Raw genomic sequence first — 90,729 nt, 5'->3', positions numbered from 1 at the left:
AGCTTCCGTCGTCCCTGTGGCTTCCGGTCGCCCCGGACCTCGAAGTCCATCGCACCCCTTGAACTGGGGTGTTGCAACGACCACTAGAACGCAAGCACACAGCCGGGGCCCTGTGCTGTGTGATGGGGAACTTTGCGCGCAGTGGGCCCAATGGCGGGAAATCTACCTAGTATGTCGATCTATCGGCTGATGGCGGCTCATCGACCTGCCGATCGGCTTTGTCGGATATACCGCTATGAGGAATTCATGCGAGAACTATTCCGCAGAGGAGGTGTCGTCCTTATGGTTCAGGACATCCGGGGTGGAGCTTCGAGCAGCTCCCACGGGCTGCGGCGGGCATCGCCGTTCCGGTCACGAGGAGGGCAGCGCCATCTATATCGACGTCCACGGGCATGTCACCGCCCCTGACAAGCTCTACGCATACAAAGCCGGGCTGTTGTCCCACCGCGGCGCTCACGGGCGCGGGCGTTCGGGGGTGACCAAGGAACACGTGGTGGAGGCGCTCAACGCGCCGCACCCGAGTTTCGGCAAGATCTCGCATCTGGACCATCTCGATCAGGCCGGGGTGGACCTTCAGTTCATTTCGCCGCGGCCGTTCCAGATGATGCACAGCGAGAGCCCGGCCGCGCTGGTCGAGTCGTTCACCGCGGAGACCAACGACGTCATCGCCATGTGCTGCGAGGTCGACAGCCGCTTCCGCGGCGTCGCGGGCATGCCGCAGTCGATGGAACTCGACCCGGCCGCGTGGACCCGGGAGCTGCGCCGCTGCGTCAACGATCTGGGCTTCGTCGGCGCGACCCTGAACACCGACCCCTACGAGGGACTGCGGCAGCCGCCCGCCATCGGCGACCGCTTCTGGTACCCGGTGTGGGAGGCGCTGTGCGAACTGGACGTGCCGGCCATCATCCACTCCGCGGCCTGCCGGCCCCCGGCCCGCGAGAGCTACTCGCTGCACTTCGTGCAGGAGGAGACCTTGGCGGTCGCCGGGCTGCTCCAGTCGTCCGTCCTCGACGACTTCCCCGAGCTCAAGATCGTCGTGTCGCACGGCGGCGGGGCCATTCCGTACCAGAAGGGCCGCTTCTACCCCGCCGCCCTGCGGGCGGGCACGACCTTCGAGGAGCGCCTGCGCCGCCTCCACTACGACACCTGCCTCTACACCCGGGACTCGATCGAGTTCCTGCTGCGCACCGTCGGCGTCGACCGCTGCTTGTTCGGTACGGAGAAGCCGGGCACCGGCTCGGTGAAGGACCCGGAGACCGGCCGGTGGATCGACGACATCCACCTGCTCATCGAGGACATCGACTGGCTGACCGACGAGGACAGGGCGGCGCTGTTCGAAACGAACGCCGTCAAGCTGTTCCGCCTGGAGGTGTGAGCACGCATGGCCGATCTCGTGCTGGGCGTGGGCACCTCGCACGGCCCGCTGCTGAACACACCGCCCGAGGACTGGGGACAGCGGGCCGCGGCCGACCGCGCCAACTCCGCGCTGGTCTACCGCGGTGCGGACTATCCGTACGCCGAGCTGCTCGCGCTGCGCGCACCCGGGTTCGCCGACGAGTGCGCGCTTGAGGTACGCCGCCGCCGCCACGCGGCCTGCCGCGAGGGCATCGAGGAGCTCGGCCGGCGGATCAAGGCCGCCGAGCTCGACGTCCTGGTGGTCGTGAGCAGCGACCACAAGGAGGTGTTCGGTGATGAGCTGCTGCCGCAGTTCGCCTTCTACTGGGGCGACACCATGCGGCACGAGCCCTTCACCCAGGAGCAGCTCGACGGCATGAAGCCGGGCCTGGCCGTCGCCGAGGTGGCCAATGTGCCCGACAGGAGCACCGTACGCCCGGGCGACTCCGCGCTGGCCAGGTACCTGATCGAGCAGACCTCGGCCGCGGGGTTCGACCCGGCCGCGTCCAGGGGACTGCCACCGGGGGAATGGGGCAACTCGGGCATACCGCACGGCTGGGGCTTCATCTTCCAACAGGTGCTCGGCGGTGGCGATACGCCGCCGACCGTCCCGGTCTTCGTGAACACCTTCTGGGAGCCGAATCCGCCGTCGGCCGACCGCTGTTTCGACTTCGGCGTCGCCCTGGGCGAGGCGATCCGGCGTTACCCGGGCAGCCCGCGTGTCGGCATCGTCGCCTCCGGCGGACTGAGCCACTTCGTCGTCGACGAAGAGCTGGACCGGGCCTTCCTCTCCGCCCTGACCAGTCGCGACGCCACCTATCTGCGCTCGTTGCCGGACGCGGTGCTGCGCTCCGGGACCTCGGAGATGCGGAACTGGATCGTCGTGGCCGGCGCGTTGCAGTCCTCCTCGCTCAGTGCCGAGCTGGTCGGGTACGAGCCGTGCTATCGCACCGAAGCGGGCACCGGCTGCGCGATGGCCTTCATGACTTGGCAGGCCGACCGTCCCGAGGACATGGAGGGGCGCCGATGAACGAGGTACGGACGCCTTCCCCCGCCGCCACCCTGGTGGAACGGCTGCGGGCGCTGGACTCCTGCGCGGTCTCGGACGCCCTGGACGCCTTCGGCATATCCGCGGTGGTGCTCGGGCCCGAGCCGGTGTGGCCGGTACGGCACGTCGTCGCCGGCCGCGTGCGCACGGTCACGGTGGGACCGCGCCGTTCCGACAAGCCGGCGGGCCATGTCGCCGCCGCGGCCGTGGACCTCTCAGGCCCGGAGGATGTGCTGGTCATCGCCAACGAAGGACGCCTGGACGTGTCCTGCTGGGGCGGGATACTCAGCCGCGCCGCGGTCGCCAGGGGCATCGCCGGGGTGGTGGTCGACGGCGCCTGCCGGGACGCGAGCGAGAGCCGGGATCTCGGTCTGCCGGTCTTCGCGCGTGCCGTGGTGCCGGTCAGCGCGCGCGGCCGGGTGGTCCAGCACGCGATGGACGAGCCGATCACCTTCGGCGACATCACCGTACGGCCGGGCGACTATGTCGTCGCCGACGGCAACGGCGTCGCCTTCGTACCCGGGCCCGACGCCCAGCGGATCGTCGCCTTCGCCGAGCGCATCGTCGCCCGCGAGGCGGCCATGGCCGACGCGGTCGCCCAGGGACGGCCGGTCGCCGACGTCATGCACGACAGTCAGTTTCCCGCTATCGAGGAGTCCCGGTCGTGACCAACGATCTTGTCGCCAGTGAGCCGCCCACGGCCGAAGGCCCGGCGCACCCCCTGCGGGGTTACTCGACCGCGACCATTTCCGACGCCCTCGACCGCATCGGCAGGGACGGCTGCCTTCTCGGCATCGGCCCGCTGTTCGACGGCGCGGAGATCTTCGGGCGCGCCTACACCGTCTCGTACGTCGCCGCCGGGCATCCGGCCGGCACGGTGGGGGACTACCTGGACGAGGTGAAGCCGGGTGAGGTGGCGGTGCTCGACAACGACGGCCGCACCGACTGCACGGTCTGGGGCGACATCCTCACCGCGATGGCCGACAACCGCCGTATCGCGGGCACGGTGATCGACGGTGTCTGCCGTGATGTGTGGCGGGCGCTCGACGTGAGCTATCCGCTGTTCACTCGGGGCCGTTACATGCGCACCGGCAAGGACCGGGTCGAGGTCCGGGACGTCCAGTGCCCGGTGAGCATCAGCGGGGTGAATGTCGCGCCCGGTCAGCTGATCATCGCCGACGACGACGGCGCGGTCACCGTGCCGCTCGACGTCGAGGACGACCTGGCGGAGATCTGCCACACCATCCATGTCCGTGAGTCGCGCATCGTCGAGGACGTACTCGCAGGGCGCTCCCTGACCGAGTCTCGTGCCGCCCATGGCTACCACCTGTTGCAGAGGAGCCAGGCATGACGACCGCCGCGTCCGAAGACATCGACACCGCCGCGTTCCTGAGGCTGGGGACCGCGACGCTCTACGAGGCGTCGAAGCTCGACTGCTTCCTTCCGCCCCGCATCCGGCCGGTCTGGCCGGGCGCCGCGGTCGTCGGCCGGGCACTGCCGGTGGCCACCGCGCCGGCCGACAATCTGCCGCTGCACCTCGCGCTCGAAGTCGCAGAACCCGGCGATGTGCTGGTGGTCGACGGGCGGCAGGAGGCCTGCGGTTACTGGGGCGAAGTGCTCACGGCGGCCGCGCAGGCGCGCGGGATAGTGGGGCTGGTGATCGACGGCGGTGTACGCGACGTCGACCGGCTGCGCGAGCGTGGCTTTCCCGTCTTCAGCTCGGGGATCGCGGTGCGCACCACGGTCAAGGACGACGCGGGCACGGTCGGCGTCCCCATCACCCTGGGCGCGGCCACTGTCAGCCGCGGTGACCTCGTCGTGGCCGACGCTGACAGCGTCGTCGTGATTCCGCGGGCGCTGGTCGCTTCGGTGCTGGAACGCGGCAAGGCGCGCGAGGCCGCCGAGGCGGGCTATCTGAGCCGGATCGCCGGGGGCGAACTCACCCTCGACATCTACGGGTTCCGCCCCACCGGTACGGACTGAGCCGGCATGGCTGATCTGGACCCCCTCGCACACCGGTCGCTCCTGGTCGAACAGGTACGTCTGGAAGCCTCCGGGGTCGTCTCGCTGACCCTGGTCGATCCGGACGGCGGTGAGCTGCCGCCGTGGGCGCCGGGCGCGCACATCGATCTGCGCCTGCCCAGCGGCACGGTCCGCCAGTACTCGCTGTGCGGCCCACTGGACGATCCGCGCTCCTACACCGTCGCGGTGCTGCGTGAAGAACACGGCCGGGGCGGATCGGTGGAGGTGCACGACTCGGCGCTGGTCGGCCGGGTGCTCCGAGCCCGGGGACCGCGCAACCACTTCGCCCTTGTCGACGCGCCGCACTATCTCTTCCTCGCCGGCGGCATCGGCATCACGCCGATCCTGGCGATGATCCGTCAGGTCGCCGCGCGCGGTGCCTCGTGGGAGCTGTATTACGGCGGGCGCACGCGCGACACCATGGCGTTCACCGAGGCGCTCTCGGCCATCGGCGCCGAGCGCGTACACATCGTGCCGCAGGACGAGCGCGGCATGCTGCCGGTCGTCGAGCTCGTGGACGCTGCGCCCGACGGCGCTGCCGTCTACTGCTGCGGCCCGGAGGGCATGGTTCTGGCGGTCACCGGGGCATGCGCCGCGGCCAGGCCCGGTGCCCTGCACGTCGAGCGCTTCGGCGCGCCGGCCGGCGGCCTGCCGGGCCGCCCGGTGACGGCGAGCGCACAGGGTCCGCCGGCCGGCGCGGGCCACTTCACCGTGGAGCTGCGGCGCAGCGGGCTGACCCTGGAGGTCCCGCCGGACAGAACGCTGTTGGACGTGGTCCGTGAGGCCGCGCCCGATGTGGGCTTCTCCTGCGAGGAGGGCTACTGCGGTTCGTGCGAGACGAGGGTGCTCGCCGGTGTGCCCGAACACCACGACACCGTGCTCTCGGACGAGGAACGCGAGCGCGGCGACACGATGATGATCTGCGTCGGGCGGTCGGCCTCGGCGCTGCTCACATTGGACCTCTGAGCACCGCTATTCCATATCAAGGAACTTAGCGAACAACTATTTCTCTATAAGGTATTCCTGGTTAAGGTCGTGTGAACCAGGACTGATCCGAGGAGTGCAGATGTCTATGAGGGCGAGCACGACGGACCGCCTCAAGGGCCGGGTCACCGGCTCGATGGACAAGACTTCCGGTGAGCCCGAGGTTCAACTCCGGCTGTCCGGTGTGACCAGAAGGTTCAACGACGTCATAGCGGTCGACCAGATCGACCTTGAGGTGAAGGCCGGCGAGATATTCGCTCTCCTCGGCCCGAGCGGCTGCGGAAAGAGCACGTCGCTACGGATGATCGCGGGCCTGGAGAAGATCGACGAGGGCTCGATATCCATGCGGGACAGGGCACTTGCCGATGCCGGGCAGGGCACCTTCCTGCCATCGGAGAAACGCAACATCGCGATGGTCTTCCAGTCCTACGCGATCTGGCCCCATATGACCGTCGCTCAGAACGTCGCCTTCCCGCTGCGCATGCGCCGGGTGAAGCGCGCGGAACGGCGTCGGAGAGTCGAGGAGATTCTCGCGGTCACCGGACTGGAGGCGGTGGCCGACCGGCCCGCCACCCTGCTCTCGGGCGGCCAGCAGCAGCGGGTCGCGCTCGCCAGGGCGCTCGTCTACACCCCCGACCTGCTGCTGCTCGACGAGCCGTTGTCGAACCTGGACGCCAAGCTGCGCATCCAGATGCGGCGCGAGATCCGAAGACTCAACCAGGAACTCGGTATCACCATGCTCTTCGTCACCCACGACCAGGACGAGGCACTGTCCCTGGCCGACCGCCTCGCGGTGATGAACAAGGGCAAGGTCGAGCAGGTCGGGCGGCCGATGGAGCTCTACGAGCACCCGAAGACGCCGTTCGTACGTGACTTCCTCGGCCGGCTCATCGTCGTCGAGGGCGTCCTCGCCGGAGACGCGGCGCTACGCCGGGTCCGGCTCGACACCGGCGGCCGGCGGGTCGGCGAGATCGTCGGCCCGGACGTGCCGGCGGGGCTGGGCGAGGGCGACCGGGTGGGCGTGTACCTGCGGCCGGAGGACGTCGACATCAAGCCGTACGACGCCGCCGAGCCGGCCCCGAACCAGGTGATGGCACGCGTGCTGTCCTCGGCCTACCTCGGCGACAGCTTCGAGTACGTGCTCGACATCGCCGGGTCCAACGTACTGCTCAGCGCCCCGCGCCGAGTGGTCCACCACCCCGGTGACACGGTCGTCGTCGAGGTCGACCCCCAGCGCGCGATGGTGTGGCCGTTGTGAGCGGCGTCCTGCCACCGGTGGCCCCGGACGATGTCGAAGCGCTGCCGGGGCCGGTGCGGAAACTGATCAGCGCGCGCCGCTCCAGCGGCTCCCGGGTGACCGGTGTCGTCGTGCTGCTGCTGGTGGCCGCCGTGACCGTCGTCCCCATCACGCTGTTGCTGCTGAACAGCCTCAATGTCGCGGAACCCGGCGACCCGGCCGGCTACGGCCTGGACAACTGGCGGCAGGCCTTCGCCAACGGCGCGATGTGGGAGTCGGCCTGGAACACCTTGCGTCTTGGCGTGCCGAGGGTACTGATCGGCATGGTGATCGCCACGGTCGTCTCGTGGCTGATCGCGCGCACCGACATGCCGGGCGGCAAGGTCATCGAGGTGTTCCTGTGGTTCTCGTTCTTCATCCCCTCGCTGTCGATCACCCTGGGCTGGATCCTGCTGCTCGACCCCGCCAACGGCGTCGTCAACCAGGTGATCAGGATGCTGCCGGGGCTGGGTGACATCAGCGACGGACCGCTGAACATCTACAGCTACTGGGGCATCATCTGGACCCATCTGACCGCCACCACCGTGCCCATCATGGTGATCCTGCTGGTCCCGGCGTTCCGCAGGATGAGCCGGTCGATGGAGGAAGCCGCCCAGATCTGCGGGGCCAGCCGGCTGCGGACCCTGGTGCGTATCACCGTGCCGATGATGCGGCCGGCCATCATCGCCGCCACCCTGCTCAGCTTCGTCTACTCGCTGAAGACCTTCGAGATCGAACTGCTCCTGGGCACGCCGATCAATCTGAATGTGTACTCCACCCAGATCTACAACTGGCTGCAGTCGTCCCCGCCGCAGTTCGGCACCGCGACCGCGCTCGGCTCGGTGTTCATCCCCATCTTGATCATGCTGGCGATCGTGCAGCGGTTCGCCGTACGCAGCCGCAGTTACGTCACCGTCGGCGCGCACACCTACAACGACGAGCCCATGCGACTGGGCCGTATCCGCCGCTGGGTCGTCGCCGGGGTGCTCTCCCTCTACGTGGTCTTCACCGTGGTGCTGCCCATGGGCGCGATCGTGCTGGGCTCGTTCATGCGGCGGTTCGGGTTCTTCCAGCTCACCAACCCCTTCACCACGGAGCACTGGTCGGCGCTGTTCAACGACAACCTGTTCGGTTCTTCGGTGCGCAACACCCTGATCATCGGCCTGATCGCCACCCTGGTCGGTGTCCTCGTCTACTTCGTCATCGCCTTCGTCATCGTCCGCAGCGAGCTGCCGACCAGAGGCGGCGTCGATGTGATGGCCTGGCTGCCGGCCGCCGTACCGGGCATGCTGCTGGGCCTGGGGCTGCTGTGGGTCTATCTCGGTACCCCGCTGCGCACCGTTCTCTACGGGAATCTCTTCGGCCTGATCATCGCGCTGGTCATCAGCCACATGGCCACCGGTACGCAGCAGCTGAAGGCCGCCATCCTCCAGGTGAGTCCCGACCTGGACCGGGCGGCACGCATCTGCGGCGCCAGTCCGGTGCGCTCCTACGTCTTCATCCTCTTCCCGCTGCTCGGTCCTTCGGTGGCCGCGGCGGGGGTCCTCACCTTCCACTCCGCGGTGAGCGACGTCAGCACGGTCGTCCTGCTCAGCAGCAACGACTCCCGGCCGCTGTCGATCCTGCTCCTCGAATACAGCACCAGCGGCGTGCTCGAACAAGCCTCTGTGCTCGGTGTCCTCATCAGCATGCTCACCGTCGGTGTGGCGCTGCTGTCCCGGGCCCTCAGCGGTGGCCGGCTGCGCTCGTCGCGGTCGGCCCGCCGCCTCCGGATGGCCGGCGGTCCCCCGCCGTCATCCCCCTCCGCAACGAAAGCAGGTGTGTCATCAAAAGATTCATCGCTCACCACAACTGGAAGCTGATATCCGCAGGCGCCGCGGTAGCACTCGCCGCGACCGCGTGCGGCGGCACCGGCGCCTCGGACACGACGACCACGGGCAGCGCGTCCGGCAAGGTCAGCACCGACTGTCCGGATCCCTCGGGCGCGCTGGTCGCCAAGGCAAAGAAGGAGGGCACGGTCGTCATGTCGGGCCCGCCCACCGACACCGTGCGCCAGCAGTTGCCGCAGGCGTTCGAGAAGACGTACGGCGTGAAGCTCGACTACATCGGCACCAGCGGCAAGGACAACGCGGCCCGGTTGCAGTCCGAGCGCAAGGCCAAGATCTACTCCCAGGACGTGTTCGTCGGCGGCGCCGACACCATGGCCAACACGTACCACGCACAGAACTGGATCGCTCCGCTGACCGGCGTGCTGACGCCGACGGAGCTGGACACCAAGGCATGGCGCGGCGGGGCCCTCCCGTTCGTCGACGCGGACAAGAAGATCCTGAGCATCAGCCGGTACGTCAGCGTCCCGGTGGTCATCAACACCGACAAGGTCAAGCCGGACGAGATCAAGACCTGGAAGGACCTGCTCGACCCGAAGTGGAAGGGCAAGATCGCCACGATCGACCCGCGGAGCCCGGGCGGCGCGATCTACAACGTCGGTATGTTCCAGGCCGCACCGGGGTACGGCGACGACTTCGTCAAGCAGCTGTACAAGGACCAGAAGCCGATCCTCCTCAAAGACTCCCGGCAGGGCACCGACGACCTGGCGAGGGGCAAGTACCCGATCGCCCTGGGACTCGGCCAGCTGGACGTCGACACGGCGGCGGACGACGGGCTGCCGGTCGAGGTGGTCATGCCCGATCTGCTCCAGACCACCAGTGGTTTCGGCTTCCTGGCCGTCTCCGACAAGCCGCCGCACCCGAGCGCGGCCAAGGTGCTGGCCCAGTGGCTGGCCTGCAAGGACGGCAACAAGGCATGGAACGACGCGTACGGGAGCATCAGCACCCGCGCCGACGTCGAGCCGCCGGCGAACCTGCCCGCCTGGCAGGTCCCGAAGGACGGCGTGACGTACTTCGACACCAACTCCTGGGCGTTCCTGACCAAGGGCGTCGGAGAAGCGACGGATCTCATCGAAAGCCTCATCGGTACCAACTAGCGCCCAAGGAGGCACCGGATGACGGTCGCCGAGACCGAGTTGCCCACGATCAAGCGCCCGACGGCCTACGAACAGTGGCTGGCCGACGAGGGACTGAAGGTCGTGGAAGGGCTGTTCATCGAAGACCTGCGCACCGTCGAGCTGGGGGACTGGCCGCGGCGGGAGTGCCGGGCCGCGGTGGCCCGGCTGGAGGGCACCGAGGACGTCAATGACGCCCACATCATCGAGATCGCTCCCGGCGGGCAGATGGCACCGGAGCGCCATCTCTACGAGGAGATCACCTATGTCGTCTCCGGGCGGGGCTCCACCACGGTGTGGAACTCCGCCGGGACGCGGGCGACGTTCGAGTGGAACGCCGGCAGTGTGTTCTCCGTACCGCTCAACGCGTACGCGCAGCACTTCAACGGCAGTGGGTCGCAGCCGGCCCGCTTCTACACCGTGACCAGCGCCCCGCTGGTGATGCGGATGTTCCACAACCGCTCGTTCATCTACGACTGCGACTTCGACTTCACCGACAGGTTCGGGTCGGACAAGGACGACTTCAGCGGCGCCGGTACGGCCTACCAGGCCCGGGTGTGGGAGAGCAGGTTCATTCCCGACGCCGCCGGCATCGAGCTGAAGTCGTGGGCCGCGCGCGGTGCGGGCGGCAGCAACGTGATGCTCGAGATCGCGGACAACAGCCTGTGCGGCCACGTCTCGGAGTTCCCGGTCGGTACGTACAAGAAGGCCCACCGGCACAACGCCGGCGCCCATGTGATCATCCTCGGCGGCACCGGCTTCTCCCTGCTCTGGCGTGAGGGCGAACCGGTCCGCAAGGTCGACTGGCAGCAGGGATCGATCGTGGTGCCGCCGGAGCGGTGGTTCCACCAGCACTTCAACACCGGCACCACTCCGGCCCGCTACCTCGCCCTGCGCTGGGGCAGCAAGAAGTACCCGCTGTTCAAGCAGTTCCTCATCGACCGTCCCACCACCGAGGGCGGCGACCAGATCGAGTACCAGGACGAGGATCCGTCGGTGCGCGCGACCTTCGAGGCCGAACTCGCCGAGCACGGTACGCACAGTCGCATGGAAGCGGTCTACGCCCGGGCCGGCCTGCGGACCGGCTGACCGGACCGCGACGGCGCCGCAGGAAGGAAGGAGGCGAAATGATCACCTTGGAACGTCACTTCGACGAGGACTTCTACGTCGCTGCCGACGGAGCGACGCTGGCGATCGACTTCTGGAGCTATCTGAACGCGCTGCAGGCGAGGCTCGGGTGGACCTCCGCCGACGACCGGACCTGGGGTTATCTGGAGGAGCTCGTAGGCGACATCGAGCCGCTCATCGAGGCTCTCCCGGACGCCGACGGGGACGCGGACGCCGAGCCGTACCTTCGCCGGCTCATCGACGCGTGGGCCTCGCACGGAGCCGGGGAGCGCGACGACCTCCGGCAGCGGGTCGCCGCCATGCTGCGGCAGGCCCTGCGGGCCCAGACCGCGGTGACGCCCGCCGGGGCGGCGCGTCATCCGTGACCCGCGCCCCCTCAGGAATCAGCAGGCAAGAGGAGCACGCTCATGATCAGTGAAGCCGACAACGAATTTCTCACCCGGGTCGGCCCGGGCACCCCGATGGGAGACCTGCTGCGGCGGTACTGGCAGCCCGTCGCCGTCACCGCCGATCTCTCCCCGGACAAGCGCACCAAGCGGATACGGGTACTGGGCGAGGACCTGGTGCTCTACCTGACCGACGAGAACACCTACGCGCTGGTCGCGGAGTCGTGCGCGCACCGGCGGGTGTCCCTGTACTACGGCTTCGTGGAAGGCTGCGAGATCCGTTGCCCGTACCACGGCTGGAAGTACGACCGCACCGGCCAGTGCCTTGAGCAGCCTTTCGAGCAGGAGAACCGGCGGGCCAGGGAGCGCGCCCGTATCGACGCCTATCCCGTACGGGCCTACCGCGGCATCGTCTTCGCCTATATGGGCCCCGGCGAGCCGCCCGTCCTGCCGGAGTGGGATGTGCTCGACCGGCGCGACGGCCACCTCACCCTGTTCATCGAGGCGGACCTGAACTGCAACTGGCTGCAGCCGATGGAGAACGCCGTCGACACCGTGCACACCTTCTGGCTGCACGGGCACACGATGCGCGTGAAGGGCATCGACCGCGGCAGTTACTACTACCGCCCCATCGAGAAGTACTCCTTCGAGCAGTTCGAGTGGGGCATCATCAAGCGCCGCGTGTACCGCGACAAGGCCGGTGAGCTGGAGGAGGAGACCGGGCATCCGCTGGTGTTCCCCAACATCCTGCGGCTGCCCGAGGGTCCGCTGCAGGCGATGCACTGGCGGGTGCCCGTGGACGACGAGCACACCATGCTCATCCGGGCCGGTCTGCTGCCGGACAAGCCCGGCGAGGAACGGGTGCACGACGAGGAACCCAGCGTGGTCCGCATCCCGCCGGAGCTGACCGCCGACGGTGATCACGCGATGAACACCTTCACCAGCCAGGACCGGATGGCATGGGAGACACAGGGCGCCGTCTACGACCGTACGAAGGAGATGCTCGGCGCGGAGGACAAGGGGATCGCCATGTACCGCCGCCTGCTGCGGCAGCAGGTCGAGCGCGTGCGGGCCGGCGAGGACCCGATGGCGCTCATCCGCGACCCCGCCAAGTCCGTGGTCACGTTCGATGTGTCCCAAGGCCAGGCCCGGGTGGCCGTGGCCGAGGGCCGGGTGTGATGACCCCCGCGGCCGAGCGCGTCGCGGCGGCCTGCCGGGTCCTCGGCCGGCTGGGGCTCACCCGCGAACCGGCCGGCCACATCAGCATGCTGCTCGACGACGGGACCGTGGCGGTGAAGGCCCGCGGCCCCTCGGAGTCCGGTCTCCGCTTCGCCGGTGCCGAGGACGTGGTGGTGGTCGACCGGGACGGGACGCTGCTCTCGGGCGGGCCAGGACTGACCGCACCTCAGGAACTCGCCATCCACCTGGCGGTGTACCGGGCACGCCCCGACGTCACCAGCGTGGCGCACGTTCACCCCCTGATGCCGGTGCTCTTCGGCATCTGCGATGTCCCGCTGCTGCCGGTGATCGGCGCCTACGACCCGTACGCCCTGCGGCTGCTGGCCCGCGGTGTCCCGACCTTCGAACGCAGCGTGCTGGTGACGACCCCGTCGCTGGGGGACGAGGTGGCCGCCGTGCTCGGGGCGAGCGCGGCCTGTCTGATGCGCGGCCACGGGGTGACGACCGTGGGCGCGAGCCCGGAGGAGGCGGCACTGAACGTCATCAAGCTCAGCGAGCTGGCCGAACTGAACTACCTGGCCCGACAGCTCGGGGAGCCGCGGCAGATCGATACGGCCGAGCGTGAGGCGATCGTCGGTACCGGCCGGACCCGGCCGGAGCTGATCGACTCCGCGTGGCGCTTCTACCGCAGGCTCGCGGACGAGAAGGCCGAGGAGCGGTGAGAACATGTCCGACAGCGCCCTGACCGCCGTACAGCAGTACGGCCACCAGCACGGCCACCGTCACGACCACGACCATGGCCACGACCACAGCGACGACCATGGCCACGACCACGATCACGGCGTGAACATCTCGCCCGACGACCCGGAACATCCGCTGTGGGAACGCGATCAGATCGTACTGACCAGCGTGGGGATCGACATCGGCTCGGCCACCAGCCAGTTGCTCTTCTCCCGGCTGACACTGCGCCGGCTGGGCCGCGAGTTGTCCAGCGCCTTCGTCGTCGTGGACAAGCACGTCATCCACGAGTCGGCCGTCGCCCTGACACCCTACGCCGACGGGCTGCGCATCGACGACGAGCGGCTGAAGACCATCGTCGACGAGGCATTCGAGAGCGCCGGTATCTCGGCCGACGAGGTCGACACCGGAGCGGTCATCCTGACCGGTGAGGCCACCCGCCGCCGGAACGCGCGAGCCATCGCCGATCTGTTCGCCGCTCGGACGGGCCGCTTCATCTGCGCCACGGCCGGGCACGACATGGAGGCGGCACTCGCCGCCCACGGGTCGGGCGCGGTGGCCAGGAGCGAGCGCGACCACGCACGCGTACTCAACATCGACATCGGCGGCGGCACCACCAAGCTGTCGGTGGCCGAGTCCGGCACCGTCCGGTCGACCAGCGCGCTGCACCTGGGCGCGCGGCTGATCGTGGCCGACGACTCCGGCCGGATCGTCCGGCTGGAGCCCGCGGGCAGACGACTGGCCGCGGCGCTCGGCAGGGACTGGTCGCTGGGTGACCGGGTCGGAGCGGCCGAACTGGCCGACCTGGCCGCGCTGATGGCCGACACCGTCATCGCGGCGGTCAACCGGACGCCGGCGCCACTCGGCGATCTCGACTGGATCCGTCTGACGGAACCTCTGACCGAGCACGGTCCTTACGACGCCGTTCTGTTCTCCGGTGGCGTCGCCGAGTACGTCTACGGGCGCGAGGCACGGGAGTTCGGCGATCTGGGGTTGCTGTTCGGCCGCGCGCTGGCCGAGCGGACCGGCCGGCTGCCGGGCCCGGTGGAGGACAGCGGCCGGGCGATCAGGGCGACGGTGCTCGGGGCGTCCCAGTACACCGTGCAGGTGAGCGGGAACACCATCCACATCAGCGACCCCGACCTGCTGCCGCTGCACAACCTGCGAGTGGTCCGCCCCGATGTGGACCTGGCGGGGAGGGTCGATCCGGATCAGATCGCGGCCGCGATCGAGAGACACCTGTCCCGCGCCGAGGCGGATCCGGACGACGCGCTGGTCTTCGGATTCCGGTGGAGCGGACTGCCGAGCTTTCCCCGTCTGGACGCCTTCGTCGAGGGCATCCGGCGTGGTCTGAGCGGCAGGATCGCGGCGGGCCTGCCGCTGTGTCTGCTCTTCGACGGCGACATCGCCAGAACCGTCGGAGGCATCCTGCTCGACCAGGGAGTCACGACCCCGGTGGTCTCCGTCGACGGCATCGCGGTCACCGAGTTCGACTTCGTCGACATCGGCGCGGTGCTGCCCAAGTCCGGGACCGTACCGGTCTCGCTCAAGTCGATGGTGTTCTCGCTGTGACCGGCGGTCCCGCGTGGGCGAGGCCGCCGCCGTTACCCCCGGCCGTCCGGCTCAGCCCGCCTTGTTGAAGGCGTCCCGCACCGACGCCTGCGCCTGGACCAGCAGGTGCGCGAGTTCGCCGGCCTGCTCGACGGTCTCCAGCCGAGAGCTCGGTACGGCCACGGCGATGGCCGCGAGCGGGTAGCCGATGAGATCGTAGATCGCCATTCCCACGGCGCAGATGCTGCTCTCACCCTCGCCGAAGTTCACCGCATAGCCGTTGTCCCGGATTTCGTCGAGCTCGGACTCCAACTCGCGCCATGTCGAGATGGAGTTCGGTGTGCGGGTGTCCAACTGCCGGGTGGGGTAGCGCCGGTCCAGGTCACTGGCCGGCAACGCCGCCAGGATCGCCTTGCCGCCGGCCGTGCAGTGGGCCGGCAGGACGATCCCGGTGCGGGTGGCGACGCGCACCGACCGTGAGCCCTCCACACAGTCGATGAAACGGACGGAATCGCCTTCGAGCAGCAGCAGACTGACCGTCTCCTGCGTGTCTTCACTGAGCTGTTCGAGCACCGGCCGGGCCGCGTGCCGGATGTCGACGCGGCCGATGGCCGACAGACCGATCTCCAGCAGGGCGGGGCCGGGGCGGTAGACACCGTTCGGCTTGTCCTGCGTCACGAAGCCTTGCCGGCGCAGTGCGGTCAGCAGCCGGTGCGCGGTGGAACGGGCGACGCACAAGTCGTCGGCGGCCTCGGCGACGCGCAGTGCGCGGCGCTCGCCGATGAGACGCAGCAACTGCAGGGCGTTGTCGACCGATGACAGGCCCGTCTGTGCCGAGTTCGGGACGGAGGGGCGGGGTTCATCGCGAACAGTATTCTCCATGCCGGAATAGTAGCGCCAACTCTTTCGTGGCGCGGAATAATCGCTAAGGTTTGGTGCTATGACATTCGTGTCGAATCATCCTGGGCCGCCTGTGCTCATCCTCGGCGGCGGCCCCGTCGGCGCCACCGCGGCCTGGGCGCTCGCCCGGGCAGGCGTACAGGTACACCTCATCGAACGTGAGCCGGAGCCGCGTACCGACTGGCGCGCGTCGACATTTCATCCGCCGACCCTCGAACTGCTCGACGAACTCGGCCTGGCCGCTCAGATGCACGCGGAAGGGCTGGTGGTGCCGCGCTACCAGTACCGCGACCGGCGGGCCGGCCTGGTGGCCGAGTTCGACTTCACCCTGTTGAAGGAGGAGACGAAGTACCCGCACCGCCTTCAGCTGAACCAGCAGCACCTGGTCCGGATGCTGGTGGAGCGGCTCGTCGACGCGCCGAACGTCACCCTGCACTACGGCACGGAGGCAACGGCGATCCACACCGACGACGACGGGGTGGTGGTGGAGGGGCGGGGCCCGTCGGGCGCGGTGAGTCTGCGCGGCGGTTTCCTGGTGGCCGCGGACGGTGCGAGCAGCACGGCCCGCGGACTGCTCGGCGTGGAGTTCACGGGCTTCACCTACCCGGAGCGGTTCCTGATCGCCAGCACCTCGGCCGACTTCCGCTCGCTCATCCCCGGCATCGCCGACGTCAATTACGTCGCCGACCCCGAGGAATGGCTCTTCCTGCTGCGCACACCGGAGTCATGGCGCGCGGTGTACCCCCTCCCGCCCGGTCAGACGTACGAACGGGCCACCGACCTCGCGGAGATACAGCAACGCCTCCAGGGCATCGCTGCCCTGCCGGGCGGCTACGAGATCGGCGACCACCAGATCTACACCGTGCACCAGCGGGTGGCGAACTCGTTCGTGGCCGGCCGCTGCGCGCTGATCGGCGACGCCGCGCACATCAACAGCCCGCTCGGCGGGGTGGGGCTCAACAGCGGTATCCACGACGCGGTCGACCTCGCGCGCCGGCTCGCCCGCGTCCTCAACGACGGAGCGGACGAGGACGCCGAGCTGGCGACCTTCGCCGAGGTGCGCCGGCAGGTGGCCGTCGAGTACGTACAGGCGGACACCAAGCGCAACACGGAGCGGATCGGCGAGCGCGACGAGGACAAACGGCGGGCCAACCACGACGAGCTGCGCGCCGTCGCGGCCGACCCCGACCGGGCACGGGCCTGGTGCCGGCGTGCCTCCCTGCTCGAGTCGGTGGCCCGCTTCGGCATCGGCCTGCCGCCCCAGGACGTCCGCCGCCGCATCGACGCGGCGGCGAACTCCACCCCCTGAGTGCACCGTTGCCGCCGGCCCGCCCGGGCGCGGCACAGGCGAAAGAGGACCCATGACGCTCGATGAGACCCCACGCGCGCGGACCGATGAAGACGATCAGCTGGCCTCCCTGTACACGGATCTGGCAGCCGTCGACCTCTACCCGCTGTGGACGATCACCCGTGATCTGCTCACGCCCACCCCGCGCCCCCGCTCGGTCCCATGGCTGTGGCGCGCGCGGGTACTGACCGAACTCGCCGAACGCGCACTGCGGTTGGTGCCCGTGGAGCGCGGCGGGGAACGGCGGGTGCTGAGCCTCGGCAATCCGGGCCTGGCGGGACAGCCCTACGCGGCCGGAACCCTGTGGGGCGCCATTCAGTGCCTCGGCCCCGGTGAGACGGCGCCCGCCCACCGCCACACCCCGGGCGCCATCCGGTTCATCCTGTCCGGGGACGGCGTCGCGACCACGGTCGACGGCGATGTGTGCGACATGCACCCCGGGGACCTGATCCTCACCCCGTCGTGGAACTGGCACGATCACAGCAGTACGAGCGACGGCCCGATGCTCTGGTTCGACGGGCTCGACCTGCCGATGATCGAGGCACTCGACGCGGTGTTCTTCGAGCCGTACCCCGATGTCCGGCAGCCGGGCGCGGAACCGCACAACCGGTCGGAGGCCGAGGCCGGCCCGGGGCCACGCTTCGTCAGCGGGGCCGTACGCGACGTCCTCACCACCGAGCACTCCCCGCTGCTGGTCTACCGGTGGCCCGACACCGACAGGGAGCTGTCCCGGCTGGCCGCCGAGAGCGGCGCACCGCTGGTGAGCCTCGAATACGTCAACCCCGAGACCGGCGCCAGCGTGCTGCCGACCATGAGCTGTGGCATGCACCGGTTCGTACCGGGCGCGAAGACCCTTCCCGTGCGCCGCACCGGCAACAGCGTCTTCGTCGTCCACCGCGGGTCCGGCTGGTCGGTGATCGACGGCCAGCGCTTCGACTGGTCGGCCGGTGACATGTTCGTCGTCCCCTCCTGGGCCGCCGTCGAGCACACCAGCGGCGAGGGCGCCGACCTGTTCAGCATCAGCGACACCCCGGTGCTGCGGGCACTGGGACTCCACCGAGAACTGACCCTCGACGCCGCCCAACAGGTGACCGGCGTCTTCACCCCGGCGAACCTGGACACGGTGAGCGTATGAAACTCGCGATCTTCGACGACAACCGCCTCGGTGTCGTCACCGGTGACGAAGTGGTGGACGTCACCGGCGCACTGCCCTGGCCGCACGAGCCCGATCCGCTGCTCGCCGGCTGGTGGCGGGCGCTGTGCCGGGACTTCGCCGCCCTCGCACCCGCCCTGGAGGCGGCGGCCAGGAGCGGCCGGGGGCAGCCGCTGGACTCGGTGCGCCTGGCCGCGCCGGTGCTGGGGCCGACGAAGATCATCGCCTCGGCCAGCAACTACCAGGAACACATCGACGAGATGCACTCGGTCCAGCAGCGCACCCTGGGTCAGGTCGAGTCCTGGATGATGAACTTCGACATCTTCCTGAAGGCGCCCTCGTCGATCGTGGGGCCCGGGTCCGGCATCGTGCTGCCGCGCGACGTGCTCGCCGAGGGCAGCGAGATCCACCACGAGTCCGAGCTCGTCGTCGTGATCGGCACCGGCGGCAAGGACATCGCCGTCGAGAACGCGCTGGACCATGTGCTCGGCTACACGATCGGGCTGGACATCACCGTACGGAGCCCGGCCGACCGGTCGCGGCGCAAGAGTTACGACACCTTCAGCCCGCTCGGCCCCTGGCTCACGACGAGCGACGAGGCGGGCGATCCCGCGGACTTCGACATCCTGCTGACCTGCAACGGCGAGACGCGCCAGGCGGTCAACACGTCCACGATGATCACCCCTGTGCCGCAGATCGTCGCCTATGCGTCGCGCATGATGACGCTGCACCCCGGAGACGTGATCTTCACCGGCGCACCCCCCGGTGTCGGGCCGATTCTGCCGGGCGACGTGCTGGACACATCGATCAGCCGGCTCGGCGCCATGACGATGACGGTCCAGGCCGAGGATGCCATCTATTCCTGATATAGGAATACTTGCCAGGACTATTCCTGGGGAGCGAACTTCGTGGCTATGGTCCTGACACTTGCCAGCCAATGGCTCATTCGCACCGAAAACAGGTGAAGGCAATGTCAATGACGACGAAGGCCAGATTCATCCTCCCGGCGGCCGTGGTACTGCTCCTCAGCGCCTGCGGGGAGAGCCCGTCCACCGCTCCCGCCGCCGGCACCGCTTCCGGCAGCGCCGGCGGCAAGACCGTCTCGGCGGGGTGTCCGGACCCCGACGGCGCCCTCGCCCAACGGGCCAAGAACGACGGGGAGGTAGTCATGACGGGTACGCCGGACGGCAGTGTGCGTACCGACGTGCCGAAGGCGTTCGAGCAGACCTACGGCGTCAAGGTCACCTACGTCGGCGGCCGCAACAGCGACATCGCGGCCAAGCTCCAGTCCGAGCGCAAGGCCGGCATCTTCACCCATGACGTCTTCGGCGGTGGTGGCAACACCATGACGAGCACCTACTACGGCGAGGGGTGGATCGGCTCCCTCAAGGACGTGCTCGACCCGGCGTTGCTGACCGCGGACAACTGGCGCGACGGCGCGCCCAAGTGGGTCGATCCGGAGAAGGAGATGATCCTTCAGCTGTCGAACTACGTCGACTCCGGCGTCGTCGTCAACACCGACCTGGTGAAGGACGGCGATCTGACCACCTTCGAGGACATGCTCGATCCGAAGTGGAAGGGCAAGATCGTCGTCGACGACCCGCGTTCCAACGGCGGAGCCATCTACGACGTCGGCACCTTCGCGCAGGCTTACGGCGAGGACTTCGTCAAGTCCCTCTACGTCGACCAGAAGCCGACCCTGCTGACCGACCAGCGCCAGGAGCTGGACGACATCGCCCGGGGCAAATACGCCTTCGGCCTGTCCCTGCAGAACGCGGAGACCGAAGAGGCGCTCGCCGAGGGGCTGCCGCTGAAGCAGCTCAAGCTGACCGGCGCTCCGCCGGTGGCGACCGGCGGCTCCAGCCTGCTGGCCATCGACAACAAGGCTCCGCACCCGGACGCCGCCAGTCTGCTGGTCAACTGGCTGGTCTGCAAGGACGGCAACTCCGTGTGGATGAACGCCCTCCAGGTTCCCAGCACCCGCGCCGACGTGCCGGCGCCGGCCGAACTGGGCGCGACCGTCCCCGAGGCGGGCAGCGAGTACTACGACAGCTACGGCTGGGACGTACTGACGAAGGACGTGAAGCGGCTGCAGAAGATGCTGGTCGACCTGCTCGGTCCGCAGTAGTCCGGCCGTCCGACGGTGTTCCGGTCGCATCCTTGGAGGAATTCATGACAGCGCAGCCGTCCGCCACACCACCGACCGCGTACGCGCGGTGGTCCCGCGGCCAGGGCATCGACATCATCCCTGGCTTCCACATCCCCGATCTGCGGGCGGTCGCCCTCAAACCCTGGGCACGGACGGGCGGCTACGGCTGTTTCATCACCCACGACGACAGCGACCGCAGCAACGACTGCTATCTGAGCCGGATCCCGGCGGGGGAGAGCCTTCACCCGGTGCGTCATCTGCACGAGCTGATGATCTACGTGCTCTCCGGGCGGGGAAGTACGACGGTATGGGGTCCTGACTCGGTGCCGCAGAGCTTCGAGTGGGAGCGGGGCTCGCTGTTCGCCATCCCGCTGAACGTGCGCTACCAGCACTTCAACAGCAGCGGTGAACAGCCGGCGACCCTGCTCGCGGTGACCAACGCGCCGGTGCTGATCAATCTGTTCGACGAAGCCGAGTTCCTCTTCAACTGCCCGTACGACTTCCCCTCGCGTTTCTCCGGGGCAGCCGGCTACTTCAGCGGCGAGGGCACGCTGACCGGCCGGCTGTGGGAGACCAACTTCGTCCCCGACGTGCGCGGCTTCCAGCTCGTGGACTACCGCGAACGCGGCGCCGGCGGCACGAACGTCCAGTTCAAACTGGCCAGGAACACGATGATGGCGCATGTGTCGGAGTTCCCGGTCGGGACGTACAAGAAAGCCCACCGGCATTCGCCCGGCGCCCATGTGGTGATCCTCAGCGGGACCGGATACAGCCTGATGTGGAAGGAGGGCGAGCCGGTCACCCGCTACGACTGGTCCGAGGGCTCACTCGTCATCCCACCGGGTGAGACCTTCCACCAGCACTTCAACACCGGCGCCACACCGGCCCGTTACCTCGCCCTGCGCCATCTCAACGCACGCCGTGATCCGGCGACCGGGCTGCCCATGTCCACGGTCAGCACCCGGCTGGGCGGCGACCAGATCGACTACGAGGACGAGGACCCGGTGGTCCGGCGAATGTACCGCGACGCGTGCGCCGAGAACGGCATCGCGTCGCGTATGGAGGAGTTCTATTCCTGAGTCCTGTCCAGAGAAAGGAATGACTGATGGCATCGTCCGGCCGGGCCCGGGAAACGTTCTACGACAGCTGGATGCGGAAGGAAGGCCTGCCGGTCCATCGCGGCTACGGCATCGCCGACGTCCGCACGCTGGAGCGCGCCGACTGGGCACGCACCGGCGGCAAGGCGGCCTTCGTCCATCTGCACGGCATGGAGGGCTTCACCGGTATGCACATCGGTGAGATCGCCGCCCGCCGGTCGCTGGACCGCCAGCAGCACCTGCACCAGCAGTTCATCACCGTCCTGTCCGGGCGCGGCGCGGCCGACGTCTGGCTGCCGGGCGACTCGCGCAGGACCACCTTCGAGTGGGCGCGGGGCAGCTTCTTCGCCATTCCGCTCAACTGCTCCTACGTCCTGCACAACACCGGGTCCGAGCCCGTCGTGTACATGGCTGTCAACGACGCGCCCATGGTGATGGACCTGTTCCACAACGAGGACTTCATCTTCGCCAACGACTACCGCTTCACCGACCGGTTCTCGCCCGGCGACGCGTACTACTCGACCAGCGAGCGCTACCAGAACTACTTCGGCGGCGTCGCCGAGACCAACTTCATCGCCGACATCCACCGGATCGCGCTGGACTCCCTGGGCGTCAAGGGCAGCGGCGTGGACGCGACCGTCTTCGAGATGGCGGGCAACACCGTCGCCGCGCACATCACCTCCTGGCCGGTGGGGCGCTATCACAAGGCCCATCACCATCTGGGCGGGGCCATTCTCTACGGCCTGCGGTCGAGCGGGTATGTACTCATCTGGCCCCAGGAGGCGGGCAGCCGGCCGTATCTGGCGGGCAACGGCGACCGGGTGGTGCGGGTGGAGTGGGGAGAGGGCTCCGTCTACAGCCCGCCGAGCAAGTGGTTCCACCAGCACTTCAACACCGGATCGGGGACCGCCCGGCAACTGGCCTTCCGCGGCGGGGTGAAACACCCGACGGGTATCCGCCGGGCCGGTAATCCGATCGTGGACGGCCGTCCCGGAGTGCTCGTCAGCGTGCGGGAAGGCGGCAGCCTGCTTCCGTACGAGGACGAGGACCCGCGGATACGCCGCGACTACCTCGACGCCCTGGCCGCACGCGGCGTCTCACCCGATATGCCCGACGAGCTGTACGTGAGCTCGCCCTGATCCCCGGGCGGAAGCCCCGGGTTCGACGGCGGGGCGGTACCGACGGCCGGTGAGCCGTCGGTACCGCCCCGCCGGTGATTACGGTGTCTGCTTCAGCAACTCAGGTTGGCGCCCGGGTCGACTCCGAGGATCTGTGCGAAGCCCTTGTAGCTGTCGATCCTGCTCTGCACCTGCGCGGGGTTTCCGCCGTTGCATTCGAGGCTTCCGTTGATGCTGCGAATGGTCTCGCCGAATCCCACGCCGTTCACCATGGCGTTGTGCGGTGTCATGGTTCCCGGACCGTTCTGGGTGTTCCAGTACCAGAGGCCGGTCTTCCAGGCCACGGCGGAATCGTTCTGCACGAGATCGGGGTTGTTCAGCAGATCGATGCCCAGTGCGTCGCCCGCGGACTTGTAGTTGAAGTTCCAGCTGAGCTGGATCGGGCCACGCCCGTAGTACTTGTCCTGGCCCGCCGGGCAGCCATAGGGCTGGGACGAGTCGCAATAGTGCGGGTAATTCGCTGTGTTCTGTTCGACCACATGGACGAGGCCGCCGGTCTCGTGGCTGACATTCGCGAGGAACGCGGCGGCTTCCTGCTTCCGTACGGTGTCACTTCCCGTGCCGGAGAAGCCCGGATAGGCGCTCAGGGCGGCAGTCAGACCGCCGTAGGTGTAGAACGAGTTCCGGTTCGGGAACATCTGGTTGAACTGGGCCTCGCTGACGACGAAATCGGCCGCCGGGGCCGACTGCGCCGCGGAGGACGGCGCGAGAGACAGCAGGGAGAACGCGGCGGCCGAGGCGGTCGCGGTAAGCAGTCCGAGGATGCGCTGACGCACGGTGACTCACTCCTTGGATCCGGCCGCCGTACGCGCGGCGGCCCAGGCAGGTGTGTGGGGGGATTTCAGGCACGCGTGTGTGCACCGGCAGGCGGCCTGGTGGGGGGTGGGGCGAGCTGGTGGCGCGAGAGGGTGCGGCGAGAGGGTGCGGCGAGCTGTGGCTCGTACGGGTGAGCCCCCGCCTGAGGTGTCAGGGGCTCACCCTGAGTGAGTCGGGTCCGGAGGACCTCAGCCGCCGACGTTCACGTCGATGCAGGCGTAGAAGGCGTTCGTGGTGTCCGCGACATTCCAGACCGCCAGGACCTTCTGATGACCCGACAGGCCGCCGAAGTTCACCTGGTGGGTGACGGTCGCTCCCGGCTTCGCTCCGTTGTCGTTGAATTCGGCGATCTGCTGCCCGCCGGCGAAGTACTGCCAGGTGCTGGTGGCGTGCTGCGCGGTCAGCTTCCACTGGAATGACGTGGTGCTGCCCACGGGCGTCACGGTCCAGCCCTTGGAGTCGTCGTCCAGCTCGGCGAACCGTGAGTTTCCGCCGCTGCAGCTGGTGAGCCCCTTGGGCCCTTCCACGCTCTGCGGTTCGTAGGTGATATCGCCGCAGCTGACCGTTCCCGCGGCGCACTGGGCCTGCCTGCTGGGGGGCGAGGAGATATATCCGTGGGCGCTGGCGGAACTCGCGGGGAGGCTTATGGCGAGAACCGGCGCGACAACGGCGCCGAGGGCAGCGGCCAGCTTCCTTTTGGCATGCATGAAGTACTCCTTCACATCAGGTCTTCCTGCGCGATTCCGGGTTGTGGGGAACCCGGATACGGCAGGTCGGCCTCTCGAGTGTGGGGGCCAAGAGGCGCGAAGGTCGGCGGTGGATTCCCTTCCGTGCGCAGCGGAAATGACGTTGCATCCGGGAAAGGTCTCTACCACTTGGCCTAGACCATACAGGTCGACGTGTTCCCGTCAAGGGTGCTGTGCGAACGCCTTGTTGGGGCCGCGGCCGGACTGATTGACGTGAGCGCGTCACGGTCATACGTTCTGGGAGCGCTCTCGGTACCCCCTGTCCTCGCTCATGTCGTCCGACCCCGGAGCCGCTCATGTGGACAACGATGTCAGCTCGGATGCGCCGCCTGGTGGCGCCGGTCGTCACCACGCTCGCCGTCACCCCGCTCGCCGTCGGTACTCTCGCCGCGGCGGACCCCCAGGCCGTCGCCGCCCCCACCGCCGCCATCTGCAACACGTACTGCGACGCCCGTGACCCCGCGCTCGCGCCGCAGGACCGCGCCCCCGTCTCCGCGGCGCTCTTCTCGCGCTCCATCACCCTCCACTTCGACGACCAGGACGCGATGGGCTGGGCCTCGCTCGGCGACGGCAGCCCCGGCGACGAGGTGTGGCTGGACCGGTCCTTCGACGGCGGGCGCACCTGGAGCTCCGGCAGCCGCCTCGGCGCCACCACCGTGCCCGCAGGACAGCGCGGCTGGCGCACCCTCATGTACAACGTCGACGACTGGAACAACCACGGCGTCGGCGCCCTGCGGGCCTGCGGCAAGGCCGGCGACCGTACGGAGATCGCCTGCACGCCCTGGGCGCGTACGACCTGGAACGCGGGCGACCGGCGCAAGGCCGCCGCCACCGCGCAGATGCAGTTCTACAACAACGGCACCGGCCTGTTCGACACCACCGGCTGGTGGAACTCCGCCAACGCGCTCACCGCCGTCATCGACAACATCCGGGTCTCGGGCATGCCCAGTTACCGGTACGCCATCGCCAACACGTACGACCGTCAACTGAACGCCCAGGCCGGCCAGTTCCGCAACGACTACATCGACGACACCGGCTGGTGGGGGCTGGCCTGGGTCGCCGCGTACGACGCCACCGGCGACAGCCGGTATCTGAACACTGCCCGTGCGGACGCCGACCACATGGCCGCCTACTGGGACGGTACCTGCGGCGGCGGCGTGTGGTGGAGCACCGCGAGGACGTACAAGAACGCCATCGCCAACTCCCTCTACATCCAGCTCAACGCGGCGCTGCACAACCGCGTCGCGGGAGACACGGCGTATCTGGGCAGAGCGCGTGCCGGATGGTCCTGGTTCCAGGGCACCGGCATGGTCAACGGCTCGCACCTTGTGAACGACGGCATCGATCTGGGCACCTGCCGCAACAACGGCGGCACCGTCTGGTCGTACAACCAGGGCGTGCTGCTCGGCGCGCTCACCGAACTGCACCGCGCCACCGGGGAAGGACAACTCCTCACCGCCGCACGGCAGATCGCCGACGCGGCCACCACCACGTCCTCGCTGAACACCGCCGACGGCATCCTGCGTGACCCGTGCGAGAGCGGGGACTGCGGAGCCGACGGACCGTCCTTCAAAGGCGCGCACGTACGCGGTCTGGGCGCGCTCAACGCCGCGCTCTCCGATCATCCCTACACGGCGTATCTGACGAGGCAGGCCGACGCCGCGTACGCCAGGGACCGCAATCCGCTCGATCAGTACGGACTGCGCTGGAACGGACCGCTCGACAAGGCGGACGCGGCTCGCCAGCAGAGCGCCCTCGACCTGCTCAACGCCGCGCCCTGAGCCCTCACTTCACGCGGGTCCGCTACCTCGTTCGAGTGGCTCTGGCGGAAACGGCTCCCGCCGGGGACCGTGGGCTCTCTAGTCTCGGTGTCAGCCGATCTCAGGGAGCCCGTGATGCAGAAGCAGCCCGCCACGCAGCCCCCGTCTGTGGATGTCGCACAGCTGGCCTGGGCGGTGCTCGTGCTGGAGCAGGCGCAGCAGCTCCTCAAGGGGGCCGAGGACGCCTGCCGGCTGCACACCGTCACCGGCGGGACGGGCGAGCACCAGGCGGGCCTGTCCCTGCTGGCCTCGGGGGCGACCGAGGCCGCCGTCACCATGGCCTCGGCCCTCGGCTTCGCCACCGCCGGTCTGGACACGAAGGCGTCGTGGAAACTTCGCGGCGCCCGCTATCTCGGCAATCTCCCCACCGGTGTCAGCCGCATGGACCGTCCGCTCGAACCGGCCGTGATCGAAGGTCTCCTGCTGGTGCGTCAGGTGGCCGAGTTCTACAACCCGGACACGGTGCGGGAGATCGACGTCGCGCTCGCCGCGACCGCCCCGTCCTGGCCGCCCGCCGGCCGCGAGATGGGCTGAGGGCAACCGGCTCCGCCCCTCGGCATCACTGCGGGTGAGTGAGCGGACCGTATCCGCTGCGGATGCGGGATCGCTGGTCAGCGGCGATGGTGGGAGGGAATACGTTTCGAGCGAGGAGCCGAACATGTCGATGCTCGACAAGCTGAAGGGCCTCATCAAGGGGCATGAGGACACGGCACGCAAGGGGGTGGACAAGGGCGGCGACGCGTTCGACCAGAAGACGCAGAACAAGTACAGCGGCCAGACGGACGCCGCCCAGAAGAAGATGAATGAGCAGCTCGGGAACGAGCCGCCGTCGGACAAGCGTCCCCCGCAGAGCTGATACGCCGCACAGTTGACGTCGTCGTCTGACGTCGTTGTCCCGCACGCGCGCGCCACCGGACCGAGTGTCGTCATCATCGACGGACCGCCGACGGATCGGTGGCTTGCGTGTGCCTTTGCGTGTGCCTCAGGCCCCCGCCGATACCGTCTTCTTCTTCTCCAGGGCGACTCGCACCAGCGCGGAGGCGAACACCGCCGGGTCGGCGTCGCCGGCCAGGCGTGCCAGTGCCTCGGGGTGGTCGGGCAGCCCCAGGCGATGTGCCCCTTGGAGCGCCTTCTCGTCCAGATACGGCGCGAGCTCCGGCCAGACGGCCTGCGCCTCGCGCAGGAAGATGTCCACACCGACGGGACCGAGTCCGGGCACCTCTCGCAGCAGTCGGCGCAGGGCGTCGATATCCGTGCCCGCCGCGTCACGCAGCCGCCGCAGATCGCCGCCGTACTCGTCGAGAAGCAGCTCGGCCCCCTCGCCGAGCTGGGTCGCGGTCCGTTCGTCGTAACGGCGGTAGCCGCCCCGGCCCAGCGCGTCCACGCGCTCCTGCCAGCCGGCGTCCGCCATCCGCCGGGCACTGTCCAGCCCGGAGTCCGTGAGCGCACGCGAGGTCGCCACCGCGGTGTCGCTGCGGATCCGCGCACTCAGCAGACAGGCCAGCACCAGTGTCTGGTAGAGCGGCTGGGGAGTGTCGCGCAGACGGATGTGTGCTTCCGCCGCGTACGTACGGCCGTGGGTGTCGAGCAGTTCCCGTACGGTCTCCTGGTTGCCGGTTCTCGTCACCATGCGCCTCCTCCGTGAGGCAGCCGCCGCGGCGCTACTCCTCAACCACGCGCTAGTCCCTGCCCCCACTATTGTCACTCGGCCAGGTGCCGGTCGCACGCTCGATGGCCTTGGCGCCCGACCGGTCCACGGCGCTGCGCACGACCGCGAAGATGGCGCCCTGGACGGCGGCCGCCAGCAGGACTTCGCCCCAGCCACGGTCGCGGTCGAGGGCGTCCGGGGCGTTGTCCTCGTGCCGCAGGGCCTTCCATGTCGTCTGGAACGCCAGCCCCGCCAGCGCTCCGCCCGTCCAGCCGAGCACGAACCCGACCGGCCGGTAGGCGAGCGTGAGTTTCTGCTTCTTCTTCACCCGAGTCTCCTTCGCTGACTGCGCCGGCTGCGCCGGTTGCGCCGACCGCGTGGATGGCGGCCGTGTCCTGCCGGTTGGCGCGACAAGAGGTCGGGTGCCCTCCTGGGATGGATGCACACAGGTGATCGCGACGGCCCCCGCGCCTCCTCCGGCGTGGGGACACGGCGCGTGCCGTGCGTGGGGGTACGCGGCACACGCCGTGTGTTCATGAGGCGGCCCGTGCGGGGCCCGCCGTACACGCACTACACGATCGGCGGACCCTCCCCGTATGACACCTTCCGGAGTGACCTGCGTCACATGGGCTCAGTCGGTGAGGCACTCCGGCACGTCCGGCGCGTCGCGGGTGCGGACCCCCGGCAGCCAGCCGTGCCGGCCCTGGGGGGTCCGCACCAGATACCAGCGGGTCGAGGAGATGCCCGACTCGTCCTCGGTCCTGGTGCCGTCATCGATCGCACAGCGTGCCGTCAGCCGGTCGTCGTGCCAGACCGGCGTGACCCGGTTGCCCTGCGCCGCGTAGCGCGCGTACGGATCCACCGCCAAGCGCAGCGCGCACTCCGTCGTGCGCGGTCCACGGCAGCCGCGGACCGCGTGGTACACGCTGATGGCCGTTCCCGCGCTGTCGGCGGGCGGCGCGAGCTCAGGTGCCGGCCGGCCGGCACCTGAGCTCGTCGGCCACCACGCCCCGAGGGCGACCGCGGCCACTGACGCCGCCGCCAGCACGGCGGCCAGGACGGGGTGCGGAAGCCGGTCCGCCCTGCGGGGCGCCGACGCGGGGGAGCGGACGCGCTCCCACAGGCCGTGCGGGAGACCTATCTCCTCCTCGGCGGCCCGCAGCCGTTCGCGCAGGGCCGCGGCCACGGGGTCGTCGTCAGGCCTGCTCATGGCGCTCTCCGTCCCGGATGTTCCGGCCCTCCCGGGCGTCCTGGCCCTCGGCAGCCAGGGTGCGCAGTTTCTCCAGCGCGCGGGCGCGGTGCCGGGCGGCCGTACCCCGGTGCACCTTCATGATCTTCGCGGCCTGGTCGATGGTGTAGCCGTCGAGATCCACCAGGATCACCACTCCGGCCTGCCGCGCCGACAGCCGGCTCAGCAGCCGCAGCGCTTCCCACTCGCTCTGCCGCCGCGCCAGTCCGCCGTCCCAGCCGTGAGCCTGTGCCGCGCCGGGGTCCTCGGTCGGCACCTGCCGTATCTCCTTCCTGCGCGCGTCGCGTACGGCGCTCAGCAGCGCCGCGAAGGCGTAGGCGTACGGCTCCGGGTGGGCCAGCAGCCGTTCCGGGCCGGCCACCAGCTTCAGATACGTCTCATGGACCGCGTCCTCCGCCGACTGGCGCGCCCCGGACAGCATCACGGCCCTGCGGTACAGCCTGGGCAGCAGCGCGCAGAACAGGGTGTCGAACGGCGTCCGTCCGGGAGGAGGGGGGCCGGTCTCTTCGTCGAGGGCCATCGGTCCCCATGAATTCCCACCGTGGGCCCCGGCCAACCGGAACGCCCCCGGGGTATCGGGACCGTCCGAAATCCGTTCGAAAGTCGAACCGGTAGCGCTTTCTGTGCGTGCCATTACTGACATGAGCACGACCATTACTGGAGAGGGACCAACCCGCAATGAACAGACCGGAGTTACCCCGCGCCTGGCGCGCGGCCGCCGTCCTCGCCCTCGCTCTCGGCACCGTCCTCGCGGTCCCGACCGCGTCCTTCGCCCGTACCACCGCCTCCGTACCGGCCACCGCCCACGCGCCGGCCGCCACCACCCCCGTCGTCACCTGGGCCGCCAGCGCCGACCGGCTGGACACGGCCGTCCCCGCGCGGACCCACCGGATCGTCGTGCACACCAGCGCCGGCGGCAGCGGGCTGCGGATCCGGCTGTCCAACGCCTTCGGCGAGCAGCCGGTGACCTTCGGCCGCGCCTACGCGGGTGTACGGTCCTCCGGCGCCGCCCTGGTGCCCGGCAGCAACCGCGCGCTGTCCTTCGGCGGCGCTCCGTCGGTGACCGTCCCGCCGGGCGGATCCGTCTACAGCGACCCGCTGCGCGGCACCGTGGGCCCGCAGTCCGATCTGGCCATCAGCGTCTACGTACAGAACGCGGCCGGCACGGCCACCGGCCACCGGCAGGGGCTCCAGACCTCGTACATCGCGCCCGCCGGCAACCACGCCGCGGAGGAGGCCGCCACGTCCTACACCCAGCAGACGGGCTCCCGTTACTACCTGGACGCGGTGGTGGTCGACGCCCCGGCCGGCACCGGCGCCGTCGTGGCTCTCGGGGACTCGATCACCGACGGCTCCATCTCCACCGGGGACGCCAACCGCCGCTGGCCCGACTTCCTCGCGGGCCGGCTGCGGAGCGACGCCGGTACCACCCTCAAGGGTGTCGCCAACGAAGGGATCTCCGGCAACAAGGTCCTCTCCGACGGCGCCGGGCAGAGCGCGCTGAAGCGGCTGGACCGGGACGTCCTGTCGCAGCGGGGTCTGCGCACGGTGATCCTGCTCGAAGGGGTCAACGACATCAAGGCCAACCCCGCGCCCACGGCTGCCCAGCTGATCGACGGATACCGGCAGATCATCGAGCGGACGCATGCCGCCGGCGCCTGTGTGGTCGGGGCGACCGTCATGCCGTACCAGGGCTGGCAGGAGTGGAACGAGGGCGGCGAAGCGGTCCGCCAGGCGGTCAACTCCTTTATCCGGAGCGGCGCGTTCGACGGGGTCGTGGACTTCGATGCGGCCGTCAAGGACCCGGCCGCCCCGGCGAAGATCCTGCCCGCGTACGACAGCGGGGACCATCTGCACCCGAACGACGCGGGCATGAAGGTCATGGGGGACGCCGTCAGCATTCCGAGCCTGCGCTGCGACCGCTGACCCCCGCCCGCTAACCCGCTAACCCGCTGACCTGGCCTGGGGGCGGAGGCCCGCGCCCTCGCCCCCTTGTCGGTGACCCGCCGAAGAGGCGTATCGAAGGTCACCCGACAGGCTCTCAGCCGAGCAGCCGCAGCGACGTCGCGGATCTGCCCAGCCGGACCGTCTGACCCCATGTCAGTTCCAGCGCGTCGCTCTCCATGCCGTCGCCGAAGGCCACCAGCCGGTCGGACTCGACGGTGAGCCGCAGCCGTTCCGTGTCGGCCAGCACCCCTTCCACCAGCGAGGTGCCGGTGGCAGGGGAGGGCCAGGCCTCCCTGACGTACCAGATCAGCCGGTTGTCGGTGGGACCGGGAAGCGGCAGGGCGCTGCCGCGTTCCCGCCGCAGCGAGCGCAGCCAGCCCGTGGCGCCCGTGCCGGTGCCGACCAGCACGCCGGACGATGCCTGGGCCTCGCCGGGAGCCGTCCCGTCGTCAGGGCCGAGGCGGTAGCGGGCGGTCTGGTGGCCCGGCCGGCCGAGATAGATCTCGTTGAGCGCGAGCAGCCGCTCGCTGTCGTCGGCGACCGCCTCCACCATGGTCAGCTCGTCGACGGAGCCGGCGCGGGCAGCCGCCGCCCGCAGCAGTCCGGCCGCGTCGGCCGCCCGATGGCGCACCAGCACACCCGGGTTGCGGCCCGGGTCCGTGTCGATCCCGACCACCGGCTGGCCCGACAGATACTTGGCGGCGTTGGCGACCAGTCCGTCCTGGCCCACCACGATCACCACATCCTCGGGGGCGAACAGGAACCGGTCCAGGTCCGCCCGCTCCACCCGGGCCTGCCGCCACTGCAAGGGCACGGCGGCCGCCACCTCGGCGAGCGCCTTCCGCGCCCGGTGGTGACGCTCCGCCACTTCCTCGATGGACCGGCCGCGCGAGGAGAGGAAGAAGGCGGCCTGGCCGTGGGTGCCGTGCCGGGTGAGCAGCTCCTCGTACTCACTGGTGCGGTGCACCAGCACCGCGCGCGGCGCGAGGCTCACCGCCGCTCCCCGCCCGCCCCGCCGAGCTTGGCCAGCAGGCCGGTGAGGACATCGGGGGAGAGGGTGACGCTGTCGATGCGCGGCAGGTTCTCGGCGAGCCGGGTGGCGGCCAGCGCGTGCAGCGTGGCGGCGTCCGCATCGCCGTGGACCCGCAGCCAGGCGGACTGGGCGCCGGCCCGCGCCTCGCCGGTCTCCCGCGCGGCCTCGGCCTGCGCCTTGGCCAGCCGTACGGTACGCAGCGCCTCGGCCTCGGCACGTATGGCGTCCGCCGCCGCGCTCTCCTCGGCCTCGCGACGGGCGTTGGCGCCCTGCTGCTCGACCAGCCGCTCCTCCCTGCGGGCCAGTTCGATCTTGCTGGCGAGTTCGTTCTCCGCGATGGCGCGCTCGCGCTCCACGGCCACGGCGCGGCGCTCATAGGTGGCCCGGTCCGCCTCCTGCTGGATCTGCTCCCGCGTGGGGGTGCGCAGCGCGCGCTCCACCTCGGGCTCCGGGCGGATGGCGACGACCCGGGCCGCCACCACCTCGATCCCGGTGGCGGGCAGCCGCGGTTCCGCCGCCAGACCGCCGGAGATCCGCTCCCGTACCGACGCCACGCCGTCCGCCAGGGTTTCCGAGAGGGAGGTACGGGCCAGTACGTCGAGCGCGTGCTGCTGGGCGGTCTCGGTGAGCAGGGTGGAGATCTGCTCCAGCGGGGCGCCGCGCCAGACGCCGGTGTCCGGGTCGATGGAGAAGTCCAGGCGGGCGGCGGCGGTGGCGGGTTCGCTGATCCGGTACGTCACGGTGGCCTGCACGGTGACGTCCTGGAAGTCCGACGTACGCGCGTGGAAGGCCATCGCCAACTCGCGGTCGTCCACCGGGATCTCGGAGAGCGCCGCGGTCAGCGCCCGGAACCAGAAGCTCAGCCCGGGACCGTCATGGACGAGCCGGCCGCGCCGGTGGTGGCGGATGTGGGCGGTGGGCGCGGAGCGCAGATGGCGCCGGCCGAGGCGCCGGGTGATGTCGGCCATGGAAAGGACCCCCTCTTCTCGTCAAGGAGACGCTATCGAGGGTGCTCGTTATCGTCAAGGTGACGAAAGAGGGGGCGGGCCCGCTCGCCGGGGAATCCCGGGGGTCAGGCGATGGACGCCGAGATGATCGCGGAGACCGCGATGTTGCAGGACGCCGTCACCCACACCGCCGGATGCGGCTCCGGCTCCACCAGCGTCGCTCCCAGCTTCCCCGGCGTGACGAGATCGACCACCAGGAACGCCACCGCCATCATCACCAGGCCCAGCAGGCCGAACAGGGCGGTCGACGCGAGCCCCTTGCCGAAGTCGTCGTACGTCGTCCAGATCGACGTGAACACGATGCCGCCGATTCCCAGCAGGGCCGAGCTGAGGAGGATCGCGGCGTTGCGGTTGCGCTCCTCCCAGATCTGCTTGCCGAGCTTTCCGGGCGTCAGCATGTCCACCAGGACGATGCCGAGGATCAGCAGGACCACACCGAGTGCCCCGTAGGCACCGGCCCGGCCAAGTCCATTGACTATGTCGCTCATTGAGTAGTCCGTCTCCGCGGCAGAAGGTGGCTGAAGGTGGCTGAAGCCGATCGAGGCAAAGGCGCCGCAAAATGTATCGCACGGACCCCGCGCCCCGTCTGACCCGTACGGCCCAGCAACGCTGACCCCCCGCGCGCCGCGCCGCAGAGAGTGGAGTCGTACGTCCACACCTCCCCGACACCCGGAGCCCGCCATGACCCGTCAGAACCGGCATGACCTCGGCCTGCTCGCCCTGCGGCTCGGCGCCGGAGCGGTGCTCGCGGCGCACGGCACCCAGAAACTGTTCGGCTGGTTCGGCGGCGCCGGGATCAACGGGACCGGTCAGGGCATGGAGGCCATGGGCTTCCGGCCCGGCAGGCCGAGCGCCGTCGCCTCCGGGCTGGCCGAGACCGGCGGCGGGCTGCTGCTGGCCCTCGGCCTGGCCACCCCGGCGGCCGGGGCCGCGGCGGCGGGCGGCATGGCGGGGGCGGTCTCGGTCCATGTCCCCAACGGGTTCTTCAACGCGGCGGGCGGCCTGGAGCATCCGGGCTTCCTCGGCTGGACCGCGGCGTGCATCGGTCTCATGGGGGCCGGACGCTACTCGCTCGACCACGCCACCTGTCACCGTCTCGACCAGAACTGGATGGTTCCGGCCGCCTTCGTGACGAGCGCGGCCGCGGCCGCGGTGATCATCCACAAGCGGGCCAAGGCGCTGGAGGCGGCCGCCGACGAGGGCGCGAACTGACGGCGCGGCAGGGAGGCAGCCGTCATGGCGGACATCGATATCCGCGACAACCGGCCGAAGGGCCGCCTGGAGGCGTACGAGGACGGCCAGGTCGTCGGCCTCATCGTCTACTTCACCCTGGACGCCACCCCCGCCGCACTGGTCGCCGTGCACACCGTGGTGGAGGAGGGCCATGAGGGAAAGGGCATCGCGGGCGCGCTGGTACGGGAGTTCTACGCGATGGCCGGGCGCGAGGGCGTGCCGGTCGTACCGCTGTGCCCGTACGCGTCCGGATGGGCGCGCCGCCATCCTGACGAGGCCCCCGCGGCCCCGGCCGGTGCGGTCAGGGCCGCGGAGGAACAGCTGAAGGCCGGCCCACCGCGCCGGTGAAACGCGCCCGTGGCACAACAGCCCTCAGAGCCTGTCGGGCTCTTACGACCTGGTGCACGATAGCCAGCGGGCTCCCGACGCCCTGCGACTCCGCCTCCGGCGTTGTCGTCAGTCGACGACGCTCCGCGTCGCCTCCCTCCTCCGCCTTGGATGCGAAGCCGCAAGACGCCGCTCGCTGATCCACTGGCTATCGTGCACCAGGTCGTTAGCATGGCGATCATGCTTGCGCTGCTGCACACCTCCCCGGTCCATGTACCGGTCTTCGACGCGCTGCGGGACGCCGGCCATCCGGGGCTCGTCCTGCGGCATCTGGTCCACGAGGACCTCCTCGCCCGGGTTGTGGCCGAGGGGCCCCAGGCCGTGGCGGCCGATGTCGAAGCGGCGCTCGCCGCCGCCGTCGCCGCGGGGGCGAGCGCCGTGCTCTGCACCTGCTCCACGATCGGCGGGGTGGCGGAAAGGGCCGGCGAGGCCCTCGGCGTGCCGGTGCTGCGCGTCGACCGGCCGATGGCGCGCGCGGCGGCCTCGGCCGGCCGGGTCGTGGTGGTCGCCGCGCTGGAGAGCACACTGGAATCGACGGCCGAGCTGATCCGCGAGGAGGCGGCGGGGCGCCCTGTGGATCTGCGTACGCTGGTGGTGGAGGACGCCTGGGCACGCTTCGAGGCCGGTGACCGCGACGGCTATCTGGACGCGGTCGCCGCCGCCGTCGACAGCGTCACGGCGGCGGATGTGATCGTGCTGGCCCAGGCCTCGATGGCCGACGCGGCGCGGCGCACCACCAACGACACGCCGGTGCTCTCCAGCCCGCGCCTCGGGCTGCACGCCGCCGCGGCCGCCGCCGGGGCTTGACGGGCGGCCCCGCGGAGCACCCTGACGGAGGCCCCGCGGATCATGAGTGGACCCGGCGCGCGTGGGCAGGCGCACCACGAGACATTGGGAACGCACGACTCCCGCACTACTGGAGGTCAGGCATGACCAGCCCTTACCCCGACCCCGTACCGCCCTCGCCCACGCCGACCCCCGGCCCGCCAGGACCGGAGCCGGGCCCGCTGCCGGGACCGGCGCCCGTTCCCTCGCCGCCGCCGACCCCGGCGCCCCCGCCGCGCCCCTCGCCGGTGCCCACGCCGGACCCGATTCCCAGCCCGCCGGGCCCCGACCCCGTACCGGAGCCGGAGCCCGCACCCGGGCCGCTCGGCTGATCAGCCGGCCGGGACCTCGGAACGGTCGCCGCCCCACAGGGTATGGAACGAGCCCTCACGGTCGGTGCGCCGGTAGGTGTGCGCGCCGAAGAAGTCGCGCTGCGCCTGGGTGAGCGCGGCGGGCAGCCGCTCCGCGCGCAGCGCGTCGTAGTACGCGAGCGCCGCGGAGAAGCCCGGCGTCGGGACACCCTGGTGCACCGCGGCGGCGATCACCGCGCGCCAGTCGTCCTGCGCCGCGCCGATCTCCTCGGCGAACTGCTTGTCGGACAGCAGACTCGGCAGGTCGCGCTGCGTGTCGTACGCCTCGCGGATCCGGTCGAGGAACGCGGCACGGATGATGCAGCCCGCCCGCCAGATCGCGGCGACCGAACCGAGGTCGATGTCCCAGCCGTACTCCTCACTGCCCGCCTGGATCTGGTGGAAGCCCTGGGTGTACGAGACGATCTTGGACGCGTACAGCGCCTGCTCGACCTGGTCGGCGAAGCGCGCCGCCTCGGTCTCGTCCAGCGGCGCCGCCGCCGGGCCCGCCAGTGAGCGGGACGCCTCACGCAGCGCCGCGTGCCCCGACAGGGAGCGCGCGAAGACCGCCTCGGCGATGCCGGAGACCGGCACGCCCAGATCGAGGGCGATCTGTACGGTCCAGCGTCCGGTGCCCTTCTGCTCGGCCTGGTCGGTGACGATGTCCACGAACGGCTTGCCGGTCGCCTCGTCCGTGTGGGCGAGCACCTCCGCCGTGATGTCGATCAGGTACGAGTCGAGCCGGCCGGTGTTCCAGGTCCTGAAGGTCTCCGCGATCCGGGCGGGGGAGTAGCCCGCGACGGACCGCAGCAGGTGGTACGCCTCGGCGATCAGCTGCATGTCGGCGTACTCGATGCCGTTGTGGACCATCTTCACGAAGTGGCCCGCGCCGTCCGGACCGATATGGGCGACGGTGGGCGCTCCGTCGGGCGCCTTCGCGGCGATCTTCTCCAGCAGCGGGCCGAGCGACGCGTACGACTCTGCGGAGCCGCCCGGCATGATGCTGGGACCGTGCAGCGCGCCCTCCTCGCCGCCCGAGATGCCGACGCCGACGAAGTGGATACCGCGCTCGCGCAGCTCCTTCTCGCGGCGGCGGGTGTCGGCGAAGTGGGCGTTGCCGCCGTCGATGATGACGTCGCCCTTCTCCAGCAGCGGGGCGAACTCCTGGATCACGGCGTCCGTCGGATCGCCGGCCTTCACCATGATGATGAGACGGCGCGGGCGCTCCAGCGCCGCGACGAAGTCCGCCGCGGACTCCGCGGCGACAAAGGTGCCCTCGTCGCCGAACTCGTCCACCAGCGCACGGGTCTTCGACGCGGTGCGGTTGTGCACGGCGACGGTGAGGCCGTTGCGAGCGAAGTTCCGGGCGAGGTTGCGGCCCATCACCGCAAGCCCCGTGACGCCGATCTGGGCAGTACCACTCATGCGTGTGCTCCTGGATGTCCGTCGGATGTGCCGCGCCCGCCCGTAGGGATACGTACTGCCGGACACGGCCGTTCGTCAATCGTCAAGCCGCCCGGAGGGTTCCGCATTTCCGGGCCTGTCGCATCGTGCCGTGTTCACCCTACGAACGCGAGGGGGTGTGGGCCGGATGCACCGCCGGGACCGCTGTTGCCGGGCCGGCGGCAACAGCGCGCGGACCGGGGATCGTTCACGAAGTATTGACACTCTCTCAGCGGCGGCGTAACACTGGCACCGCTTTGGAGAGCGCTCTCCCACAGGATTCCGGCTTCTCGCCGAACACGGGTACGGCTCTCCGCGGTGCACCATCCAGCTCCACTCTCCCCCCCACCGCACACCCGACGTGTGCGGACGAAGAGCGGCATGGAGGTCCGCATGGCCGATAGATTCCGCAGAACCGCCCTGGTGTCCGCGTTGCTCGTCGCCACCGCCCTGGCCCTGGTGGCCTTCGGGCTCACCGCGATCCCGGACGCCACCACCGCCACCGCGCGCGCGGCCGAACACCCGGCCGCGGCGGCGAAGGCAGCCCACGCCGGGCACAAGATGGCCCCGGCCGTCCCCGTACCGTCCGGCGACGATCCCGACGGGGACGGATACATTCCGGCGAATCCGCCCGTGACCGGGGTGGTGCCGTCCGCCGAGATTCCGCCGCACCGTTACTTCCACGAGTTCCAGGCGAACTGCACGGTCTCGCACGCCAGGCCGGACGACCCGATCGTCTTCCCGGGCCAGCCCGGCGCGTCGCACAACCACACCTTCATGGGCAACACCACGACCGATGCGGCGAGCACCACGGCTTCGCTGAGCGGCGGCGGCACCGCGTGCAAGGCGCCCGGTGACAAGTCCGCGTACTGGATGCCGACCCTCTACAAGGGCGCTCAGGAGATCCGCCCGGTCGGCCCGCAGACCATCTACTACAAGTCGGGCGTCACCGACTACCGGAGCGTACGGCCGTTCCCCAAGGGGCTGCGCTTCGTGGTCGGCAACCCGATGCAGACCGCCGAACAGTTCCGTAACCACCCGGGCTGGGTGGAGGGCTGGGAGTGCGGCGAGTCGTACAACAACACCGAATTCCCGGCGAGCTGCCCGACCGCCCAGGACGTGCAGCTCAACCTGCGCTTCCAGGCACCCAGTTGCTGGGACGGCAAGTACCTGGACACGCCCAATCACCAGAGCCATATGGCCTATCCGACCGCCCAGGGCGCCAACCAGGACGTCTGCCCCACCTCGCACCCGGTGGCCCTGCCGATGATCGAGTTCAAGATGGCCTGGCCCGTCAACGGCGATATGTCGCAGGTCAGGCTGGCCAGCGGAACCGGCCACTCCTTCCACTACGACTTCTTCAACGCCTGGGACGACGCCACGCTGAGGGCCCTGACGCAGCACTGCGTCATCGAGGGTCTCCAGTGTGACGCCCGCGGGTACGACCAGGCCCATCCCGAGGCCGGCGCCGCGCTCAACGCGAACTACGAACTGCCCTGACCGTCGCGCTCTCCCTCGTGGGTGCTCCGCGCCCATGAGGGAGAGCGCTCTCCCACCCCAGAGGGGACAGCACCCCATGTACCGACCAGCCATCAGAAAGCGGCGCGCGGCGGCCCCGCTCGCCGTCACCGCCCTGCTCGCCGCGTGCGCCGTGGCCCTCCCGGCCCCGGCCGCCCACGCCGCGGGCAGCGTCGTCAAGGTCACCGGATCGCAGGGAAACTGGCAGCTCACCGTCGACGGAGCGCCCTACCAGGTCAAGGGCCTGACCTGGGGCCCCGCCGTGGCCGATGCCGCGCGCTATATGCCCGACGTCGCGTCGATGGGCGCCAATACCGTACGGACCTGGGGCACCGACGCCACCAGCAAGCCGCTCTTCGACGCGGCCGCCGCCAACCGGGTCAAGGTGATCGCCGGGTTCTGGCTCCAGCCGGGGGGCGGTCCCGGCAGCGGTGGCTGCGTCAACTACCTCACGGACACCACGTACAAGAACGACATGCTCGCGGAGTTCCCCAAGTGGGTGGACACCTACAAGGACCACCCGGGCGTGCTGATGTGGAATGTCGGCAACGAGTCCGTCCTCGGGCTGCAGAACTGCTACAGCGGGGACGCGCTGGAGCAGCAGCGCAACGCGTACACCACCTTCGTCAATGAGATCGCGAAGAAGATCCACGCCGTCGACCCCAACCACCCGGTGACCTCGACCGACGCGTGGACCGGGGCCTGGCCGTACTACAAGCGCAACGCGCCCGACCTCGATCTGTACGCCGTGAACTCCTACGGCGATGTGTGCAACATCAAGCAGACCTGGGAGTCCGGCGGCTACACGAAGCCGTACATCGTCACCGAGGGCGGCCCGGCCGGCGAGTGGGAGGTGCCGAACGACGCCAACGGAGTGCCCGACGAACCCGCGGACACCGCGAAGGCGGCCGGCTACACCAAGGCCTGGGACTGCGTCACCGGGCACCGGGGAGTGGCGCTCGGGGCGACGCTCTTCCACTACGGCACGGAGTACGACTTCGGCGGCGTCTGGTTCAACCTGCTGCCCGCGGGACAGAAGCGGCTCTCGTACTACGCGGTCAAGAAGGCGTACGGCGGTGACACCTCCCGGGACAACACGCCGCCCGTGATCTCCTCGATGACCGTCGACGGGGCCGCCTCGGTCCCGGCCGGCCGGGAGTTCACGATCCGTGCCTCGATCGCGGACCCGGACGGCGATCCGCTCTCCTACCAGGTGCTCGTCGGCAGCAAGTACCTGGACAACGCGGGTCAGTTGAACGACGCGCAGTTCACCAACCAGGGCAACGGCACCTTCAAGGTGACCGCCCCCGAGCGGCTCGGCGTGTGGAAGGTCTACATCAAGGCATCCGACGGCAAGGGCAACGTCGGCATCGAGACGAAGTCGTTCAAGGTGGTGCCGCCGCCGGTCGGCGGGACCAACATCGCCAGGGGCAAGCCGGCCACGGCCTCCACGTTCCAGCCGACCGGAACCGGCTGCCCCTGCACCGCGGGGAACGCGGTGGACGGCTCGCTCGACACCCGGTGGGCGAGTGACTGGAGCGACGGGCAGTGGATCCAGGTCGACCTGGGCGCCAAGACCGCGTTCCGTCATGTGCAGCTCGCCTGGGAGGCCGCGTACGCCAAGGGCTACACCCTTCAGACCTCCGACAACGGCCAGGACTGGACGACCCTGCGCACCGTCACCGACGGCAATGGCGGGATCGATGACTACGACGTCACCGGCAACGCCCGCTATGTGAGGGTCAACGCGTCCGTACGGGGCACCCCGTGGGGCTACTCGCTCTACGAGTTCGGCGTGTACAGCTGAGTTCGTAGCCCGGGCCGCGCCGTCTCCACCCCGCTGTCGGCGCGGCACGGCAGTCCGCGGCGGGCCACGGCAGTCCGTGGCCCGCCGCGGATTTCTGCTGTGCGCGGGACACAGCCGGGACCGGGCCGGGACCGGGCCGGGACCGGGCCGGGACGCGGTCAGCACATGGCCGGCACCCGGCCGGGCGCTCGGGTACGGGCTCCGGTTGGCGGCAAAGTCCGTACCGCCTCGGGCGCCGAACGGGCACGGACCTGGCTTCAATCGGGCAGTGATCCGGGTAACACCGACCCCGTTCACGGCCTTGATCAGCGCTGATGCCCTTGGCGAAACGGGCCTGAACGGGCACAGTCGATGCTGCGAAGAGCCTGGTCGCCGCCGGTCTCTTGCTTGTACAAACGACGCATGAGCCCGAACGGGTGCTGAGCCGCAGCAAGCAGGGAAGTGTGTTGTCGTGGACACCGACGAGCGCCGACGAGAAATTCTTGAGATCGCCCGACGTGACGGGTCAGTGGAAGTCACCGCACTGGCCGGGAAGCTTCATGTGGCCAAGGAGACCGTCCGGCGCGATCTGCACGCCCTGGAGGAACACGGGCTGGTGCGGCGCACCCATGGCGGCGCCTATCCGGTGGAGAGCGCCGGGTTCGAGACGACTCTCGCGGTACGGACCACCCGCCTCGTACCCCAGAAGTCACGGATCGCGGCGGCCGCCGCCGATCTCCTCGGCGACGCGGAAACGGTCTTCGTCGACGAGGGCTTCACCCCCCAGCTCGTCGCCGAGGCCCTGCCCCGGGACCGGCCGCTGACCGTGGTCACCGCGTCCCTCGCGGTGGCGACCGCACTCGCCGACGCGGAGAAGATCGCCGTGCTGCTGCTCGGCGGCCGGGTGCGCGGTTCCACGATGGCCACGGTCGACCACTGGACCACCCGGATGCTCTCCGAATTCGTCATCGACCTGGCGTACGTCGGAGCCAACGGCATCTCCCGTGAATACGGCCTGACCACCCCCGATCCGGCCGTCAGCGAGGTGAAGGCCCAGGCGATGCGCAGCGCGCGGCGCCGTGTCTTCGCCGGCATCCATACCAAGTTCGGCGCGGTCAGCTTCTGCCGGTTCGCCGAGGTCAGCGACTTCGAATCGATCGTCACGGACTCGGGGCTGCCCTCTGCGGAGGCGCAGCGCTACTCCCTCCTCGGACCGCAGGTCATCCGCGTCTGAACCCGCACCAACCCCCTCACGTGTGCCCATGGCCCCCGCCCGACAGGCCGGGAGGCGGGGCGGACACGTCCCCAGAACCCCTTACGCACCATCGAATGATCAGGAGAATCTCATGCCCCTCCAGCAACGACGACGTGCAATCAGCGTGCGTGTGGGCGCGGGCGCGGCCCTGGCGGCGCTCCTCGCGGGGTGCAGCGGCGCGGGCGGCACCTCTTCCGGCGGGGATGACACCCTCAACGTGCTCATGGTGAACAACCCGCAGATGGTCGAGTTGCAGAAGCTGACCGCGGACAACTTCACGAAGGAGACCGGAATCAAGGTCAACTTCACGGTCCTGCCGGAGAACGACGTCCGCGACAAGATCACGCAGGACTTCTCGAACCAGGCCGGTCAGTACGACGTCGCCACCATCAGCAACTTCGAGGTGCCGTTCTACGCCAAGAACGGCTGGCTGCACCCGCTCGACGACTACACCGCCAAGGACAAGGCCTTCGACCAGGGCGACATACTCAAGCCCCTCCAGGAGTCCCTGACCGCGGAGGACGGCAAGCTCTACGGCCAGCCCTTCTACGGCGAGTCGTCCTTCCTCATGTACCGCAAGGACGTCTTCGACGCGAAGAACCTGACGATGCCGCCGAAGCCCACCTGGCAGGAGGTCGCCGATCTCGCCGCCAAGGCGGACGGCGCGGAGAAGGGCATGAAGGGCATCTGTCTGCGCGGGCTGCCCGGCTGGGGCGAGGTCATCGCGCCGCTGACCACCGTCGTCAACACCATGGGCGGCACCTGGTTCACCAAGGACTGGGAGGCCCAGCTCACCTCCCCGGAGTTCACCAAGGCCACCCAGTTCTATGTCGACCTGGTGCGCAAGCACGGTGAGGCGGGCGCGCCGCAGTCCGGCTACGCCGAGTGCCTCAACAACATGACGCAGGGCAAGACCGCCATGTGGTACGACGCCACCGCCGGCGCCGGATCGCTGGAGGCGAAGGGCTCCCCGGTCAAGGGCAAGATCGGCTATGTGCCGGCGCCCGTCGACAAGACGGAAAGCTCCGGCTGGCTCTACACCTGGGCCTGGGGCATGCAGAAGGCGTCCACCAAGACCGAGAGCGCCTGGAAGTTCATGTCCTGGGCGTCCAGCAAGGAGTACGAGAACCTCGTCGGCGAGAAGATCGGCTGGGCCAATGTGCCCGCGGGCAAGCGCGCCTCGACCTACGCCAACCCCGACTACCTGAAGGACGCGGCCGCGTTCGCCGACGTCACCAAGCAGGCCATCGCCAGCGCCAACCCGCGTGACCCGGGCACCCAGCCCCGCCCGACCGTCGGCATCCAGTTCGTCGACATCCCGGAGTTCACCGACCTGGGCACCAAGGTCTCGCAGGAGATCAGCGCGGCCATCGCGGGCAAGAAGTCGGTCGCCGAGGCGCTGAAGGTCTCGCAGGCGCTCGCCGAGAAGGTGGGCGAGGAGCAGCGGTGAGTACCTCCGTCAGCACACCCCCACTGTCCCCGGCCGGCGCGTCGCGCCCCTCCCCGCAGCGGCGGGCCGGCCGGGGGGCCTCGGGACGGGCCCGCGCCTGGGCCACCCGCGCGCCCCTCCTGCCCGCCCTCGTCTTCCTCGTCGCCGTCACCCAGCTGCCCTTCGTGGCCACGCTGGTGATCTCGCTCTTCGACTGGAACTCGCTCGCCCCCGACGAGCGTGCCTTCGCCGGGCTCTCCAACTACGGGTCCGTGTTCAGCGACGCGAGCCTGCGCGACTCGGTGTTCACCACGGTCCTGCTCACCGCGAGCGTCGTGATCGTCAGCGTGGTCCTCGGACTGCTGCTGGCCCTGCTGCTCGACCGTAAGTTCATGGGCCGTGGCTTTGTCCGCACCCTGCTGATCACCCCGTTCCTGCTGGTCCCCGTCTCGGCGGCGCTGCTGTGGAAGCACGCGCTCTACAACCCCGAGTACGGCCTGCTGAACGGCGCGTGGGCCTGGTTCGCCGGACTGTTCGGCGACTCCGCCCCGGCCCAGCCGGACTGGATCTCCGACATGCCGCTGCTGGCGGTCGAGGCCTCCCTCATCTGGCAGTGGACGCCGTTCATGATGCTCATCCTGCTCGCCGGACTGCAGAGCAGGCCCGCCGAGATCACGGAGGCGGCGAAGCTGGACGGCGCGACCGGCTGGCAGGCGTTCCGCTACCTCACCCTGCCGCATCTGCGCCGCTATCTGGAGCTGGGCATCCTGCTCGGCTCGATCTACATCGTGCAGAACTTCGACGCGGTCTTCACCCTCACCTCGGGAGGACTGGGCACCGCGAACCTTCCGTACACCATCTACCAGACCTTCTACCAGGCTCACGAGTACGGACTGGCCTCCGCCGCCGGAGTGGTCGTCGTGATCGGCACGATCGTGATCGCGACCTTCGCCCTACGGGTGGTCTCGTCCCTCTTCAGTGAGGAGGCGAACCGCGCATGAGTACGCACTCCGCGACGGAAACCCCGAAGTCCGCCGCCACCGCACGGCCCCGCATCGATCCGTACGCACCCGCCACCCGGCGGGCCAGGCGGCGGTCCGCCGGACTGGGCGTGCTGGCCTGGATCGTCGGCATCCTCTTCTGTCTGCCGGCGCTCTGGATGCTGCTCACCTCCTTCCACTCGGAGGCGGACGCGGCGACCAACCCGCCGTCGCTCGCCGCCGGGCTGACGCTCGACAGCTACCGGGTGTTCTTCGGCGCCGGAGGCGGGGCGAGCCCCTGGCCGCCCCTGATCAACTCCCTGACCGCGTCGCTGTTCTCCACGCTGTTCGTGCTCGTGCTCGCCCTCCCGGCGGCGTACGCGCTCTCCATCAAGCGCGTGGAGAAGTGGACGGACGTGATGTTCTTCTTCCTGTCCACGAAGATGCTGCCCGTCGTCGCCGGACTGCTGCCGGTGTATCTGTTCGCGAAGAACATCGGGATGCTGGACAACATCTGGCTGCTCGTCCTCCTCTACACCTCGATGAATCTGCCGATCGCGGTGTGGATGATGCAGTCCTTCCTCGCGGACGTACCGGTCTCCATCATCGAGGCCGCGCAGGTGGACGGCGCCCGGCTGCCGACCGTCCTGGCCAGGGTGGTGGCGCCGGTGGCCGCGCCCGGTATCGCGGCCACCGCGCTGATCTGCTTCATCTTCAGCTGGAACGAGCTCCTCTTCGCCCGGGTGCTCACCGGGGTGACGGCTCAGACCGCCCCCGTGTTCCTGACGGGCTTCGTGACCAGCCAGGGTCTCTTCCTCGCCCAGCTGTGCGCCGCGTCCGTCGTTGTTTCCCTGCCGGTGCTCGCCGCCGGTTTCGCCGCCCAGGACAAGCTGGTCCAGGGCCTTTCTCTTGGAGCTGTTAAGTAATGAGGGCAGCGATCGTCGAAGCCGTCGGCAAGGTCTCCGTCACGACGGTTCCCGACCCCACCCCGGGCCCCCGGGACGTGGTTGTCGCCGTCGCCGCGTGCGGACTCTGCGGCACCGATCTGCATATTCTCCAGGGCGAGTTCGCGCCCACCCTGCCGATCGTGCCAGGTCATGAGTTCGCCGGTGAGATCGTGGGCATCGGCTCCGATGTCACCGAACTGTCGGTGGGTGACAAGGTCGCCGTCGATCCCTCACTGCACTGCAACGAGTGCCGTTACTGCCGGGCCGGGCGGGGCAACCTGTGCGACCGCTGGAAGGCCATCGGGGTCACGGAGCCGGGGGGAGCGGCCGAGTACGCCGTGGCGCCCGTGGCCAACTGTGTCCGGCTGCCCGACCATGTCGACGTGCGGGACGCGGCGCTGATCGAGCCGCTGTCCTGCGCGGTCCGCGGATATGACGTCCTCAGCTCCACCCTCGGCGCCGAGGTACTGATCTACGGCTCCGGCACCATGGGCCTGATGATGCTGGAGCTCGCCAAGCGCACCGGCGCCGCCGGAGTCGATATCCTGGACATCAACCCGGAGCGGCTGGCGACCGCCGCCCAGCTCGGCTGCTCGCGCTCCGCCGCCACGGCGGAGGAGTTCGACCGGCCCGGCGGCTGGGACGTCGTCATCGATGCCACCGGCAACGCCGGAGCCATCCAGGACGGCCTCGGCCGGGTGGCCAAGGGAGGAACGTTCCTGCAGTTCGGGGTCGCCGACTACGCGACGACCGCGGTCATCGAGCCGTACCGCATCTACAACCAGGAGATCACCATCACCGGCTCCATGGCGGTGCTGCACAGCTACGAGCGGGCCGCCGCGCTCTTCGCCAGCGGGGTCCTCGACCCGGCGGTGTTCATCAGCGACCGGCTGCCGCTGGAGCAGTACCCGCAGGCGATCGACCGGTTCAAGGCGGGCCAGGGCCGCAAGATCGTGGTGCAGCCGTGAGCGGTGGCCCCGCCGCCGGCATCGGTCCGGACGCCGTCCTGGTGATGGGAGAGGCGCTCATCGACCTCGTCCCGTCGCCGGGCGACCCGGAGACACACCGCGCCCAGCCCGGCGGCGCGCCCGCCAATGTCGCCGCCGGGCTGGCCCGTCTCGCCACGCCCAGCTGGTTCGCCGGCGCGCTCGGCGGCGACGGCTTCGCCCGTACGATCGAACAGCGGCTGGTCTCCGCCGGTACCGAACTCGGCCTCTGCGCACGCTCGCCGCTTCCCACGGCGCTCGCGGTCGCGGACCCCGGCCCGGACGGCACCGGCTACCACTTCCACCTCCAGGACACGGCGACCTTCCGGATCACGGAACGCGCCGCAGAGGTGGACCGGTTCGGCGCGGTGTACGTGGGCGGACTCGCCGCGGTCGTCGAACCGGCGGCCGAGGCGGTGGCGGCGACCGCACGCGCGGGCGCCGAGCGCTCCCTGCTGGTGGTGGACCCCAATGTGCGCGAGGACCGCACGCTCGATCCGGAGCTGAGCGCGCGCCGGCTCCGGGAGCTCTGCTCCCTCGCGCATGTCATCAAGGCGAGCGACGAGGACCTGGAGCGGCTCTGGCCCGGTACCGACCCCGACGAGACCTGCCGGCGGCTGGCGGGGAAGGGCCGGCTCGTGGTGCTCACCCGCGGCGCCCGGGGCAGCACGGCCTACACCCGCTCCGGCGAACCGGTGTCCGTGCCCGCGGTGCCCGTCGACGTGGTCAACACGATCGGCGCCGGGGACGCCTTCATGGCGGCTGTCCTGCACTGGCTCACCACCAACGGCGCGCACCGCGAGGGCGGCGTGGACCGGCTGCCGCCCGACCGCGTGGAGGAGATGCTGGGCTTCGCCTCCCAGGTGGCCGCCTCCGTCTGCGCGCAGACCGGTACGGAACCCTCGATACCGGCCCGTAGCTGAGCGGCCCCCACGGTCCGTCCGGCATCCGTCGGACGGACCGGCCCCCCGAACAGCCGGAGCCACCGCTCTTCCCCCCGGAGGCGGTGGCTCCGGTCTTTCCCGGACCGGTGTCAGGCGGCCTCGCGGCCCCGTCCTGACACGGCGCGGATGATGTCCGCGTAGCGGTGACCGCTGCCCTTGATGGTGCGGCGCTGGGTCTCGTAGTCCACATGGACCAGACCGAACCGCTTGTCGTAGCCGTACGCCCACTCGAAGTTGTCCAGCAGCGACCAGGCGAAGTACCCGGCCAGCGGAGCGCCCTTCTCCACGGCCCGCGCGCAGGCCGTCAGGTGCTCCTCCAGGTAACGGACCCGCTCGGGGTCGTCGACGGTGCCGTCCGCCCGGACCACGTCCGGGAAGGCCGAGCCGTTCTCGGTGACGTAGATGCGCCGCGCGCCGTACTCCTCGGTCAGCCGGAGCAGCAGCTGCTCCAGACCGTCCGCGTGCACCTCCCAGCCCATGTGGGTGTGGCGGGCGTCCGCCACGTCGACCTGCTTGGCGAACGGCGCGGCGCCGGTCGGGTCGTCCCGGACGATCTGGCGGAAGTAGTAGTTCAGTCCCTGCCAGTCCAGTGGCGCCGCAATGGTCTCCAGATCGCCGGGGCGCTCGGGCAGGTCCACGCCGTACAGGTCGAGCATGTCCTGCGGGTAACCGCGGCCGTGGATCGGGTCGAGCCACCAGCGGTTGGTGTGGCCGTCGGCCCGCACGGCGGCCGCGCGGTCCGCGTCGCTGTCACTGGCCGCCTCGATCGGGCTGAGGTTGTTGACGATGCCGATACGGGCGTCCGAGGAGGCCGCGCGGATCGCCTGCACGGCCAGACCGTGCCCGAGGTGCAGATGGAACGAGGTGCGCACGGCGGCCGTAAGATCGGTCAGCCCGGGCGCCATCTTGCCTTCGAGATGGCCGATCCACGACGAGCACAGCGGCTCGTTCAGGGTCGCCCAGTCCTTCACCCGGTCACCGAGGCGCTCGGCGACGACGGAGGCGTACGCGGCGAAGTGCTCGGCGGTGTCGCGGGACGGCCAGCCGCCCCGGTCCTGGAGCGCCTGCGGCAGATCCCAGTGGTAGAGCGTGGCGAACGGGGTGATGCCCGCCTCCAGCAGACCGTCCACCAGCCGGTCGTAGAAGGCCAGTCCTGCCTTGTTCACCGGCCCGTCGCCGCCGGGCACGATCCGCGGCCAGGCCAGCGAGAAGCGGTACGCGTCGACGCCGAGCTGCTTCATCAGCCCGATGTCCTCGGGGACACGGTGGTAGTGGTCGCAGGCCACATCGCCGTTGTCGCCGTTGTCGATGGTGCCGGGGGTGTGGGAGAACGTGTCCCAGATCGAGGGGGCGCGGCCGTCCTCTGCCACGGCTCCCTCGATCTGGTACGCGGCGGTGGCGACGCCCCAGGTGAAGTCGGCCGGAAGGGCGTTGAGGTCGTTCACGGACTGCCTTTCTGAAGTGGTCACTTGACGGCGCCCGCGGTCAGTCCGGCGACCAGGTAGCGCTGGAGGAGCAGGAACCCGGCGACGACGGGCACGCTCACGACGAGCGACGCGGCCATGACCTGGTTCCAGTAGACGTCGTTCTGGGTGGCGTAGCCCTGCAGACCGACGGCGAGGGTACGGGTGGTGTCGTTGGTCATGACCGAGGCGAAGAGGACTTCGCCCCAGGCCGTCATGAACGCGTAGACGGACACGGCGACGATGCCGGGGACCGCCGCCGGCACCACCACCCGGAAGAGCGCGCCGAACGGCCCGCAGCCGTCCACCATGGCGGCCTCGTCCAGGTCCTTCGGGATGGAGTCGAAGTAGCCGATCAGCATCCAGATGGAGAAGGGGAGCGAGAACGTCAGATAGGTGAGGATCAGTCCGCCGCGCGACCCGTACAGGGCGATGCCCGTGCTGTTCCCGATGTTCACGAAGATCAGGAACAGCGGGAGCAGGAAGAGGATGCCGGGGAACATCTGGGTGGACAGCACCGTGACGGTGAAGACCCGCTTCCCGCGGAACCGGTAGCGGCTCACCGCGTACGCGGAGAACACCGCGATCACCACGGAGAGCACCGTCGCCGCGCCCGCGACGATCAGCGAGTTGACGAAGTAGCGGGCCAGCGGAACGGTGTCCCAGATGTCGAAGTACGGGCGGATGGTGAGCCCGCTCGGGATCCACTGGAACTTGCCCGAGACATCCTGGAGCGGCTTCAGCGAGCTGCTGATCATCACATAGACGGGCAGCAGCGCGAAGACCGCCAGCAGCGTCAGGACGACCCGCCGGGTCCAGATGAAGGACTGCGGCGGTGCGATGGGAGACCTGGGCCTAGGCATCTTCGCCCTTCCTTCCCCGAGTGGTGAACAGCAGATAGACGGCCGTGACCACCAGCAGGAAGAGCAGCAGGAGTACGGACATCGCGGAGCCGGCGCCGAAGTTCCAGGTGACGAACGACGACTGGTAGATATGGATCGAGATCAGATCCGCCGCTTCCGGCGCCGACTTGCCGAACAGCACGTACGGCGTGTTGAAGTCGTTGAACGTCCAGAGGAACAGGACGAGCACCAGCACCTGGTTGACCGGGCGCAGCGACGGCATCGTGATCCGGCGGATCTGCTGCCAGACGCCGGCGCCGTCGATCGACGCGGCCTCGTACAGCTCACGCGGGATGTTCTGCAGGCCCGCCATCACGATGAGGAACGCGAACGGCCAGGACTTCCAGACCGCGACGACGACCAGCGCGATGAAGCTGTTGTCGCCGATCAGCCAGAAGGACGGCTCGTCGGTGAGGCCCAGCTGATCGTGCAGGACATGGTTGATCAGACCGTTGTCACGCTGGAACATGAACGCCCAGGTGATGACGGCCGCGTACACGGGCAGGGCGTACGGGACGAGGAAGATGGCCCGCAGGAAGCCCCGGCCGCGGAAGTTCTCCTGCAGCATGATCGCCGCGGCGACGCCGAAGAGCCAGGACAGCCCGACGGCGAGCACGGTGAAGGCACAGGTCACATAGAAGGAGTGGAGGAGCGCCTGACCGATCGGCGCGTCGAAGTCGACGGCGACCTTGTAGTTGTCCAGCGCCGTCCACGGGGCCTTGCCCCAGTTGCTGATGTAGAACTGCGTGAGCTGACGGAAGCTCATCACGATCCCGATGATCATCGGGATCAGATGGACGAGGAGTTCCAGCAGGACAGCCGGCAGCAGCAGGAGATAGGGCAGGCCGCCGCGGCGGATCCGGTCGGGGATGCGCGGCCACTTACGGCGCGCATCCCCACTGCCCCGGCTCTCCCCGCTGCCCGCCTTGTCCGCACGACTTGGTGTCACGGTGGCGGTCATGGAGTGAGCCTCACTGCTGCATCTGCTGCTGGGCCTTGTTCAGGCGATCCTTCACGGACTCGGTGGTCACCGGACGGCCGGCGGCCGCGTCGGCCCACAGCTCCTTGACGGCCGTTCCGACGGTGGTCTCGAACTGCGACTCCGTCGGGACCTGGGGGAGCGGGGCGGCACTGGTGGAGAGGGTGTCGCGCAGGACCTTCAGGTCGGGAGCGGAGAACGCCGCGTCGGCCTGGGCGGCCTTCACCGGCGGGATCGAACCGTACGTCTTGTTGAGCAGCTTCTGCTCCGCGTCGCTCGTCATGAACTTCACGAACTGCTTGGCGCCGTCGACGTTCTTGGTGTTCTTGAACACCGCCATGTTGATGCCGGCGACCATGGAGTTGGTGCTCTGGCCGGCGCCCGGGGTACCGGACGGGACCGGAACCGGTGCGACGCCCCAGTCCTCGGGCTTCATGCCCTGGGAGGCGAAGGTCGAGGCCGCGGCCTGCCACAGGACCATGGCCGTCTTGCCCTTGGAGAAGTCCTGGAGGGACTGGTTCTGGGCGTACTCCGCGTTGCCCGGAGCGATGATCTTGTCCTTGGCCATGAAGTCGACGTACTGCTTCACAGCGGCGACAGCACCGTCGGAGGTGAAGGTCGGCTTGCCTGACTTGTCGAAGAAGTCCGCTCCGTGCTGCTTACCGAGGGCGAACACCTGGTGGATGTTGTTCGACAGGTTCGCACCCTCGGCGCCGAGCGCCCACTTGCCGTCCTTGGAGATCTTCTTGCCGTCGGCGACCAGCTCGTCCCAGGTGGCCGGCGGCTTCGAGATACCCGCGTCGGCGAACATCTGCTTGTTGTAATACAGCGCGTACGCCAGCGAGTACAGCGGCACGGCGGCGGGGTCCTGACCCTCCGCGCCGGCCGAGGCGACCGCCGAGTCGACGAAGCGGTCCCGGCCGCCGATCGCGTCGAAGTTCTTCTGGTCCCACGGCAGCAGGGCGCCGGTGGCCTGGAGCGAGGCCGACCAGGTGTTGCCGATGTTCAGGACGTCGGGGCCCTGGCCGGAGGTGGTGGCGGCCAGGATCCGGTTGAGCAGATCGGCCCACGGCACGACCTCGAGCTTGACCTTGATCCCGGTCTGCTCCTCGAACTTCTTGAGTTCGGGGGTGAGTATCTTCTTGTCCGCCTCGATGCTGGGCCCCTGGTTGGACGCCCAGTAGGTGAGGGTTTTGGGTGATTCGTTGCTTCCGCCGCCTTCCGACGACGAACCGCCGCCGCATCCGGTGACGGCTGCGAGGGCGCTGACGATGGTGACGGCTGCTGCGGCTCTGATACTGCGCATGTGAGACGGCCCCTTTCCGGGGGTGGCAGCGTTCGGAAGTCGAACGGCCTCCATGACTTAATTTATGACGTGATTTAAGAGGTGAGAGAAGGTCGCGTCAAGGTCTGCGACCGGGGTATGTTGCGTCCACGGAAGGAGCAACATGGCAGAGCGCAACAGACGGACAGTGCGTGACCTGCGGCGGGGCAATCGGGCAAGGGTTGTGCAACGGTTGTATTTCGACGGCCCGCTGAGCCGCCAGGAGCTCGGCCCCGCCACCGGTCTGAGCTCGGGTTCCATCAGCAACGTCGTCGCGGAACTCGCCGCCGAAGGCCTTCTGGAGGAGGCCGGTGTCGTCGACTCCGACGGCGGCCGTCCCCGTACCCTGCTGCGTGTCGCCCCCGGCGGCGGCCTGCTCATCGGCATCGACATCGGGGAAACCCGGGTCCGTGTCGAGCTGTTCGACCTCTCGCTCACCGAACTGGCCCGCACCGACCGCCTGCTGGCCCAGCACGGCTACGACGTCGACCGCATCGTGTCCCACGTCCGTACCGGCGTCGCCGATGTGCTGCGCGACGCGGGGGCCGACCCGGCGCAGCTCCTCGGCATCGGCATCGGCGTCCCCGGCATCATCGAACGCGGCGGGCCCGACGGAGCGGTGGTCCACGGCCAGACCATCGGCTGGACCGAGGTGCCGTTCGAGAAGCTCCTGCGCGCGGCCGTCGAGGTGCCCCCCGAGGTACCGCTGTTCATCGACAACGGCGCCAAGACCCTGGGACAGGCCGAGATGTGGTTCGGCGGCGGCCGGGGAACCGGCGCGGCCGCCATCGCGCTCATCGGCTCCGGTGTCGGCGCGAGCGTCATCCACGGCGGCGCGCTCGTCGAGGAGAGCGGCCGCGGCAGCGCCCTCGAATGGGGCCACACCACCGTGCAGATGCGCGGGCGCCGCTGCCGCTGTGGCTCGATCGGCTGTCTGGAGGCGTACGCCGGGGCGGAGGCGATGCGCGAGCGGTGGCACGAGGCGGGCGGGCCGCTCCCGGACGACGCGGACGACGAAACGGCGCTGGCCGCCCTGCTGGAGGCGGCCTTCCCCGGACCCGACGGGCCGGCGCCCGATCCGGTGGCCGTTGCTCTCCTCGATGAGACCGCCGAGTGCCTGGGCGCGGCCGTTGCCGATCTGATCAACCTCTTCCTGCCCGAGCGCATCCTCCTCGGCGGCTGGGCCGGACTGCTGATCGGCCCGCATCTGCTGCCGGCGATCCGGCTCCACGCGGAGGCGTACGCGCTCAGTCACGCGGCGGCGCGCACCACCATCGAAATGGGGCATCTCGGCCCCGACGCGGTCACTGTGGGCGCGGCCACGCTGCCCCTCGCCGCGTTCCTCGCGCGCGGTGGCAGCCGTCCCCGCGTGCCAGGACCCGCGGCTCCCGCGGACCCGGGCGGGGTGGCGGCGTCCCGGCGATGGCGGCGTGCCCCGGCCACCGCGGGAGAGACGTCGGGCTGAACGGGACTCAGGCCGATCCGCGGACCACCAGCGTGGGTTCGAAGATCACTGATGTGACCGCACGGTCGGGCACGGCGAGCCGGTCCAGCAGCAGCCGCCCCATCTCCGCCGCCATCTCCTCCACCGGCTGTCTGATGGTGGTCAGCGGCGGCCGGCAGGCGGCCGCCACGCTGCTGTCGTCGAAGCCGATCACGGCGACGTCCTCCGGCACCCGTTTTCCCCGCTCGCGCAGCACATGGCAGGCGCCCACGGCCATCAGGTCGTTGGCCGCGAACACACCGTCCAGATCGGGGTGTTCGGTCAGCAGCCGCTCCATGGCCGCTTCGCCGCTCTCCTGGGTGAACCGCCCCTCGGCGATGGGGATGTACGGATGGCCCTGCCGCGCCATCGTGTCCCGGAAGCCCGCCAGCCGGTCCTGACCCGCCGGCACGTCGAGCGGTCCGGTGATCGTGGCGATCCGCCGGCAGCCGCGCTTCAGCAGATGCTCGGCGGCCAGCCGCGCGCCGTCCTGATGGGCGAGATCCACATAACTGATCCGGGCCGGCCGGGCGGGGCGCGCGTACAGAACGGCGGGCAGCCCCGCCTCCGTGATGAGGGCGGGCAGCGGATCCTCGGCGTGGGTCGATACGACCAGGGCGCCGTCGACGTTCCCCTGACGGAGGTACGAGACGACCTCGACGCGGGCGCGGGCGGTCTCGGCGAACATCAGCACCGGGTACATCCCGCGCGGCCGGAGATAATTGACGACCCCGGTCACCACCCGGCCGAAGAACGGGTCGGAGAAGACCTGCGCGGTGAAGGAGCCGCTCCCGACACCGAGGTCACCGCTGTCCTCGCCGCCGTGGCTCCCCGTCGGCACGGAGTCCGGGGCCGCCTGGTCCTGCGGGTCCGGGTCGTCCCCCGCGCCCGAGACCACCAGCGCGATGGCGTCGGCCTTGCGGGTGACCAGCGAGCGGGCGGCGCGGTTGGGTGTGTAGCCGGTGGCGGCCACCGCCTGCCGTACGGATTCCTGTATCACCGGGTCGACATTGCGGACCCCGTTGATCACTCGTGAGACCGTGGCACGGGAGACACCGGCCGCCCGCGCCACATCCTCCAGGGTGGGTGCGCCGGCCGGTCGCAGATCTTCCGTCATGACCTCATTTATAGCATCAGCGGAGAGCGCTCTCCGTGGTCGCCCCTGGTGAGCGCGGTGCCACTGTCAGACAGCCTCACCGTGGCGCCGACCGGCAGATCTACGGCCGAACGGCCGCCGAGCAGGACGAGATCGCCCGGCTCTGTCTCCCAGCGGTGCCGCTCGGCCGACCAGTGCGCCGGCGCCCGCCCGTCCACCTGTACCACCGCGACGGCCTCCTCGCCGGGATCCGCGCTGACCGCCGCGTACCCGACCAGCCGGCGCACGGGGCGCTCGGCCGCCGCTCCCGGCCCGGCCAGATAGAGCTGGACGACCTCGCGGCCCCGGCGCCCGCCCGTGTTGCGCAGCCGTATCCGTACCTCGAAGGGCTCGCCCGCGGTCACGGTGTCCGGGGCGTCCATCGCCTCGTACGACCAGCTGGTGTAGCCCAGGCCGTGGCCGAACCAGTAGGCGGGGGCGGCCGCCGACCGCAGCCAGGCGCGGTACCCGATGTGCGGGCCCTCGTCGTAGGGGAGCCGGCCGTGCTCCGGCCGGGTGCGCAGGACGGGGACATCCTCCTGGGCCGCCGCCCAGGTGGTCGGCAGCCGGCCGCCGGGCTCGGCGCGTCCGAACAGTACGTCGGCCAGTCCGTGCCCGGCTTCCTGCCCGGGGAACCAGGCGAGCAGCAGCGCGGGCACCTGGGTGTGCCAGGGCAGTGTGACCGGGCCGCCCGCGTTCACGATCACCACCGTGCGCGGATTGGCCAGGACCACGGCCCGTACCAGCTCGTCCTGTCCGCCGGGCAGCGCGAGCGTGTCACGGTCGCGGCCCTCCGACTCGCTCTCCTCCGTGGTCCCCACGACCACCACGGCGGCGTCCGCGTCCCGGGCCGCCGCGACGGCTGCGGCCAGTGCCGTCGCCGCGTCGCCCTCGGGCGGGGCGGCGGCCAGGAGGGTGGCGATGCCGGTCCCGGGGTCGAGACCGCGCCGGGCGACCACCTCCACCTCCTGTCCCGCGGTCAGTTCGGCGCGTACGGACCGGTAGGGCGGGGCGACATGGACCCGGGTCGGATCGTCGGAGTCCAGCGGGAACGTGCCGGTGAGCAGCGTCCGGCCGTCGACGGACAGCGACATCGGTCCCCAGCCGCCGACCGAGAGAGTCCAGCCGCCGGTCCGCTCCGGCCTGATCAGGGCGCGGATCTCCACGGTCCGCGCCCCCACCACCCTGGCGGGCTCCACGATGCGGCCGGACAACCGGTGCTCCGCGTGGAGTTCGGCGCCGGCGGAGTCCAGCAGCCGTACCAGCACGCCCGGTTCACCGCTGCGTGGATCGCGGGTCCACGTACGGTCCAGCGGCCGGGGCAGAGCACTCGGCGGCAGCCCCGGTGAGTAGGTCACCTCGGCGCTTCCGTCCAGGGCTTCGGTGATGCCGTCCAGCGGGGTGACCACCGAAGCGGGGAACACCTCCGCGCTGCCGCCGCCCTGGATCCGTACCGCCGTGGCATGCGCGCCGATGACCGCGACCGAGCGCAGCCGCGCGGGATCGAGCGGCAGGAGAGCTCCGTCATTGCGCAGCAGGACCGTCCCGGCCGCGACCGCCCGGCGCAGCAGCCCGCGCCGCGCGGACGGAGAGGCCGCGGGCCGCCCCACCGGACGGGGATCACCCAGGGCGCCCACCCGGGCGGCCAGCCGCAGCAGCCGGCGTACCTTGTCGTCGATCCGTTCCACCGGGACCAGGCCCTCTTCCACGGCGGCGAGCAGCCCGCCGGCCCAGGGGCCCTCGGGTCCTGGCATCGCCAGATCCTGCCCGGAGCGCGCGGTGTCGAGCAGCGAACGGACCGCCCCCCAGTCGGAGACGACCAGGCCGTCGAAGCCCCACTCGCTTTTCAGCGGCCGGTCGAGCAGCGGTCCCGCGGCCATCGTGACGCCATTGACCTGGTTGTACGCGGACATCACCGCCCAGGCGCCCGCCTCGACGGCCGCCTCGAAGGGCGCGAGATACACCTCGCGCAGGGTCCGCTCGTCGACACGCACATCGACCGTCAGCCGGTCGGTTTCCGCGTCGTTGGCGACGAAGTGCTTCGGGGTGGCCGCCACACCGCCCGCCTGGACGCCCCGGACCAGGGCGGCGCCGGTACGCCCGGTCAGCAGCGGGTCCTCCGAGAAGCACTCGAAGTGCCGTCCGCCCAGCGGCGACCGGTGCAGATTGAGGGTGGGGGCGAGCAGGACGTCGACGCCTTTGCGCCGGGCCTCGGCGGCGAGCAGCCCGCCCATCTCGGTGGCCAGTTCCTCGTCCCAGGCGGCGGCGAGCGCGGTCGGGGACGGCAGGACGAGCGAGGTGTCCCGTTCGTCCCAGGCCTCGCCGCGCACCCCGGCCGGTCCGTCGGACAGGGTGAGGGCGCGCAGCCCGATGGCTGGTTCCGCGTGCGTGCGCCAGTTGCTCGCGCCGGTCAACAGGCGCACCTTCTGCCGGAGATCCAGCTTCTCGAGCAGATGGTCGATCTCTTCCCCGGTCATGCCTGCCCCCTTCGCCCACTCGATTCGCCCACTCGATGGGAGAGCGCTCTCCCGCTCGCTCGGCACAGCCTCTCCGTACGGTGGCGACCCTGTCAATGGCAGCCAATATCGGGCTCCGGGCCGCACACCGGGCCGAGGGATGGCACGCTGAGTGTCGAGAAGCGGTCGGGGAGTAGCTGAGACCTTGTCAGGGTCCGTGCCGAGCCCCTACGTTGGCCGCTTGCGACGTGTCCTACCTGTCAGTGGGGGAGCCAAGTCATGGCCGCATCCGGTCGGCACCGCAGATACCAGCCGAGCCGTATCAACCGCGCTTCGCTGACCGTCACGGCGAGCGGCGCGGGAATGGCGCTGCCGCTCATCGCCGCGGGGACGGCGCACGGAGCGTCGGTCGATGTCTGGGAGAAGGTCGCGGCCTGCGAATCGACCAGCAACTGGCAGATCAATACCGGTAACGGCTATTACGGCGGGGTGCAGTTCACCCAGTCCACCTGGGAGGCGTACGGCGGCCGGCACTACGCCCCGCGCGCCGATCTGGCCAGCAAGGACCAGCAGATAGCCGTCGCGGAGAAGGTGCTCAAGGGGCAGGGCCCCGGAGCCTGGCCCAGCTGCTCGGTCCGTGCCGGACTGACCCGCGGCGGCGACGCGCCCGACATCGCGCCGGAGAAGGCCCGCGAGGGCGGTAACGCGCCCCGGGCCTTAGGCGGGGCGGAGGCGAAGGCCCAGCCGAGCCGCCCGAAGAGCGAGCCGAAGAAGAGCGCCTCGCCCACCACCGTGCCGACCCAGCGCGAGGCCTACACCGTGGCCCGCGGCGACTCGCTCTCCGAGATCGCCGTCGACGAATCGGTCAAGGGCGGCTGGCAGCGGCTCTACGAGGAGAACCGCCGGCTCATCGGCAGCGATCCCGATCTGATCTTCCCGGGCCAGAAGCTCGTCCTCCAGGTCCAGGGCGGCGCGGTCGCGCCGCCCAAGGAGACGGCGAAGCCCGTCCCGGCCGAGAAGCCGAAGCAGCCGGCGCAGACCGAGAAGCCGAAGCAGACCGCGAAGCCGAAGCAGACCGAAAAGCCCGAGCCGCCCAAGCAGACGGCCAAGCCGAAGCCGGCCGAGAAGCAGCAGGCCAAGGCGCCCGCCCGCGCCGAGAAGCCCAAGACGAGCGGCTTCACCGCTCCCGTCTCCGCCTCCACCGGCACCCCGTACCGCAAGGCGGGATCCTGGGCCAGCGGCTATCACACCGGTGTCGACTTCCCGGTCCCCACCGGTACCTCGGTCAAAGCCGTCGCCGCCGGCCAGGTGGTCTCGGCCGGCTGGGAGGGGTCGTACGGCTACCAGGTCGTCATCCGGCACGCGGACGGCAAGTACAGCCAGTACGCGCATCTCTCCGCGCTCAATGTGCGGGCGGGCCAGCAGGTCGGCAGCGGCCAGCGGATCGCCCGGTCAGGATCCACCGGTAACAGCACCGGACCGCATCTCCACTTCGAGGTGCGTACGGGGCCGGGCTACGGGTCCGACATCGACCCCCTCGCCTACCTGCGCGCGGGCGGCGCCCGCATCTGAGGGCATGCCGAAGGGCGGCCCCGCGTCCTCGGGTGATCGGTCCGCGTGGGACGCCCCCTCCGGCGATGACTCCGCCTCGCCGCTGTGCCCCGAGGCGCCGAGGCGCTCCGTGGTGAGCAGGATCAGTCCGCCCGCCGCGAGGACACCGGAGCCCAGCGCCAGCACCATGCCCGGCACGCCGTACCGGAACTGCTCACCGAACAGGGTGAGACCCACGGCCGCGGCCACCACCGGGTTGACGACCGTGACCGCGGCCAGCGGGGCGGCCAGCCCGGCGCCCCGGTAGGACGCCTGGGAGAGCAGCAGCCCGCCGGCCGCGAGGACCGCGATGACCAGCAGGCTCGGCACCTGTACGGTCGGCCGGTCCGAGGTCCAGTCCACAGCGACGGTCTTGGTGAAGACCGAGGCGATGCCGAACGCGACACCGGCCGCGCCGGCCAGGAGCATGCTCCGTACGGCAGGGCGCCCCACCAGCTGCGCGGCCAGGAAGAGCAGCCCGACCCCGCCGAAGGTCGCCGCGGCCAGGATCAGCCGCTCCCCGCCGTCCAGCGAGTGCGAGTCGGTGCCCGCGGTGAGGGCGAGCAGCCCGGCCAGGCCGACGGCGGCCATGAGCGCGCCCCGCCAGGCGGTGCGCCCGGCCTTGCGGCCGACGAAGAGCGCCGCCATGGGCAGCGCGAAGACGATGGTGAGTGCACCGAGCGGCTGGACCAGGCTGAGCGGTCCGTACGCCAGCGCCGCGACATGAAGGGTCGCGCCCAGACCGTTCAGGGCCACGGCCGCCCACCACACCCCGTGGTGCAGGGGAGCATAGGGACGTGCGGGGGTGGTCGCCGCGACGCGCTCCTGCAGGATGGCCCCGGACGCGTAGGCGACCGCGGAGACCAGAGACAGCAGCACGGACAGCGCGAGTGCACTCATGTCTTCCACGATCTCTCGTCCGCGCGCTTTCGTCGTCGTCCTGAAGAGGTCAATCCGGCGTACTGCTCTCGTAGTACGGGAAGGGGCCGGAAGTCCTCCCATGGATGGTCGCCCAGGTCAGGGGTAGGAGATGAGCGTGGGCCACCGGCGATCCCGAGACCCGGGAACCGGCCGGAGTCAAGCCGCAACGCCGATGAGGCGTCACGAGGAGTGACGGAAGAGGGGGAGACGTGGATCAGCCGGGCTTCGCGGGGGCCGCGTCCTCGACCCGCTGCCGCAGCGGTCTTCCGCATGGACGGATTCCGGGTGACCATGACAGGGCTGCGATCACTGACGAGGACGGGGGCCGGGCGTGAAGGTGGGGCTGCTGACCCGCGAGTATCCGCCGGATGTCTACGGCGGTGCGGGCGTCCATGTGGAGTTCCTGGCGCGCGAGCTGCGGTCGCTGACCGACCTGGAGGTGCACTGCTGGGGCGGCAGCGGCAGCGGCAGCGCGGCCGGGGCCGGCGATCCGGGAGTCTTCCGTCACCTGGCCGCCGCCGGTCTCGACGGAGCCAATGACGCCCTGCGCACCTTCTCGGTCGACCTCGCGATGGCGGCCGCGCTCGACGGGCGCGAGCTGGTCCACTCCCACACCTGGTACGCCAATCTCGCGGGCCATGTCGCCAAGCTGCTCTACGGCATCCCGCATGTGATGACCGCGCACTCCCTGGAACCCCTGCGCCCCTGGAAGGCCGAGCAGCTCGGCGGCGGATACGCCCTCTCCAGCTGGGCCGAGCGCACGGCCGCCGAGAGCGCGGACGCCGTCATCGCCGTCTCGCGGGGGATGCGCGCCGATATCCTCGCCTGCTATCCCTCCCTCGACCCCGACCGGGTGCGTGTCGTGTACAACGGTATCGACACCCGGCTCTACCGGCCGGATCCCGGCACCGGCGTACTGGAGCGGATCGGCCTCGACCCCGACCGGCCCTTCGTGCTCTTCGTCGGCCGTATCACCCGCCAGAAGGGTGTCCCGCATCTGCTGCGCGCCGCCCGCGCCCTCGAACCCGACGCCCAGCTGGTGCTGTGCGCGGGCGCGCCGGACACCCCGGAGATCGGCCAGGAGTTCCGTGAGCTGGTCGAGGAGCTGGGGCGGACGCGGGACGGGGTGCACTGGATCCCGGAGATGCTGCCGCGCCCCGATGTGGTCCAGCTCCTCACGCACGCGGCGGTGTTCGTCTGCCCGTCGGTGTACGAGCCGCTGGGCATCGTCAATCTGGAGGCGATGGCCTGCGGGACGGCCGTCGTCGCCTCGGCGGTCGGGGGCATCCCCGAGGTCGTCGACGACGGGACGACGGGACTGCTCGTGCCGTACGACGAACGTGCCCCGGAAGCCTTTGAGTCGGGGCTCACCGAAGCGCTCAACCGGGTGCTCGACGACCCGGAGTCGGCCGCCCGGATGGGGGCGGCGGGCCGGCAGCGTGCGGTACGGGAGTTCGGCTGGGACCAGGTGGCCCGCCGTACGTACCAGCTGTACCAGGAGCTTCTGACGTCCGAATAGAGGGAGCGGCGATGCGCGGTGGACCTTCGGTGCTCGGGATCGTACTGGCCGGTGGGGAAGGCAAGCGCCTCCTGCCGCTCACTGCGGACCGGGCCAAACCGGCTGTGACGTTCGGCGGTTCCTACCGCCTCGTCGACTTCGTCCTGTCGAATCTGGTGAACGGCGACATCCTGCGCATCTGCGTGCTGACGCAGTACAAGTCGCACTCGCTGGACCGCCATGTCAGCACCACCTGGCGGATGTCCAGCCTCCTCGGGAACTACGTCACGCCCGTCCCGGCCCAGCAGCGGCTGGGGCCGCGCTGGTATCTGGGCAGCGCGGACGCGATCCTCCAGTCCCTCAACCTGGTCCATGACGAACAGCCGGACTACATCGCGGTGTTCGGCGCCGACCATGTGTACCGGATGGATCCGCGCCAGATGCTCACGCAGCACATCGACAACGGCGCGGGGGTCACCGTCGCCGGCATCAGAGTGCCGCGCGCCGAAGCGTCCTCGTTCGGGATCATCACCCCCGCCGCGGACGGCGTCCAGGTCGAAGGATTCCTGGAGAAGCCGGCCGATCCGCCGGGACTGCCCGGCGACCCCGGGCATGTCTTCGCCTCGATGGGCAACTACCTGTTCACCACGAAGGTCCTGGTCGACGCGTTGCACCAGGACGCCGAGGACGCGAACTCGGTGCACGACATGGGCGGTTCCATCCTGCCGATGCTCACCGAGCGCGGGATGGCTCAGGTCTACGACTTCCAGGACAACCATGTGCCGGGCGAGACGCCCCGCGAGCACGGCTACTGGCGCGATGTGGGCACGCTCGACTCGTACTACGACGCCCATATGGATCTGATCTCGCACCATCCGGTGTTCAACCTCGACAACCGCCGCTGGCCCATCTACACCCACTCCGGGCAGCTGCCGCCCGCGCGCTTCGTGGCGGGCGGGATCGCGAGCGAGTCGATCGTCGGCCCCGGTTGTGTGATCCGCGGCCAGGTCACCCGCTCCGTCCTCTCCCCGGGCGTGGTGATCGAGGAGGGCGCGGTGGTGCAGGGTTCCGTGCTGCACGACAACGTACGGGTGGGGCGTGGGGCGGTGGTGCGCGGCGCGATCCTCGACAAGAACGTGGACGTGCCGCCGGGCGCGACGATAGGCGTCAACCCCGGCCGGGACCAGGAGCTGTACACCGTCTCCAAGAACGGGATCATCGCGCTCGGCAAGGGCCAGGTGGTGGCCTGAGCGCGGGCCCCCGGGAATTTCGGACCGTCGGCCACTCTTTTACACTCGTGGCCGGCGAGGCGCCGCGCATTAACCGCGCACCCGGCTCGCGGCCCGACAGAGTCGCCGAAAGAACGAGAGTCCCATGGCCAAGGCGTATGTCTTCACCGAGCACGGCGGTCCGGAAGCGGAGACCTTCATCGACCTGCCGCCGCCCAGCCCCGGCCCCGGCCAGTTGCTGGTGGCCGTCCGCGCCGCGGGCGTCAACCCCGTCGACTGGAAGCTGCGCAACGGCTACAGCCGGCCGGGTTCCGCGCCCACGGAGCTGCCCGCCGTGCTCGGCAGCGAGGCCGCGGGCGTGGTCGAGGAGATCGGCGCGGGTGTCGAGGGCTTCGCCGTCGGTGACGCGGTGTTCGGCTCCACCCTCACCGGCGGATACGCGGAGTACACCCTGCTGCCGGTGGAGGTCACCGCGCACAAGCCGGACGCCGTGTCGTTCACGGACGCGGCCGCACTGCCGGTCGCGGCGGCGACCGCGTACGACGCCGTGAACCAGGTGGCCCTGCCGCCCGGTGCCACCCTCCTGATCATCGGAGTCGGCGGAGGCGTGGGAGTGGCCGCGGCGCAGATCGCCCGCGCCCTCGGCATCCGGGTCGTCGGCACGGCGAGCGCGGGCAAGAAGGAGTTCGTCGAGTCCCTGGGCGTGGTCCACGTACCGCCGGGTCCGGATCTCGCGGAGCGGATACGGGCCGCGGCGCCCGACGGCGTCGACGCGGTCCTCGACCTGGTGGGCGGCGCCGATCTCGAAGCCGCGGCCACCCTGCTCGCGGACCGTACGAAACTGATCAGCGCGGCGGACAAGGGGACCGTGCCACGGCTGGGCGGCGCGGCGGTCGTACGGCTCAGGACGGCCGCGGTCCTCGACGAGGTCGCGAAGCTCGTCGTGAGCGGCGCGCTGCGGCCGTATGTGACGCGTACGTTCCCGCTGGAGCGTGCGGACGAGGCGCTGCGCGCGGTGGAGCAAGGACATGCCCGGGGAAAGATCGTGATCGAGGTCGGTGCGTGAGCACCCAGCAATGCGCCGCGCCGTGCCGGGGTCCGCACGGACAGGACGGGCAGGACGGGCAGCGGCGGGACGCTGATCCGCGGGACGCGCGGCTGGACAACCCCGCGCGTTCCGCGCTGACCGGCCCGCACGCCCACTTCGCCGAGCGGCACGGCCGGCTGCTGCGCTATCCGCCCGAGATCTCGCCCTGGCTCGTCCTGCCCGACGAGCCGGACGAAGCCGACTGGGCCGATGTCGCCGCGCTCGCCGGGCCCGGCGGATCCTTCGCGCTCGCCGGATACCACGTGCCGCCGCCCGCCGGCTGGGAGATCACCTTCCGCGCCGACGGCGTCCAGCTGGTGGCCGACGGGCTGGTGCCGGCGCCGGACGAGGAGGCCGTACGCCTCGGCCCCGCCGATGTGCCGGAGATCCTCGACCTGGTCGAACGCACCAAGCCGGGCCCGTTCATGTCACGCACCATCGAACTCGGTACGTATCTGGGCATCCGCCGCGACGGCGCGCTGGTGGCCATGGCCGGGGAGCGGATGAGGCCGCCGGGCTGGACCGAGATCAGCGCCGTCTGCACCGCCCCCGAATTCCGCGGCCAGGGCCTGGCGGCACGGCTCATCCTGGCCGTCGCCGATGGCATCCACGAGCGCGGCGACACGGCTTTCCTGCACGCCGCGGCGGACAACACGAACGCCATCAGGCTCTACGAGTCGCTGGGGTTCCGGCTGCGCCGTCCGATCGCGTTCCTCGGGGCGCGTCTCCCCGCTGTGGAGCGCCGACGTGCGGGGACCGGATAAGATATTGGCATTTTGTTGACTCCCGGCGCGTCGGTATGCTCCTGACCTGCGGGGATGACCGCAATAGCCAACAAAGGCCCCCATCCCGGACTCCGGCGTACGAGTGATCGAGGAACGGCAACAGCGATGACGGTGACAGAGGACAGCCCGGCGTACGGCGAGAGCCCCGCGTACGACGGCGGCCCGGCGTACGGTCCCGGCGTCGATCCCGAGCGCATGGCCGTCTGCCTGAGCGTGCTCGACGAACTCGACAAGCTGGACGTCGACCACCCCGACGCCATCGCGGTCCGGCGGGCCACCGCGGGGATCTACCGGACCGTGAAGCAGCGCCGCCGCCAGGAGCGCAGGGCCGCCAAGACCGCCCACGACAAGGCCGTCACGGAGGCCACCGCCACCGGCTCGGCCGAGCGCATCGACGACGAGACGCAGGGCCTGCTGCCCTCCTCCTCGGTCAGCGGCGAGATCGCGGGCATACTCCAGCGCCCCCGCTCCTGCTACATCTGCAAGGCCCGCTACACCGAGGTCGACGCCTTCTACCACCAGCTCTGCCAGGAGTGCGCCGCCGAGAACCGGGCCCGCCGTGACGCCCGTACGGACCTCACGGGCCGGCGCGCGCTGCTCACCGGCGGCCGCGCCAAGATCGGTATGTACATCGCGCTGCGGCTGCTGCGCGACGGCGCGCACACCACCATCACCACCCGCTTCCCCGGTGACGCCGTCCGCCGCTTCAAGGCGATGCCGGACAGCGACGACTGGATCCACCGGCTCAAGATCGTCGGGATCGATCTGCGGGATCCGGCGCAGGTCGTCGCGCTCGCCGACTCCGTCGCCGCCGAGGGCCCGCTGGACATCCTGATCAACAACGCCGCGCAGACGGTACGCCGTTCCCCGCAGGCGTACAGCGAACTCCTTGCCGCCGAGTCCGCGCCGCTGCCCGCCGGTGAGCTCCCCTCCTCGCAGGTCATCGGAGCCTTCGGCAGTGGTGCCCAGGCCGTTCTGCCCGCCGTCGGCGCCGAGGCCCTCAGCGCCTCGGACGTCACCGGCCTCGCGCTGATCGGCGGCTCGGCCACGCTCGCCAGGATCGAGGCGGGCACGGCGATCGACGCCGGCGGTCTCGTGCCCGATCTGCACGACTCCAACAGCTGGGTCCAGACGGTCTCCGAGGTCGACCCGGTCGAGCTGCTCGAAGTGCAACTGTGCAACTCCACCGCGCCGTTCATCCTGATCAGCCGACTGCGCCCGGCGATGGCCGCCGCCGCGGCCCAGCGCGCCTACGTGGTGAACGTCTCCGCGATGGAGGGCGTCTTCAGCCGTGGCTACAAGGGCGCGGGACATCCGCACACGAACATGGCCAAGGCCGCGCTGAACATGCTCACCCGCACCAGCGCCCAGGAGATGTTCGAGTCCGACGGCATCCTGATGACCGCCGTCGACACCGGCTGGATCACCGACGAGCGCCCGCATCCGGACAAGATGCGCCTCGCCGACGAGGGCTTCCACGCCCCGCTCGACCTGATCGACGGCGCGGCCCGGGTGTACGACCCGATCGTGCGCGGCGAGGGCGGCGAGGACCTCTACGGCTGCTTCCTCAAGGACTACGCGCCCGCCAACTGGTAGCGGCCGACTGGCCTGAAAGATCACCCGAACGCGAGCCTATAGAGCGGGTAGATGCTCATCTGGTTACTGTGGTGCGCACGGACGGCCAACCAGGGGACACACCATCCCCACGGCCGTGCGGGGACAGGCACTACCACGGCCGCGGTCCCGTCCGAGTAACGACGCCACCGCGACGGAACTGCCCTGTCCCAGAGTTGCGCGACACAGAGGAGTGCGCGGTGACACCAGATCTCACGAAGCATGACAAGCGGCCGCATGAACCGGTCGAGCGGGCCCGCAGGCCCGAGAAGAAGCTCGGGAACCTCGAAGTGTGGGCCAGGTCCGCCCCGATCCGGCTGGCCGGCTACGAGGACGATCTCCTGGAGCCGCACATCCTGCCCGGTGTCGACTGACAGAGCGCCCGGCGTCCCGTACCCCGCGTGTGCCGGGGTACGGGACACCCCCGGTCCGCCCCTCGGGTCTCAGGCCGCGGCCGTGATCCGGCGCAGGGTGTGTCCCAGCCACCGTGCGTACCAGCCCTGGAACACCGGCACCAGCGGGCCCGCGAGCCTGGAGTACCAACGGGCCGGCCGGCTGAAGGCCATGACGGTGAACCACACCGAGCCGTCCTCGCGCAGCTCGACGACGAAGGACTCCTCGCCGCGCTCCGGGTGCCCGGCCAGCGTCCCGTACGCGAAGCCGGTGCGCTCTCTCTCGTACGCCGTCCACACCACCTCGCACGGCGCGCTCACCCGCAGCGGGCCCACGCCGAGGGCGACCTCGACAGCGGTGCCCGGCTCCGCCCGGGGCGATCCGGCCCGTACGCGCGTGCCCGCGCGGCGGTGCAGACGGAAGGTGGTCACCGCGGCGCCCGCCGCGTCGAAGACCGGGCGGCCCCGGCCGATCCTGGTCCGGTGGTGGAGATGGTGATAGCCCTCGGGGAGCGGGCCGAGCCGCGTTGCGCCGACCTCCGGGTAGGTGAAGCCGCTGACGGGGGTGCTGCGCGCGGGGCGGGGCTTCATACGGCGTTCTCTCCTTGAGTCGTCGCCGGGCGGTCGGCCGAACCGGACCTGTGCGCCCGCCACCGGCGGCGTAGTGCGCGCAGACCGGCAGTGGCGGCGGTGCCCGGCGGTTTCCACGGGTGCGGGCCCGCGGGCCCGACGATCCGCCTGCCGAGGGTCACGATCGGGCTGACCAGCATGGACATCCGCACCACCGCCCGTACTTGAACGTGTTCAAGCCGCTGGATCAGCGTAGGGCGTCGAGTGAACGCGTTCAAGTCCCCGGCTCTTCCGCCCCGCTCCCGCTTGCGGGGCCCGGTCGGATCCGGCAGACATAGAAGGACATATCTGGAGGAAGAGGCAGGAGATTCTGGTGCGTTCACCCATCCGTCGTCGGTATATCGCGCTCGCCGCGCTCTCCGCAGGCGCTCTGATCACGGCCGGCTGCGGCGGGGACGGCGAGGACGTGCCGAGCGCCAAGGATCTCTTCCTCCAGCCGGTCGCGGCCCAGGGCGCCGATCCGTTCACCCCGTCGACCGCCGCCGCGCCCCCCAAGGCCGTGCCCTCGGCCCGGCCTTCGACGCCGGACGGCCGGACGGGCCAGGCCGGCCAGCGCGCTCCGGTGCGGACGGCGCGTGTCCTTCCGGGCTCCACGCCCGGACTCTACGGCGGCATCAGGTCCGCCCCCAGCTGTGACGTGGAGCGGCAGGTCCGTCTCCTGACCGAGGGCAGGACCAAGGCGCGCGCCTTCGCCCAGGGGGCAGGTATCAGCGAAACGTCCGTCCCCGACTTCCTGCGCGGGCTCACTCCGGTGGTCCTGCGGGCCGACATCCGGGTGACGAGCCACGCCTTCCGCAGCGGATCCGCCGCCTCCCTACAGTCCGTGCTCCAGACGGGCACCGCCGTGATGGTGGACCACTACGGGGTGCCGAGGGTGCGCTGCGCGGGCGGCAACCCGCTGCGTCCGCCGGTGGTCGCGCAGGGCTCCGTGACGCACCGGGGGCAGCCGTGGCCGGACTACCGGCCCGACCGGGTCGTCGTCGTCAACCGCGCCCCGGAGGTCGTCAACAGCCTGATCATCGCCGACGCGGCCGGTAAGACCTGGATCGAGCGGAGCGTCGGAACCGACGGCGGCGAGGACAGGAGTCCCGAGACTCCGCCGTCGTACGACCCCGGCGCCGACATCACCGATCCGGGCATCGTGAAGCCGGCGGTCCAGGCCCTTTCTGACGGCTCCTCCACCGGATCCGGCCCCTCTTCCCCGAGCGGGACGAAGACGGCGCCGGGGCCGGGCCCGGACGTGGACGCGGGTTCGGGGGCCGGTCAGGAACCGGCTCCCGACGTGCCGGCGGACTGCCCGTCGAGCACCTCGGATTCCGGGGACGGCCGGAGTGGAAGTCTCTCCGTCCCGCCCGACTGCCCCCTTCCGGCGGACTCACTGTTCGGGCCCGACGACGTGTCCGGCGAGGCGCCCGGCGACGTGTCCGGCGAGGCATCCGGAAGCGAGCCACTTCCCGCGGTGCCCGACGGCGGTGAGCCCGGCGACGTACTGCTCGGCCCCGACGCGTTTCAGGGCTGACGGCATGTCTCAGGGCTGACGGGACAGCTCGAAGAATCCGGCAAATAATGACAAAGTATCCTCATGGCTGAACGGGCAGCAGCGGGGCCCCTGTCGCTTCCCGACGACTGGCCGGCCCATTCGGACCTCACCCTCTCCCTCAACCGGATGGGCACCTTCGACTGGGACCTCGACAGCGGGCTGCTGCATCTGGACAGCCCCGCCCTCGACGTGTTCGACCTCCGCCCCGACGAGTACGACGGCCGGCCGGAGACGCTCACAAGCCGGCTCCCGCAGGGCGAGGGCCGCCGGCTGGACGATGTGGTGTCGGCGGCGCTCAGGGACGGCAGCGCCAACTACGGCGCGTACCTCCGGATCCGGCGGCGGAACGGCACCCTGTGCTGGATCCATACCCAGGGCACTATCCGCCGCGACGCCGACGGCAGGCCCCACCGCGTCATCGGCATCGTCCGCGACGCCACCCAGGAGCTCGCCGACTCCGTCGCGCGTCTCGAACTGGACGCGGTACGCCGGGTGCGGACGAGCCTCGTCGAGGGCACCACCGCCGCGCTCGCCCATGCCAGGACCGTCCAGGACGTCATCGACGTGCTGAAGGAGTCCCACGGTCTCGCGGACCTCGGTGCGACCAGCCTGGTCATGGGCCTGCTGGACTCCGGGCGCATCCATCTGGTCGCCGAGGGGCCCGAGGGCTCCTTCGTGCCGGGGACGCGCATCACGCGCGTCGACGAGGGATACCCGATGAGCGAGGTGCTGCGGACGCTCACCCCCCGCTTCATCGAGTCCGCCGGGGAGTTCGCGTTCTCCTACCCGCTGCTGTGGCCGCACATCAGCGGGCTCGGCATCACGGCCGCCGCCTATCTCCCGCTGATCGCGCAGTCACGTCCCATCGGAGCGCTCGGGCTGCTCTACCGCGACAAGTACGGATTCACCGCGGAGGACCGCAATCTGCTGGTCGCCCTCGGCAGCAGCATCGCCCAGAGCCTCCAGCGCGCCGTGCTCTTCGAGCAGGAGCACGATCTGGCGGAAGGGCTCCAGCAGGCGATGCTGCCGCGCCGGATCCCCGCCGTGCCCGGCGCCGAGATCGCGGTCCGCTACCGCTCCGCCCGGCTCGGCCGGGACATCGGCGGCGACTGGTACGACATCATCCCGCTGCCCGGCGGCCGGGTCGGGGCGGTCATCGGAGACGTACAGGGCCATGACACCCACGCCGCCGCCGTGATGGGACAGCTGCGCATCGTGCTGCGGGCGTACGCGGCCGAGGGGCACGCGCCGGCCACGGTGATGGCGCGGGCCTCGGTCTTCCTCCATCAGCTGGACACCGACCGCTTCGCGACCTGCACCTACGCGGAGGCCGATCTGTCGACGGGGGTGGTCCAGCTGGTCCGCGCCGGTCATGTCGATCCGCTGATCAGGGACGTCGACGGCGACTGCCGCAGGCTGCCGGTGCCCGGCGGGATGCCGCTCGGTCTCTCCGCGGCCTTCAGACGGCTCGACTACCCGGTGGAGACCGCCGAGCTGGAGCCGGGCGAGACCCTGCTGCTCTGCACGGACGGGCTGGTGGAGCAGCCGGGCACCGATCTGGACGAAGGGATGCGGCTGCTGGCCGCGCTGGTACGGGACGGTCCGCGCGATCTCCAGCTGCTGGCCGACCGGCTCTGTGAGGTGGTGGACGAGCGGGGCGGCGAGGACGACGTCGCCGTACTGCTGCTGCGCCGCGGCGGCGCGCGCGCCCCGCAGGACGGCGGCCGGCTCCAGCAGCGGGTCGGCCAGGGCGACCCCGGGGCGCTGAGCACCGCGCGGCACATGATCCGGGCGGCGGTAGCCGCCTGGGGGGCCAGGGAACGTTCGGACGAGATCGAGCTGGCCGCCGACGAACTGATCACCAATGCGCTGATGCACACCGGAAACGGAGCGATCGTGACCGTACGTGCGCTGTCCGGGTCGCTGGAGCGGCGGCTGCGGGTCGAGGTCGAGGACCGGTCCAGTGCCCTGCCGCACCGTCGCGACCCCGGGGAATCGGGGGTTTCGGGGCGTGGACTGCTGCTCGTGGACGAGCTGGCGGACGAGTGGGGGGTGGAGTCGCGCGGCAGCGGCAAGTGCGTGTGGTGCGAGTTCATCGTCCCCGCCCGGCCGTCACATTGAACCGCATCCGTCGTTAACTGTACGTAGCGTGATCGTACTTGAACGTAATCGACCGCAGGCGATTGGCTGTATCCGGCTGTATCTGTTGTAGTACCTCGCCCTCTAGGATCTGGGGTTTCCTTGACCACCGAGCTGCTGGCACCTCTCGATCTGGCTTTCTGGCATCTCGAAACCGCGGACCATCCCATGCACCTCGGCGCGCTCGCCGTCTTCACCGCCGCGGCGGGCACGTCGGGCGGCGCCGGTGTGCTGGAGCTGCTCGCGGCGCGCGCCGCCGCCGTTCCCCGGCTGCGGATGCGGGTACGGGACGTCCTGCTGCCCGTCGGCGGCGCCGCGTGGGCGGTGGACAAGGGCTTCGACGTACGCCGGCATGTGCGGCGGCTGCCGCTGCCCGAGGGGGACTTCGCGGCGGAGGCCGCGCGGCTGGCGGGGGAGCTGATGGAACGCCCGCTGGAACGCGGCCTCCCGCCCTGGGAGATGTACGTCCTGACGCCGGGCCCGGCCGCGGCGGGAGCCGGGGGAGGCCGGGGGGCCGAGGAGGGCGGCCGGCCCTTCGCCGTCCTGGTGAAACTGCACCACGCCCTGGCGGACGGAATGCGCGCCGTCGCCATCGGCGCGGGCATCTTCGACCAGATCGCCGACGCGCGGTCGGCCGGGGTCCGCAAAGTGCGTCCGGTGGCGCCCAGGTCCTGGCTGCCGGGCCCCTGGCAGGTGGCCGGCCTGGCCAGGGGCCGGATCGAGGAACTGGGCCGGGCGGTCGGCATCGGTGCCTCGGTCGTCCGGGCCAGCCGGCTCGACCCGCGCGGGACGCCCGCCCTCACCGCCGGATCCAGCGGGACACGGCGCCTCGCGACCGCCACGCTCGATCTGGAGGACGTCCAGCGGATCCGCCGGGCCACGGGCGGTACGGCCAACGACGTCCTGCTCGCCACGGTGGCCGGCGCGCTGCGGCGGTGGATGCTCGAACGGGGTGAGCGGCTGCCTGCCGTCCCGCCACGCGCCCTGGTGCCGGTCTCCCGCCGCCGGCCCGGCAGTCAGCCCGGTTCCGGCAACAAGCTCTCCGCCTATCTGCTCGCGCTGCCGGTCGCCGAGGCCGACCCCCGGGCCCGGCTCGCCGCCGTCCGCGAGGGCATGGACCGCAACAAGTCGGACGGCCCCTGGCGCGGCGCCGGCGCGGTCGCCCTGCTCGCGGACCAGCTGCCGGCGCTCGCCCACCGGCTCGGGGCGCCGCTGGCCGGCAACGCGGCCAGGATGCTCTTCGACATCCTCGTGACGAGCGTGCCGCTGCCGCGCTCGAGGCTCTCGCTGGGCGGCTGCCCGCTGCGCGAGGTGTATCCGATGGCGCCGCTGGCGCGCGGACAGTCCCTGGCCGTGGCGCTGTCCACGTACGGCGGCCGGGTGCATGTGGGGCTCGTCGCCGACGGCAAGGCAGTCCCCGACCTCGAACAGCTGGCGCGCGGCATGACCGACGAACTGGAGGAGCTGCTGCGGGTCATCGGATAGCTGCGGGTCAATGGCGGCGGGTCAGCCGATAGATCGGACAGCTCTTCGCGAATGAACCACAGAGAGCTGCCTCAGAGGTGTTGACGGCACCCAGTCATCCGATGAATATTCGTCGTGATCGGCGCCGCGACTTTCGGCGACGGATGACCTCGGGAGGCGGCAGCGGTATGCGGCACACCACGCTCGGACACAGTGCGGTCAGCGTGACCGGACTGTCCTTCGGGGCGGCCGGAATCGGCAATCTGTACACCCCGGTCGGACCCGAGCAGGCCGCGGCCGCGGTCGACGCCGCCTGGGACGCGGGCATCCGGTACTTCGACACCGCACCGCACTACGGCCTCGGGCTCTCCGAGCGGCGGCTAGGCGAGGCGCTGCGCGGCAGGGAGCGGAGCACGTACTCCCTCTCCACCAAAGTGGGCAGGCTGCTCGAACCCGTACCCGGCGGTCCCGCCGGGGACGACCTGGCCAACGGCTTCGCCGTACCGGCCACGCACCGCCGCGTCTGGGACTTCAGCGCGGACGGGGTGCGCCGCAGTATCGAGGACAGCCTCGGGCGGCTCGGCCTCGACCGGATCGACATCGCCTATCTGCACGATCCGGACGGCCACGCGGAAGAAGCCTTCCAGCAGGGCTATCCGGCCCTGGAGCGGCTGCGCGCCGAAGGCGTCGTCGGCGCGATCGGCGCCGGGATGAACCAGACCGCGATGCTCACCCGCTTTCTCCGGGACACCGACGTCGATGTCGTCCTGTGCGCGGGCCGCTTCACCCTCCTCGACCAGTCGGCCCTCACCGACCTGCTGCCCGAGGCCGCCGCGCGCGGCAAGAGCGTCGTCGTCGGCGGGGTCTTCAACTCCGGGCTGCTCGCCGACCCGCGCCCCGGCGCGATGTACGACTACGCCGCCGCGCCGCCCGCCCTGCTCGACCGGGCCCTGCGCATGGACGCCGTCACCCGGCGCCATGACATCCCCCTGCGCGCCGCGGCCCTGCACTATCCGCTGCGTCACCCGGCCGTCGCCAGTGTGCTGGTCGGCACCAGATCCGCGGCGGAGGTACAGGACGCGGCCGAACTGGCCGGGCGTACCGTCCCCGAGGACCTCTGGGCCGAGCTGCGCGCCGAAGGACTGCTGAGCGAGGACGGAGCCCTGTCATGAGAGTCGCCCTGCGCACCACGGTCCGCGCCGACCGCGTCGAGGAGTACGAGGCCGCGCACCGCGAGGTGCCCGCCGAACTCACCGCCGCGATCCGCGCGGCGGGCGCCACCTCCTGGACGATCTGGCGCAGCGGCACCGACCTCTTCCATCTGCTGGAGTGCGAGGACTACGGCCGCCTGCTCGCCGAACTGGACCAGCTCCCGGTCAACCTCGGCTGGCAGGCGCGGATGGCGGAGCTGCTCGATGTCGTGCACGACTACTCCGCGGGCGGCGCGGACGCCGGACTGCCCGTCGTCTGGGAGCTCTGACGCCTGATGCGACAGCCGAGCGCACCGCCGACCGTCGTCGACGCCCACCACCACCTCTGGGACCTGTCCGTGCGTGACCAGGACTGGATCACCGGTTCCGCGATGGCGCCCATCCGCCGGAACTTCACCCTCGACGATCTGGAGCCGGAAGCGCGGGCCGCCGGCGTGGCGGCGACCGTTCTCGTCCAGACCATCGGCGTCGCCGAGGAGACCCCCGAATTCCTGGCGGCCGCCGCCGGCAGCGATCTCGTCGCGGGCGTCGTCGGCTGGACCGATCTCACCGCACCCGGGATCGCGGAGACGCTCGCCGCGCTGCGCGCACTGCCCGGCGGCGAGAAGCTCGTGGGGATCCGCCACCAGGTGCAGGGCGAGGCAGATCCGGAGTGGCTGCTGCGTCCGGAGGTACGGCGCGGTCTCGCCGCCGTCGCCGCGGCGGGACTCCCGTACGACCTCGTCGTCCTGCCCCACCAGCTGCCCGCCGCGGCCAGGGCGGCGGAGCTGCTGCCGGAGCTGACCTTCGTCCTCGACCATCTGGGCAAGCCGCCGATCGCCACGGGCGGGATGGAGCCCTGGGCCGGCCAGGTCAGGACCCTGGCCGCCCGCCCCAACACCGTGTGCAAACTCTCCGGGATGGTCACCGAGGCCGCCTGGGACTCCTGGACGGCCAACGGGCTGCGTCCGTACGCCGGCGTCGTGCTCGACGCCTTCGGGCCCGAGCGGCTGATGTTCGGCTCCGACTGGCCGGTGTGCCGGCTGGCCGCCACCTACGGGGAGGTGCTCGACGCCGCCCGTACCGTGACCGACGAACTGAGCGGCGACGAACGCGACGCGGTCTTCGGCACCACCGCGCGGCGCGTCTACGCCTTGTGAACCGGGCTCTTCCCCTGGTCCCCACCCGCCAGGAAAGCCTGCCCCACCACGCCGGGATACGGGTCCATGCCCAGCATGGCGGTGACCGAGCCGGTGGCCAGTGAGTGCCAGGTGCCGGCCCGGCGCAGCATCGCGTGATCGCCGCCGGACAGCAGTACGGCACAGGCCTCGGCGCCTGCCTCACGGGCGCGGGCGGCAAGATCGGTACTGCCGTGCGGGTCCGTCACCCGGTCACGGTCGCCGTGCAGGAGCACCACACGACGGCCGGCCAGCTGGTCGACCGGCTCGCCCCTCGGGCACCAGGGGGCGAGCCCCACCACCCCGCTGACCAGGCCGTGTCCGGCCACGGCCAGGGCGGCGCGGCCGCCCATCGAGTGTCCGACGAGGACGACGGGGACGGCTCCGGCCAGCTGTTCCAGCTCGTCGAGCGCCCGGCGCGCGTCGCGGGCCGCGTCGGCGCGGCTGCCGTTCCAGCCCCGGCGCCGGTAGCGAGCCCGGCCCACCACCACGTCCTGCCCTTCGGTGGCCCGGAGCACCGCCCGGGTGAACGGCCACATCCGCGCGCCCGGCAGATTGAGCCGGCCAGGCGGCGCCTCGCCCTCCGAGCGTCCGCCGTGCAGCAGCAGGACGGCGGCGCGTGGCCGCGCGGCGGTCCTGTCGAGGACCAGGGCGGGCTGGACGGCGGCTCGGCGGTCACGTACGGGCACGTGGGGGCTTCCTTCCGACGGGGTTCGGGGGTGAGGCGTACGGCACGTCACAGTGACACCTCTCTCCGAGATGATTCGTAGCCACGGCGGCCGCGGATGCCTCATCCGGCGCACCGGTTCACCGGGCGGCGGTACGGGGCCTGCGGCACGCTGGACGCATGCCGGAAGTACCCGAAGTCGAAGCGCTGCGCGAGTTCCTCGACGGCCAGCTGGTGGGCAAGAAGATCGTCCGCGTCCTGCCCCTGACGGTCAATGCCCTCAAGACCTACGATCCGCCGCTCTCCGCGCTGGAGGGCGCGACCGTCACCGGCATCGGCCGGCACGGCAAGTATCTCGACATCGTCGCGGGCGAGGCCGGGCTGCACCTCGCCATCCATCTCGCCCGCGCGGGCTGGCTCCGCTGGAAGGACTCGTTCCCCGACGCGCCGCCGCGCCCCGGCAAGGGACCGCTCGCCCTGCGGGTCGTCCTCGCCGAGGGCGACGGGTTCGATCTGACCGAGGCGGGCACCACCAAGCGGCTCGCCGTCCATCTCGTACGCGACCCGGCGGACGTCCCCGGCATCGAGCGGCTCGGCCCCGATCCGCTCGACGCCGCCTTCGACCGCGCCGCGCTCGCCCGGCTGCTCGCCGGCGAACGGCGGCAGATCAAGGGCGCCCTGCGGGACCAGCGGCTGATCGCGGGGATCGGCAACGCGTACAGCGACGAGATCCTGCACGCCGCGAAGATGTCGCCGTTCAAGCCGGTGAAGAACCTCTCCGAGGACGAGATCACGGTCCTCTACGAGGCGATGCGCTCCACGCTGCACGAGGCCGTCGAGCGCTCGCGCGGGGTGGCCGCCGGGCGGCTCAAGGCGGAGAAGAAGAGCGGGCTGCGGGTGCACGGCCGCACCGGGGAGGCCTGCCCGGTCTGCGGTGACACCATCCGGGAGGTCTCGTTCAGCGACTCCTCGCTCCAGTACTGCCCCACCTGCCAGACGGGTGGCAAACCGCTCGCCGACCGCAGGATGTCCCGACTGCTCAAGTAGCGGCGCGTCCCCGGCCGGGGACGCGCCGGTCAGTCGCCGCCGGTCAGTCGCCGATCGTCACCAGCCGGCGGCCGTCGGCTGCCCGTACCTCGAAGTGGTCGATCTGGTCGGGACGCAGCGCCGCCCCGCCACGGGTGACCAGCGGCGAACCGTCCCCGGCGCGCGCCGCCCAGGTCGTCACGGTCTCGCGCGAGCCGTCCCGGCCCACCGCGATCAGCGCGCACACCCCGGAGGCGCCGGGACGGATCAGCTCCAGGCCGACATCCGTCCCCCAGGCCTTCTCCGCGGCCGTCACGACGGCAGCCGTCCCCGTCGCCCGGTCCGACGCGGTCCAGCGCGCGGTCACCCCGGCCCCCGGTCCTGGCCCCGGCCCGGGAGCCGCGCCGAGGACGGCGAGCGGACCGCCCACCACGAGCACCGCCACCGCGGCCACCAGCGCGAGCCGCCGCCTGCGGCTCCCGCGCCGCCAGGCCGACCTGCGGTCGAGCATCCCGGCCAGCAGCTCCGGGCTCGTCGCCGCGAACGGCGCCACCTCGGCGGGGGTCCGCCGCGCGTACTCGTCGAGCTGCGCCCGCACCCCGCCGAACTCCGCCAGCAGTAGCGCGCACCGCGGGCAGTCCATGAGGTGCTCCTCGAAGCGGAAGGCGTCCGTGGCGTCGAGTACGCCCAGTGCGTAGGCGCCGGCATCGCGATGGAGGTCCAAGGTCCGCATGGTGTCTGGTACGCGGCGGAGCGCCGAATCACTCAAGCCGCACCCGAGCCGCACCCGAGCCGCACCCGAGCCGCACCCGAGCCGCACCCGAGCCGCACCCGAGCCGCACCCGAGCCGCACCCGAGCCGCACCCGAGCCGGGCACGATCCGGGCACGATCCGGGAGACACCGCCTACACTCCGGCGTCATGCTGCGCGTACTGGCCGTGGACGACGAAGAACCAGCCCTCGAAGAACTGCTCTATCTGCTCCGGGCCGACCCGCGGGTCCGCGGAGCCGAGGGTGCCACGAGCGCGACCGAGGCCCTGCGCCGCATCGGCGCCGCGCTCGACGCGGGTCCTGACGACTCCGCGGCCATCGATGTGGTCTTCCTCGACATCCATATGGCCGGGCTGACCGGCCTCGACGTCGCCAAGCTGCTCGCCGGCTTCGCCGAGCCCCCGCTGATCGTCTTCGTCACCGCGCACGAGGGCTTCGCCGTGCAGGCCTTCGATCTGAAGGCCGTCGACTATGTGCTCAAACCGGTCCGCAGGGAGCGGCTCGCCGAAGCCGTCCGCCGGGTCGCCGAACTGGTGGGGGAGCGGCCCGCCGTGCTCGACACCGCCGCCGACCAGATACCCGTCGAGCTGGGCGGAGTGATCCGCTTCGTCGCCGTCGACGACATCGCCTATGCCGAGGCGCAGGGCGACTACGCCAGGCTGCACACCGACACCGCGAGCCATCTGGTACGGATCCCCCTCACCACCCTGGAGGAGCGCTGGCGGGCCCGCGGATTCGTCCGTATCCACCGCCGCCATCTCGTCGCCCTGGCCCGGATCGACGAACTGCGGCTGGACGCGGGCGCGATGAGCGTGCGCGTCGGTGACGCCGAGCTGGCCGTGAGCCGGCGTCACGCCCGCGCGCTGCGGGATCTGCTGATGCGGCAGACCGGGCGCTGACCAGGCCCTTCCCGCCGGACAGCCCGGCTGCGTACACTCCGGCGCGGGCACCGGGCGGGACGGCGCCGGCCCGACGGCGAGGAGGCACCATGACCGGGGAGTCCGGCTCACGGCAGCCCGCGCCCCGGGCGAGCGCCGCCCGGCAGCCGGCGCCACGGCGCGAGGTCGTCACCGGCGAACCGCGCCGCGTACGGCCCCTGCCCCGCTTCCGCGCCCAGGCGGAGATCGACGAACAGACCGCCCTCGGCGACGCCTATGTCCGCTCCCTGATGCGCAGTCAACTCCGGGCGGGTCTCACCGCGTTCGGCGGCCTCGCGCTGGTCGTCGGCACCCTGCCGCTGGCCTTCGCCACCCTGCGCGACGCGACAGCCGTCTGGGTGGTGCTCGGCTTCGCCGCCTATCCGCTGCTGACGCTTCTCGCCTGGTGGTACGTACGGCGCGCGGAGCGCAACGAGCGCGACTTCGCCCGGCTCGTGGAAGGCCGGCCCGTTCCGTGAGCCAGAGCTATACGGTCACGGCCGTCACCCTCGTCGTCTTCGCCACCGTGCTCGTCGGCGCCTTCGGGCTGCGGATATCCCGGACCACCTCCGACTTCTACGTCGCCTCCCGTACGGTCAGGCCCGGGCTCAACGCCGCCGCGATCAGCGGCGAGTACCTCTCCGCCGCCTCCTTCCTCGGCGTCGCCGGACTGGTGCTGCTGCACGGCCCGGACATGCTCTGGTACCCCGTCGGCTACACCGCCGGCTATCTGGTGCTGCTGGTCTTCGTCGCCGCCCCGCTGCGCCGCTCGGGGGCGTACACCCTCCCCGACTTCGCCGAGGGACGGCTCGAATCCCGTGCGGTGCGGCGGCTCGTGAGCGTCTTCGTGGTCGGGGCCGGCTGGCTCTATCTCGTGCCCCAGCTCCAGGGCGCGGGGCTGACCCTGAAGACCCTCACCGGGGCGCCCGACTGGTTCGGCGGGGTGCTCGTCGCGCTGGTCGTGGTGGTGGCCGTGGCGGCGGGCGGCATGCGCAGCATCACCTTCGTCCAGGCTTTCCAGTACTGGCTGAAGCTGACCGCGCTGCTCGTCCCCGCGATCTTCCTGCTGCTCGCCTGGCAGGGTGACGGCCGGCCGCGCGTGGACCTCGGCCTGGCGGCCGCGGTCGGCGGCCGCGGCGACCATCCGCTGTACGCGACCTACGGACTGATCGTGGCGACCTTCCTCGGGACGATGGGCCTGCCCCATGTCGTCGTCCGCTTCTACACCAGCCCCAACGGCCGGGCCGCCCGGCGCACCACCGTGGTCGTCCTGGCGCTGATCGGCGCGTTCTATCTGCTGCCGCCGGTCTACGGCGCGCTGGGCAGGCTGTACGTACCCGAACTCTCGTACGGTACGGACGCCGACGCCGCCGTCCTGCTGCTGCCGGAACGGGCGATCGGCGGACTCGGCGGAGATCTGCTCGGCGCGCTCGTCGCGGGCGGTGCCTTCGCCGCGTTCCTCTCCACCGCCTCCGGACTGACCATGGCCGTCGCGGGCGTGCTCACGCAGGATGTCCTCCCGTCGCGTGGCGTACGGCACTTCCGGCTGGCCACCCCGCTCGCCATGGCCGTACCGCTCGGCGGCTCACTGCTGGTGAGCGGGAGGATGCCGGTGGCCGACTCCGTCGGCATGGCCTTCGCGGTCTCCGCCTCCTCCTTCTGCCCGCTGCTCGTGCTGGGCATCTGGTGGCGCCGGCTCACCCCGCCCGGTGCCATCGCCGGACTGCTGCTCGGCGGCGGTCTCACGTTCGTGGCCACGGTGATCACGGTGAGCGGGGCGGTACGGTCCGGCTGGCCGCACGCGCTGCTCGCCTGGCCCGCCGTCTGGTCCGTCCCGGTCGGCTTTCTCGCGATGATCCTGGTCTCCCTGGCCACGCAGAGCCGGATACCGCCCGGCACCAACGCCGCGATGACCCGCTTCCATCTGCCGGAGGCCCTGATGCCGGGCGCCCGCGGCGGTACGGGGGGCGCGCGATGAGCGGAGCCGCCCTCGCCGTACTGATCGTCCTCGGTCCGCTGCTGCTCGCGGGCGGCTTTCTGCTCGGCCGGCGCACCGCGGGCCCGGAGCGCACCAGCGATGTCGGCACCCCCGTGGAGCACGCCACCTTCGAGACCCTGCACACCGCCTCACTCGCCACCCCTCCGCTGCGGGCCGGCCTCACGGAAGAGAGCGCGCGCAAGGCGGCCCGCCGGCTGCGCTCCCTGCTCGGCACCGACGCGCTCTGCCTCACCGACCGGGAGCGGGTGCTCGCCTGGGACGGTCTCGGCGAGCACCACGGCAAGCATGTGATGGACCACGTCGAGCAGTTGCTCGCCAGCGGACGCGGTACGGCCTTCGCCAGCGGCTGCCGCGATCTCGACTGCCCGCTGCGCTGGGGCGTGGCGGCCCCGCTGACCGTCGACCACCGGGTGCTCGGCACCCTCGTCGCCTACGCGCCGCGCGAGTCGGCGGTGCTGGCCAGGGCGGCCGGCGAGGTCGCCCGCTGGGTCTCCGTACAGCTGGAACTGGCCGAGCTCGACCGCTCCCGCACCCGGCTGATCGAGGCCGAGATCAGAGCCCTGCGCGCCCAGATCTCCCCGCACTTCATCTTCAACTCGCTGGCCGCCATCGCCTCGTTCGTCCGCACCGATCCCAGCCGCGCTCGTGAACTCCTACTGGAATTCGCCGACTTCACCCGCTACTCGTTCCGCAGCCATGGCGACTTCACCACCCTCGCCGACGAACTGCACTCCATCGACCAGTATCTGGCCCTCGTCCGGGCCCGCTTCGGCGAGCGGCTCTCGGTCACTCTTCAGGTCGCCCCGGAGGTCCTTCCGGTCGCCATGCCCTTCCTGTGTCTGCAACCGCTCGTCGAGAACGCCGTCAAGCACGGCCTCGAAGGAGCGGTCACCACGAGCCGGATCACCATCAGCGCGCTCGACGCGGGCGCCGAGGCGGAAGTGGTGATCGAGGACGACGGGGTCGGTATGGAGCCGGACCGGCTGCGGCAGATCCTGCGCGGCGAGGGCGGCGCGTCCACCGGAATCGGACTGCTCAATGTGGACGAACGGCTGCGCCAGGTCTACGGGGACGCGTACGGCCTGGTCATCGAGACCGGGGTCGACGCGGGAATGAAGATCACGGTACGGATTCCCAAGTACCGCGCGGGCGTGCACGGCACCTGACAACGCCCCCCGAAGGGGCCGGTGTCCACGGTGTCTACGCGCGTCAGAACAGATGGATCGCCAGATGCCCCAGCGGCAGCCCCAGCTGCCAGGCCGGGGTCCACACCTGCGGACCCTCCTCCCCGCCGGCCGTGCACGGATCGTCGCCGGCCGGGCCCATGGCATCGAGGTCGGGCGCCAGCAGCTCCGTCTCCTCCAGCCACCGCCAGGCGGCGCCGGCCAGCGCCAGGTCCGGATCGCGGGTGGTCGCGTCGGCCTCGAAGGCGACCGCCTCCCGCCGGTCCAGCCGCCCGCAGACCCACTCCCGCCAGCACGTCCCGTACGCGGTGAGCGAGCGCCACTCCTCCATCCTGGCCACCACCCGCGGGCCGCCCGCCGAGTCGTCGGAGAGGAAGATGGTCAGGGCCAGGGCGTCCCGGCCCGCCCGGTACTCCAGCGTCGTCGGCGGCATCAGATCGCCGGTACGCAGCACTTCGTCGGCGATGTACTCGGCGTACATCCACGCCATCGGCACCCGTAGGCCTCCGCCACCGGACCCTTCGGTAGATTCCGGACGCATCCTTATCCGCCTTCCTTCCCTTCCCCGAAGCCCCCTTCAGGGAGCATTGAACCGGCGGCGGCCGCCCCGCGTGGCCAGAAGGGCAGGATCGGGCGGCGGACGGGAGAGGATTGTGACGGGTGGGGCCGACGGTGCCGCGGCCGACGATGGAACAGCCGATTCCGGCGCGCATGTGCGGTCGCTGCTCGGCGCCTATGTGCTGGACGCGCTCGCCCCCGAGGAGGACCGGCGGGTCGCGGACCACCTGGCCGGCTGCGACCCGTGCGGCGCCGCCTACCTGGAGGTGGCCGACGCGCCGTCGCTGCTCGCCCTCTTGGACGAGGACGACCTGCTGTAGCCGGGCAGTGAGCGGCCCAGCGCGCGCAGGGCGTAGTACGAGCGGGACTTGACCGTACCCGGCGGAATCCCCAGCACCTGCGCCGTCTCGCTCACGCTCAGCCCGCGGAAGTAGATCTGCACGAGCACCGCGCGGTGCTCGCGGCTCAGCGCCTTCACGGCCTTCCGTACATCGAGCGCGGCGACCGTGCTCTCCGTGGCGTCGTGCGGTTCCGGCGTGGCGGCGAGGACCCGGTCGCTGACCTCCGGCGGCCGCGACATCCGGCACCTGCGGGCGTCGATCGCCAGCCGGCGGCCGACGGTGAACAGCCATGGCCGCATGGAGTCGAAGGGCCCCTCGAACGCCTCCGGATGCTGCCAGGCGCGTACCAGCGTCTCCTGGAGCAGGTCCTCGGCCCGGTGCCGGTCGCCATAGGTCAGACCGAGCAGGAAGTTCAGCAGGGCGGGTCCGTGGTCGCGCTGAAGCTCCGTCAGTGCCCGTTCGCCGGTCCTCTCCGTGGCCGTGGCGGTGGTCATCGTGAACGCCCTTTCTCGCCGGGGTCGCTGTCGTGCGGTGTCGCTGCCGCCTGGCGTATCCGAGCGCATGGCGGCGCCGAGGGACAGACAGCGCGCACAGGTGTGCGACGAGCGGTCGCTCACTGCGGCGAGTGGTGCGGTGAACGGTCCGGCGGAGGCGTTCGGCCCCTTTTGATCCTTTTGTCGGCTTGGCTCCTTGACATTCATTTATATGGCTATATGGATTCATTGCGTTGGTATCCCCGGGAAAACGGAGCCTGGCCGATGACGAAGCGCATGCGACAGGGAGCGGTGGCCGCTGCGGCGCTGCTTCTCGGAACGGCGGCAGCCTGCACGGGGCCGGAGAGCACCTCCGCCCCCGACCGGCCGCCGCGCCAGGGCTCCATGGCTCCCTCGGCGGCGGGCGGGGCGCCGCCGCAGCGCGGGTTCACGCTCGTCGCCTCGGGCGACGTCCTGCCGCACGACTCCGTCATCGACCGGGCGAACGACGACGCGGGCGGCGACGACTACGACTTCCGGCCGATGTTCGCCTCCGTGAAACCGGCCGTCTCCGGCGCCGATGTGGCGATCTGTCATATGGAGACCGTGTACGCGGAGGAGGACGGTCCCTTCAGCGGCTATCCGACCTTCAACTCCCCGCCCCAGATCGCCCAGGGCCTGCGCGACGCCGGCTACGACTCCTGCTCCACCGCCTCCAATCACACCCTGGACGACGGAGCCCCCGGCGTACGCCGCACACTCGACGCCCTCGACAAGGCGGGCGTCAGACACGCGGGCTCGGCCCGCTCGGCCGCCGAGGCCACGCGCCCCGCCCTGATGACGGCGGGCGGCGCCAGGATCGCCCAGCTGGCGTACACGTTCGACACCAACGGCATCCCGCTCCCCGACGGACAGCCCTGGGCGGTCGGCCTGATCGACGAGCGGAAGATCGTCGCCGATGCCCGCGCCGCCCGGAAGGCCGGCGCCGACGTCGTCGTGGTCAGCGTCCACTGGGGCACCGAGTGGGAGACGGAGCCCGACGCGGAGCAGCGCAGCCTCGGCAGGAAGCTCACCGCGTCCCGTACCGGCGGCCGCCCCGACATCGATCTGATCCTCGGCACCCACGCCCATGTCCCGCAGGCGTACGAGAAGGTCAACGGCACCTGGATCATCTACGGGATGGGCGACCAGGTCTCCGGCATCATGACCAATGACGCGGGCGAGCTGGACTCGCGCGGCAACGAGGGCTCGATCGGCCGGTTCACCTTCGCGCCGCCCGCCGTGAAGGGCGAGCGCTGGCTGGTGAAGAAGGCCGAGTTCATCCCGCAGGTGATGGACCTCGGGTCAGGCCGGGTGATCAATCTGCCCGAGGCCCTGCGCCAGGACCCCGACCGGGACGACTACCGCGAGGCCCAGTCGGACATCAGCGACGCGGTCCTGGGCCGCGGCGCGGCCGAAGACGGCCTCACGATGGGCCGCTAGGCCGCCTGGGCCGATGGGTCGACGGGGCGGTTACGGGACGACCGTCACCGGCCAGCGGCCGGCCTTGACCAGCCGTACCGCCACCGAGCCGACGATCCGGTGTCCCGCCGACTCCGAGGCGCCGACCACCACGGCATCCGCCTTCAGCTCGTCGGCGGCGGTGACCAGGCCGTTGTACGGGTCTCCGTGGAACGTGTGGAACTCCCAGCGCACATCCCATATGTCCTTGACCCGCTCGGTGGACGTACGGATCTCCGCCACCAGCTCCTCGGCGATCTCCCCGGTCGTGCCCGCGACCGGGGCGCCGAGTGCGGCGCCCGCGGGCAGCACGGGCTGCACATAGACGATGGCGAGGAGCGCGTTCTGCCGCCGGGCGAGACCGCCGGCGTACGCGGCGGCGCGGAGCGAGGACTGTGATCCGTCCACGCCGGCGACGATCACCTTCGGGCCGTCGGTACCGCGTTCGAATCTGGTGGGCTGCTGCTCGGTCACGCCAGGCAGGCTATCCGTTCCCCGAGGCCGGCCGGGCGGCGGTCCGCCGGAGGGTTTCCCGGACACGGTGCGCCGCGCGACGCCGCAGGCCGGCGGGGTCGGCGCCGGGATAGTCCCATTGGGTGCTTTCGTCCGGATATGCGGTGTTGCTGAGGCGCGCGGAGCATTGATCGTGCGAGCCATTGGTCATGAAAAAGGATCAGTTGATTCCGGGGCGCCGTGCCGTCCTGCGGATTACCGCCTGCCTCGGCGCCGCACTCACCTGCCGCCTTCTGACCGTGGAAGGACCGGCCAAGACACCCGGCCGTGCCGCACCCGCCTCCCCGCCCCAGGCGACGGGGTTGAAGGCGGCGGGACCGCCCAAGGCGCTCGTACCCCGCAATCCCTCCGCCTACCGGCTGCGGCCCATGACGGAGAGCGCCCCGGCCGGCTTCAGCAGGGCCGCCCTCCAGGTGCGCAAGGAGCCTCTCCTGGAACTGCCCGAGCTCGGCCGCTCCATGGTGCTCACCTTTGACGACGGCCCCGACCCCGACTACACCCCGGACATCCTGCGCACGCTGCGTAAGTACGACGTACGCGCGATGTTCTTCGTCTGCGGCGAGATGGCGGACGTCAACGGCGACCTGATGCGGGAGATGGCCGACGACGGACACATCATCTGCAACCACACCTGGTCGCATCCGGAGCTGCCGCTGCTGCCCCCGTCCCGGATGCGCAGCCAGCTGGCACGGACCAGCGACGTGATCGAGAAGACCGTCGGCACCCCGCCGCTCTGGTACCGCGCGCCCTACGGTGCCTGGAACAAGAAGCTGTTCGAGATCGGCGCCAAGTTGGACATGGAACCGCTCGCCTGGACCGTCGACAGCCTCGACTGGACCAACCCGGGCACCAACAGGATCGTCAGCGGGATTCTGGGCGGCGCGGGGCCGGGGGTCGTCGTCCTCTCGCACGACGCGGGCGGCAACCGCTCGCAGAGCGTGGAGGCGCTGCGCGAGTACCTGCCCTCACTGCTGGACGAGGGATACCGCATCGCCGTGCCGTACCGGTGAGCCCCCGGCCCCGTCGGGGCCACGTCGTACGGTCAGCCCCCCGCAGCCCCCCCGCAGCCCCCCAGCCCCCCGGCTGGTCAGCGCGTGCTGACCAGCCGGGCGAAGACCACGACATTGCCGTCGTAGCCGCCCGCCTTCGAGTAGCCGCCGCCGCAGGTGATCACCCGCAGCTCCGCATGGCCGGTGTCGCCGTAGACCCGGGCGCCGGGGAAGTCGTTCTTGGCGAACACCTCGACCCCGTAGATCTCGAACTCCGCGACCCGGTCGTCGTACCGGGTCACCTCGATGTGCTGGCCCTTCTCCAGTGAGCCGAGCCCGAAGAAGACCGCGGGCCCGGCTTTGTTGTCGACATGGCCGACGACCACCGAGGTGCCCCGCTGGCCGGGCGATACGCCGTTCTGGTACCAGCCGGCCAGATTGGGGTCCTGCGGTGGCGGAGCCGCGATCCAGCCGTCCTGGTCGAGTCCCACGTCCACGACCGGCGCGTCGACCTTGATCGCCCGGATCCGCAACCGGGACATCGGGGCGTACGGCAGCGGCTTGACGATCGCGACGGAGGTGGCGGCGGCCGCGGGGTCGGGCCTGCTCCGGCTGTCCAGCGAGGCGGCCTGGGCCGGCTGCGGCGGTCCCAGCGGTACGTCCACCCCGTTCCGCATCATCGCGAGGCCAGTGAGCATGACGAGTGCCAGAACGCCCCAGGGCGAGCGTTTCCTCGACTCCGGAGCGCTGTGGTACTGGCCCATGGTTCTCCCTTCGTGGGCATCTGCTGGCACGCTAAGCGCGCGAGGCGGCGGCGGCGATCACTGGAGGGCGAATGGGTGGCGGAGCCGCCCGGCGATGGTCCATCCGAGTAATCGGCATATAAAAACTTCTGACGGTCTGTGACCTGCGGCTCCGTCAGGCAGAGGTGCTTCCCGGCGGCGTGTCGCCTCACCGGGGTGGACCAGTGCCGAAATGCGGTGGATGTGCGCTCCGGTGAGGGTTCGTCATGGAGGGCGTACTCGTCGAATCTCCCGGAGCACCGCTTTGGGGCGCCTTCCACTGGAGGTTCAACGATGCGTGCTTCACGCGCTTTCGCGGTGACCGCGGCCGCCTGCGCGGCCCTGGCGCTCTCTGCCCCGCTGGCTGCCGCCGGCGGTGGTTCCAACGGCCCGACCAATGTCACCGTCAACCCGTTCTCGGTCCACCAGGGCGGCACGATCGAGATCACCGTCCAGGGTTGCGGCCAAGGTGGCACCGTCACATCCAACGCCTTTCCGAGGGCCGAGCTGTCGGACAACCGGTCGGGGCGCTCCAGGGCCACGGCGAGGATTCACGACAACGCCACCCCCGGCCGTTACAACCTGGCCGTCAGGTGCAATGACAGCAACCGGGTCGAGACCCACCAGTTCGAGGTGCTCGCGGGGCGGGGCGCGCTGGGCGGCCTCGGCGGATCCATCGGGCCCAGCTCGACGGAGCTGGGGATCGGCGCGGGCCTCGTCGCCACGGCGGCCGTCGGCGGTGCGCTGTTCGTCGCGCGCCGTCGTCGTCCCTCGCTGGCCGGCGCGCGGGTCGTCTGACCGGCCTGACCACTCTCCCGGCCGGCGCTCCGGGGGCCGGAAAGCGCCCATCACGCCCGTCGCCCCGAGTCCTGAGAGGACTCGGGGCGACGGGCGTATCGCGTGCCGGGGGCGACGGGCCGGGTGGACGGTGGCTCGGCGACGGTCAGTGCCTGCGGCTCTCCGCGCGTCGGCGTGCCACATAGATGGTGCCGGTGGCCGCTGCCACCACCAGCGCCGTACCGGCGACGATCTCGGCGGTGTTCATCCCGCCGATGCTGCCGCCCACACCGCCCTGGACGCCCAAGGGCGCGTCCGAGGTCGCGCCGACCGCGGGCGTCGCCACCTGGGCCGGCGTCTGGGTCGTGGCCGCGGGCGCCGCCGGCGTCTGGGTCGGGGTGGGAGCCGGCGTCGTGGTGGCGGCGGCGATGGCGAGGTTGGTCTTCGCCGACACGCCGTTGCAGGTGAAGGTCACCTCGTACTTCGCGCCGGGCTTGGCGTCCCAGTCGACGGTGGCGGCCGCCGTGCTGCCCGAGGGGATGGTGACGGTGTCGAACACCCCGGAGGAGGCGGTGGCAGGGGTGCTGCACTTGGTGACGGCGAGCAGCACCTTGCCCCCTGCCGCGACCGTGGAAGGGGTGACGGTGTACCCGAACGGCGTGGCGTTGTCCTTGACGGCGGCAGCCGGCGAGGCGGTGGTCAGTGCGAATGCGGCCACTCCCAGCAGAGCGGCGGATGCGGCACGTATCGCGCGCATGTCAGTCCTCCCGGTCCCCGAGGAGCAGTTGCGGAACCGATTTCCACAATGGGCAGGAATGCACCTCGATGACCGAAACGCTAGAAGCGCTCTATCACACCCGCTATCGCTGGCGGGCGAATGGGGCACGGCTGTCCCCCGAACGGGGGACAGCCGTGCCGCTCAGGGTCTGGTCTGCGGCTCAGGGCCTGATGCCGGGGAACAGGTCGAGGAAGGGGCCGGCGGTCGCGGCGATCCCGCGGCCGTAGGGGGCGTCGAAGTCCCAGATGAGGAAGAGCAGGAAGGCGATCAGCACGCTGAAGAGCCCTGCAAGCAGCAGTTCGCGGAAGGTCCGGCGGATCTGCAGGACGAAGATCAGTCCCACGGTGACCACGGCGCCGGTGATCAGCCCGAACCAGACGACCCCGGGCATGGTGGCTCCCGCGTTCTGCCCGCGGGCTCCTCTGGCGTCGTCCGCGGCGGCCACCTCGTCGAGGAGCGGCTGATAGGCCTGGCCCTCCAGGTCGGTGCGGGGCGCGTACAGGGTGACGTCGGTGCGGAGCTTGTCGAACAGCTGCGTGCCCTTCGCGCTCAGGGCTTCGTGCTCGGCCATGTGCGGCCATTCGGTACGGACCACGTACGACACGTACGCGTCGACGTCGCCCCGGATCCGCTCGCGGACGTCGGCGGGATACACCTGGACCCGCTGCTGGACCTCGTGCAGGGCCTGGGCCTCCTGGCGTACGGATTCCTGGGCCGAGCCGCGGGCCTCCCACACGCCGGCAATGGCGAGGCCCAGCACGATCGCGTAGATCACGCCGATCATCATCGTCATGTACTCCATGACGTCGGGGCTCTCGGTGGGGTCGTCGTCCTCACCGACACGGCGGTTGTTGATGACGACGATGGTCAGGACGACCGCGCAGGCGGCGGCCATCGCGATGCTCAGAACGAGCCATTCCGACATGGAGTCTCCGTGGATCAGCGGGAGCGGGGGCGCAGTACGGCCACGGCGAGTACGGCAGGGGCCGTGATCAGGAGCATCAGCGAGACGAGGGAGGGGCCGCTCCGGGGCTGCTTGCGGGTCGCCTTGCGATAGGCGGGCAGGGCCACCGGGGCCCGCGAGGGGGCGGCGGACGGGGTCGGTGACGGCCGGTTCTGGCTCGGACGCGGAGCGGGCGGCGGTGGCTTCGGCGCTGGGGCGGGCGGCGGCGGGGCCGGCCGGGGTGAGCGCGGCGCCGGCCGGACGGGCGGCGCCGGAGGCTCAGGTGTGACGACCGGAGGCGGTGGTGGCGGCGGTGTGGGCGTGGGTGTGGGTGGGGGCGGTGGTGGAGGGGGAGGCGGCGTGGGGGTGGGCGGTGGCGGCTCGGGCGGCGGTGTCGGCGTCGGCGTAGGCGTCGGCCAGCAGTCGTCACTGCCCGAGACGGCCACGGCCGACCCCGCACCTCCAGGACCGGACGAGGCGTAGGCACAGCTGTCGGCCTCGGCGGGCGCGGGCACAGCCGACAGCGAGATGAGTGCGGCGGCTGCCAGCAGCCGTCCGACGAGCGATCCGTACACGGGCAGGAGCTTGTTCCCGATCTGGCGTCGGCACGCCAGAAGTCATTCGAATTAGCCCGGATAGGTGGAATAAGCGGTTACAGGTTTGCGCGCCAGAAGTTTTTTCAGCCGCGTTGAACGCGGAGCGGTCCCCGGCCCGTACTTAGGACCATGAGCGGCTCACCCAGGCCCCTCGACCCCAACTGGCTTACAGAACACGGGAGTTGACATGAACACCTGGCGGAACGCCTCGCTCGCGGTGACCGCGGTGGCCGTACTGGCCCTGACGACGGCGTGCGGTCAGGAGCAGGGCACCCAGACCAACGGCCAGTCCGTCGGAGCGGCCAAGCCGGCCGCGCAGCCGGCCGACGGCGGCTACGGCTCGGACGGTGGTTACGGCTCCGACGTGGAGGCCGCGGCCGCCAAGCCGGCCGGTCAACTCGCCGTGTGGGACAGCAAGAAGCTCGGAAAGGTCGTCACCGACAGCGAGGGGTTCACGCTCTACCGCTTCGACAAGGACACGGCGAGCCCGCCCACGTCGAACTGTGAAGGCGACTGCGCCACGGCCTGGCCGATCGTGTCCCCGGACAACGCCAAGGCCGCGCCGGGCGCCGACCCCTCGCTGCTCGGCGAGATCACCCGGGCCGATGGCGCCAAGCAACTCACCATCGCCGGCTGGCCGATGTACCGGTACGCCAAGGACACCAGCCCCGGCGACGCCAACGGCCAAGGTGTGGGCGGGAGTTGGTTCGCCGCGGCCCCCGACGGCAAGAAGGCGGCCCCGGCCGGCGCCGGCGACGCGACCGCGGCAGATCTGCCGGGACTCTCGGTGCGCAAGGATCCCACGCTCGGTGAGATCGTGGTGGATTCGCGCGGAATGACGGTCTACCGGTTCAAAAAGGACTCCGCGTGGCCGATGAAGTCGGCCTGCACCGGCGCTTGTCTCGAGAAGTGGCCGGTTGTCGCCCCTGTCGAGAAGAATGATACCGAAGGCATCATCGAGAAGGGCTTCGTGACGTTCGACCGGCCCGACGGAATCAAGCAGCAGAGCATCGACTGCTGGCCGGTCTACACCTTCAGCGGTGACACAAAGCCGGGCGATACCAATGGTCAGGGCGTTGGCGGCACCTGGTTCGCGGTTTCGCCGAATGCCAAGCTGGTCGGAGCGCCCAAGTAGTCCCACGCCGCGCCCTCCGGCCCGTCGGCCCGCCCTCACGCCCCTCCGCGTGACGGCGGGCCGGTCGCACGTGTTGGGCGACGTGTGACCAAGAACGGACCGCTAATTTCCGTTTGGGCTCGCTCTCTTGGCGGTCGATCAGTAGCCTCGGCTCGGACAACGGCCAGGTACATGGCCGCACCCCCTGTGGCGACTTGTTGGAGACATCGATGGAGCGTCCCGCCTGGGCCCCGCAAGGTATCGACATATCGGTGCCGAGCGTTTCCCGCATTTACGACTACTATCTGGGCGGTTCGCACAATTTCGAGGTGGACAGGGACGCCGCCCGCAAGGCAATGGAGTTCATGCCGGGGCTTCCCAAGATCATGAAGGCGAACCGTGCCTTCATGCGCCGCGCGGTGAAATTCGCGCTGGACGAAGGCATCACCCAGTTCCTCGACATCGGCTCCGGCATTCCGACGTACGGCAATGTGCATGAAGTCGCCGAGGCCGCCAGCCCAGACGCCCGGGTGCTCTATGTCGACCACGACCCGGTCGCCGTCGCGCACAGCCAGGCCGTCCTCGCGGGCAATGACATCGCCGGCGTCCTGAGCGCCGATCTCCGTAAGCCCGGTCAGATCCTTAACAGCCCCGAGGCTGACCGGCTGTTGGACCTGGACCGGCCGGTGGCGCTGCTGCTCGTCGCCGTTCTGCATTTCCTGGAGGACGAGGACGAGCCGTACCGCGCGGTGGCCGAGCTGCGTGACGCGCTCGCGCCCGGCAGCCTGCTCATCCTCACCCACGCCTCGTACGACGGCATCCCGCTCACGCAGGAGCAGGCGGGCGGCACGGTGGGCGTCTACAAGAACATCCGCAATCCGCTGGTGATGCGCACCCGCGAGCAGACCGCTCAGTTCTTC

General features: G+C 70.6%; 91 protein-coding genes (1 of these 91 only partly in view). 62 read left to right on the top strand and 29 right to left on the bottom strand.

Annotated features, from left to right (window positions below; all coding sequences use genetic code 11):
• Positions 1–301: 301 nt before the first annotated feature.
• The 8 genes from ACZ6MZ_RS25070 (at position 302) to ACZ6MZ_RS25035 (ending at position 8,587) form a co-directional block, all read left to right on the top strand.
• Positions 302–1,375, top strand: coding sequence for an amidohydrolase family protein (locus tag ACZ6MZ_RS25070; protein WP_469354388.1), 1,074 nt, complete (start codon positions 302–304; stop codon positions 1,373–1,375).
• 6 nt (positions 1,376–1,381) lie between these two features.
• Complete coding sequence (locus tag ACZ6MZ_RS25065) at positions 1,382–2,425, top strand: DODA-type extradiol aromatic ring-opening family dioxygenase (protein WP_389792539.1); 1,044 nt, start codon at positions 1,382–1,384, stop codon at positions 2,423–2,425.
• On the top strand, positions 2,422–3,111 hold the full coding sequence (locus tag ACZ6MZ_RS25060; protein WP_389792537.1) for an RraA family protein: 690 nt from the start codon (positions 2,422–2,424) through the stop codon (positions 3,109–3,111). Before ACZ6MZ_RS25065 ends, ACZ6MZ_RS25060 begins: the two co-directional genes overlap by 4 nt.
• Positions 3,108–3,794 (top strand): RraA family protein, encoded by a 687-nt coding sequence (locus ACZ6MZ_RS25055; protein ID WP_384184334.1) that lies wholly within the window; start codon positions 3,108–3,110, stop codon positions 3,792–3,794. The genes ACZ6MZ_RS25060 and ACZ6MZ_RS25055 overlap by 4 nt, the downstream gene beginning before the upstream one ends.
• Positions 3,791–4,426: a 4-carboxy-4-hydroxy-2-oxoadipate aldolase/oxaloacetate decarboxylase gene (locus ACZ6MZ_RS25050; RefSeq protein WP_389792535.1), complete on the top strand. Its 636-nt coding sequence runs from the start codon at positions 3,791–3,793 to the stop codon at positions 4,424–4,426. The genes ACZ6MZ_RS25055 and ACZ6MZ_RS25050 overlap by 4 nt, the downstream gene beginning before the upstream one ends.
• Before the next feature lie 6 nt (positions 4,427–4,432).
• Positions 4,433–5,431 carry a PDR/VanB family oxidoreductase gene (locus ACZ6MZ_RS25045; protein WP_389792533.1) on the top strand — a complete coding sequence of 333 codons (999 nt, stop codon included), beginning with the start codon at positions 4,433–4,435 and terminating at the stop codon, positions 5,429–5,431.
• A gap of 100 nt (positions 5,432–5,531) precedes the next feature.
• Positions 5,532–6,707 carry an ABC transporter ATP-binding protein gene (locus ACZ6MZ_RS25040; protein ID WP_389792531.1) on the top strand — a complete coding sequence of 392 codons (1,176 nt, stop codon included), beginning with the start codon at positions 5,532–5,534 and terminating at the stop codon, positions 6,705–6,707.
• The gene (locus tag ACZ6MZ_RS25035; protein ID WP_469354384.1) at positions 6,704–8,587 is read left to right on the top strand and encodes an ABC transporter permease; all 1,884 of its coding nucleotides are present in this window, start codon (positions 6,704–6,706) and stop codon (positions 8,585–8,587) included. The genes ACZ6MZ_RS25040 and ACZ6MZ_RS25035 overlap by 4 nt, the downstream gene beginning before the upstream one ends.
• Here ACZ6MZ_RS25035 and ACZ6MZ_RS25030 read toward each other — a convergent pair.
• A complete protein-coding gene (locus tag ACZ6MZ_RS25030; RefSeq protein WP_469354382.1) occupies positions 8,568–8,750 on the bottom strand; it encodes a hypothetical protein in 183 nt (60 codons plus the stop codon). The genes ACZ6MZ_RS25035 and ACZ6MZ_RS25030 overlap by 20 nt on opposite strands.
• Between ACZ6MZ_RS25030 and ACZ6MZ_RS25025 the strand changes: the two genes are divergently transcribed.
• The 6 genes from ACZ6MZ_RS25025 to ACZ6MZ_RS25000 are packed head-to-tail and all read left to right on the top strand — an operon-like array spanning position 8,749 to position 14,729.
• Positions 8,749–9,708, top strand: a complete 960-nt coding sequence (locus ACZ6MZ_RS25025) for an ABC transporter substrate-binding protein (RefSeq protein WP_469354380.1) — start codon at positions 8,749–8,751, stop codon at positions 9,706–9,708. The two genes, ACZ6MZ_RS25030 and ACZ6MZ_RS25025, sit on opposite strands and share 2 nt — an antisense overlap.
• Before the next feature lie 18 nt (positions 9,709–9,726).
• Complete coding sequence (locus ACZ6MZ_RS25020) at positions 9,727–10,815, top strand: cupin domain-containing protein (RefSeq protein WP_469354378.1); 1,089 nt, start codon at positions 9,727–9,729, stop codon at positions 10,813–10,815.
• 38 nt (positions 10,816–10,853) lie between these two features.
• Positions 10,854–11,219, top strand: a complete 366-nt coding sequence (locus ACZ6MZ_RS25015) for a hypothetical protein (protein WP_469354376.1) — start codon at positions 10,854–10,856, stop codon at positions 11,217–11,219.
• A gap of 42 nt (positions 11,220–11,261) precedes the next feature.
• Complete coding sequence (locus tag ACZ6MZ_RS25010) at positions 11,262–12,419, top strand: Rieske 2Fe-2S domain-containing protein (protein ID WP_389792526.1); 1,158 nt, start codon at positions 11,262–11,264, stop codon at positions 12,417–12,419.
• Complete coding sequence (locus tag ACZ6MZ_RS25005; protein ID WP_386875763.1) at positions 12,419–13,141, top strand: class II aldolase/adducin family protein; 723 nt, start codon at positions 12,419–12,421, stop codon at positions 13,139–13,141. Before ACZ6MZ_RS25010 ends, ACZ6MZ_RS25005 begins: the two co-directional genes overlap by 1 nt.
• A 4-nt stretch (positions 13,142–13,145) precedes the next feature.
• Positions 13,146–14,729, top strand: a complete 1,584-nt coding sequence (locus ACZ6MZ_RS25000; protein WP_469354374.1) for an ethanolamine ammonia-lyase reactivating factor EutA — start codon at positions 13,146–13,148, stop codon at positions 14,727–14,729.
• A gap of 51 nt (positions 14,730–14,780) precedes the next feature.
• On the opposite strand, the gene ACZ6MZ_RS24995 is transcribed toward ACZ6MZ_RS25000, so the two are convergent.
• A complete protein-coding gene (locus ACZ6MZ_RS24995; protein ID WP_384184304.1) occupies positions 14,781–15,590 on the bottom strand; it encodes an IclR family transcriptional regulator in 810 nt (269 codons plus the stop codon).
• A 67-nt stretch (positions 15,591–15,657) separates the two neighbouring features.
• Here ACZ6MZ_RS24995 and ACZ6MZ_RS24990 point away from each other — a divergent pair, with 67 nt between their 5' ends.
• From ACZ6MZ_RS24990 to ACZ6MZ_RS24965, 6 genes are all read left to right on the top strand, one after another.
• Positions 15,658–16,917, top strand: coding sequence for an FAD-dependent oxidoreductase (locus ACZ6MZ_RS24990; protein ID WP_384336104.1), 1,260 nt, complete (start codon positions 15,658–15,660; stop codon positions 16,915–16,917).
• A 52-nt stretch (positions 16,918–16,969) separates the two neighbouring features.
• On the top strand, positions 16,970–18,091 hold the full coding sequence (locus ACZ6MZ_RS24985; RefSeq protein WP_469354373.1) for a cupin domain-containing protein: 1,122 nt from the start codon (positions 16,970–16,972) through the stop codon (positions 18,089–18,091).
• The gene (locus ACZ6MZ_RS24980; RefSeq protein ID WP_469354371.1) at positions 18,088–18,975 is read left to right on the top strand and encodes a fumarylacetoacetate hydrolase family protein; all 888 of its coding nucleotides are present in this window, start codon (positions 18,088–18,090) and stop codon (positions 18,973–18,975) included. Before ACZ6MZ_RS24985 ends, ACZ6MZ_RS24980 begins: the two co-directional genes overlap by 4 nt.
• 104 nt (positions 18,976–19,079) lie before the next feature.
• A complete protein-coding gene (locus ACZ6MZ_RS24975; RefSeq protein ID WP_469354369.1) occupies positions 19,080–20,237 on the top strand; it encodes an extracellular solute-binding protein in 1,158 nt (385 codons plus the stop codon).
• 44 nt (positions 20,238–20,281) lie between these two features.
• Positions 20,282–21,337 carry a cupin domain-containing protein gene (locus tag ACZ6MZ_RS24970; protein ID WP_384184290.1) on the top strand — a complete coding sequence of 352 codons (1,056 nt, stop codon included), beginning with the start codon at positions 20,282–20,284 and terminating at the stop codon, positions 21,335–21,337.
• Positions 21,338–21,363: 26 nt separating this feature from the next.
• Positions 21,364–22,494 (top strand): hypothetical protein, encoded by a 1,131-nt coding sequence (locus ACZ6MZ_RS24965; protein WP_384184287.1) that lies wholly within the window; start codon positions 21,364–21,366, stop codon positions 22,492–22,494.
• Positions 22,495–22,586: 92 nt separating this feature from the next.
• Here ACZ6MZ_RS24965 and ACZ6MZ_RS24960 read toward each other — a convergent pair whose 3' ends face one another.
• Both ACZ6MZ_RS24960 and ACZ6MZ_RS24955 read right to left on the bottom strand, forming a co-directional pair.
• Positions 22,587–23,309, bottom strand: a complete 723-nt coding sequence (locus ACZ6MZ_RS24960; protein ID WP_469354366.1) for a chitinase — start codon at positions 23,307–23,309, stop codon at positions 22,587–22,589.
• A gap of 228 nt (positions 23,310–23,537) precedes the next feature.
• Complete coding sequence (locus tag ACZ6MZ_RS24955; protein WP_469354364.1) at positions 23,538–24,056, bottom strand: lytic polysaccharide monooxygenase auxiliary activity family 9 protein; 519 nt, start codon at positions 24,054–24,056, stop codon at positions 23,538–23,540.
• Positions 24,057–24,403: 347 nt separating this feature from the next.
• Between ACZ6MZ_RS24955 and ACZ6MZ_RS24950 the strand changes: the two genes are divergently transcribed.
• From ACZ6MZ_RS24950 to ACZ6MZ_RS24940, 3 genes are all read left to right on the top strand, one after another.
• The gene (locus tag ACZ6MZ_RS24950; RefSeq protein WP_469354362.1) at positions 24,404–25,876 is read left to right on the top strand and encodes a glycoside hydrolase family 76 protein; all 1,473 of its coding nucleotides are present in this window, start codon (positions 24,404–24,406) and stop codon (positions 25,874–25,876) included.
• Positions 25,877–25,990: 114 nt separating this feature from the next.
• Positions 25,991–26,449 carry a hypothetical protein gene (locus ACZ6MZ_RS24945; protein WP_389672335.1) on the top strand — a complete coding sequence of 153 codons (459 nt, stop codon included), beginning with the start codon at positions 25,991–25,993 and terminating at the stop codon, positions 26,447–26,449.
• A gap of 124 nt (positions 26,450–26,573) precedes the next feature.
• Positions 26,574–26,771 carry an antitoxin gene (locus ACZ6MZ_RS24940; RefSeq protein ID WP_384184274.1) on the top strand — a complete coding sequence of 66 codons (198 nt, stop codon included), beginning with the start codon at positions 26,574–26,576 and terminating at the stop codon, positions 26,769–26,771.
• A gap of 126 nt (positions 26,772–26,897) precedes the next feature.
• On the opposite strand, the gene ACZ6MZ_RS24935 is transcribed toward ACZ6MZ_RS24940, so the two are convergent.
• From ACZ6MZ_RS24935 to ACZ6MZ_RS24920, 4 genes are all read right to left on the bottom strand, one after another.
• Positions 26,898–27,545, bottom strand: coding sequence for an endonuclease (locus ACZ6MZ_RS24935; protein ID WP_389792846.1), 648 nt, complete (start codon positions 27,543–27,545; stop codon positions 26,898–26,900).
• A 49-nt stretch (positions 27,546–27,594) separates the two neighbouring features.
• Positions 27,595–27,891, bottom strand: coding sequence for a DUF4235 domain-containing protein (locus ACZ6MZ_RS24930; RefSeq protein WP_384184269.1), 297 nt, complete (start codon positions 27,889–27,891; stop codon positions 27,595–27,597).
• A 303-nt stretch (positions 27,892–28,194) separates the two neighbouring features.
• Entirely contained in the window at positions 28,195–28,773 is a 579-nt protein-coding gene (locus ACZ6MZ_RS24925) for a hypothetical protein (protein ID WP_389672339.1), read from the bottom strand.
• Positions 28,760–29,332, bottom strand: a complete 573-nt coding sequence (locus tag ACZ6MZ_RS24920) for an RNA polymerase sigma factor (RefSeq protein WP_384184265.1) — start codon at positions 29,330–29,332, stop codon at positions 28,760–28,762. The genes ACZ6MZ_RS24925 and ACZ6MZ_RS24920 overlap by 14 nt, the downstream gene beginning before the upstream one ends.
• A gap of 158 nt (positions 29,333–29,490) precedes the next feature.
• Between ACZ6MZ_RS24920 and ACZ6MZ_RS24915 the strand changes: the two genes are divergently transcribed.
• Positions 29,491–30,738 (top strand): SGNH/GDSL hydrolase family protein, encoded by a 1,248-nt coding sequence (locus ACZ6MZ_RS24915; RefSeq protein WP_389792849.1) that lies wholly within the window; start codon positions 29,491–29,493, stop codon positions 30,736–30,738.
• 115 nt (positions 30,739–30,853) lie between these two features.
• Here ACZ6MZ_RS24915 and ACZ6MZ_RS24910 read toward each other — a convergent pair whose 3' ends face one another.
• The 3 genes from ACZ6MZ_RS24910 to ACZ6MZ_RS24900 form a co-directional block, all read right to left on the bottom strand.
• Complete coding sequence (locus tag ACZ6MZ_RS24910; RefSeq protein ID WP_469354359.1) at positions 30,854–31,753, bottom strand: NAD(+)/NADH kinase; 900 nt, start codon at positions 31,751–31,753, stop codon at positions 30,854–30,856.
• Complete coding sequence (locus ACZ6MZ_RS24905; RefSeq protein WP_384184256.1) at positions 31,750–32,760, bottom strand: SPFH domain-containing protein; 1,011 nt, start codon at positions 32,758–32,760, stop codon at positions 31,750–31,752. The genes ACZ6MZ_RS24910 and ACZ6MZ_RS24905 overlap by 4 nt, the downstream gene beginning before the upstream one ends.
• A 104-nt stretch (positions 32,761–32,864) precedes the next feature.
• Positions 32,865–33,287: a DUF350 domain-containing protein gene (locus ACZ6MZ_RS24900; protein WP_384184253.1), complete on the bottom strand. Its 423-nt coding sequence runs from the start codon at positions 33,285–33,287 to the stop codon at positions 32,865–32,867.
• A 193-nt stretch (positions 33,288–33,480) separates the two neighbouring features.
• Between ACZ6MZ_RS24900 and ACZ6MZ_RS24895 the strand changes: the two genes are divergently transcribed.
• The 4 genes from ACZ6MZ_RS24895 to ACZ6MZ_RS24880 all read left to right on the top strand — a co-directional run bounded on the left by ACZ6MZ_RS24895 (position 33,481) and on the right by ACZ6MZ_RS24880 (position 35,576).
• A complete protein-coding gene (locus ACZ6MZ_RS24895) occupies positions 33,481–34,011 on the top strand; it encodes a DoxX family protein (RefSeq protein ID WP_389792853.1) in 531 nt (176 codons plus the stop codon).
• A gap of 24 nt (positions 34,012–34,035) precedes the next feature.
• Positions 34,036–34,380 (top strand): GNAT family N-acetyltransferase, encoded by a 345-nt coding sequence (locus ACZ6MZ_RS24890; protein ID WP_389672345.1) that lies wholly within the window; start codon positions 34,036–34,038, stop codon positions 34,378–34,380.
• Positions 34,381–34,599: 219 nt separating this feature from the next.
• Positions 34,600–35,226, top strand: coding sequence for an aspartate/glutamate racemase family protein (locus ACZ6MZ_RS24885; protein WP_469354414.1), 627 nt, complete (start codon positions 34,600–34,602; stop codon positions 35,224–35,226).
• Between the two features lie 122 nt (positions 35,227–35,348).
• Positions 35,349–35,576, top strand: a complete 228-nt coding sequence (locus ACZ6MZ_RS24880; RefSeq protein ID WP_384184245.1) for a hypothetical protein — start codon at positions 35,349–35,351, stop codon at positions 35,574–35,576.
• Here the strand turns inward: ACZ6MZ_RS24880 and gndA are convergent, their stop codons facing one another.
• Positions 35,577–37,019: an NADP-dependent phosphogluconate dehydrogenase gene (gndA, locus tag ACZ6MZ_RS24875; protein WP_469354356.1), complete on the bottom strand. Its 1,443-nt coding sequence runs from the start codon at positions 37,017–37,019 to the stop codon at positions 35,577–35,579.
• Positions 37,020–37,430: 411 nt separating this feature from the next.
• On the opposite strand from gndA, the gene ACZ6MZ_RS24870 reads away from it, so the two are divergent.
• The 8 genes from ACZ6MZ_RS24870 (at position 37,431) to ACZ6MZ_RS24835 (ending at position 46,861) form a co-directional block, all read left to right on the top strand.
• Positions 37,431–38,537, top strand: a complete 1,107-nt coding sequence (locus tag ACZ6MZ_RS24870; RefSeq protein ID WP_384184239.1) for a DUF1996 domain-containing protein — start codon at positions 37,431–37,433, stop codon at positions 38,535–38,537.
• Positions 38,538–38,613: 76 nt separating this feature from the next.
• Positions 38,614–40,362 carry a galactose-binding domain-containing protein gene (locus ACZ6MZ_RS24865; RefSeq protein WP_384333626.1) on the top strand — a complete coding sequence of 583 codons (1,749 nt, stop codon included), beginning with the start codon at positions 38,614–38,616 and terminating at the stop codon, positions 40,360–40,362.
• A gap of 451 nt (positions 40,363–40,813) precedes the next feature.
• Positions 40,814–41,575 (top strand): DeoR/GlpR family DNA-binding transcription regulator, encoded by a 762-nt coding sequence (locus ACZ6MZ_RS24860; protein WP_384190842.1) that lies wholly within the window; start codon positions 40,814–40,816, stop codon positions 41,573–41,575.
• 112 nt (positions 41,576–41,687) lie between these two features.
• Positions 41,688–43,046, top strand: coding sequence for an ABC transporter substrate-binding protein (locus ACZ6MZ_RS24855; protein ID WP_389790990.1), 1,359 nt, complete (start codon positions 41,688–41,690; stop codon positions 43,044–43,046).
• Entirely contained in the window at positions 43,043–44,026 is a 984-nt protein-coding gene (locus ACZ6MZ_RS24850; protein WP_384190836.1) for a carbohydrate ABC transporter permease, read from the top strand. The genes ACZ6MZ_RS24855 and ACZ6MZ_RS24850 overlap by 4 nt, the downstream gene beginning before the upstream one ends.
• Positions 44,023–44,931, top strand: a complete 909-nt coding sequence (locus ACZ6MZ_RS24845; RefSeq protein ID WP_384190834.1) for a carbohydrate ABC transporter permease — start codon at positions 44,023–44,025, stop codon at positions 44,929–44,931. The genes ACZ6MZ_RS24850 and ACZ6MZ_RS24845 overlap by 4 nt, the downstream gene beginning before the upstream one ends.
• A complete protein-coding gene (locus ACZ6MZ_RS24840; RefSeq protein WP_384190831.1) occupies positions 44,931–45,920 on the top strand; it encodes a zinc-dependent alcohol dehydrogenase family protein in 990 nt (329 codons plus the stop codon). Before ACZ6MZ_RS24845 ends, ACZ6MZ_RS24840 begins: the two co-directional genes overlap by 1 nt.
• A gap of 44 nt (positions 45,921–45,964) precedes the next feature.
• On the top strand, positions 45,965–46,861 hold the full coding sequence (locus tag ACZ6MZ_RS24835; RefSeq protein ID WP_469354412.1) for a PfkB family carbohydrate kinase: 897 nt from the start codon (positions 45,965–45,967) through the stop codon (positions 46,859–46,861).
• 110 nt (positions 46,862–46,971) lie between these two features.
• Here the strand turns inward: ACZ6MZ_RS24835 and ACZ6MZ_RS24830 are convergent, their stop codons facing one another.
• From ACZ6MZ_RS24830 to ACZ6MZ_RS24815, 4 genes are read right to left on the bottom strand one after another with little or no spacing between them, the layout of a single operon-like run.
• Positions 46,972–48,327 carry a GH1 family beta-glucosidase gene (locus ACZ6MZ_RS24830; protein ID WP_384190848.1) on the bottom strand — a complete coding sequence of 452 codons (1,356 nt, stop codon included), beginning with the start codon at positions 48,325–48,327 and terminating at the stop codon, positions 46,972–46,974.
• Between the two features lie 20 nt (positions 48,328–48,347).
• Positions 48,348–49,208, bottom strand: coding sequence for a carbohydrate ABC transporter permease (locus ACZ6MZ_RS24825; RefSeq protein ID WP_384190825.1), 861 nt, complete (start codon positions 49,206–49,208; stop codon positions 48,348–48,350).
• Positions 49,201–50,208, bottom strand: a complete 1,008-nt coding sequence (locus ACZ6MZ_RS24820) for a carbohydrate ABC transporter permease (protein ID WP_384190822.1) — start codon at positions 50,206–50,208, stop codon at positions 49,201–49,203. The genes ACZ6MZ_RS24825 and ACZ6MZ_RS24820 overlap by 8 nt, the downstream gene beginning before the upstream one ends.
• A 10-nt stretch (positions 50,209–50,218) precedes the next feature.
• A complete protein-coding gene (locus ACZ6MZ_RS24815) occupies positions 50,219–51,532 on the bottom strand; it encodes an ABC transporter substrate-binding protein (protein WP_389790994.1) in 1,314 nt (437 codons plus the stop codon).
• 142 nt (positions 51,533–51,674) lie between these two features.
• Here ACZ6MZ_RS24815 and ACZ6MZ_RS24810 point away from each other — a divergent pair, with 142 nt between their 5' ends.
• A complete protein-coding gene (locus ACZ6MZ_RS24810) occupies positions 51,675–53,015 on the top strand; it encodes an ROK family transcriptional regulator (protein WP_469354354.1) in 1,341 nt (446 codons plus the stop codon).
• Positions 53,016–53,022: 7 nt separating this feature from the next.
• Here ACZ6MZ_RS24810 and ACZ6MZ_RS24805 read toward each other — a convergent pair whose 3' ends face one another.
• Both ACZ6MZ_RS24805 and ACZ6MZ_RS24800 read right to left on the bottom strand, forming a co-directional pair.
• Positions 53,023–54,150: a LacI family DNA-binding transcriptional regulator gene (locus ACZ6MZ_RS24805; protein ID WP_384190812.1), complete on the bottom strand. Its 1,128-nt coding sequence runs from the start codon at positions 54,148–54,150 to the stop codon at positions 53,023–53,025.
• 8 nt (positions 54,151–54,158) lie between these two features.
• Positions 54,159–56,645: a glycoside hydrolase family 3 C-terminal domain-containing protein gene (locus ACZ6MZ_RS24800; protein WP_469354352.1), complete on the bottom strand. Its 2,487-nt coding sequence runs from the start codon at positions 56,643–56,645 to the stop codon at positions 54,159–54,161.
• A 258-nt stretch (positions 56,646–56,903) separates the two neighbouring features.
• On the opposite strand from ACZ6MZ_RS24800, the gene ACZ6MZ_RS24795 reads away from it, so the two are divergent.
• On the top strand, positions 56,904–58,196 hold the full coding sequence (locus ACZ6MZ_RS24795; protein ID WP_469354351.1) for a transglycosylase family protein: 1,293 nt from the start codon (positions 56,904–56,906) through the stop codon (positions 58,194–58,196).
• On the opposite strand, the gene ACZ6MZ_RS24790 is transcribed toward ACZ6MZ_RS24795, so the two are convergent.
• Positions 58,077–59,114 carry a DMT family transporter gene (locus tag ACZ6MZ_RS24790; RefSeq protein ID WP_469354350.1) on the bottom strand — a complete coding sequence of 346 codons (1,038 nt, stop codon included), beginning with the start codon at positions 59,112–59,114 and terminating at the stop codon, positions 58,077–58,079. The genes ACZ6MZ_RS24795 and ACZ6MZ_RS24790 overlap by 120 nt on opposite strands.
• Positions 59,115–59,466: 352 nt before the next feature.
• Between ACZ6MZ_RS24790 and glgA the strand changes: the two genes are divergently transcribed.
• From glgA to ACZ6MZ_RS24760, 6 genes are all read left to right on the top strand, one after another.
• On the top strand, positions 59,467–60,654 hold the full coding sequence (gene glgA, locus ACZ6MZ_RS24785; protein WP_469354348.1) for a glycogen synthase: 1,188 nt from the start codon (positions 59,467–59,469) through the stop codon (positions 60,652–60,654).
• Positions 60,655–60,665: 11 nt separating this feature from the next.
• Positions 60,666–61,883: a glucose-1-phosphate adenylyltransferase gene (gene glgC, locus ACZ6MZ_RS24780; protein WP_389791001.1), complete on the top strand. Its 1,218-nt coding sequence runs from the start codon at positions 60,666–60,668 to the stop codon at positions 61,881–61,883.
• Between the two features lie 124 nt (positions 61,884–62,007).
• Entirely contained in the window at positions 62,008–62,928 is a 921-nt protein-coding gene (locus tag ACZ6MZ_RS24775) for an NADP-dependent oxidoreductase (RefSeq protein WP_469354347.1), read from the top strand.
• A gap of 92 nt (positions 62,929–63,020) precedes the next feature.
• Complete coding sequence (locus tag ACZ6MZ_RS24770; protein WP_469354410.1) at positions 63,021–63,713, top strand: GNAT family N-acetyltransferase; 693 nt, start codon at positions 63,021–63,023, stop codon at positions 63,711–63,713.
• 126 nt (positions 63,714–63,839) lie between these two features.
• A complete protein-coding gene (locus ACZ6MZ_RS24765; RefSeq protein ID WP_469354346.1) occupies positions 63,840–65,330 on the top strand; it encodes an SDR family NAD(P)-dependent oxidoreductase in 1,491 nt (496 codons plus the stop codon).
• A gap of 218 nt (positions 65,331–65,548) precedes the next feature.
• Positions 65,549–65,722, top strand: a complete 174-nt coding sequence (locus ACZ6MZ_RS24760; RefSeq protein ID WP_384190791.1) for a hypothetical protein — start codon at positions 65,549–65,551, stop codon at positions 65,720–65,722.
• Positions 65,723–65,791: 69 nt separating this feature from the next.
• Here ACZ6MZ_RS24760 and ACZ6MZ_RS24755 read toward each other — a convergent pair whose 3' ends face one another.
• Positions 65,792–66,331: a DUF1990 family protein gene (locus ACZ6MZ_RS24755; protein ID WP_469354344.1), complete on the bottom strand. Its 540-nt coding sequence runs from the start codon at positions 66,329–66,331 to the stop codon at positions 65,792–65,794.
• Between the two features lie 352 nt (positions 66,332–66,683).
• Between ACZ6MZ_RS24755 and ACZ6MZ_RS24750 the strand changes: the two genes are divergently transcribed.
• The 6 genes from ACZ6MZ_RS24750 (at position 66,684) to ACZ6MZ_RS24725 (ending at position 73,863) form a co-directional block, all read left to right on the top strand.
• On the top strand, positions 66,684–67,889 hold the full coding sequence (locus ACZ6MZ_RS24750) for a DUF6777 domain-containing protein (RefSeq protein ID WP_469354342.1): 1,206 nt from the start codon (positions 66,684–66,686) through the stop codon (positions 67,887–67,889).
• 63 nt (positions 67,890–67,952) lie between these two features.
• The gene (locus ACZ6MZ_RS24745; protein ID WP_389791006.1) at positions 67,953–70,031 is read left to right on the top strand and encodes a SpoIIE family protein phosphatase; all 2,079 of its coding nucleotides are present in this window, start codon (positions 67,953–67,955) and stop codon (positions 70,029–70,031) included.
• Positions 70,032–70,151: 120 nt separating this feature from the next.
• Positions 70,152–71,534 carry a wax ester/triacylglycerol synthase family O-acyltransferase gene (locus tag ACZ6MZ_RS24740; protein ID WP_469354340.1) on the top strand — a complete coding sequence of 461 codons (1,383 nt, stop codon included), beginning with the start codon at positions 70,152–70,154 and terminating at the stop codon, positions 71,532–71,534.
• Between the two features lie 167 nt (positions 71,535–71,701).
• Complete coding sequence (locus ACZ6MZ_RS24735; protein ID WP_389791008.1) at positions 71,702–72,685, top strand: aldo/keto reductase; 984 nt, start codon at positions 71,702–71,704, stop codon at positions 72,683–72,685.
• Positions 72,682–72,993, top strand: coding sequence for an L-rhamnose mutarotase (locus tag ACZ6MZ_RS24730; RefSeq protein ID WP_469354338.1), 312 nt, complete (start codon positions 72,682–72,684; stop codon positions 72,991–72,993). The genes ACZ6MZ_RS24735 and ACZ6MZ_RS24730 overlap by 4 nt, the downstream gene beginning before the upstream one ends.
• A 6-nt stretch (positions 72,994–72,999) precedes the next feature.
• Positions 73,000–73,863 (top strand): amidohydrolase family protein, encoded by an 864-nt coding sequence (locus tag ACZ6MZ_RS24725; protein ID WP_469354336.1) that lies wholly within the window; start codon positions 73,000–73,002, stop codon positions 73,861–73,863.
• Here ACZ6MZ_RS24725 and ACZ6MZ_RS24720 read toward each other — a convergent pair.
• Positions 73,851–74,570 (bottom strand): alpha/beta hydrolase, encoded by a 720-nt coding sequence (locus ACZ6MZ_RS24720; protein ID WP_389791011.1) that lies wholly within the window; start codon positions 74,568–74,570, stop codon positions 73,851–73,853. The two genes, ACZ6MZ_RS24725 and ACZ6MZ_RS24720, sit on opposite strands and share 13 nt — an antisense overlap.
• 158 nt (positions 74,571–74,728) lie before the next feature.
• On the opposite strand from ACZ6MZ_RS24720, the gene ACZ6MZ_RS24715 reads away from it, so the two are divergent.
• A complete protein-coding gene (locus ACZ6MZ_RS24715; protein WP_389791012.1) occupies positions 74,729–75,595 on the top strand; it encodes an Fpg/Nei family DNA glycosylase in 867 nt (288 codons plus the stop codon).
• Between the two features lie 43 nt (positions 75,596–75,638).
• Here the strand turns inward: ACZ6MZ_RS24715 and ACZ6MZ_RS24710 are convergent, their stop codons facing one another.
• Positions 75,639–76,307 (bottom strand): zf-HC2 domain-containing protein, encoded by a 669-nt coding sequence (locus ACZ6MZ_RS24710; protein WP_384333586.1) that lies wholly within the window; start codon positions 76,305–76,307, stop codon positions 75,639–75,641.
• Positions 76,308–76,494: 187 nt separating this feature from the next.
• Here ACZ6MZ_RS24710 and ACZ6MZ_RS24705 point away from each other — a divergent pair, with 187 nt between their 5' ends.
• The 4 genes from ACZ6MZ_RS24705 to ACZ6MZ_RS24690 all read left to right on the top strand — a co-directional run bounded on the left by ACZ6MZ_RS24705 (position 76,495) and on the right by ACZ6MZ_RS24690 (position 80,427).
• Positions 76,495–77,244 (top strand): LytR/AlgR family response regulator transcription factor, encoded by a 750-nt coding sequence (locus ACZ6MZ_RS24705; RefSeq protein WP_389791014.1) that lies wholly within the window; start codon positions 76,495–76,497, stop codon positions 77,242–77,244.
• An 89-nt stretch (positions 77,245–77,333) separates the two neighbouring features.
• Complete coding sequence (locus tag ACZ6MZ_RS24700; protein ID WP_389791015.1) at positions 77,334–77,741, top strand: hypothetical protein; 408 nt, start codon at positions 77,334–77,336, stop codon at positions 77,739–77,741.
• A complete protein-coding gene (locus ACZ6MZ_RS24695) occupies positions 77,738–79,240 on the top strand; it encodes a sodium/solute symporter (protein ID WP_469354333.1) in 1,503 nt (500 codons plus the stop codon). The genes ACZ6MZ_RS24700 and ACZ6MZ_RS24695 overlap by 4 nt, the downstream gene beginning before the upstream one ends.
• Positions 79,237–80,427 (top strand): sensor histidine kinase, encoded by a 1,191-nt coding sequence (locus ACZ6MZ_RS24690; RefSeq protein ID WP_384190755.1) that lies wholly within the window; start codon positions 79,237–79,239, stop codon positions 80,425–80,427. Before ACZ6MZ_RS24695 ends, ACZ6MZ_RS24690 begins: the two co-directional genes overlap by 4 nt.
• A gap of 43 nt (positions 80,428–80,470) precedes the next feature.
• On the opposite strand, the gene ACZ6MZ_RS24685 is transcribed toward ACZ6MZ_RS24690, so the two are convergent.
• A complete protein-coding gene (locus tag ACZ6MZ_RS24685; protein WP_469354331.1) occupies positions 80,471–80,986 on the bottom strand; it encodes a hypothetical protein in 516 nt (171 codons plus the stop codon).
• A 112-nt stretch (positions 80,987–81,098) separates the two neighbouring features.
• Between ACZ6MZ_RS24685 and ACZ6MZ_RS24680 the strand changes: the two genes are divergently transcribed.
• Positions 81,099–81,323 (top strand): zf-HC2 domain-containing protein, encoded by a 225-nt coding sequence (locus tag ACZ6MZ_RS24680; protein ID WP_384190750.1) that lies wholly within the window; start codon positions 81,099–81,101, stop codon positions 81,321–81,323.
• Here ACZ6MZ_RS24680 and ACZ6MZ_RS24675 read toward each other — a convergent pair.
• On the bottom strand, positions 81,260–81,838 hold the full coding sequence (locus tag ACZ6MZ_RS24675) for a sigma-70 family RNA polymerase sigma factor (protein ID WP_469354329.1): 579 nt from the start codon (positions 81,836–81,838) through the stop codon (positions 81,260–81,262). The genes ACZ6MZ_RS24680 and ACZ6MZ_RS24675 overlap by 64 nt on opposite strands.
• Before the next feature lie 264 nt (positions 81,839–82,102).
• On the opposite strand from ACZ6MZ_RS24675, the gene ACZ6MZ_RS24670 reads away from it, so the two are divergent.
• A complete protein-coding gene (locus tag ACZ6MZ_RS24670; protein ID WP_469354327.1) occupies positions 82,103–83,299 on the top strand; it encodes a CapA family protein in 1,197 nt (398 codons plus the stop codon).
• A 30-nt stretch (positions 83,300–83,329) separates the two neighbouring features.
• Here the strand turns inward: ACZ6MZ_RS24670 and ACZ6MZ_RS24665 are convergent, their stop codons facing one another.
• Complete coding sequence (locus ACZ6MZ_RS24665) at positions 83,330–83,791, bottom strand: universal stress protein (RefSeq protein ID WP_389791020.1); 462 nt, start codon at positions 83,789–83,791, stop codon at positions 83,330–83,332.
• 188 nt (positions 83,792–83,979) lie between these two features.
• Here ACZ6MZ_RS24665 and ACZ6MZ_RS24660 point away from each other — a divergent pair, with 188 nt between their 5' ends.
• Entirely contained in the window at positions 83,980–84,840 is an 861-nt protein-coding gene (locus tag ACZ6MZ_RS24660) for a polysaccharide deacetylase family protein (protein ID WP_389791021.1), read from the top strand.
• A 77-nt stretch (positions 84,841–84,917) separates the two neighbouring features.
• Here the strand turns inward: ACZ6MZ_RS24660 and ACZ6MZ_RS24655 are convergent, their stop codons facing one another.
• The gene (locus tag ACZ6MZ_RS24655) at positions 84,918–85,583 is read right to left on the bottom strand and encodes a class F sortase (protein ID WP_384190736.1); all 666 of its coding nucleotides are present in this window, start codon (positions 85,581–85,583) and stop codon (positions 84,918–84,920) included.
• A gap of 312 nt (positions 85,584–85,895) precedes the next feature.
• On the opposite strand from ACZ6MZ_RS24655, the gene ACZ6MZ_RS24650 reads away from it, so the two are divergent.
• Positions 85,896–86,399: a hypothetical protein gene (locus ACZ6MZ_RS24650; RefSeq protein ID WP_384190733.1), complete on the top strand. Its 504-nt coding sequence runs from the start codon at positions 85,896–85,898 to the stop codon at positions 86,397–86,399.
• Positions 86,400–86,544: 145 nt separating this feature from the next.
• Here the strand turns inward: ACZ6MZ_RS24650 and ACZ6MZ_RS24645 are convergent, their stop codons facing one another.
• From ACZ6MZ_RS24645 to ACZ6MZ_RS24635, 3 genes are all read right to left on the bottom strand, one after another.
• Positions 86,545–87,135: a hypothetical protein gene (locus tag ACZ6MZ_RS24645; protein WP_389791773.1), complete on the bottom strand. Its 591-nt coding sequence runs from the start codon at positions 87,133–87,135 to the stop codon at positions 86,545–86,547.
• Positions 87,136–87,316: 181 nt separating this feature from the next.
• Positions 87,317–88,081, bottom strand: coding sequence for a bestrophin-like domain (locus ACZ6MZ_RS24640; protein ID WP_389791775.1), 765 nt, complete (start codon positions 88,079–88,081; stop codon positions 87,317–87,319).
• 14 nt (positions 88,082–88,095) lie between these two features.
• Entirely contained in the window at positions 88,096–88,227 is a 132-nt protein-coding gene (locus ACZ6MZ_RS24635) for a hypothetical protein (RefSeq protein ID WP_384333574.1), read from the bottom strand.
• Positions 88,228–88,459: 232 nt separating this feature from the next.
• Between ACZ6MZ_RS24635 and ACZ6MZ_RS24630 the strand changes: the two genes are divergently transcribed.
• From ACZ6MZ_RS24630 to ACZ6MZ_RS24620, 3 genes are all read left to right on the top strand, one after another.
• Entirely contained in the window at positions 88,460–88,582 is a 123-nt protein-coding gene (locus ACZ6MZ_RS24630) for a hypothetical protein (protein WP_469354324.1), read from the top strand.
• A 300-nt stretch (positions 88,583–88,882) separates the two neighbouring features.
• The gene (locus tag ACZ6MZ_RS24625; protein ID WP_469354322.1) at positions 88,883–89,830 is read left to right on the top strand and encodes an SCO0930 family lipoprotein; all 948 of its coding nucleotides are present in this window, start codon (positions 88,883–88,885) and stop codon (positions 89,828–89,830) included.
• A gap of 209 nt (positions 89,831–90,039) precedes the next feature.
• A protein-coding gene (locus tag ACZ6MZ_RS24620) for an SAM-dependent methyltransferase (RefSeq protein ID WP_384333565.1) crosses the window boundary here: on the top strand, positions 90,040–90,729 show its 5' portion. Its footprint extends 123 nt past the window's final position; the window shows 690 of its 813 coding nt (coding positions 1–690); its start codon is at positions 90,040–90,042; its stop codon lies beyond the right edge, outside the window.

The organism is Streptomyces sp. NPDC042201, from assembly GCF_055582185.1.
Note: the sequence above shows the minus strand (reverse complement) of the source record. Positions and strands in the feature narration are given on the sequence as shown.

Coding starts and splice junctions, on each gene's coding strand:
- ACZ6MZ_RS25065 (WP_389792539.1), top strand. CDS start 1,382: ATGGCCGATCTCGTGCTGGGCGTGGGCACCTCGCACGGCCCGCTGCTG.
- ACZ6MZ_RS25060 (WP_389792537.1), top strand. CDS start 2,422: ATGAACGAGGTACGGACGCCTTCCCCCGCCGCCACCCTGGTGGAACGG.
- ACZ6MZ_RS25050 (WP_389792535.1), top strand. CDS start 3,791: ATGACGACCGCCGCGTCCGAAGACATCGACACCGCCGCGTTCCTGAGG.
- ACZ6MZ_RS25045 (WP_389792533.1), top strand. CDS start 4,433: ATGGCTGATCTGGACCCCCTCGCACACCGGTCGCTCCTGGTCGAACAG.
- ACZ6MZ_RS25040 (WP_389792531.1), top strand. CDS start 5,532: ATGTCTATGAGGGCGAGCACGACGGACCGCCTCAAGGGCCGGGTCACC.
- ACZ6MZ_RS25025 (WP_469354380.1), top strand. CDS start 8,749: ATGTCGGGCCCGCCCACCGACACCGTGCGCCAGCAGTTGCCGCAGGCG.
- ACZ6MZ_RS25030 (WP_469354382.1), bottom strand. CDS start 8,750: ATGACGACCGTGCCCTCCTTCTTTGCCTTGGCGACCAGCGCGCCCGAG.
- ACZ6MZ_RS25020 (WP_469354378.1), top strand. CDS start 9,727: ATGACGGTCGCCGAGACCGAGTTGCCCACGATCAAGCGCCCGACGGCC.
- ACZ6MZ_RS25015 (WP_469354376.1), top strand. CDS start 10,854: ATGATCACCTTGGAACGTCACTTCGACGAGGACTTCTACGTCGCTGCC.
- ACZ6MZ_RS25010 (WP_389792526.1), top strand. CDS start 11,262: ATGATCAGTGAAGCCGACAACGAATTTCTCACCCGGGTCGGCCCGGGC.
- ACZ6MZ_RS25005 (WP_386875763.1), top strand. CDS start 12,419: ATGACCCCCGCGGCCGAGCGCGTCGCGGCGGCCTGCCGGGTCCTCGGC.
- ACZ6MZ_RS25000 (WP_469354374.1), top strand. CDS start 13,146: ATGTCCGACAGCGCCCTGACCGCCGTACAGCAGTACGGCCACCAGCAC.
- ACZ6MZ_RS24995 (WP_384184304.1), bottom strand. CDS start 15,590: ATGGAGAATACTGTTCGCGATGAACCCCGCCCCTCCGTCCCGAACTCG.
- ACZ6MZ_RS24985 (WP_469354373.1), top strand. CDS start 16,970: ATGACGCTCGATGAGACCCCACGCGCGCGGACCGATGAAGACGATCAG.
- ACZ6MZ_RS24980 (WP_469354371.1), top strand. CDS start 18,088: ATGAAACTCGCGATCTTCGACGACAACCGCCTCGGTGTCGTCACCGGT.
- ACZ6MZ_RS24975 (WP_469354369.1), top strand. CDS start 19,080: ATGTCAATGACGACGAAGGCCAGATTCATCCTCCCGGCGGCCGTGGTA.
- ACZ6MZ_RS24970 (WP_384184290.1), top strand. CDS start 20,282: ATGACAGCGCAGCCGTCCGCCACACCACCGACCGCGTACGCGCGGTGG.
- ACZ6MZ_RS24965 (WP_384184287.1), top strand. CDS start 21,364: ATGGCATCGTCCGGCCGGGCCCGGGAAACGTTCTACGACAGCTGGATG.
- ACZ6MZ_RS24955 (WP_469354364.1), bottom strand. CDS start 24,056: ATGCATGCCAAAAGGAAGCTGGCCGCTGCCCTCGGCGCCGTTGTCGCG.
- ACZ6MZ_RS24950 (WP_469354362.1), top strand. CDS start 24,404: ATGTCAGCTCGGATGCGCCGCCTGGTGGCGCCGGTCGTCACCACGCTC.
- ACZ6MZ_RS24945 (WP_389672335.1), top strand. CDS start 25,991: ATGCAGAAGCAGCCCGCCACGCAGCCCCCGTCTGTGGATGTCGCACAG.
- ACZ6MZ_RS24940 (WP_384184274.1), top strand. CDS start 26,574: ATGTCGATGCTCGACAAGCTGAAGGGCCTCATCAAGGGGCATGAGGAC.
- ACZ6MZ_RS24935 (WP_389792846.1), bottom strand. CDS start 27,545: ATGGTGACGAGAACCGGCAACCAGGAGACCGTACGGGAACTGCTCGAC.
- ACZ6MZ_RS24925 (WP_389672339.1), bottom strand. CDS start 28,773: ATGAGCAGGCCTGACGACGACCCCGTGGCCGCGGCCCTGCGCGAACGG.
- ACZ6MZ_RS24920 (WP_384184265.1), bottom strand. CDS start 29,332: ATGGCCCTCGACGAAGAGACCGGCCCCCCTCCTCCCGGACGGACGCCG.
- ACZ6MZ_RS24915 (WP_389792849.1), top strand. CDS start 29,491: ATGAACAGACCGGAGTTACCCCGCGCCTGGCGCGCGGCCGCCGTCCTC.
- ACZ6MZ_RS24905 (WP_384184256.1), bottom strand. CDS start 32,760: ATGGCCGACATCACCCGGCGCCTCGGCCGGCGCCATCTGCGCTCCGCG.
- ACZ6MZ_RS24900 (WP_384184253.1), bottom strand. CDS start 33,287: ATGAGCGACATAGTCAATGGACTTGGCCGGGCCGGTGCCTACGGGGCA.
- ACZ6MZ_RS24895 (WP_389792853.1), top strand. CDS start 33,481: ATGACCCGTCAGAACCGGCATGACCTCGGCCTGCTCGCCCTGCGGCTC.
- ACZ6MZ_RS24890 (WP_389672345.1), top strand. CDS start 34,036: ATGGCGGACATCGATATCCGCGACAACCGGCCGAAGGGCCGCCTGGAG.
- ACZ6MZ_RS24885 (WP_469354414.1), top strand. CDS start 34,600: ATGCTTGCGCTGCTGCACACCTCCCCGGTCCATGTACCGGTCTTCGAC.
- ACZ6MZ_RS24880 (WP_384184245.1), top strand. CDS start 35,349: ATGACCAGCCCTTACCCCGACCCCGTACCGCCCTCGCCCACGCCGACC.
- gndA (WP_469354356.1), bottom strand. CDS start 37,019: ATGAGTGGTACTGCCCAGATCGGCGTCACGGGGCTTGCGGTGATGGGC.
- ACZ6MZ_RS24870 (WP_384184239.1), top strand. CDS start 37,431: ATGGCCGATAGATTCCGCAGAACCGCCCTGGTGTCCGCGTTGCTCGTC.
- ACZ6MZ_RS24865 (WP_384333626.1), top strand. CDS start 38,614: ATGTACCGACCAGCCATCAGAAAGCGGCGCGCGGCGGCCCCGCTCGCC.
- ACZ6MZ_RS24855 (WP_389790990.1), top strand. CDS start 41,688: ATGCCCCTCCAGCAACGACGACGTGCAATCAGCGTGCGTGTGGGCGCG.
- ACZ6MZ_RS24845 (WP_384190834.1), top strand. CDS start 44,023: ATGAGTACGCACTCCGCGACGGAAACCCCGAAGTCCGCCGCCACCGCA.
- ACZ6MZ_RS24840 (WP_384190831.1), top strand. CDS start 44,931: ATGAGGGCAGCGATCGTCGAAGCCGTCGGCAAGGTCTCCGTCACGACG.
- ACZ6MZ_RS24835 (WP_469354412.1), top strand. CDS start 45,965: ATGGGAGAGGCGCTCATCGACCTCGTCCCGTCGCCGGGCGACCCGGAG.
- ACZ6MZ_RS24825 (WP_384190825.1), bottom strand. CDS start 49,208: ATGCCTAGGCCCAGGTCTCCCATCGCACCGCCGCAGTCCTTCATCTGG.
- ACZ6MZ_RS24820 (WP_384190822.1), bottom strand. CDS start 50,208: ATGACCGCCACCGTGACACCAAGTCGTGCGGACAAGGCGGGCAGCGGG.
- ACZ6MZ_RS24815 (WP_389790994.1), bottom strand. CDS start 51,532: ATGCGCAGTATCAGAGCCGCAGCAGCCGTCACCATCGTCAGCGCCCTC.
- ACZ6MZ_RS24810 (WP_469354354.1), top strand. CDS start 51,675: ATGGCAGAGCGCAACAGACGGACAGTGCGTGACCTGCGGCGGGGCAAT.
- ACZ6MZ_RS24805 (WP_384190812.1), bottom strand. CDS start 54,150: ATGACGGAAGATCTGCGACCGGCCGGCGCACCCACCCTGGAGGATGTG.
- ACZ6MZ_RS24800 (WP_469354352.1), bottom strand. CDS start 56,645: ATGACCGGGGAAGAGATCGACCATCTGCTCGAGAAGCTGGATCTCCGG.
- ACZ6MZ_RS24795 (WP_469354351.1), top strand. CDS start 56,904: ATGGCCGCATCCGGTCGGCACCGCAGATACCAGCCGAGCCGTATCAAC.
- ACZ6MZ_RS24790 (WP_469354350.1), bottom strand. CDS start 59,114: ATGAGTGCACTCGCGCTGTCCGTGCTGCTGTCTCTGGTCTCCGCGGTC.
- glgC (WP_389791001.1), top strand. CDS start 60,666: ATGCGCGGTGGACCTTCGGTGCTCGGGATCGTACTGGCCGGTGGGGAA.
- ACZ6MZ_RS24775 (WP_469354347.1), top strand. CDS start 62,008: ATGGCCAAGGCGTATGTCTTCACCGAGCACGGCGGTCCGGAAGCGGAG.
- ACZ6MZ_RS24765 (WP_469354346.1), top strand. CDS start 63,840: ATGACGGTGACAGAGGACAGCCCGGCGTACGGCGAGAGCCCCGCGTAC.
- ACZ6MZ_RS24755 (WP_469354344.1), bottom strand. CDS start 66,331: ATGAAGCCCCGCCCCGCGCGCAGCACCCCCGTCAGCGGCTTCACCTAC.
- ACZ6MZ_RS24745 (WP_389791006.1), top strand. CDS start 67,953: ATGGCTGAACGGGCAGCAGCGGGGCCCCTGTCGCTTCCCGACGACTGG.
- ACZ6MZ_RS24735 (WP_389791008.1), top strand. CDS start 71,702: ATGCGGCACACCACGCTCGGACACAGTGCGGTCAGCGTGACCGGACTG.
- ACZ6MZ_RS24730 (WP_469354338.1), top strand. CDS start 72,682: ATGAGAGTCGCCCTGCGCACCACGGTCCGCGCCGACCGCGTCGAGGAG.
- ACZ6MZ_RS24725 (WP_469354336.1), top strand. CDS start 73,000: ATGCGACAGCCGAGCGCACCGCCGACCGTCGTCGACGCCCACCACCAC.
- ACZ6MZ_RS24715 (WP_389791012.1), top strand. CDS start 74,729: ATGCCGGAAGTACCCGAAGTCGAAGCGCTGCGCGAGTTCCTCGACGGC.
- ACZ6MZ_RS24710 (WP_384333586.1), bottom strand. CDS start 76,307: ATGCGGACCTTGGACCTCCATCGCGATGCCGGCGCCTACGCACTGGGC.
- ACZ6MZ_RS24705 (WP_389791014.1), top strand. CDS start 76,495: ATGCTGCGCGTACTGGCCGTGGACGACGAAGAACCAGCCCTCGAAGAA.
- ACZ6MZ_RS24700 (WP_389791015.1), top strand. CDS start 77,334: ATGACCGGGGAGTCCGGCTCACGGCAGCCCGCGCCCCGGGCGAGCGCC.
- ACZ6MZ_RS24690 (WP_384190755.1), top strand. CDS start 79,237: ATGAGCGGAGCCGCCCTCGCCGTACTGATCGTCCTCGGTCCGCTGCTG.
- ACZ6MZ_RS24685 (WP_469354331.1), bottom strand. CDS start 80,986: ATGCGTCCGGAATCTACCGAAGGGTCCGGTGGCGGAGGCCTACGGGTG.
- ACZ6MZ_RS24675 (WP_469354329.1), bottom strand. CDS start 81,838: ATGACCACCGCCACGGCCACGGAGAGGACCGGCGAACGGGCACTGACG.
- ACZ6MZ_RS24670 (WP_469354327.1), top strand. CDS start 82,103: ATGACGAAGCGCATGCGACAGGGAGCGGTGGCCGCTGCGGCGCTGCTT.
- ACZ6MZ_RS24660 (WP_389791021.1), top strand. CDS start 83,980: ATGAAAAAGGATCAGTTGATTCCGGGGCGCCGTGCCGTCCTGCGGATT.
- ACZ6MZ_RS24655 (WP_384190736.1), bottom strand. CDS start 85,583: ATGGGCCAGTACCACAGCGCTCCGGAGTCGAGGAAACGCTCGCCCTGG.
- ACZ6MZ_RS24650 (WP_384190733.1), top strand. CDS start 85,896: ATGCGTGCTTCACGCGCTTTCGCGGTGACCGCGGCCGCCTGCGCGGCC.
- ACZ6MZ_RS24645 (WP_389791773.1), bottom strand. CDS start 87,135: ATGCGCGCGATACGTGCCGCATCCGCCGCTCTGCTGGGAGTGGCCGCA.
- ACZ6MZ_RS24640 (WP_389791775.1), bottom strand. CDS start 88,081: ATGTCGGAATGGCTCGTTCTGAGCATCGCGATGGCCGCCGCCTGCGCG.
- ACZ6MZ_RS24625 (WP_469354322.1), top strand. CDS start 88,883: ATGAACACCTGGCGGAACGCCTCGCTCGCGGTGACCGCGGTGGCCGTA.